Source organism: Vibrio qingdaonensis (assembly GCF_026191675.1).
GTDB classification, from domain to species: Bacteria; Pseudomonadota; Gammaproteobacteria; order Enterobacterales; family Vibrionaceae; genus Vibrio; species Vibrio qingdaonensis.
The window spans coordinates 1-115,343 of the sequence record NZ_JAKRRY010000003.1; the positions used below are offsets into that span (position 1 = coordinate 1).

Consider the following 115,343-nt stretch of genomic DNA (forward strand, 5'->3'; position numbering starts at 1 on the left):
GATGACAACATTTGGTGAGTCTGCGCCAGCGGGTGAGCTATTCAAGATGTTTGGCTTTACAACGGAAAACGTTGTGAATACTGCAAAAGAGCTTTTAGCGTAAGCCTCTTGTTTTCTTGAAATGAAAAACCGAGCCAAGGCTCGGTTTTTTTATGTCTATTCAAACTCACTACCCTTGTTATCCAACTTACGTTGTCCACAAGTTTGGCACGCTATATAGCGATCCATATCGTAGTAATGCCCGCCGTTAATAAAGCTATGCAGCAATAGCTTAAACCGTCCTAGGAAAGTGGGCTGTTGGTCATAGCTGCTGGGTTTTCTTATCAAGACCTCTTTATGAATAGTTTCTTTATTGCATGACTGGCAATGATGTTTGCCTGTAAACATGAGCACACCTCCCGTGCAGTGAAAACGAGGTCGTTCAAATGGCACGAAGCTTATGCGTCACGTCGATAGTAACAGCTCTCACTTGGTTGGCTGAGGGACATTTCTTGGAGTGCTTCGCAACGATTTATGTTTTTTCCCGTGATTATTGCAAAAAGCGTGAATGCGAGAGCTATGTCATGAAGCTAATGTTGTGAAACCAAGTTGCGTAAACGATGTCGCGTAAACGATGTCGATCGGTTAATATGCACACCCTCTATAACGTGAATTTAAGGATGTAATGCGATGCTAAAGGTAGCAATTAACGGCTTTGGTCGCATTGGACGAAATGTCCTTCGAGCAATCTATGAAAGCGGCAAGAATGATAAAATAAAAATCGTCGCAGTGAATGAGCTTGCTCAACCAGAGGCAATGGCTCACTTGCTTCAATATGACACCAGTCATGGTCGATTCGCCAAGAAAATCTCTCATGATCAGGAGTATTTGTATGTCAATCATTCGAATGGCGAGTTTGACAGTATCCGAATTCTTCACCTCGCGGACATCAATCTATTGCCGTGGCGTAATTTAGACGTCGATATTGTTTTAGATTGTACGGGTGTTTTTGGTAGTCGAGCCGATGGTCTAGAGCATATTGCAGCGGGTGCGAAAAAGGTACTATTCTCACACCCTGGTGCTCATGATATTGATAACACCATAATCTACGGTGTGAATCACGACTCCCTTAAAAAGGAGCACACCATCGTATCTAGCGGCTCATGTACGACGAATTGTATTGTACCTATTATACAGGTGCTTGATGACGCCTTTGGTATCGACTCGGGTACCATTACTACTATCCATTCTTCCATGAATGATCAGCAAGTGATCGATGCCTATCACCCGGACTTGCGTCGTACCCGAGCGGCGAGTCAATCCATCATTCCTGTTGATACCAAACTTCATAAAGGTATTGAGAGAATATTTCCGAAATTTTCTAACAAATTTGAAGCAATTTCTGTACGAGTGCCGACAGTTAATGTCACCGCTATGGATTTAAGTGTAACTATAAATACAAATGTGAAAGTTAATGACGTAAATCAAGTCATTATTAACGCATCTCGGTGTACATTAGGCGGCATTGTTGACTATACTGAAGCGCCGCTAGTCTCAATCGACTTTAATCACGATCCACACAGCGCAATTGTTGATGGTACGCAAACGCGAGTCAGCGATGGACGCTTAGTTAAAATGCTAGTGTGGTGTGACAATGAGTGGGGCTTCGCCAATCGGATGCTTGATACGGCTTTAGCCATGCAAGCGTCTCAATAGTTTAAGATGCTACTTGAGCGAAATATTAATTTTGAGGGTTGAAATTAATATTGATGGGCTCAATATAAGTAAGCAGTTGATGAATTCATAAACTTGGCATGATGCCGAGTTTTCAAAAACTTTATTTATTTTTAGTTGAGAGGACTAAACATGTCTGTAATCAAGATGACTGACCTGGATCTAGCAGGTAAACGCGTATTTATCCGTGCTGACCTAAACGTTCCTGTAAAAGAAGGCAAAGTAACTTCAGATGCTCGTATCCTAGCATCGCTACCAACCATCAAGCTTTGCCTAGAAGCAGGTGCTAAAGTTATGGTGACTTCTCACCTAGGTCGTCCTACTGAAGGCGAATACGCTGAAGAGTTCTCTCTACAACCTGTTGTTAACTACCTAAACGACGCACTTGATTGCGACGTTAAACTAGCAAAAGATTACCTGAATGGCTTAGAGCTAAACGCAGGTGAGCTAGTCGTTCTTGAAAACGTTCGCTTCAACAAAGGCGAGAAGAAAAACGAAGAAGCATTGTCTAAGCAGTATGCTGCACTTTGTGACATCTTCGTAATGGATGCATTTGGTACGGCTCACCGTGCTCAAGCGTCTACACACGGTGTTGGCATGAACGCGCCAATCGCGTGTGCTGGTCCTCTTCTTGCTGCTGAGCTTGAAGCTCTAGGCAAAGCAATGGACAACCCAGCTCGTCCTCTTGTTGCTATTGTTGGTGGCTCTAAAGTATCGACTAAGCTTACTGTTCTTGAGTCTCTTTCTAAAATCGCTGACCAACTGGTTGTTGGTGGTGGTATTGCAAATACGTTTATCGCAGCTGACGGCCACAACGTAGGTAAGTCTCTTTATGAAGCAGACCTAGTTGAAACCGCGCAGAAGCTAATGAAAGAGTGTGCAATTCCTGTTGCCACTGATGTTGCGTGTGCAAAAGCATTTGATGAAAACGCAGAAGCTGAAATCAAAAACGTGGCTGACGTTCAAGACGACGACATGATCTTCGACCTTGGTCCAGATTCAACGGCGGCGCTTGCAGAAATCATCGGTAACGCTAAAACTATTCTTTGGAATGGCCCAGTAGGCGTATTTGAATTCAAGAACTTTGAAGCAGGTACAGCGGGTATTTCTAAAGCAATTGCAGAATCTGCAGGTTTCTCTGTAGCTGGCGGTGGCGATACGCTAGCGGCTATCGACAAGTTTGGCATTAAAGCTGACGTGTCTTATATTTCAACTGGTGGTGGTGCGTTCCTTGAGTTTGTTGAAGGAAAAGTATTACCAGCAGTAGCGATGCTTGAAGAGCGCGCTAAAGCTTAATTATTTTTTGATAAAGCGAGCTTATGGCTCGCTTTTATCTATGCTGCAATGCGTGGTTAACTTTGATACAATGCCGCCCATTGTGAGCAAACGATTGCCCTTTTTTATTTAAAACGACAGAAAATAGGACTTATTCCATGTCTAAGATCTTCGACTTCGTAAAACCTGGTGTTATCTCTGGCGATGACGTACAGAAAGTATTTGAAGTAGCAAAAGAGAACAAATTTGCACTTCCTGCAGTAAACGTGGTTAACACTGACTCTATCAATGGTGTTCTTGAAGCAGCAGCTAAAGTAAAAGCTCCAGTTGTTGTTCAGTTCTCTAACGGTGGCGCTGGCTTCTTCGCTGGTAAAGGCGTTAAGCTTGAAGGTCAAGGCGCACAAATCCTAGGTGCAGTTGCTGGTGCGAAATACGTACACGCTGTAGCTGAGTCTTACGGTGTTCCAGTTATTCTTCATACTGACCACGCTGCTAAGAAACTACTACCATGGATCGACGGCCTTCTAGACGCGGGTGAAGAGTTCTTCGCTCAAACTGGTAAGCCACTATTCTCTTCTCACATGATTGACCTTTCTGAAGAGTCTCTAGAAGAGAACATCGAAATTTCTGGTCAGTACCTAGCTCGCATGGCGAAAATGGGCATGACTCTAGAGATTGAACTAGGTTGTACTGGTGGTGAAGAAGACGGCGTTGATAACTCTCACATGGACGCATCTGAGCTTTACACTTCTCCAGAAGATGTAGCGTACGCATACGAGAAACTAACGGCTATCAGCCCACGTTTCACTATCGCGGCTTCTTTCGGTAACGTACACGGTGTTTACCAAGCAGGTAACGTGGTACTGACTCCAACTATCCTACGTGATTCTCAAGCATACTGTGCAGAGAAGTTCGGTATCGCACCTAACGCTCTAAACTTCGTATTCCACGGTGGTTCTGGTTCTTCTGAAGCAGAAATCCAAGAGTCTATCGGCTACGGTGTTATCAAAATGAACATCGATACTGATACACAGTGGGCGACTTGGGACGGTATCCGTACTTACTCTGCTGAAAACTTTGATTTCCTACAAGGTCAAATCGGCAACCCAACTGGCGAAGCTGCACCAAACAAGAAGTTCTACGATCCACGCGTATGGCTACGTGCAGGTCAAGCTTCTATGGTAACTCGTTTAGAGAAAGCGTTCGCTGACCTTAACGCTATCGACGTACTATAAGTTTAAATCTTATAAGATTTAACTGATAGACCGTTTAAAAAGCCGCTCTTTTGAGCGGCTTTTTTTGTGTCTTATGAAAATAAAGTTAAAGCGGTGAAAAAAACTGGCACAAAGTCACCTGATTGCGTAACCTTTTGTTAAGTAATGTATCTTGAATATTCATGTATTCAATGTTGTATGAAGCGGAAGTGGTTTGGCTAACTAAGCAGTGGTAACTAGTGGGTCGAGCGGAATGTTGAAATTTTAATATGAGGTAAAACGTATGGCTGGTGAGTCTATGGATATCGAGACCCCGCTGGTGGATGGTCTGTCAAAAGCTGAACAATGGCTAACAAATAACTCTGACTTATTTGTTCAATATGGTGTCAACATCATTTCAGCGCTCTTGATTCTATTTATCGGTAACTTGTTTGTTAAAGCGGTGGCAAACAGTGTTTCTAAGGTTTTGCACAAGAAGAAGATGGACAAAGCTGTCGTCGAGTTCATGAATGGCATTGTGCGCTATACCTTGTTCGTTATTGTATTGATTGCTGCCTTAAGCCGAGTCGGTGTACAAACCGCCTCTGTTGTCGCGGTAATTGGTGCGGCAGGTTTGGCTATTGGTTTAGCACTGCAAGGTTCACTGTCTAACTTTGCCGCAGGTGTACTGATAGTTGCTTTCCGTCCGTTTAAATCTGGTGACTATGTTGAGATTGGTGGCGTAGCCGGTTCTGTGGATGCGATTCAAATCTTCCAAACTATTTTAACGACACCAGATAACAAAATGGTCGTTGTTCCTAACGCTTCAGTGATTGGTTCACCAATTACTAACTACTCTCGTCATGCAACCCGTCGTATTGATCATGTGATTGGCGTATCTTACGGTGCTGACTTGAAGAAAACGCAAGAAGTCATTCGTAAAACATTAGAAGCGGACGAGCGTATCCTTAAAGAGCCAGGTATCACTGTTGGTGTTGTTGCTCTAGCCGATTCATCAGTGAATTTTGTGGTTCGTCCTTGGGTACGTACTGAGCAGTATTGGGACGTGTACTTTGATTCGCTACAAGCGATCAAGGAAGCATTAGATGCAGAAGGTATCGAAATTCCATTTCCTCAAATGGACGTACATCTAAATAAAGCGGACTAAGATTTTAGAGTTTGCAGTGAAAAGGTGAAGCGTCAAGCTTCACCTTTTTTTGCTTCGATAACGTGGTTAGGAATCGTCGTTAGCAGCAAATGCAGATCGGCACCTGATATCGCAAAGGTCCACTCAGGTAATCCAGGTGTATATAAAATCTCTTCGAGCGTGAACAAGTGACTATCGACGACAAGCGTGATGTCTTCAGGTAACCCAAACGGGCATACTGCGCCGGGAAGACAACCTATTTCCTCCATCATCTCGTCATTGCTGCAGATTGAAGTTCGCTTACCTAGCAATTGCTTAAGCTGCGTTTTGTCTAAGCGACTATCTTTGTCAGTCAAGAATAGCGCAAAGCCACCGCCTTTCTTTTTTAAGAACAAACTCTTGCTATGAGTACCTGTCCAGCCAAGTTGCTGAGCGATCCGCTCATCGGTAGCAAAGTCTAAAATAGGTTCATGTTGCCATTGTTGATACGAGATCGATAGGTGATGAAGGAGCTTCCTATTTGTTTGATATATTTCTTGGGTTCGATTTGTCATCAGTTACGCTATAAGCCCTTTTGTCAGCATTGCGGCAATAGTAAACATCATTGCCGCAACAGTTAGGTCAATGCCCTTTTTTACTTTCGGTTTTGATAGTGTCGGGCCAAGTTTCGCCGCGCCTATAGACAGCGAATAAAACCAAACGAATGAGGCCAAAACGGTACCAATAGCAAATGCCATTCTGTCACTTCCTTCAAATTGGCCACCGATTGAGCCTAAAATGACCACGGTATCAAGATAGAGGTGGGGATTTAATACCGTAACGGCAAGCGCACCGAGAATAACGGTTCTCTTGCCTCTGGCCAATACTTCTCCGTTAGACTCACTGCTTGAGGGTTGTTTAAAAGCACTACGTAATGACAGCATGCCGTAACCCATTAAGAATAGGATCCCCCCTAGGGTCACCATGGTAAGTAGCATTTCATTTTGAGATAAAATGGCCCCGCCACCAAAAACGCCCAGAGAAATAAAAGTCGCATCTAATAGGCTACATACTGTTGCGGTTGTCAGGTGGTGATTGCGCTTAATCCCTTGATTCAATACATAGGCATTCTGAGCACCTATTGGAATAATCATTGTCGCCCCTAGCCCAAAACCTTGAAGAAGTACCCAAAAATTCACTTTTATTTCCTAGTTGAATAATTAAAGAGAGCGTGAGAATACGGTTTTTACTATCATTAGTTAAATTAATAATATTTATGCTTTATAAGTAAGCCTAACTGGAGAGGGTGATGCGCGGTCTTGACTACAAATGGATAGAAGCATTGGATGCGATTGTTGAGCAAAGGAGTTTTGAAAAGGCGGCGGAGCATCTTTATATTTCTCAGTCTGCCGTTTCTCAGCGAGTTAAGCAACTCGAAAAATGGCTCGCTCAACCGGTATTGGTGCGAGAGCAGCCACCACGACCAACCGCCGTAGGAAAAAAGCTGCTTGGGCTCTATCGCCGTGTGTGCTTATTGGAACAGGAATTGGTACCTGAGCTGACGTCTGAGTTTAGTGATAAACCCCTGTCCGTCTCATTGGCGACCAATGCCGATAGTTTGGCGACGTGGTTATTGCCCAGTCTATTTCCTTTAGTTGAGTCTAAACGTATCGAGCTGGATCTTATTGTGGATGACGAGGGACGGACCATTGAAAAGCTTAAAAATGGCGAAGTGGTTGGAGCCATCAGTTTAGAGCCACAATCGATTCCGGGTTGCGTGGCGGATTATTTAGGCCGAGTCGACTACCTTTGTGTGGCCAGTCCAAGTTTTATTAAGCGTTACTTTAATCACGGTGTTAATCGCGAGGCGTTGATAAAAGCGCCTGCTGTGGCCTTTGATCAGCATGATAAAATGCACCAACACTTTGTTAATAAACACTTTAGTATTATGCCTGGCAGTATTCTTAAGCATACAGTGCGGAGTTCAGAAGCCTTTGTTAAGCTCGCGGTCGCCGGTGTGGCTTACTGTTTGATTCCGAGACTGCAAATAGAGGATGAGTTAGCCAGCGGGGCTCTAGTTGAACTGACACCTAATATTGAGCTGTCACATCGTATCTACTGGCATCATTGGCAGCTGGAAAGCGGTGTGCTTGGTGAATTATCGGATGCCATTACTCATTACGCCCATGCGTATTTGCCACAGTAAGGGGGAGCGGGCGCTGTGTTTTTAAATCGTCAGCAAACCACACGTTTATCGATAACGTCATTGTTTTGTCAGGGTTATCATTTGATGGAACTCATACGTTATTATTTTGCCTAACATTGAGTAATCGATCTTTGCTTAGATGAGGAAACAGATAATGAAATCAACATTGACGCTTTGTGCTCTAGCCGCCAGTTTTATTGCGCTGCCAAGTGTTGCAAGCCAGGTAGACTTTCCCCATATTGTGACAACAGGGTATGGGCAAATAGAAGCAACGCCTGATATGGCGGAGTTTTCCGTTAGAGTGGTTCAGTCACAACTCAATGCCGATCAAGCGAAAGAAGGTGTAGATTCAGTTGTCGATACCTTTTTGGCGAAACTGGCGAGTGCGGGTGTAAGCAAAGAGGATATTAAAAGCTCAAATTTGTATCTTACCCCCCAATATCAATACCCTGATAAAGGTCAGCCTGAGTTAGTTGGATATCGAGCATCGAGAACGGTGACCGTTCAGGTCATGGATATAGAAAGGCTTAATGATTATTTAGATTCGGCCTTGGCATCTGGGATTAACCAAGTTGACAATATTCGTTTAAAAGTGAAAGACGAAAGTCAGTATCAAGCGAAAGCACGGACTGCGGCTATCCAAGATGCACAGAAAAAAGCCCAGTCATTAGCGCAAGGGTTTGAGCAAAAGCTTGGGAAAGTGTGGCAAATTACCTATAAACAGCCGCAAAATCAGCCTGTCGTGATGAGAAGTATGATGATGGACAGTCAACCTGAATCTAACAGCTATCAAGATTCGGTGATTACTATCCGTGATAGAGTGGATGTGGTGTACAAGTTATCGAACTAAAAAATGCCCTTGCTTTGCAAGGGCATTTTTATTTGAAAGCGATACGTTGAAGGTCATACCTACAGCAGAGAATTAATGTAAAATTCGCGCGCGCAGCGTACCTTCAATGAGCTTCAGTTGCTCTAATGCTTCTTCTGAGCGTGCAGTTTCCACATCAATAACCACATAACCAATATCTGAGGCTGTTTGCAGATATTGACCAGCAATGTTAATGCCTTCCTTCGCAAAGATGGTATTGATTTGCGTCAGAATACCAGGGCGGTTTTGGTGAATATGCAGCAGTCGAGAACATTCACGGTGTTCTGGCAGTGATACTTCAGGGAAGTTAACGCTAGACAGTGTTGAGCCATTGTCAGAGTACTTAGCCAGTTTTCCAGCCACTTCCACACCAATATTTTCTTGAGCTTCTTGTGTCGAGCCCCCTACGTGAGGCGTTAGAATCACGTTGTCAAACTTCATCAATGGTGACTCGAATGGGTCAGCATTGGTCTTTGGCTCTTCTGGGAACACATCGATAGCCGCACCGGACAGGTGACCTGCTTCGAGCGTCGAGCAAAGTGCTGGGATATCAACAACGGTGCCACGAGCTGCGTTGATAAAAATAGAGCCCGGCTTCATGCGTGCAAATTCAGCTTCGCCCATCATGTTTTTCGTTTCTGGCGTCTCAGGGACATGTAATGAAATCACATCGCACTTATTCAATAGGTCCGTCATATTGTGGACCTGCGTAGCGTTACCTAGCGACAGCTTGTTTTCGATATCATAAAAATAGACACGCATGCCCAAGTTTTCAGCGATAATACCAAGTTGAGTCCCGATGTGACCGTACCCAATGATACCAAGACGTTTACCACGTGCTTCGTTCGAGCTATCGGCACTTTTCTTCCAAATACCTCGGTGAGCGAGTGCATTTTTTTCAGGAATGCCGCGAAGAAGCAAAAGGATTTGACCCAGTACCAGCTCTGCTACACTGCGTGTATTTGAGAATGGTGCGTTAAAGACGGGTACGCCACGTTTAGCGGCTGCGGTTAGATCCACTTGGTTGGTACCAATACAGAAACAGCCAATTGCCACGAGCTTTTCTGCGGCGTTGATGACGTCTTCAGATAGGTTTGTACGTGAACGAATGCCGATGAAGTGCGCGTCTTTCACCGCTTCGATCAGCTCTTCTTCAGGCAGTGAACCTTTGTGATAAGTGATGTTGGTGTATCCAGCCGCTTGTAATACTTCGACTGAAGATGGGTGTAATCCTTCTAGCAGGAGGATTTTAATTTTATCTTTATTTAGAGAAACTTTGGCCATTTAACTCGTCCTTAAAATGGAAATGGGGCAATCGCGGCGCACAGTTGACAGCGAGAATTTCAAGGAGGAGCTTCTTACTGCTGAGGCAAACGTTTTCCTTGTGCGTCTTCTAAGCAATAAAGTAACAAAAAATTTTCGACTTGGGTAAGAAAATTACGGAATAAGGAATAATTTTCTTATAGTTAAGGAGAGAAAACGGCACTAAGGCGTGCCGTTTGTAATCAAATGACGTAAAAAGAACTAGTCTTCGATTTTTGCGCCTTCTGGCGTACCAGTAATCACAACATCCGCGCCACGGTGAGCAAATAGGCCCACTGTCACTACGCCAGCAAGCGCGTTAATTTTATCTTCCATTGTTTTTGGATCGGTGATTTTCATGCCGTATACATCAAGAATCACGTTACCATTATCTGTGACGACGCCTTCGCGGTATGCAGGGTCACCACCAAGCTTAACGAGTTCTCGCGCCACGTATGAGCGAGCCATCGGAATCACTTCAACTGGAAGTGGGAATTCGCCCAGTACATCAACGGCTTTAGTGCCATCAACAATACAAATGAACTTTTTCGAGATTGCAGCAACAATTTTTTCACGAGTCAGTGCCGCGCCACCGCCTTTGATCATGTCTCGAGATGGGTTTATTTCATCCGCACCGTCGACATAAACATCAAGCATAGACACATCATTGCATTCAAAAACTTCAATGCCTAATGCTTCAAGTTTTTCTGTTGATGCGATAGAACTAGAGACTGCGCCTTTGATGTCATCTTTGATTGAGCCTAACGCATCAATAAAGTGATTAACGGTAGAGCCGGTACCTACACCAACAATACTGCCTTCTTCTACGTACTTGAGAGCGGCCCAGCCAGCTGCTTTTTTCATCTCGTCTTGAGTCATGGTTGAAATCCCAGTTAGAAAGTTAGGGTGAAAATGCGGGCGAATTATATATTAAAATGATAGCAATTGGCGTTAAAAAGCGAGAATAAGGTCAAAAAGAATGACATTTAGCAATCGGTTGCCCATGCATTGTTTGTGAGGTGTAGGCCGAGCTTATAGCGTCGCCGTTGGCTACCAACGCCAAACTTGTTTTGGGGTGACAATGGTTGAGAGTGGAATATCCCAAGATTCATTTGGTAGAGTCGATACCTGCTGGCAATTGTGTGCAAGCCCAATAGCCTGAGGACCCTTGCTAGAAAATTGCCATGGTGCGAGTGTTCGATCGTAATAACCACCGCCCATTCCCAGTCTTTGCCCTTGTTCGTCAAAAGCGACAAGTGGCGTAAAAATAATATCGAGTTGACGAACTGGGCATATCATACGCTGATCAAGTTCAGGTTCTAGGATACGATATTGGTTAGCTACTAGAAGCGTATTGGCGTGGTAACGTAAGAAAAGTAACTGACCTTTGGAGAAAGGGTGAATCACGGGCAGGTAGGTGTTAATGCCTCGCTGCCATAGCTCGTCAATGAGAGGTTGAGTATCAAGCTCACCATCGGTGGCTAAATAGAGTGCAACGTGCTTAGCTCGAGTGAGTTCTGGTAAAGGCTGGCATTGTTCGGCGAGTTGAAAAGCGTAGTCAGTTTGCTGACTTGCTGTTATTGCCCGACGAAGATGTCGGATGTCAGTGCGAATACGTTGTCTAGTATTGACAGACATAAGGAATACCCCAAAGTGCCGTTGAAGATTGTGGCCCTTGAACCTGCTGGTTCAAGGCGGATCAGCAAAGGTAACCGTAGGCTTCTCGGTACGAGCCGAGCTTGCTCAATAGTGCCCAAATACTAACCCTTAAGGATTGCTTATCGGCTCAGGGACTTAAATCCTCTGACGCACACTCCAGGGTAAATTAGTTTCGCTGTCCTTGCCTTACATTATTAATAGCATCATCAAGTGATGCGGCGAGCTGTTCCATTCGCTCGGTAAGTTGAGAGGTATTTTGTTGCACCTCATCACTTTTTGTATTCAGCTCGTAAGACATATTCAAAGCGGCGATCGTGAGCAATTTTAGCTCATTCGTTACTTTTGTCCGCTGAGTCATTTCTTGCAATCGGTCATCAAGATCTTTTGCCGCTTGGATCAAGGTTTCTTCTTGACCTGCAGGGCAATTTACCCGAGTCAATTTACCTAATATTTCCACTTCGACTGCTTGATTTTCCATAATGACAAGAACTCTTTTTGTTATCACCAACAAAGGTAATCTGAGGAGGAAACTATAGGTAAACGGCCATTAAGATTCAAGCTTTTCTAGTGACTCAATGCCAAATGCGTGTTTAATCACACACGAAATCGACAATTCGCACAAAAGCTATCCAGAAACGAGGCAAATGCCGTTTTCGCTTGCGGTGGGAAGTGATAGCATGACCAACCAATACCAAAGCGCTTCCAGTCAACGATTCGTTCAGACCATCGTCTGCTGGAAAGTCAGAAAAGAATAGAATGAGAGCCACTATGACTGATACCACACTACCAAATTATATTACCGTTGCGACGGAATTACAGCAGGCTAGCCTTGCTGTTAGCCCTGCAGAGCTGCATGGCCTATTAGTTGGGATGTTGAGTGGTGGTCTGGGACTCAACGACGATAGCTGGCAGCCACTATTATTTGATTATACGAATGACGGAATAAGCTGGCCACAATCTGCTATTGCGAGGGCGAAAGCTTTATTGACGCACTCAATTAGTGAGTTAACAGATAACGAGAGCTTTGAAGTGTCGCTGTTGATTCCTGATGATGCCGTTGATGCGACATTAGTAGAGAAAGCAGATGGCTTGAGTGAGTGGGTGAACCACTTTATTTCAGGGCTGGGTTTAATCAGCACTAAGTTAGCGCAGGCGTCAGAGCAGAGTAAAGAAGCGCTTGGTGATCTGGAAGAAATTGCCAAGCTGGGTGTTGACGAAGAGGACGACCTAGAAGAGCAAGCGCAATTGTTTGAGCAAGTGATCGAACATGTGAAAGCATGTGTATTAACGATACATGCCGAGTTTGGTATTAAACCGGCCAAGCCAGCTGATACGCCAACGATTCACTAATTAAGCGTTAATACTGTATCAATCGCTAATACTTTAAAGAGAACACCTCGTGTCGAGACTGTATGATATTGTGATTGCTGGTGGCGCTATGGCGGGGGCAACCTTAGCTATGGCGTTAAACCAAGGAAGCAATCAGTCGTTAAGAATAGCCGTCATAGAACCTTATCAGCCCGATCATCAAGCTCACCCCGGTTTTGATGCGCGCTCGATTGCGCTTTCCTATGGAACGGTCGCCATTCTCAAGCATTTTCAGTTGTGGTCGCTCATCGACGATCATGCCACGCCGATTACCCACATTCATGTTTCCGATCGAGGTCATGCAGGAATGACGGACTTCTATGCCGAGAAAGAAGGGCTCGAAGCGATGGGGTATGTGGTTGAGTTGGCGGAAGTCGGGCGTCGATTTAGTCAGCATTTATCACAGCAGCATCATATTGAATTATTTTGCCCTTACTCGGTGAAACACATTGAGCGTAGGACGGATTCGGCAACCGTGACTCTATCGTCAAATGACGGAGAGAGCGTACAACTTGAAACGAAGCTAATTGTAGCTGCGGATGGCGCGGAGTCAGTGAGTTGCCAGTCAGTTGGCTTAACGCAGCAAAGCTTCGATTTTAACCAAACCGCGATTATCGCCAATGTTGTGACCAGTGAGCTTCACCAAGGTCGGGCGTTCGAACGTTTTACCGCGACTGGACCGTTAGCACTATTGCCAATGAGCCAAGGGCGGAGTTCGTTGGTTTGGTGTTTACCCCCTGAGGAGGCTCAGCGTATTTTGAACTTGTCTCAAGCTGAGTTTTTAGGTGAATTACAGCAAGCTTTTGGTTGGCGTTTAGGGCAATTTACCAAAGTGGGCAGCATTGCCAGTTACCCGCTGTTACTTCGTCATCGAGAACGTATTTCCTCCCATCGGTTTGCCGCTGTAGGCAATGCGGCGCAAACGTTGCATCCAATTGCTGGGCAAGGCTTTAACCTGGGTATTCGCGATATTGCGACTTTGGTGGATTCGCTGTTGGTCAACACGAAAGATGTTGGTGATTACGCTAATCTTATTAGATTCCAAACGCAACGCGAGCAAGATCGATTAACCACGATTGCGATGACATCGGCTCTTGTACAAATTTTCTCTAATGATTTATTCGCATTTCGAGTGGGACGAAACATGGGGTTGGGAGTATTGGATACTTTCCCGCTGTTGAAATCTCCGCTTTTTAATCGTGCGCTCGGCGTGGTGAACAGGTAGTACAACATTATGCAAAGTTTTGATTTAGTTATTATTGGTGGTGGAATGGTTGGTTTGGCGTTAGCTAGATCCCTGCAAGATACGGATCTTCGTATCGCGGTGATCGAAGGAAGCGTGCCTTCTAAGTCTATACCAGATGAGCCAGATATTCGTGTCTCTGCATTAAGCCGCGCCAGTGAAACGATCTTAAAAAATCTAGGCGCTTGGGATGCGATTGAAAAGCATCGCTGTGCCGCATATCAAGCTATGGAAGTATGGGAGCAAGACAGTTTTGCTCGTATCGAATTCTCAGCCAGCCAATTTTCTCAACCTAATCTTGGTCACATTGTCGAAAATCACATCATTCAAACCGCACTATTATCACAAGTAGAGCAGCAAGCGAACGTGACGTTCTTTATGCCGAATCGCTGCCAGTCTATGGCAGTCGGAGAGAGCGAAGTGTGGATGACTCTGGACAATGGCGTGGCGCTTACGAGTAAATTAGTTGTGGGAGCGGATGGCGCAAACTCTTGGGTTAGAGAGCAACAAGGGATCCCGCTGACACACTGGGATTATGGTCACAGTGCGTTAGTTGCTAATATCAAAGTGGATGATTACCACGATGGTGTAGCGCGTCAAGTCTTTACCCCGCAAGGTCCACTTGCATTCTTACCTCTGGATGACAGAAAACTATGCTCGGTAGTATGGTCAACGGATCCTATCAGAGCAGAAAAATTAGCAAAAATGTCTGAGGTAGAATTTAACAAAGCGATTACGGCAGAGTTTGATGGTCGATTAGGGCTTTGCCACTTAACCTCAGCGCGTCGGGTATTTCCTCTCAAAATGCGCTATGCACGAGACTTTGTGACAGAGCGTGTTGCTTTGATCGGAGACGCTGCTCATACGATTCACCCTCTGGCAGGTCAAGGCGTTAATCTTGGTCTTTTGGATGCAGCAAGTTTGTCTGAAGAACTCATTAAGCTCTGGAAGGCAGGAAAAGATATTGGACGTAAGCGTCATTTAAGAGAATTTGAGCGTTGGCGAAAAACGGAAGCTGCCAAAATGATTGCGGCGATGCAGGGGTTTAAGGATTTATTTGAGGGCGATAACCCCGCGAAGAAAATGGTTCGTAGTTTAGGAATGAGGCTGGTAGGGCAATTGCCTGGCGCAAAACAAGAAATCATGAGCCGCGCGTTAGGAATGAAAGGACGTTTGCCTGAATTGGCGAAGTCGCCCGTCAAGCAAAGTGGTTAGTTATGAGTGATGGTGTGTGAAAGTACATTTAAAAGAGGGCTTAATTGCCCTCTTTTTTATCTGTGCAGTATACAAAATGTTATGTGAAGTATGGTATTTGCATTAAGCCATTTTTGATAATCAAGCGTAAGCGCATCTCAGCCTCTTAACTTCTTGATTGACTTCTTTTACCGCGGTGAAGTGACGTTTTTCAGCTTGCGCAGGAATGATGAGTTTACCGTTATCAAACTCAAAGCCACCCAATCCATGGATATAAATTCGTCCCTTAAATAGTCGACTTATGTGTTTAGCAATCATACTTGGTGTATAGCGCTTAAACAGTCTCATTTACTCTTCCTTATCGTTTACCTAGCACGAAGGATTATAGATAAAACCCTTCATGTAATGTGTGATTAACCAGTGTTTACGAGGATTTAGCTCAGTAAATTCATCGTTTTGTGCTGCGTTTATCAATTTCATTACGAGTGACAAAGTATCTCGTGATACGTAGCGCAAAAAATCATTTAGACAGTGGAACATGTCAAAATTAGAGAGTGATTCATGTTGAAAAACGAGGGCTATTTAAGCTTCCTAATGTGACAGTACTATGAATCTAAATGCATTATTTTCGGAACTTTATATTGGTGTATTTTGCTACTAAATATGAGTGTTATTTATATAGACCAGAGAAACCTCAAAAAGTTTTCAGTTGGACATACGGTGTTACAAACCAGCAGGAAGATGGGGGGAGAACCGTTATCATGAGTAAAAAAAAAGCCCGCTCAGCGGGCCAAATGTCACAGATGCATTACACAAAAGGGAGTTACTGCTTACGCAGAGCATCACTCTAGTGTGGACAGCAACGTAGCGGAGTTGCTCGTTGATGTCTGGTCATAGCATACTCTAAAAAAAACCTCATGACTATTTATGCGTATATATTGAGTAATATTTCATTTTGTTTGTGGTGGGAATTTGATCTGTATCGCAGTACGCTCGTGAGGGGCTACAGTAGTTTGCATTTATGACCGTCGCTTATATGTATAAAAGGAGCGAAGCTCGGTTAGGAGAGGAAGGCATACACGGTATTGGTTCTATCGGCAGATGTCTGCCCATAGAGGTGAACAGCATTGCACTAAATCGTTTAAGGATAACAAGAGTCCAGCGTTGCTGTTGCCACTGCTGATCGTCACCATATTATGTTGTTTTAAACCCGTATCAAAAAGAATAGGTATAGACGTGCGCAGTAATAGTGGGGTTACCGTTCCGATAGTGGCGCCAGTTATGGACTCAATTTCTTGACGAGAAGCGCAGGTCATGCGGCGAGTTGTGAGTACATGACGAACTTTTTTCGGATCAATAGATTCATTACCAGAGCAGCAGGCTAAGGCATATTGCCCCCCCATATCTCGTAATACGATAGCTTTGACCATTATCTCGGCTTTGATACCGCGTAGATGAGCTGCTTCTTGAATCGAAGCAGCTGCTTTACCTTGCATCAGCAGTTGAAATGGGATTTCACGTTGCTGTAGGTAGCGGGTAATGGGCGTTGAGAGCATGATTACTCGTCATCAACCGAGTAAGGGAGTGCTGTCGGCGTGAGGCGGTCTTCAAGCGAAGACGTCACTCGAAACTCAGTATCCGCATCCAAATTGTTGGGTAAGATTGCAGAAACGAGTGTTGTACCATCGGAAAATTGATAGAAAGCAAGCGTATCTCCTGCTTTTCTCCAGTTTTCTCCAACAGAGCGCTCAACGACAACGTTGTCAGATCCTGTCAGTTTGGTTGAAAGGACACCAGACAGTGTCATTAACATGCGCTTATTGATGCCGCGATACTTTGCCCGAGCGACGGTTTCTTGTCCCGTATAGCACCCTTTTTTGAAGCTAATGCCACCGATGGCCTGCAAATTAAAGGCTTGTGGAATATGTTGGTTTTGCAACTCAGGAGTTAAGGTTGGCAGCCCCTGTTCAATATCAAGTCGAGTCCAAAGTGATTCATCACTCCAAGTGAGGGCGTCATCGTTAAGGTGCGCTTGTAGCCAAGCACTCGGTGCCACGATCATCCAGCGGTCATCACTGATTTTGATAGCGGTTGCCGACTCAGTGGTTCGTACGTCCCCCTTTGTTGGGAAGAGAGACGTCACAAAGGCATGGCTTTGCGCGCCAATAATGCCCGCAATGCTATTGTCGCTTATCGTGATGTCTACCTTTGAGAAAACCGCGTACTTGCTAAGTTCAGCTTGCTCTTTTGTAATAACTGAACGGGGTTGAATCATGGTATAGCCACTGTGAGTATGACAAAGACGAAAAATACTCCACACTTTTCCTTTGGCGTCGCAGTGTGCACCGAGTGTGGATTCTTCTTCGGCAAGGGTGACGACATCGCATGTTACTTGCCCTTGCAAGTAGGCTTTTTTATCTGCACCGACCATGTCGATCGCTCCCCAAGATGGGAGTAACGCCAAAACCAAATCAGGCAGTGATGCAGAGGGAGTATCGTTGAATGACTGAGTGCTAGGTTGCCAATCCATAATTAGAGGTCTCTTTAGATATCATAATGAATATGTTAATGCGCTGAGCTGGATTTGTCAGCTGAATGTTGTTGCACGATTTGTTGTGATAGAAGTAGAGATTGTGTGATGTCAGCAGTGGTTAGTGTGAAACAGGCTTGTTACACTCAGCTCAAATTAAGTAGTAGATGGAGAATGCAATGTACTCTACTGAACAAAAAGCACGGATAAAATGGGCTTGCCGCCGAGGCATGCTAGAGCTTGATGTTGTTGTTATGCCGTTCTTTGAGGAGTGTTTTGATACCTTGACAGGGCAAGAGCAGAATGACTTCGTATCTTTGTTGGAGTGTCAAGATCCTGATCTATTTACCTGGATCATGGGGCATGGGCGCAGTGAGAATTTAGGTCATGCGTCAATGGTGGACAAAATTGTTGCGCATAATCTGAGTAAAGTTCGATAATTCAGTCTTTTATTCGAGAAAATATCACCACTCATCCTTACGAATTAGGTAAGCGTAGTCTTGAGCACGCTTACCTACATGCCTCTTTTTCTTTCCATGCTTGCGTTGCTAACCTAATTTGTCATGTCCTGCTAATGGCTGCGCTGATACTGACATCGTTACCACTGGTCGCTTTGGTTTATATTGTCGGATTTTGTGTTAGGACTCGTTATATTTACCCGTCTATCAGCGGCGTACTTATGATGAAAGATAAGCAGTGGCACTACAATGGCGTGCCATTGTGTTCTCCCTCGTTTACTCTCGTTTTCAGTGAGTGGTGCATTGGGGTTCGTGAACAAAGTGGTAAGCGGTATATTTTGTGGCGAGACAGTAGCAGCGAGTCAGCTTATCGTCATTTATTGGTTGCAATAAAAAAGCAGTCCATTTCTAGTAATTGAAAGGACTGCTTTGGACGCTTTTTTAAAGCGCTAGTTAACCGGTATTCGTCGCCCAATTTGGGCTATGGCAGTACTAGCTTGTTGATTCATCACTTGGCGTTAGAATCGTCGGTTTGCTGACTTCCAGCATATCGGGATAATCTAGCGTGTAGTGAAGACCACGACTCTCTTTACGTTGCATTGCACAGCGAACCATTAATTCAGCTACTTGCAATAGGTTTCTCAACTCAAGTAGGTTATTGGAAACTTTAAAATTACTGTAGTAGTCATGCGTTTCTTGTTGCAGTAATTGAATTCGACGCAACGCACGCTCTAAGCGTTTATCGGTACGAACAATCCCCATGTAATCCCACATAAATAGCCGCAGCTCATGCCAGTTGTGTTGGATGATGACTTCTTCGTCAGAGCAACTCACTTGGCTCTCATCCCATTGAGGTAGCTCGCCAGGCAATGACACGCTGTCAAGTTTAGTCAAGATATCTTTCGCGGCAGACCAAGCATAGACGACACATTCTAATAGGGAGTTAGATGCCATTCTATTTGCGCCATGCAGGCCAGTATAGCTGACTTCACCAATGGCATAGAGCTGCTCTATATCGGTACGACCTGCTTGATTCACCATCACTCCACCGCAGGTGTAATGTGCCGCTGGAACAATAGGGATAGGCTCTTTGGTCATGTCGATGCCCAAATCTTGCAAGCGCATATGAATAGTAGGGAAGTGCTTAATGATGAACGCTTCAGGTTTATGGCTGATGTCTAAGTACATGCAGTCTGCGCCAAGGCGTTTCATTTCAAAGTCGATAGCGCGAGCCACCACATCACGTGGGGCAAGCTCTTCTCGTTCGTCAAAGTCAGGCATAAAGCGCGTGCCATCTGGACGTTTTAGATAAGCGCCTTCACCACGAAGAGCTTCAGTGAGCAAGAAATTACGCGCTTCTGGGTGGAACAGGCAAGTTGGGTGGAATTGGTTAAACTCTAGGTTAGCGACTCGACACCCTGCGCGCCAAGCCATGGCGATACCGTCGCCTGATGATACGTCTGGGTTGGATGTGTATTGATATACCTTTGACGCCCCACCTGTTGCCAGTACCACAAATTTTGCACGTACGGTTTCTACATGTTCTTCATTGCGGTTCCAGATATATGCCCCAACGACATTGTTATCCGCATTGCCATTGCTTTCGTCCACGATGAGGTCGAGCGCATTGTAGCGCTCAAAGATCTCAATGTTAGGGTGACTGTGCACGTTATCTTGCAGTGTCGTTTGCATGGCCATGCCTGTCGCGTCGGCTGCATGCAAAATTCGGCGGTGGCTATGTCCGCCTTCACGAGTGAGGTGGTAACGAGGTTGTTCGTCTTTGTCCGTCTCAACTTGATCAAAAGGAACCCCTCCGTCGATCAACCATTGAACGCACTCTTTGGCATTCTCTGCAATAAACTGAACGGTGTCTTCTTCGCACAGCCCTGCACCAGCAATATTGGTGTCATTGACGTGTGATTCGATGCTATCGGATTCATCAAAAACGGCTGCAATGCCACCTTGGGCATAATAAGTCGCCCCTTCACTACGAGGGCCTTTACTTAAAACGATAACCTTAGCGCGCTCCGCGACTCTTAGTGCGAGTGATAGACCTGCAGCGCCACTTCCTATGACTAAAACATCACAAAGATGCTCTCGGTTTGTGTTCATAATTCTATTAAAATCCTAACCTACAGTAGCGTAACGATACCCTACTTAGATAAAAAGTGCGCGATAGGGAGCTGTGTAAAACAGCTGGCGAGGGGCACTTTCAACAAGGATTACATTGGCGATAACACGCTGAAAAATCGATTGTGTTAATGAGCTAAGTAATCCATTCTTGTAAATTGACAACATTGTAGTCGACGCCAAATTACATTGTGAATGATTCATCACAAAAAAACGCAGAAAGTTTTGAACTTTCTCTTTTTCATAGAGTCACAATAGTGCTCATGTTAGCGGTGGTGTCAAGACTACAATGTGCATTATTAATACTCATATCTGAGAAGGTAAGGGTAAGAACGAATAGGAGTGAACGCTCGAATGAACGAGCAGCCAACCGATCAGGTGCTGATTGAGCGCGTTCAAAGTGGAGATAAACAAGCATTTAACCTGTTGGTTTTGCGTTATCAAAACAAGGTTTGCAATCTCATATCACGATACGTGAGCAACTCTGGCGATGTCGCAGATATTGCCCAAGAAGCATTTATTAAGGCGTATAGAGCGATCCCAACGTTTCGAGGTGAAAGTGCCTTTTATACGTGGTTGTATCGCATCGCTGTCAATACAGCTAAAAACCATATTGTTGCGCAAAGCAGAAGACCGCCCGCAACAGATGTGGATGCAGAAGATGCAGAATTTTATGAATCTGGTAATGCGTTGAAAGAAATTTCGAACCCTGAGAACTTAACGTTGTCGAATGAATTGAAGCGGACAGTGTTTGCTGCAATTGAAGCATTACCAGAAGACCTTAAGACTGCGATGACCCTACGAGAACTCGATGGGTTGAGTTATGAAGAAATCGCAGAAGTAATGGATTGCCCAGTGGGAACGGTACGCTCGCGTATCTTCCGTGCTCGTGAAGCAGTAGAGAAGAAGATTAAGCCTCTTCTTCAACGCTAAAACCAGTATCAACTTATGGTGAATATAATGGCTGACAAACAAAAGCTTTCAGCATTCATGGATGGAGACCAAATCGATGAGGCGCTTATTGAAGCGTTTGAAAATGATTTGGAAAGCAAAGAAGCATGGCAAAATTACCATTTAATTGGTGACGTCATGCGAGGCGATGAGCCAAAAAGTTTAGATTGGAATATTGCTGAAAGTGTCGCGATAGCGCTAGAAGCAGAGCCGACGCACTCGCAAGCTCCGGCTTCAGTGAGCGCCGATCAGGTTGGTGTAGCGACGCCGATAGAATCGCAACCCACTCCAGCGCAAGCTAAGCGTCAGCTGCCGGCATGGCTTAGCCAATTTGGTCAAGTGGCCGTGGCCGCTTGTGTGTCTATGGCGGTGATACTGGGTGTGCAGCAGTATTCTGGTCAAGATGTGACTCAGCCTGAAGCGGAACAGCTCCCGGTATTGCAGACGATTCCTTTTGCAGGTAGCGCTGAGCCTGTCAGCTTAACTCGAGATTCCGTTGCTAAAACCAACGGCGATACGGCTAATGTTCAAGAACAACGTCGTCGAGTAAACGCATTGCTGCAAGATTATGAGCTACAGTTAAGATTAAATAGTGATCATCAAAGCTCGTTGAGTGTTGAAACCGAATCGGTAATTGAATGAAGAAATTTCTGACCAGTTCTTTACTGCTGTTCAGTTTATTTGGTGCTAAAGCCTTTGCAGAAGAACCTTCTGCGGAGGCTTTGTTGCATCAAATGAGTGACGCAAGTCAGCAGTTGAATTATGAACTGTCCTACATCCTGATTAAGAAGAATAGCATTGAGCCGCTGCTCTATCGGCATGCCACCTTTGAAACTCAGCAATTTGCACATTTGGTGTACTTGAGTGGGCCCGTGCGAGAGGTTATCCGCCGCGGTAGTGAGGTGAGCTATATCGAACCGGGCGTTGATCCTTTTACCATTGAATCAGGGAAAATGGTGGCGCCATTAATGCCGTTACTTAACGGTAATATTACCCAATTGAGTGAGTTCTACGATTATGTGCGAGTGGGACGAGCTCGAGAAGCGGGCGCGGCAACGCAAGTATTTCGTATCGTCCCTAAAGACGGGCTGAGATACTCTTATGTATTGTGGGTGGATGAGGCGAGTAAGTTGCCTCTTCGTGCGGACTTATTGGATCGAGATGGTGAAATTCTCGAGCAATTTCGCGTGATTTCATATTCTGTGAATGACCGTATCGCAGAAATGTTGAGTTCGCTAGAAAAAGTGCAACTACCGGCTGTGCTTTCTTTGCCAAAAGGCAATATCGAAGAAACCTACTGGCAAGTCGGTTGGGTCCCCGCTGGATTTAAGCCGAAAGATCTTAATCGTTATCGTATGTTTTCAACAGAAAATATTGTTGAAAGCCAAATGTTTACTGATGGGTTGTTTAGTTTTTCGGTTTATGTTTCTGAACGCGATAATCACTCATTAAAAGGTGATCTTATTCGTCAAGGTCGCCGAACCGTACACAGTGTTGTGAGTGGCGATAGGCAAATATCGGTAGTGGGGGACATCCCGCCAGCGACCGCGCAAAGAGTCGCGCAGTCGGTGAAGTTAAACCCTGTAAAACCAACACTCACCCCTGCCCCTGAAGCGAATTCAACGCCATGATGACGGCACTTGCTACGGTGACCTCTGTTGAAAAACAGGGGCGCCAACTTCAGATACAGCTGAGCTGCGAGCAACAAACCAGTTGCAGCTCATGTGCTTCAAAAAGCAGCTGCGGCACGGGAATCGTAAGTAAAGCCGTGGGCAGTAAAGCGCTCATTTGGAATTTACTCACGGACGAAAAAGTGCAATCAGGAGACGTGGTCGAAATAGGCTTTCCAGAGAAAAGTCTGCTTCAATCGGCGGCCTTGGTGTACTTGCTTCCGTTGTTCTTTTTGTTTATTGGCGCGGGTTTGGGGCAACTTTGGCTTGCGCCTTTACTAGAGGCTGGCGAAGGTGTCGTGATTCTTTTGGCGGCTGGGTTTTCATTTATTGGTTTTCTTCTTGCTCGTAAATTCATTCAGCCCGTCGAGCAAACGTCGAGTCAAGAGGTTGTCTTGATCCGCATACTCGGGCAGTCCATTGTCTAAATAAGGTGCGAACCGTATAGAAATTGGGTAGAATCTGCCAACTAAATTGAAACGCTGTGACGAAACAGGCGTTTTATACTTCCCATTTTAAGAGTTAAGCCAAATCAAATCTATGAAGCACATTCGTAACTTTTCGATTATCGCCCACATTGACCACGGTAAGTCCACGTTGTCAGACCGTCTCATTCAAGTTTGTGGCGGCTTAAGTGACCGTGAAATGGCAGCTCAAGTTCTAGATTCTATGGACCTTGAGCGCGAGCGCGGTATTACCATCAAAGCTCAGAGTGTTACTCTTGACTACACTGCGAACGATGGGGAAACCTATCAGCTCAACTTTATCGATACCCCAGGACACGTAGATTTCTCCTATGAAGTATCTCGTTCCCTTGCCGCTTGTGAAGGCGCGCTGTTGGTTGTCGACGCTGGTCAAGGGGTAGAAGCTCAGACACTAGCGAACTGCTATACCGCGATCGAGATGGATCTTGAGGTAGTGCCAATTCTGAACAAGATTGATTTACCGGCGGCAGAACCTGAACGTGTTGCTGAAGAAATCGAAGAGATTGTTGGTATTGATGCATTAGAAGCTGTGCGCTGTTCTGCAAAAACGGGGTTAGGTGTGGATGCGGTTCTTGAAGAGATCGTCGCATCAATTCCTGCACCAGAAGGCGATCCAGAAGCACCACTACAAGCATTGATCATTGACTCTTGGTTTGATAACTACTTAGGTGTGGTTTCTTTGGTTCGTATTAAAAACGGTAAACTAAAGAAAAATGACAAGATTAAAGTCATGAGCACCGGGCAAGTTTGGGGGGTAGACCGTTTAGGTATATTCACACCAAAACAGATCGATACGACGGAACTGAATACTGGCGAAGTAGGCTGGGTGGTTTGTGGTATTAAAGACATCCTTGGTGCCCCTGTTGGTGATACGCTAACAACAGCAAAACACGGCAGCGAAACTGCGCTACCAGGTTTCCAAAAGGTGAAACCTCAGGTTTATGCGGGTCTTTTCCCTGTATCATCCGATGATTATGAAAACTTCCGTGATGCACTAGGTAAACTTAGTCTAAATGACGCATCACTATTCTATGAGCCAGAAAGCTCAGCAGCATTAGGTTTTGGTTTCCGTTGTGGCTTCTTAGGCATGCTTCACATGGAGATCATCCAAGAACGTCTAGAGCGTGAATACGATCTTGATCTGATTACAACGGCACCGACGGTAGTCTACGAAGTAGAAAAAACGGACGGTAAAACGTTGTATGTTGATAGCCCGGCTAAGCTACCCGCGACTAACGATATTGAAGAAATGCGTGAACCCATTGCGCGTTGTAATATCTTGGTTCCTTCAGATTACCTAGGTAACGTGATTACGTTGTGTGTCGAAAAGCGTGGCATGCAGGTTGACATGGTGTATCACGGTAACCAAGTCGCCGTGACTTACGACATTCCGATGGCAGAGGTTGTTCTCGACTTCTTCGATCGTCTGAAGTCGACGTCTCGTGGCTATGCGTCACTGGATTATAACTTCCAGCGCTTTGAAGCATCAAACATGGTTCGTGTCGATGTATTGCTTAACGGTGATACGGTTGATGCATTGGCTATCATTACTCACAAAGATCAAGCGCAAAGCCGTGGTCGTCTGCTTGTTGAGAAAATGAAGGAGTTTATTCCTCGCCAAATGTTTGATATCGCGATTCAAGCAGCAATCGGTAACCACATCATTGCTCGTTCTACCGTAAAACAACTGCGTAAAAACGTAATTGCAAAATGTTACGGTGGTGACGTGAGTCGTAAGAAGAAGCTGTTGAAGAAACAGAAAGAAGGTAAGAAGCGTATGAAGCAGATCGGTAACGTTGAACTGCCTCAAGAAGCGTTCCTTGCCATTCTGCATGTAGGCAAAGATTAAGCTCATTGCTAAGTGCAAGAACAAGTAAAGTGGAAGCTCTGAAAAGGGCTTTCACTTTCGTTATTTTTGAAGATACGAAATTAAGGGAATTTAATGGCTAATACGTTCTCACTAATCCTAGTTATCGTAACATTGGTGACTGGTGTAGTTTGGGTTTTAGATAAACTCGTACTGAGAAAGAAACGACAGCAAAAATTGGCAGATATCCAAGCACAAGCCAACCAAATTGATGATGAGGTTGCTCAAAAAGCGGTCGCGCCATCATGGTTTGTTGAAAACAGTGTGTCGATTTTTCCGGTTATCGCGTTTGTATTAGTCTTACGTTCTTTTATTTACGAACCTTTTCAAATTCCATCGGGTTCGATGATGCCAACCTTATTGGTCGGTGATTTTATCTTGGTGGAAAAATATGCCTATGGATTGAAAGACCCAGTTTGGCGTACACAATTGGTCGACGTGGGTAAGCCTGAGCGCGGCGATTCAATTGTATTCAAATACCCGCCTCAGCCTAATATTGACTATATTAAACGTGTAGTGGGTTTACCTGGGGATATGGTGCGCTACAGCGCAAGTAAAGACATCTGTATTCAGACTAAGGGCACGTCAGAATGCAAACCCGTTAAGCTATCTAACGTCGTCGATAGCCCGTTTGTACAAAACGGTATTCCATTGATTCAAATGGATGAAAAACTGGGTGATGTTGAACACCAAGTATTGGTCAACCCACTGCGTCGTGACCGAGTTGATCAGTATCAACCACGTAATGGCATTAATGAATGGGTGGTACCAGAAGGCCATTACTTCGTGATGGGTGACAACCGCGATAATAGTGCTGATAGCCGTTATTGGGGCTTTGTACCAGAAGCTAACTTAGTGGGTAAAGCTGTAGCAATATGGATTAGTTTTGAATTTGAACGTAGTGCAGACAGCTTTTTGCCTGCATGGATCCCAACTGGTGTGAGATTGAATCGCATCGGTGGAATTAACTGAACGAGAGAGCATGAATTCTCCTATTGAACGATTAGAAAAAAAGCTCGCTTATCAATTTAATGATAGCGAGCGCTTGGCATTGGCACTGACACATCGTAGTGCCAATGGAACGCATAATGAACGACTCGAGTTTTTGGGCGATTCAATTTTAAGTTTTGTCGTCGCTGACGATCTTTATCATCGCTTCCCTAAAATTAATGAAGGGGACATGAGCCGCATGCGTGCCACGTTAGTAAGAGGTCACACTCTTGCAGAACTAGGGCGCGAGTTCGGTTTGGGAGACTACTTAAAATTAGGTCCAGGTGAGTTGAAGAGCGGTGGTTTTAGACGTGATTCAATTCTTGCTGATGCAGTTGAGGCCATTATTGGTGCCATCTACCTAGACAGCGATGTCGAAAAAGTACGTGAGGTTGTATTGGGTTGGTATAAAAGCCGCCTTGATGCGATTGAACCTGGCGTATCGCAGAAAGATCCGAAAACTCGTCTTCAAGAGTTTTTGCAAGGGCGCAGAAAACCTCTGCCCGTCTATACTGTGACTAATATAAAAGGTGAAGCCCACAACCAAGAGTTTACGGTTTCATGTGAAGTGATGGGCTTGGATAAGCCTGTTGTTGGTCTAGGTACTAGCCGCCGCAAGGCAGAACAAGCGGCTGCCGAGATGGCATTAGAGAAAGTGACCAATGTCTGATAAAGAATTTGATATCGATGCGTACTTTTCTTCTCCAGCAGAAGAAGTAGCGAATCCAGAAAACCAACATTGTGGTTTTATCGCCATTGTTGGTCGCCCAAATGTAGGTAAATCGACATTATTGAACCATATCCTGGGTCAAAAAATATCGATCACCTCGCGCAAGCCTCAAACGACTCGCCACCGTATCATGGGTGTAGAGACCGAAGGGGATTACCAAGCGATTTACGTGGATACTCCTGGGCTTCATATTGAAGAGAAGCGCGCGATCAACCGTTTGATGAACCGTGCAGCGAACAGCTCCCTGAGTGATGTTAACCTAGTATTGTTTCTGGTTGACGGCACGCAATGGACTGCTGATGATGAAATGGTACTAAACAAACTGAAGAAATCTGATTTCCCAGTTGTACTATGCATCAACAAAGTCGACAACGTTAAAGATCGTAATGACGTGATGATGCACATGCAGGCTCTTTCTGAAAAGATGGAGTTTGTTGATGTGGTGCCTATTTCCGCCAAGCAAGGTAAAAACACCGATGTGATTCGTAAACACGTTCGTAGTTATTTACCTAAAGCGGTGCATCACTTCCCTGAAGAATACGTGACCGACCGTTCACAGCGTTTTATGGCGTCTGAGATTATCCGTGAAAAATTGATGCGCTTTACTGGTGAGGAGCTACCTTACTCTGTGACCGTTGAAGTTGAACGCTTTGATTACAATCCAGAAACAGACGGTTTTCACATCAACGCCCTTATTCTTGTTGAACGTACTGGTCAAAAGAAAATGGTGATTGGCAAAGGTGGAGATAAAATCAAGACCATCGGTCGTGAAGCTCGCCTAGATATGGAAGAGTTGTTTGGCCGTAAAGTGTACTTAGAAACTTGGGTCAAAGTGAAGTCAGGCTGGGCTGATGATGAGCGCGCGCTGCGTTCATTAGGTTACATCGACGACTTAGAAAACAAATAATAGACGCGCGACTTTCGGCAATTTGACAAGATGTGATGGTATGGAAGGGTTACAACGCTGTTTCGTTTTACATCGCAGGCCATACAGTGAATCAAGTTTAATTCTTGATGTCTTCAGTGAAGAGTATGGTCGTGTGTCATTATTGTCGAAAGGGGCTCGCAGTAAGCGCTCTAACCTCAAAGGAGCGCTTCAACCTTTCACCCCATTGTTACTCAAGTGGTCTGGTGGTGGGTCCTTAAAAACCTTGCGTCAAGCTGAACCTATTAGCTTAGGGCTACCGCTTACAGGTATCTGCCTTTACTCTGCAATGTATGTTAATGAACTTATTGCTCGTGTTCTTGCTAATGAAATACCTTTCCCCGCTTTATTTCATGATTATCTTCAAGCTTTAACAGAGTTGGCTCAAACTAGTAATCCCGAACCGGCGCTACGACGTTTTGAACTCGCTTTGCTTTCGGCTTTGGGGTATGGCGTCGATTTTTTACACTGCTCAGGCACGGGTGAACCGATCGATCCGACCATGACATATCGCTTTCGTGAACAGCAAGGTTTCATCGCCAGTGTTCGCCGAGACAACCTCACATTTGTGGGGGAAGAGTTGATTGCGATAAGTGAACGACGTTTTACTAATAAAACCCAATTACAAGCGGCAAAACGCTTTACACGTATGGCATTAAAGCCGTATCTTGGCTCAAAACCGTTAAAAAGCAGAGAGTTGTTTCGTATTAAACCAAAACAGCTCTGATGATGGAGTATTAATACATGAGTTCTATTCTTTTAGGCATCAACATTGACCATATCGCGACACTGCGTAATGCACGTGGCACTAAGTATCCAGATCCTGTGCATGCGGCTGAAATTGCTGAGCGTGCTGGTGCTGATGGTATTACCGTGCACTTACGTGAAGACCGCCGTCACATCCTTGACCGTGATGTCCGTATTCTTAGCGAAACGCTACAAACCCGTATGAACCTAGAGATGGCAGTGACGGATGAAATGGTTGAGATTGCGCTTAAAACTAAACCTGAGTTCGTTTGTCTTGTACCGGAAAAGCGTGAAGAACTGACGACAGAAGGTGGTTTGGACGTTAAAGGCCAGCTAGAGAAAATTAAAGCGGCGACGGCAAAACTGACAGCGGCGGGCATAAAGGTGTCGTTGTTTATTGATGCGGACAGAGAACAAATTGATGCATCAAAAGCGGCAGGTGCGCCTTTTATTGAGCTTCACACGGGTCATTACGCTGATGCCGAAACAGAAGAAGATCAACAAGATGAATTAAAGAAGATTGCCGCTGGTGCGAGTTATGCTTCTGACTTAGGTATTACGGTTAACGCTGGCCATGGTTTGACTTACCACAATGTCGCTCCAATCGCAGCACTACCAGAAATTTATGAACTGAACATTGGCCACGCTATTATCGGTCGAGCCGTATTTGACGGTCTTCATAAAGCGGTAGCGGATATGAAAGCGATAATGGAAGCAGCGCGACGCGGTTAATCCGTCTAGCGTTGACACGATGAGTTCGCAAGATAGTTAGGTGTAACCTTGTATGGCAATTTTGGGTTTAGGCACGGACATCGCAGAGATAGAGCGAATTGAAAAAGCACTCACTCGCTCTGGCGAAGCATTTGCAAAACGAATTTTGACGCAAGCGGAATGGGTGACGTTTAGCTCGCTCAAGCAGAAGGGGCGCTTTCTTGCTAAGCGTTTCGCTGCCAAAGAGGCGGCGTCAAAAGCCCTCGGTACTGGCATCGCCCATGGCGTTAGTTTTCAGGACTTTACCATTGCCAATGATGACAATGGTAAGCCTATGCTTACGTTATCCAATAAAGCGGCTGAAATTGCGGCTTCAATGGGGGCAACGTCAGTCCACCTGACTCTATCTGATGAGCGACACTATGCCGTTGCTACGGTGATAATAGAGCAGTAGTTAATGTCTATTAGGCGCTGACTCGCAAAATCAGTTCATTGAAAATAAAGGGCGCGACGCAGTGAATACTGCCTCGCGCCTTTTCTATTTTATTGGGCTACCAATTATTGCAATGTGAATTTTATTTTGCATTTGCAACAGCGCCTTAGTGGATTAAGTGCTAGCTTTTATTGAGGTAGAGCTTTGAGGTTTCCAGCACTTTTTCCATCTCATCTTGCAGTTCAAACAATTCAGGTTCAATCGATTCAATAGCACCGCCCGAGCGCAGGGCTTTTTCTATGGTTGCACAGATCGATTTAAGCCTTGGTACACCGCTGTATGAGCAACTGCCATGGAGTTTATGGATTAAATGAATCACCTCTTCTTTGTCTGAAAACCCTTCATCAAGTATTCGTTCTGAGAGACGCTGTACTTCTGGTATAAATTCGATGAGCATTTGCAGCATATCGACGGCGAGATCGTCTTTATTCGCCGCTTGTTTTAAAGCCTCTGACCAATCTATGACGACATTTTTTGCTGCGCTAATCGGTGTTGCTGGCGTGTTATCGCTAGAGGACGATGACGGATGCGCTTCCGTCGTCTCAGGGGTAACGAAGTCAAGGATAGCGTCGTGTTCGAGTGTGCGTGGTGGAACCCATTTATTGAGTACCTGCTGCAATGCCATCTCATCTATTGGCTTTGTGAGATAATCATCCATGCCTTCCGAAATTAACCTATCACGCTCCCCTGTCATAGCATGAGCGGTGACCGCGATGACGGGAGTCGTGCTGTTTAGGCTTGTTTCTTTAATCAGTTTACAGGCGGTAACACCGTCCATATGCGGCATTTGAATGTCCATCAAAACAATATCAAAGTGTTGTGCTTGTGCTTTTTCAACCGATAGTTGACCGCTAGAGTAAGACACGACGGTTTCCACGCGCTCGGATAACAGGGCTGTAATCAATTTGAGGTTCGCAGGGTTGTCATCCACCGCCATGACCGTGAGCGGGCGTTTTTCCGTCGACTCATAGAGAACAGGCAGTACCGGGTTGACCGGCTGTTTATCCACTAATGCCTGCATTAGGCGCTTACGGGCCAGCGGCTTTGTTAAGCACTGCACTTCATGGGTTTGCATGAGGTAATCCGACAATGCTAACTGTGTGCTGGCGGTACCGATAATGATATTAGAGGTAGAACTCTTACAGTGCTTAATCCAGCTCTCAATGGTAGTGAGTGGAATTTCTTCATTGGTTGGTAAGCACAAAATAATGTAGTCAAAGGCTTCAAGTCGTTCAGGTAGTGTCGAGCGATACGTTACCATTACCCCTTGGTTGGTGAGGTTTTGCTGTAAGACAGAAGCCGCTTGCATGTTGGGTTCAACCAAAAGCAGACGCTTATTATGGATGATCATCGGGTCTACAGGGTCAATCATTGGGATCTCTGTAGAATGCAGTCGTATAGTAAACCAGAAGGTGGAGCCTTGGTGTAGGCGGCTAGTGAGACTGATTTCCCCTCCCATTTGACCAACTAATTTCTGTGTGATGACCAAACCTAGCCCGGTTCCGCCATAGCGACGAGAAATGCTGGCATCGGCCTGACTAAAGGCCTGGAAGAGTTGTGCTTGCTGTCGTTCAGAAATACCTATACCGGTATCGCGCACCATGAATTGCAGTTCGACACGATCTTCTTTTTGCGATTTTAATTCGACACTGATGTCAATGTTACCGCGCTCGGTAAACTTAATTGAGTTGCCCACTAAGTTTGTGAGAATTTGTTGGATACGCATTGGGTCGCCGACCAATCCATTTGGTACCTTTGCATCGACTTTAAGCGTCAGCTCTAGGCCTTTTTCATGCGCACTGGTGGCTTGCAGTGCCACCACCTCTTCGAGGCTGTCTTGGAATTCAAATGGGATGTTCTCAAGTGCCAGTTTACCCGCTTCTAGTTTAGAAAAATCCAAAATGTCGTTGATGATATTTAGAAGGTTATTAGCTGATTTCTCAATGGTTTGAAGGTAATCGGTTTGGCTGTTAGACAGCTGGGTTTTTAGCATCTGTCGGGTGAAACCAATCACGCCATTGAGTGGTGTTCTTAGCTCATGAGACATGTTGGCAAGAAACTCCGATTTTACTCGTGCTGCTTCTTGTGCTCGTTTTTTAGCAATATCAAGCTCAACGTTTTGGATCTCCAGTTGTTCTAATGTTTCGCGAAGATCTGACGTGGCTTGGTCGATACTGTGCTGCATTTCGACATGGTATTCGGATAGTGATACCGCCATGGCATTGATACCATTTTTTAGCGAGTCGAGTTCACCATGCATTTTGCCTTCAATTCGAACATCTAAGTGACCACGCCGAATTCGGTCGACCATGTTTTTCATATGAGAAATTGGCCGCGTGACATCGTGCATTAATCGATAGGCGAAAATACCAGACAAAATCAGTCCTAAAATCAGCACTAAAATGGCCGAGAAGACCTCTTGGTATTGCTGTAGCCGCAATGAGGATAAATCGAGCTCAATCGCGATGTAGCCCAATGTTTTACTGGTGGAGGTTAGCTGTCGTGTATCCGAGATTAATTGACTTTCTGCTAATATAGGCGCGCGTAAAATCAAGGTGTTGTCATGAAACTCTGAAGAGCTTAGGTAGGGGATAGGCTTATCTTTTGGCAGCATTAACGAGTTGAAATTAGGATGAAAGTTCGAGGTAACGAACAGTTCGTGATTAGCATCAAAAACGGCAATGCTACGAACAAATTTAGAATTCTTTCGGTGTGCGTAGCTAATGAGACGCCGAACGGACTCGCGACTTTGCGCCATGACACCTTGTTCACTAGCGATGGCTAAGGGTTCAATAATGCTTGCTCCGGCATTGAGTACTTGAGACTCAAGGTCGTGATAGCGGTTATAAGAAAAAAAAGCACTCAATAAAAGCCCAATAATGAGCGTGGGTGCTAGGGTTAGAGTTATAACGCGAGCGCGAAGGCCGTATCTTGTCATTTTAATTCGAAGTCATAATTTGCTGGGAGTGATTACATCTACTGAGTGGATATGGGACAATACCCAGTACTGCATCCCCTAGGATGTCGTAAGCTTAATCAAAGCAGCGCTGTTCGACAATCATTCAACCAAAGAATAGTGAAACTCTAACAAATTTTTGTAGTGCAGAGCGTTTCTGCACGGCTAAATACTGGAAATAGGCATGGCACGTTTTTTTAAACCGACAAAGCAAACCGCATTCTCAAAGAAACACCAAGAAATGGTGATCGCACGTTTAGATCACCACGGCGCAGGTATCGCCTATCAAAATAAAAAACCGGTGTTTATTGAGGGGGCACTTCCAGATGAAACCGTTTTAGTGCAGCTCACGGAAACCAAAAGTAAGTTTTCTAAAGCAAACTTGATTAAGGTGATTAAGCCTAGCGCGCAGCGAGTTAAGCCATTATGTCCACACTATGAAGCGTGTGGGGGGTGCACTCAACAGCACCTATCTTTGGACGACCAACGTCAATATAAGCAGCAAGCGCTGTCGCAATTAATGAGCAAAATTGCTGGCCAACAGTTGTCACTGTCTGATTCTATTATTGGGGAGGGAACGGGGTACCGCAGAAGAGCTCGTTTGAGCCTGTACGCCGATAAAGCAAAAGGGCCGTTGCAAATGGGCTTTCGCCGCAAGCAGAGCAAACAACTGGTCGCAATAGATGGCTGCCCGGTTCTCGATAGTCAACTTAATGCATTGATCCCTGAGTTCAGAACGTTATTAACGAGCTTTCAGCATCCTCATACTCTCGGTCATCTTGAGTTAGTGATGGCAGACAATGGTCCGGTTGCAGTTTTACGCCATATGCAGCCGTTGGCCGAGGGAGACGAACAGCGTCTACTACAGCTGGCAAAAAAACACGATTTGACCTTATACCTCATGCCAGAAAGTGGTGTGCTAAATCGAGTCCATGGCGATGTGGCACAATATGGTGAGACGGGTGTGATGCTACCTTTTTTACCGACTCACTTTATTCAAGTGAATCAAAAAATCAACCAAGAAATGGTCGCGCAGGCACTGAGTTGGTTGGCACCGACAAAGCAGGAACGAGTACTGGATCTGTTCTGTGGGCTAGGTAACTTTACTCTTCCATTAGCGAAATTATCCAAGCAAGTCGTCGGCGTGGAAGGCATCCAAGAGATGGTGGATTGGGCAACGAACAATGCTGCGTTAAATAAACTCGATAACGTTGAATTTTATCAAGCTAACTTGGAAGAGGCGTTGACGAACTCGCCATGGGCTGAACAAAAATTCGACGCGATTTTATTAGATCCAGCCCGTGCTGGGGCGACTGGCGTGATAGATCAAGTTTCTGGACTTGGAGCAACGCGAGTGCTTTATGTTTCTTGCAATCCTGCTACCCTTGCCAGAGATAGTCAGAGCCTTATTGCACAAGGCTACACGCTTAAGAAACTTGGTATGATGGACATGTTTCCACAAACCAGTCATCTAGAGTCGATGGCATTGTTTGAAAAATGACAATTTTTGAATGATCTCTAACGTAGGTCATGGGCTAACTGGGATAGGTTAGTTAACTAATAAAACTAGGAAGAACAAAGTAATGGTTGCGGTAAGAAGCGCGCATTTGAACCCTGAAGAACAGTTTGAGTTAGCGAGTTGGATTGCTTCATTAAAGCAAGATAAAACGATCGCTAAACGGCTGAAAGAAGTTTATACCCAATGCGAAACGCTCGTAGAAGGTAATGAACAAGGGTCCTTGTTGTTGTGGCGTGGTAGAGAGATGATTGAGATCCTCATCACCCTTTCGATGGACAAAGCCACTCTCATTACAGCTTTGCTGTATCCGATAGTCTCTAGTGGATTATTTGATAGGGAATTACTCGAAGAAACTTACGGAAAAGAAATCCTTAAAATGATCGATGGCGTTGAAGAAATGGCCGCCATTGGTCAACTTAACGTGACGTTAGAGGGGTCAGAAGCTTCTGGGCAGGTCGACAACGTTAGACGCATGCTGTTAGCCATGGTTGATGATTTCCGCTGTGTTGTCATCAAATTGGCGGAGCGAATCTGTAACCTGCGTGAAGTAAAAGATGAACCGGATGAAGTAAGAATCGCCGCAGCTAAAGAGTGCGCCAATATTTATGCGCCGCTGGCTAACCGTCTCGGTATTGGTCAATTGAAATGGGAAATTGAAGATTACGCATTTCGATACCAGCACTCCATTACCTATAAAAAAATCGCTAAGCAACTTGCTGAGCGACGCATTGTCCGTGAGCAATACATTAAAGATTTCGTCGATGACTTGACTGACGAGATGCATCGCTCTCAAATTCTCGCTGAAGTTAGCGGCCGTCCAAAGCATATTTACAGTATTTGGCGAAAAATGCAGAAAAAGAGCTTGGATTTTGATGAGCTTTTTGATGTACGTGCGGTCCGTATCATTGCTGAACGCTTACAAGATTGCTATGCGGCGTTAGGGGTGGTGCATACTAAATACAAACACCTGCCAAGTGAGTTTGATGACTACGTTGCGAATCCAAAGCCCAATGGTTACCAGTCTATCCATACCGTTGTGTTGGGGCCAGAAGGTAAAACCATTGAAATTCAGATTCGTACTAAGGAAATGCATGAGGACTCTGAACTCGGCGTTGCGGCTCACTGGAAATACAAAGAAGGCAGCAGCACGGCTCGAAGCGGTTACGATGAAAAAATCACCTGGTTGCGTAAGCTACTGGATTGGCAAGAAGAAATGTCCGATTCTGGCGAAATGCTGGATGAGGTTCGAAGTCAGGTTTTTGATGACCGAGTGTATGCCTTTACACCACGTGGTGATGTGGTTGACCTGCCTATGGGTGCCACGCCACTAGACTTTGCCTACCACATCCACTCAATGGTGGGTCATCGCTGTATTGGCGCGAAAGTAGCAGGGCGCATTGTTCCGTTTACCCATCAATTATCGATGGGTGACCAAGTGGAGATTATCACCCAAAAAGAGCCTAACCCTTCCCGAGATTGGTTAAATCCGACATTGGGCTTTGTTCATTCTGGTCGCGCACGAGCGAAAATTAATGCTTGGTTCCGCAAGGAAAGTCGCGAGAAAAATCTAGAGGCGGGACGAGATATCCTCGAAGCGGAATTGGCAAAAATTGGTGCGACATTAAAAGATGCCGACCAATATGCGTTGAAGCGCTTTAATGTCAATACGCCTGATGAGCTATACGCGGGTATTGGTAGTGGCGATCTGCGAATCCATCAGGTCATCAACCACATCAATGCGTTGGTCAACAAGCCAACGGCGGAAGAAGAAGATCAAAAAGCCCTAGAGAAACTCAAAGAGTCGGAAACAAAAGCCAGTCAACAGAGTCGCCCTCATAAAGATGCGGTCGTGGTTGAAGGGGTTGATAATCTCATGACTCATCTAGCGCGTTGCTGTCAGCCTATCCCTGGCGATATTATTAAAGGTTATATCACCCAAGGTCGAGGCATCTCTGTACACCGAAGCGACTGTGAGCAGCTTGAAGAGTTGAGTCATCATGCGCCAGAGCGAATCATAGATACGGTTTGGGGCAGTGGCTTTGTTGGCTCTTATATTTTGACAATTCGTGTTGAAGCCCTAGAGCGAAGCGGATTATTGAAAGACGTCACGACATTACTCACCAATGAGAAAGTGAAAGTCATCAGTATGAAAAGTCGTAATGACTACAAGCGTCAATTAACCATTATGGATTTTGATCTTGAACTGAATAACATTGAAGTCTTGTCTCGCGTGACCAATCGCATTGAGCAGATCAAAGATGTGATGAAAGTGAAGCGCTTAGGGTGATGTGTGTAATCAGGGGCACGGTTAAGTCAATGACTCACTGTCACCCTGTGTAGGAAATGACAACATTGTTGAAAAATAAAGGGTTGGTTTTCCAACCCTTTTTATTCGCCCACACTTACGTTTTCATAGGTGCGACCTATCACTAGCTTATTTCGAATCAAGCTGTTTTGAATTGAATATTTTAGGAAATACATTGTTCAGGAATTTAATATGACTCAACCCGTCGAGCAACTTCTCAGCATCATGGCGCAACTCAGAGACGAAAAAAAAGGCTGCCCGTGGGACAGAAAACAAACCTTTGACACGATCGTGCCTCATACCATAGAAGAAACGTATGAGGTTGTTGATGCGATCCATAATCAAGACTGGCCGAACTTGCAAGAAGAACTGGGAGACTTGTTGTTCCAAGTGATCTTCTATAGTCAGATGGCTAAAGAGCAAAAACTGTTTGATTTTAATGACGTGGTGGAAGGACTCAATGAGAAACTGACACGACGTCACCCCCATGTATTTAGTGATACTGAATTTGCAGATGAAGCCGCGATTGACGCTAACTGGGAAGCTGAGAAACAGAAGGAAAAGGCAGAAGTAGGCAAAACAGAAAAAAGTATTCTAGACTCAATACCACAGTCGCTGCCTGCCCTTTCTAAAGCCAATAAAATACAAAAGCGTGTGGCTAAGTTTGGTTTTGATTGGGGCGCTCTGGGGCCTGTTGTGGACAAGGTTCAAGAAGAAATTGATGAAGTCGTGCATGAAGCGATTCAGCTTAACGTGGATGAAGATAAGCTCGAAGAAGAAATTGGCGATTTATTATTTTCTGTTGTGAATCTTTCTCGGCACCTAAAGTCCGATCCTGAAGTGGCGCTACGAAAAGCGAACAATAAATTTTCGAGGCGTTTTAAGGGGGTTGAAACGTGTGTTTCAGAACGTGGTAAATTGCTTACAGACTTTACCCTGCAAGAGCTTGACGGCTTTTGGAATGATGTTAAAAAACAAGAAAAATCGACCGAACTGTGATGCACTTCCCATTCGAGTTAGTTTCTAGAATTGATTTGAAGCAAAAAATAAAAATTTTGAATGTGATAAGTTTCACGTTGTGGCGATAAAGGGCTTCTGGTATATTTTCATCCCGTCCAGAAGTAATCCATTTCCCTCATTCAACCAATTTCAGGTTAAACATGACGACAAATTACATTTTTGTTACTGGCGGGGTCGTATCCTCTCTAGGTAAAGGTATTGCAGCAGCATCGCTGGCAGCAATTTTAGAAGCTCGTGGTCTTAAAGTGACTATGATGAAGCTTGACCCTTACATCAACGTTGATCCAGGCACAATGAGCCCGACTCAACATGGTGAAGTGTTTGTCACGGAAGATGGCGCGGAAACGGATCTTGACCTTGGTCACTATGAGCGTTTCATTCGTACCAAGATGACCAAGCGTAACAACTTTACTGCTGGCCGTGTTTACTCTGATGTTCTTGCTAAAGAACGTCGTGGTGATTACCTAGGTGCAACGATTCAAGTTATTCCACACATTACTAACGAAATCAAAGATCGCGTGATCGCTGGTTCTCAAGGTCACGATGTCGCTATCGTTGAAGTTGGTGGTACTGTTGGTGATATCGAATCTTTGCCATTTATGGAAGCGATTCGTCAGTTAGCAGTAGAGCTTGGTCGTGAGCGTGCAATGTTTATGCACCTAACTCTGGTTCCTTACTTAGCGGCAGCAGGTGAAGTGAAAACGAAACCAACTCAGCACTCTGTAAAAGAGCTTCTGTCAATTGGTATTCAGCCAGATATCCTTGTTTGTCGTAGCGACCGTATTATCCCAGCGAACGAGCGTAAGAAAATTGCTCTTTTCTGTAATGTTCAGGAAAAAGCCGTTATCTCAATGAAGGATGTAGATTCTATTTACAAGATCCCTCAGCTTATCCGCGCACAAGGCCTTGATGACCTTGTCTGTGCACGCTTTGGTATTGAAGCACCAGAAGCTGACTTGTCTGAATGGGAACAAGTTATCTACGAAGAAGCCAACCCAACAGCAGAAGTTGTGATTGGTATGGTAGGTAAGTATATTGAACTACCAGATGCTTATAAGTCAGTGAACGAAGCACTGAAGCACGCAGGTCTTAAGAATCGCCTGAGTGTGAAAATTAAGTACGTTGATTCACAAGATGTTGAGTCTAAAGGTGAAGAAGCACTAGCCGGTCTAGACGCAATTCTTGTACCTGGTGGCTTTGGTGACCGTGGTGTGGAAGGTAAGATCCGCGCGGCACAATTTGCTCGTGAAAACAAAGTACCGTACTTGGGTATCTGTTTAGGTATGCAAGTCGCACTGATCGAATACGCGCGCAACGTAGCGGGTATGGAAGGTGCACATTCAACAGAATTTAACAAAGAAACAAAATACCCTGTGGTAGGCTTGATCACAGAGTGGGTAGACGGCGAAGGTAAAGTTGAAGAACGTACTGAAACGTCGGATCTAGGCGGCACGATGCGTCTTGGTTCTCAGCTATGTCACCTTGAAAAAGGCACGAAAGCGTTTGAGCTTTATGGCAATGCGAAAATCCATGAGCGTCACCGTCACCGTTACGAAGTGAACAACCTCCTTCGTCCACAGATCGAAAAAGCAGGACTTAAAGTTTCTGGTTTGTCAGCAGACAAGAAACTGGTTGAAGTGATCGAGAACCCAGCTCACCCATGGTTTGTAGCTGCGCAGTTCCACCCAGAATTCACTTCAACACCTCGTGATGGCCACCCATTGTTTAGCGGCTTTGTGAAAGCGGCGGGTGAGTTCCAACGCGGATCAGAAGATAAATAGTAAAAGGATACGGGCGGCTGCGAAGGTTATGCGGCTGCCTTTAAATTGACATTAAATTTTTATTTATTGAGAGGAAACATCAATGTCTAAGATCGTTAAAGTTCTAGGTCGTGAAATCATCGACTCACGTGGTAACCCAACGGTAGAAGCTGAAGTTCACCTAGAAGGCGGTTTCGTTGGTATGGCAGCAGCTCCATCTGGTGCTTCTACTGGTTCTCGCGAAGCTCTTGAGCTACGTGACGGTGACAAATCACGTTTCCTAGGTAAAGGTGTTCTTAAAGCAATTGAAGCTGTTAACGGCCCAATCGCTGAAGCACTCGTTGGTCAAGACGCGAAAGCACAAGCTGACGTTGACCAAGTAATGATCGACCTAGATGGTACTGAAAACAAATCTAAGTTCGGCGCGAACGCTATCCTAGCGGTTTCTCTAGCGAACGCTAAAGCAGCAGCTGCTGCTAAAGGCATGCCTTTGTTCGAGCACATCGCTGAGCTAAACGGCACTCCTGGTCAATTCTCTATGCCTCTACCAATGATGAACATCATCAACGGTGGTGAGCACGCTGATAACAACGTTGATATCCAAGAGTTCATGATCCAACCAGTTGGTGCAAAAACGCTTAAAGAAGCGCTACGTATCGGTGCTGAAGTATTCCACAACCTAGCGAAAGTACTTAAAGCTAAAGGCCTAAGCACTGCAGTTGGTGATGAAGGTGGTTTCGCTCCTAACCTTGAGTCTAACGCTGCTGCTCTAGCTGCTATCCAAGAAGCTGTTGAAGCTGCTGGTTACGTACTAGGTAAAGACGTTACTCTTGCTATGGACTGTGCGGCTTCTGAGTTCTTCGACAAAGAAACTGGCAAGTACAACATGAAAGGCGAAGGCAAAATCTTCACTTCTGAAGAGTTTAACTTCTACCTACAAGACCTTGCTAACCAATACCCAATCGTATCTATCGAAGACGGTCTTGACGAATCAGATTGGGCTGGCTTCAAGCACCAAACTGAACTTCTAGGCGACAAGCTTCAACTCGTTGGTGACGATCTATTCGTTACAAACACTAAGATTCTAGCTCGTGGTATCGAAGAAGGCATCACTAACTCTATCCTAATCAAGTTCAACCAAATCGGTTCACTTACAGAGACTCTAGCTGCAATCAAGATGGCTAAAGACGCTGGCTTTACAGCAGTAATCTCTCACCGTTCTGGCGAAACTGAAGATGCAACTATCGCTGATCTAGCGGTAGGTACAGCTGCAGGTCAAATCAAAACTGGTTCTATGAGCCGTTCTGACCGTGTTGCTAAGTACAACCAACTTCTTCGCATCGAAGAAGCTCTAGGTGAGCGTGCACCTTTCAACGGTCTAAAAGAAGTTAAAGGTCAAGCGTAATCGCTTAATCGTTAACGGATTTTAATGAAGCCGCTCTTCGAGAGCGGCTTTTTTTATACGCGGAATTTGTGATGGTAACAGCGGAAATGAGTAACAGTGCGAGTAACAGCATCCAGTATGTTACTTCTTCATCTGGAGAAATCGGTTAAAGTGGTGACAGTCTTAATAGAACATATCCCTACTGATAGAGGACTTTACCATGGCTAACGTACCAAGCCCTACCACGACATTTGACAACGAATATTTCTCATTCATTGTTTCTGAATCATGGAAACACATCGGCTCAACTCAAGAGCACGCTGATATCCTAGCGCATAACCTACTTGTTGGTGGCCTACAAGGTAAACTACACCAAGGTCTAGGTGTTATTGAAGCGGTAACGATTCCTTATGAAGCTGGTATCTTGGACCCTTCAACGACGCCTGTTATCGAGTCTGAAGGTGACACTTGGGCTGTTTACGATGGTAAGAAGTCTTCTGGTCACTACGCATGTACATTGATGGCTCAAACGGCTATCGAAAAAGCACGTAAGCACGGTATCTCGATTGTATTTGGTTACGATCACTGTGACGGCGGCAACTTCTCAAACTACACACAGATGGCAATGAAAGAAGGCATGTTCGCGATGTCTTCAAACAACTCTGTTCCTCTAAACGCGCCGTTTGGTGGTATGGATCCAACCATGTCTTGTCCTCCATTTGATGCGGCGTGTGTGGGCGGTGATGAACTACCTCTCGTTACGTCTATCATGATCGGTGAAGGCTACGACTCTCACATCTGTGATGCTATCGTCAACGACCGTGACCTACACGTAGCAGCGCTTGTTGACCAAGATACAGGTGAACTGACTGCTGATGCTCGTAAGTGGGGCTCTCTAATTGAAGGCTACGGCCGTGTTGCTGACTGTAAAGCACCTTGGACGTTCCTAACGCCTCGTCTTTACTCTATCAACATCTGGAATGAAGTCATGACAGCGATCATCAACCCGAAAGGCACGATCGCACCTGAGCTTCCAGCAATCCCAAGTGATTTCTTCACAATGGAAAATGCACCGTGTCCAGTCGGCGGTTCTTACATCCTAGTGATTGACCCAAGCCACTTTGGTCCTATCGAAGAAGTGAAGCGTAAGAGCGATGCGTTTGTGAAAGCACAAAAAGCAAACCGCCCACGTAAAGGCTTCAACGAAGTTTACATCCCAGATGAGTGGGGTCTAAAAGCAATGGCTGAGTCTACAGATACTCACCAAGTTATGGATTCACACTGGGTTGGTTTCAAATCTTTCCTAGAGCGCTCTGGTACCACTATCGAAGCGTTAAATGCGAAATGGGAAGAGAAAGTAGGCGCTGAGCGCGCTGCGGAAACCATTCGCAAGTAATTCAAAATCATACGCACTTGATTTTAGCCCAGTCTTTGACTGGGCTTTTTTGTGTCGAACATCTGGCTCACTATCACTATCACTATCACTATCACTATCACTATCGCGAAGTGTTATTCGTGACGTGATTGAATGCGGTATTGATGGGGGCTCATACCATAATAGTTTTGAAACGCTCTAAAAAACGGCGGGGAGGAATGGTAGCTGAGTAGTTCTGCAATTTCCGTCGTGCTTAATGGGGTGTTAAGTAAGTAGTCGCGTGCCACTTGCATCCGTGTATCAAGGACTAAGTGCTTATAAGTGGTCTCTTCTGCTATCAACTTTCGTCTAAGTGTGCGACTCGTGGTATTCATTTCTATAGCCATCGCTTCCATCGTGGGCAGTCCATATTTCAATTGAGTCAGTAATTTCACTCTTATTTGGTAGCTGATGGGCTGCGTTGTTGTGTCATCTATAATGGTTTGACTTTGTAAAGTGGCAACATGTGCGATAAGAGCTGGATTCATCGAAATGGCCGAACGTATCCACTCGACAGGAAAGCGCAGCTGATTTTGTTGGCTATTAAAGCTCAGATTGGTAGTAAAGATAGTTTTGTACAAAGGTAAGTAATGGGGAGCCGGGTAGGCGAAGTCAACATGAACGCGTTTGCGGTCAAACTCTTGCCCTAGAAATCGCTCGATACCCAGATAGTAGTGACAAATGGCATCTTCAATCGTGTAGTGCTGAGCCGACCTTCCATGTGAGCGGTCATCGGCAGTAATGTAAGCATATTCGCTATCATAGCCAATGTGTATGTCGACATAATCTTTGGTGATATATGAAAATTGTAATCCAGTATCAAGGAGTTGTTTGAGGTTTTGGCAGCTAATCATCGCATACCCCCAGGCGCCCATATCCTGAAGCTTTAGCCGTTTGGCAATGCGTAATCCAAGTCCATCAATATGCAGTTGTTCAACGGTAATCGCCATTAATGTATGCACCTGGCTGGCTTGGATCGGCTGATATTGCCCTTGAGTGATGCGGATGATACCGGCCTTGCGCAAAAAGTCTGAAATATCGATGGGAACAGTAGACTCACTTCGGACAATACTTTCCCAGTACCCCAAAATGGCATCAAAGAAGTGTTGTTGATTTAATGAGGTCATGTGAGTTGTCCGAAAATGTAATAACCATGTCCTGAAGTGTAATAAGCAATTGCCAGAGTAGCAATTATAATTTTCCCATAGCTTGCGGTGAAGTTATTCACCAAATTAATCATTAGAGGAATCGCCCATGTTTAAGCCAAAACGTGTTGAAATTTCAAAAGAAAACTTAGAACTCTATAAAGATATCTACTGGAATAAGTCTGACGCCGATTTTTATATCAACGACGATATTGCGCCTATGCAGCAGCGTATGGCTGAGCAAGGTGTTGAAGCGTTTAGCTTGTTAGGTAAAGAGCACGTCGGTGCATTTGGCGCGCCTTATGTAAACAACTTTGAAAACGCAGACATCGTAATGTACGGTTTGACGATGGACAAGTGTTCACCAAATGCTGGTGGTCATAAATTTGGTCCAGGTGCGATTCGCGATGCATCTAAAACGGGTATGGGTCTTATTCACCAAGATGGCACAATGCCGTTTGAACTGTGTAACATTATCGATCACGGTAACTGGGATGGTTTAGGTCAGTTCAACTTAGATGAAGAAATGCGCAATGCTCAGAAAGTGGTTGATGACATGGTGATCAATCACGGTTGTACGCCATTCTTCTTTGGTGGTGATCATACTGTCGCTTACCCAGGCCCTGCTGCACTAGCTAAAGTTCATGGTCCGGTTTCTTTAATCCACATCGACGGTCACTTCGATCTGTTGACTCGTGCAGATTTCGATTATGAATCTTACTCGGGCAACTGGTACTGCCGTCTTGCTTCAGAAGGTGCAATTGACCCGACAACCAGTGTGAGCATGGGCATGCGTGGTCGTTGGTGTGCTTCTCAGCAAGGTAAGGCGAAGGCGATTGGCGGTAATTTCTTCCTAGCGGATGAAATGTATGATCTTGGTATCGACTACATCGTTGAGCAAATCCTTGAGAAGCAAGGCGATGGTCGTCCTGTTTACCTGACATTTGACCTTGATGGACTCGATCTTCTTGATCACAGTGCAAACTCAAGTCCAGATCCATTCGGGGTATCAGCGCGCATGTACTACGATATTTTCCGTAAGTTGCGAGCAACAAAACGTATTAACCTAGTTGGCGCAGATATCGCAGAATTTGCACCTCAGAAAAATAGCGACGAAAAAGACGCGTTGCTGACGGCTGCATTCGGCTGGGAATTGCTCGTTTGGCTTGCTGAATGTCGTTACATTCGTGAAGGTAAGAAAAACCCGACTGAATGGCCAATGAGCTTTGGTCGTAATATCGAGTTTTAATCCAATCGCTTAATGTTGGCGTAAAGAATAAGTTGAAAGCCAGTGGTCATTGCCGCTGGCTTTCTTGCATTTAAGAATCGAGGAAAATACCGCGAATAGAAACGGATTGAGTGTAACCAAGGGTGGAAAAATCGTGCTACTACATTAGACTTTAGTCTAATGTAGGTTAAAACTTGACCTGTATGGGATTGCGAGTAAACTACCGTTTCTTTGCACAATATCACACTTTTTTAGTTACATTTTGCCCAAAAAATGAAAGAGAAATGACCTAATCCTTTGGCAGGTTAGTTTTGTAATTTCATGAACTGGTAGGGAAATCAGGGTGTTGGGTGTATGAGGCCAATTATGTACAGTCACTTTCTTGTAAGGTTAACCATCGGAACGCTTGTGGTTCTCGGTATTAAGCTAAGCGCATTATACTTTTTGCCAATGGTGTTGTTGTTAAACACTCATCATAAAGAGTTCTTTGGATGGTAAAAAAGCCGGGGTTGCCCCGGCTTTTTTATGCCATTTCAATCGCATCGATTTGAGGTTCAATCTCTTTGATCATGGCACTGATGAATGTCGATAACTGGTGCTTTGCGGCGTCCAGATCTTTATCAAGTGTCAGTTTCATGATTTTTTCATGCTCATCAATACGAAATATCTCTTCAAATCCTTTTGGATAGCGGTTTAATGATACTTGGCGATAGCGTTTGATCTGACGAATAATGTCGTGCAAGAACTCCTGCATATTTTTCGAAAAGCAGCCACTAAATAGCGCAAGATAGAAGGCTTCTTGGCGCTCTTCCCACTCTTTCCAGTTAAAGTTATCACCCTGAAATTTAAAGCGAGAGAGTTTATGGAACTCGGTCAGAATATTGAGCTCCCAATTTTCATTACCTTGTTGGATTGATTTTTCCAACAAAACAGAAGCGACGACATTCAAGCTTTCATGTAGGTCATAAAGTTCTGTTTTGGATATTGGCGCCACCCAGCAGCCTTTTTGTGGCTCTAGCTTGACGTATTTGATCCAAGATAATTGAATCAATGCTTCTCGTATAGGAGATGCACCGACGTTATATTTTTCTTTAAGCTCAGCGACAACCAATTTTTGGTTCGGCTTTAACTCTCCCGATAGAATATCCTGACAAATATCTTTTGCGACTTTGTCCGTCAATGTTGGGCTCGACACAATACACCTCATCATCCAATGGAATAATAGACTAAAACAAACATGCAGTATGGCGTGTTGTAAGTCGCCGAGGATAGTACAGTGTGTGGAAATATTGGGCAAGAAAAATTATAAAAAAAAGAGGGCCTAAGCCCTCTTTTTATAGATGTTGGTTATGTAACGTAGGAATTAAAGTACGTGTACAGAAGCGGTGTTCGTTGTGCCTGAAGCAACAAGTGCACCAGAAACCATAACAACGATATCGCCTTTCTTACCAAAACCAGAGCTTAGAGCGTACTCTTTACCGTTTTTGTAGAATGCGTCAGTGCTTTCAATGGAATCAACAAGAACTGGGCGAACACCTTTTGTTAGTACAAGTTGTGCTGCTGTTTTTGGATTCGTTGTTAGCGCTACGATGCTAGCTGTTGGGAAGTATTTACGTACAGAACGTGCAGACTTACCACCATCTGTAGCAACGATGATCAGTGGAGCAGCCAGTTTTTCAGCTGTGTCTACTGCACCTTTACATACGGCTTCAGTAATACGTAGGCGTGGGCTGTCTAGACGTGAACCAAGTTCAGCTTTAAGTGCGCTGTCGGTACGGTTAGCGATTTGAGCCATGATAGTCACAGCTTCAACTGGGTATTTACCTTTCGCTGTTTCGCCTGAAAGCATAACGGCATCAGTACCGTCCATGATTGCGTTTGCTACGTCACCCGCTTCTGCGCGAGTTGGACGTGGGTTTTGAATCATAGAGTCAAGCATTTGAGTTGCCGTGATAACAACTTTACGTGCACGGTTACACTTCTCAATCATCATCTTCTGAGCAAAGATAACTTCTTCTGCTGGGATTTCAACGCCTAGATCGCCACGAGCAACCATGATGCCGTCAGAAGCTTCAAGAATTGCGTCGAAGTTATCAACACCTTCTTGGTTCTCAATTTTAGAGATGATGTGGATGTTTTCGCCGCCGTTTGCGTTTAGCAATTCACGAATTTCTTTTACGTCTTCTTCTTTACGGATGAAAGAAGCAGCAACGAAGTCAACGCCTTGCTCACAACCGAATTTAAGGTCAGCTTTGTCTTTTTCAGAAAGCGCTGGAAGCTTAACTGAAACGCCAGGAAGGTTAACACCTTTGTTTTCGCCAAGTGCACCGTTGTTAAGAACTTTACACTTAACTTCAGTTTCAGTTGTCGCGATAACTTCCATCTCGATTAGGCCGTCATCGACTAGGATAGTGTTACCTGCAGAAAGATCTTTTGCAAAACCAAGGTAGGTAACTGCAACCACATCTTTGTTACCAACAACTGACGCGTCAGTAGTAAACGTGAATTCTTGACCAGCAACTAGGTCGACATCGTTGCCGTCTTCTAGTTTGATTGTACGGATTTCTGGACCTTTAGTATCAAGCAGGATTGCAAGCTGCTTGCCAACTGTCGCCATTACTTCGCGGTAGTTAGTGATGCGAGCTGCGTGCTCTTCGAAGTTACCGTGAGAGAAGTTCAGGCGCATTACGTTCATGCCTGCATTGACAAGTTCAGTCAGCTTTTCTACAGATTCAGTTTTTGGGCCAATCGTACATACGATTTTGGTCTTTTTCATGGAAGTTACTCTCCGGTAAGTAATATTTACAATTTGAAGTTAGTCGTTGTCCACCGAGAAGGCTAGAAATGCCCACTAATAATTCATGTGCGCTATCAAAATTTCATCTAGCTTTTCGTCTTCTTGGTATGAAAGTCTTTCAATACATTTAGTCATTTTATGACCAGTTAAGGCGCTTTCTTGCCTCGAATTCTGTGATGCAACCCGCTTTATGTCAGCGATATTGCAAAAAAATAAACAATAATTTCGTAATTTATTTTCTTTTCGGTGCGGATTCTACCACCTAATTGATTAAAGTTCACGGTACATAACTTGTTTTAGAGCAAGCTTTCGGCGCTTAATATTTAATTTTTAGATCGAAATAAATAATTTGGATGAATCATCAATATGTTGTAACTTTTTTTCAGAATGTACTTTCCAGTTACAGTATTTCTTTCCGGCATTATTCGTTTTTTGAGTGAAATTCAACCAAGTAGACCGTCACTAATGAGGGACATCATGTCGATGTGGTCGATTAATCGATTGATTCAGTAGCTGGTGTGCAGCAAGTAACTGCGCAACCATACTAGAAAGTGAGGCTGTGAGAATCGCTTGCGCCCAATCAGGCAGTTTCTCTGAAATCGAATAGTATACCCATTGTCCTTTTCGCCTATCGGTAACCATTCCACATTGTCTCAGTACGCCAAGTGCGCGAGAGATCTTTGGCTGAGATTCTTGTAATGCTTCACACAGTTCACCCACGCTAAGCTCTATTTCAGAAAAAATCATCAGTGCAATCATTAGGCGCGTTTGATCCGATAAGCATTTATGGACGACGAGTGGATCAAATCCTTGTTCACTGATTTTGCCATGAACCAGCATAAACCACTTAATGCGTTGTTGGAGATCAGTCAAAGAGGCGTCGAATAAGGGATCTGAATACGACGTGGGGGTAGGTAAGTCCCAAAATATGCTTTCGTTGCTGTTTTTAAAAATCCCACATTCAGATTGGGCGGATGAGCATAGTGTGATGACGTAATCAAAATGTTGGTCGTCAAACTCTTGCAGCGATTTAGAGCGAAGATCCTGAGTGTTGTATCCTGCGTTTTCCAACGTCTCAATGGTTCTCTTATCGACATTAGAGGGGCGACTGCCTGCGCTGAATGCTTGGTATTGTTCATGATAATGATGATTAACAATGGCTTCGGCCAGTTGTGATCTTGCTGAGTTTCCACGGCACACAAACAGAATGGTTTTTTTCATATTATCCTCAACGTATGAGCTTGAGTAACCAAGGTCACGGGAACATTAAACTAACAATGCGTGCATATTATGAAAGTTTTATGACGGGATGAAAAGATCCTTGACTATCTATATCTTAAATTTAATATATGCGCATATCCATATGTACTAAGCGTGGCTTTTATCAGAATTGCCACGCAGTAGGGCAAGGAAGCAATGCATTTTGAAGGCTCCCTAGCGAGGGGGACTTGCATTGCTGTCATGTTATCGCGGTATGGTTTCAGAACATAAATAGCCCGATAATGGCCGAAAGTTGGCAAAACATTTATCGACTAAACTTTAACGAAGTGGTGTTACTTTAGAGTACAACGGACCCTTCATATCGCAAAAAGAGAGCATTCTATGGCTATCAAAGTAGGAATTAATGGTTTTGGGCGAATCGGTCGTTTAGCGTTGCGTGCAGCGTTTGATTGGCCCGAGCTTGAGTTTGTTATGATTAATGACGTAGCGGGTGATGCAAAGACGCTTGGCCACCTTCTTGAATTCGATTCAATCCAAGGTCGTTGGCATCATGATGTTCAAGTAGAGGGGACAACCCTTGTTATTAATGGCCAAAAGGTAGCCACCACCCAACAGCGTGATATCAATGCGGTTGATTGGTCTGATTGTGACGTCGTCATTGAGGCGACAGGTGTGCATCGTAAAACCTCTTATTTGAATCAGTACCTAGAGCAAGGCGTGAAACGTGTTGTGGTTTCCGCTCCCGTTAAAGAAGACGGTATTGCCAATATTGTTGTGGGCGTGAACGATCATATTTTCGATCCTGCTGTGCATCGCATTGTTACGGCTGCCTCATGTACGACGAACTGCTTGGCGCCTGTAGTAAAAGTGATTCATGAGAAACTGGGTATTGAGCAAGCGGCGTTCACGACAATTCATGATTTGACCAATACCCAAACCATTTTAGATGCGCCCCATAAAGATCTTCGACGTGCTCGCGCCTGTGGGATGAGTTTGATTCCAACGACAACGGGAAGTGCGACGGCTATCGTTGAAATATTCCCTGAATTGAAAGATAAAATCAATGGCCATGCGGTTCGAGTACCATTAGCGAATGCGTCACTCACCGATATCATTTTTGATGTGAAACGTGATACGACTGCTGAAGAAGTGAATGCTTTATTAAAAGAAGCATCAGAAGGCGAGCTTGCGGGTATTCTTGGCTTTGAAGCACGTCCGCTAGTCTCTATCGATTATAAAGGTGACCAACGTTCGACTATTGTCGACGCGTTATCAACCATGGTAGTAGGGACCCGTATGGTTAAGATTTATGCGTGGTATGACAATGAAATGGGTTATGCCACACGTACAGCGGAATTGGCACGTACTGTTGGATTAGCGGGGTAATGACAATGCATCCTACATGGGAACTAAGCGTTAATGAGGCAACACTTGTTTTTACACCTTGTCCAGGCACTAAAGGGGTGTCTTTACAAGAGTCGCTGTCACAGCTAAAAGCGCAAGGTGTCACTATTATTGTGACGGCGCTAGATAACAGTGAGATGTCAGAAAAAGGGGTGTCTGAACTGGGTAATGCAGCGCAAGTGCTTGGAATGAAATGGTTCCAAACGCCAATTGAAGATGATAAAGCACCAGGTGAGGCGTTTGCTGCTCAATGGTCAGCTATTTCACCTACACTCCATCAAGCTATCAAATCCGGTGAAAAAGTCGCGATGCACTGTATGGGCGGTTCGGGAAGAACCGGGCTTTTAGCCGCCAATTTGTTACTTGAATTAGGCTGGGATTTAGCAACAATCCGTAAAGAGGTGCAAGCACTTCGTCCTGGTGCATTTACCAAGTCACCACAAATTGATTATGTCGAGAAGTTGGCAGCCACATTCTAATTTGTGAACGCCCTCTGTTGAGGGCTTTTTTATGTTCTTTGTATCTGTCTGCATTAGGCCAAAAATCATGTTGTCTAATTTAAGTAAAAGTGTACGCCAGTACATGCTAGTCACCTTTAATTACTGGAATTTTACCATTACCGATGGTGCGCTACGGATGTTAGTCGTACTGTATTTTCATGACCTAGGTTATAGCACGCTAGCCATTGCTTCTTTGTTCCTTTTTTATGAGTTTTTTGGCGTGGTGACCAATCTAGTGGGAGGGTGGCTTGGTGCACGGCTTGGTCTCAATCGCACCATGAACATTGGTCTTGGTATGCAGATTATTGCTTTGTTGATGCTAGCCGTACCAAGTGCCGCCTTAACTATCCCCTGGGTTATGGCTGCGCAAGCATTGTCGGGAATCGCGAAAGATCTCAATAAAATGAGTGCGAAAAGTGCGATTAAAACGCTGGTTCCGGATGAACAACAAGGTGCGTTGTATAAATGGATTGCGATTCTTACGGGGTCAAAAAATGCATTAAAAGGGGCTGGGTTCTTTATTGGCGGCGTGTTGTTATCGGTATTGGGGTTCCAGTATGCGGTACTGGCCATGGCTGGCGTGCTGGCGTTGGTCTTCATTGGCAGTGTGACGCATTTGGAGAATGATCTCGGTAAGGCGAAATCTAAGCCCAAGTTTAAACAGATTTTTTCTAAATCTGAGAGCATTAATATTTTATCAGCGGCTCGGTTGTTTTTGTTTGGCGCAAGGGACGTTTGGTTTGTGGTTGCGCTACCGATTTATTTAGGTTCAGTGTTTGGCTGGAATCATAGTTGGGTCGGGGGATTTCTTGCTTTATGGGTAATCGCTTACGGGTTTGTACAAGGGTTTGCTCCTAAGATTACTGGTAAATCTAAAGGACAGGTTCCAGATGGTGCAGCGGCGTTTTGGTGGGTACTTGCGTTAGCGGTTGTCACCGGGTTAGTCGCTTTGGGCGTGCAAAATGAATGGCACCCTCAGTTTGTGATTGTCGCGGGATTGCTACTCTTTGGTGCTGTTTTTGCCGTAAATTCGTCCTTACATAGTTACTTAATTGTGAGCTATGCAAAAGGCGACGGTGTATCGCTGGATGTCGGTTTTTACTACATGGCCAATGCGATGGGCAGACTTATTGGTACGATTCTCTCAGGTTGGGTTTATCAAGTATCGGGCTTAGCGGCATGTCTTTGGGTTTCATTCGCTTTTTTACTCGTCACCACTGTGATTTCGCTACGCCTGCCGGGGGTAAAAAAGGCGAACCACAGTCATTGATTTAGCAAGATGGCAGGAGATAGCAATGTGGCATCACTGCTGTCTCTCATTTCCTTATGATTCCACAAAACGATCGCCACTGATTAGGTGTGCTTTACGCTTGTGTTTATTGCTATACATATTTCTATCGGCCTGTTTGAGTGTTGTACGCAAGTTGTGATGGAAAGAGGAAATACCAACGCTATAAGCTAAATCTTGATATTGGCCAAAGCGCTGTTTAAAGGCGTTTTCTAGCTTGGTTAGTGCTAATTGCAATAACGCATCATCGCTCGACGAAGTGAGAACGATAAACTCATCCCCTCCATATCGTATGAGCTTATCGGTACTAGCAAATGATTGTCGTAAGCAGCGGGCAAATTTAGTCAGAACTCGATCCCCCTCACTGTGCCCCATCTCATCATTGACTTGCTTAAAGTTGTCTAAGTCTACGGCGACACATATCCCTTCTTGCCATTGTATTGAGTTTAAGTAAGCAAGGTTGTGCAATTTTGTCAGAGGGTCGGTATAGGCTTTTTTTTCGAAGAACTTAGCTTCTTGATGTAATTCAGTGACGTCGAAGCTAGTGGTGTAGATGTACAATTCATCTTCAATCAGAACTTTAAATTTGAGTACGTTGTAGTACAACGTCTCTGTAGGGGTTTTAAATGGAATGATTTTAGGGGCGCATTCACCAAACTCTAAATACTCCATACTGGCATCGTGGCACTTTTTAAGCATGTGGGCGACATCATCAGGCACGAGCTGAGCGAATTCGATCGCATTCATTCCCAGCGGATTGACGTGGGTATACTGACGAAGCCAATGTGAGAACTTATCATTTAGATAAAGGTAGTTGTGTTTGGCGTCGCGAATGGAAAGAAAGCCGGGGAAGTGCTGGAAGAGCCCGATCGCTTGGTGGTATGTTAAGTCTGTCACTGCCAATATCCTACTCAGATAAACTCGTTACTCAATCTTAAAGCGACGGTTATAGTTATCGTTTTGCAGGGTTTCTAACATGTCAATTGCATAAGAACCGTGATGCACATCACCTTGTTCTTGCTAATTTAGTATTTATGTATAAATTCTCACCAGTGAGACAGTTAAAAAGTAAAAATAGAGCTGGTGGTCAGGTCGTGTTGAAACTTTAATCGGCTGTTTTGTTTGGTGTTATTACGATTTTAGTTCTAGGTGATGCGAGTTCATATGACCTAGATATTAGCAAATAATGGCTATACGGCGGTTTACCGTTTTAGGCTCCAACACTCATGTTGGTTGTCGTGATGAAATTGAAAAAGAGCGCCGAAGCGCTCTTTGGGTTGTCGTTCACAAATACTAGAACGTTGCATTGACGGAAAGTTTGAATTTTCGCTCATCACCATAATGAACATCGGTAATCACACCGTTTGAAGAGCTTCCACCTGCGCCGGCTAGGTACTCTTTATCGAATAGGTTTTCGATGTTAAAGCGAAAGTCCCAGCGAATATCGCCGCTCTTAATTTGGTGGGAAGCCCCCGCATCTACGCGAGCATAGCCATCCATTTTCACGGTGTTTTCGTGGTCAGCCCAACGATCGCCTTGATAAAATAAACCAAGGTTGAAAGCCGTGTTATCCGTCATTGAATAGCGAGTCCACGCAGAGCCAGACCATTCAGGAACATTGACGGGACGGTTGCCTTGATAATCGTCGTGCTTTGAATATTCGGCGTCAAGGTACATGGCAGACGTCATGACAAACCATTTATCGAAAATTTGACCTTGTGCTGCGGCTTCAGCACCACGATGGTGCTGAACGCCACCTTGTGTTGTCACTGAGCTGCCATTGATGGTTTCACTGATACTGATATTCTTTTTCTCAATATCGAACAAGGCACCAGTGACAAGAAGTCGGTTATCCATGAGCTCCCATTTTGTCCCGACCTCATATTGACGGCTGGTTTCTGGTACTCGTTCAGTAATGGAGTCATCGCCGTTAACCACGTTGTTTTGTGGTTCAAAGCTTTCCGAATAGTTCGCGTAAATACTACCATTGTAGGCTGGGTGGAAAATAACCCCCGCTTTAGGAGAGAAAGATTGGCTGTCGTGTGCGCCTTTTATATCAACGCTACCATCACTGTTTTGCTGATCTTTATAGAAAAGATCATAACGGCCACCCAATAACACTTGCCACTGATCGTTTAGTGTCACGAGATCTTGCGCGTAGAAACCGTAAAATTGATTGTCAGAGCGGTACGCGGTGGTGTCTTTTCGGTAATCATTGCCCGGATCCTTTGGATAGGGTTGGCCAGGAATTACGGGAGTAGCACCTGAACTTTCTTTGTACTGTTCATAGTTATACAATTTTCCGTTCATGCCAAACAAGGTTCTGTGATTCACACCTAGAGCGTCAAAATCGCCATTGAGGTCTAAGTGAAAAGTCTGAAGCTTCCAGTCATCATGACGGTCGAATGGTTTAATTTCGTAGCTGCCATCAACGATCGTATTGCTTGTTGGTCTTGGCGATGAGTCTTTTCTGTGTCGTGTTAGCGTCTGGTGATTGTAGCTTGCTTTCGCAGTCCAGCTAGAATTGATATAAACCGTTAAATCGGTGCCAATGTTTTCAATGTTATTATCAGTAAAGGCCCAAGGCATATCACGAATAAGGTCACGGCCGCCTATCGTATTACCGTCAGCGTCTAACCATGCTCCCGAGTCAATATTGGCTTTATCTTGCGTTCTTTCATAATGAACCGAGACTAAGCCCCAGTCCGCTAAGTCTGCCTCAATGACACCGTAGCCAAGGAAGCGATCACGTTCTCGGTTATCGCCATTGGAATATTGACGTGATTCAACGGTGTCCTGTTTGACTAATACCGTACGGCCACGGATCGTCCCTGACTCATTGAGTGGGCCCGACGCATCAACGTGGATACGTTTGCTACCTAAGTGGTCAATATCCGTACCGATATTCAACATCGGCTCATAAGTTGGTTTTTTCGACACCATGTTGATCAAGCCGCCCGGTGTGGTCTGACCGTATAGTAGGCTTGACGGTCCTTTGAGGATCTCGACTCGCTCAAGTGTTTCTATTGGGAGCATGTAGTGAGAAAACTGAGCTTGCCCGTTTCTTAAGTAGCTTGAACCGGAATCGAGCTCGAAGCCACGTAAACTGAATACTTCACGGTTCCACTTTTTAGTTCCAGCACTGACACTGGCGTCATTTTGGAGTGCTTCACCTAGGGTTGTGGCGAGTTGTTCATCCAAAACGATTTCCGGGATGACGGTAACGGATTGAGGTGTCTCTAGCATCGTGGCGTCGGTACGCATCGCACCGCTGGCACTGTCTACTTTATAATCATCAAAGCTTTGAGCGTGAATAGTCATCGTTTCATCTGTGCTCGAGGCGGAATTTGCTGATGGTTCTGCAGCGTAAATTGGGGAAGTACTAAGTGCGAGTACCACTGCACTACAAAGGGTTGTTGGTGCTAATTTCATTCTAGGCTTTCCTTGCTTGTCGTAATCAAAGCAATTTTTTAGTTAATTATTTATTTTGTTATGCCACTATTCGTATTGGCGATCGAATACTAATGATATTTATTATCATTTTCAATTATTAATTTTGTAAGCGTTTGTATTTTTTGAGATGAGAGGTAAGTGATTGCAAAGACAAGGTAATTACGATGTAATTCAATTGTTGCTTTTGTCGGAGGGGACTATTTATGGGGCAGGCGTTAACTAAGCCGCAGGATTATTATCGGTATTTGAAGCCTGGAATGAGGTTGAGCTTGTCTATCAATGATAGTGATCAAATCAGAGGTATTCCCTCAACGCTCATCGGTTATAAGGTGGAACAGTTTATCCTGCTTGATGTGTCTGGTATTGATGAGCGTTTGTTGGACAAATTGGTCGATAAAGAATTGGTGGTGCGAGGGTTAACGGACAGCAGCTTTGGCCATGTTATTGCGTTTAAGTCCCAGTGGCAGGCTTTTTCCGGTGTAATTTGCAAACAGCTGTACTTATCAATCCCGGAGCGAGTGGTGTCCAAACCTATACGTGAACACTCACGCTATAAATTGGATTTGCCATGTACTGTCTCGTTTGGTCAGGCTGGTGTTGATGGCAAAGTAATCGACTTTTCGGTGTCGGGGTGTGGCATTTATACTGAACAGTCGCATGATTTTTGCAAAGGTCTAGAAGTGAAAGTTGAGACGGCATTGAACCGATTTTTGCCAAGTAGTATTACGTTCGAGATAGCCAGTATCAAAAAGCAGGGGCAAGGTTCGTTGATTGGTATTCAATTTAATCAACAAATACTCATGTCGAATGCGCTAAAGAATGCTCTCGCTGAAATGTCAATGCAGGTGACCTAGTTGTGTCAGTATTCACCAAAATTAACTGGAAGCGGTGAACAAGCTTCGTCTTCGCTTATTTCAAAGTGTAAACTGTGGTATATAAAGGGTTAATTTTTTCGATGGAACGTTCCAGTTTATGCGCATCTTTACTCTTGCTCTGCTCGTGGTTTTTTCGTGGCTACAATACGTATTGTGGTTTGGGAAAAATGGCGTTGTCGATTTTAATCAGGTTGAGAGTGACATTAAAGTTCAGCAGCAGGTCAACAGCAATTTGCAGGTTCGCAATGATGAGATGTTTGCTGAAATAGACGATCTTCGTCAAGGGCTCGATGCCATTGAAGAGCGAGCTCGGCATGAGCTGGGATTGATCCAAGATGGCGAGACCTTCTATCGCATCATAGGTGAGGAAAACCAGTGATAGCCACATTCCCCCCAATTATTGCTATTGTCCCAGCCGCTGGTGTTGGTAGCAGAATGCAGGCTGATAAGCCTAAACAATATCTCCCAATATTTGGAAAAACGATTTTAGAGCACACGGTCACGAAGTTATTGGCGCACCCTCAAGTGAGTAAAGTGATCGTAGCCATCAGTGAAAAGGATCCTTACTACCCAGAACTTGCCATCGCCAGCCATCCGCAAGTGCAGCGTGTGAGCGGGGGGAAAGAGCGAGCGGATTCTGTCTTATCTGCGGTTAATTGGGTGCAATCAACCGAGCCAGAAGCTTGGTGTTTAGTTCATGACGCTGCCAGACCTTGCGTCTCTTTGGATGATATTACTAAACTTATTCAACAGGTCGTCCCAAATACCGTAGGTGGAATCCTAGCCACTCCTGTGAAAGATACGATGAAAAGAGCCAATGCTGAAAGTACTATCGATCATACGGAGGATCGCAACGGGTTGTGGCATGCGCTCACACCACAGTTGTTTAGTGTGAAAGTGTTACACTCTGCATTGAGTGACGCACTGCAAAATGGCGCAACAATCACTGATGAAGCCTCTGCTATTGAGCGTTTAGGGCAACACCCTAAGCTGGTGGAGGGACGCAGCGACAATCTAAAAGTGACTCGCCCTGAAGATTTAGCGTTAGCAGAGTTTTATTTACTAAGAGAGGAAGAACATAGATGAGAATCGGCCACGGTTTTGATGTACATAAGTTTGGTGGTGACGGGCCTGTTATTATCGGTGGTGTTTCTATTCCTTACGAGCAAGGGCTTCTTGCTCACTCTGATGGTGATGTAGCATTACATGCGCTTTGTGATGCGTTACTCGGCGCCATCGCCGCCGGTGATATAGGACGCCACTTTCCTGATACGGATGCAGAATGGAAAGGGGCAGACAGTCGAGCATTGTTGCGCGATGTGTATACAAAAGTTCGTGCTAAGGGGTATGAACTTGTCAATGCAGACGTGACCATCATGGCGCAAGCCCCTAAAATGGCACCTTATATCGACCAAATGTGTCAGGTAATCGCAACCGATCTTGAGACTGATATTGAAAACGTCAATGTAAAAGCAACAACGACGGAGCGACTTGGTTTTACAGGACGTAAAGAAGGCATCGCCACAGAAGCTGTGGTATTAATCACAAAATCCTTGTCCTAGTAGGCATTAGTAATGACAAATATTATCGATGGTTTGGCGTATCAATACGGCAAACCAAGCAGTACCGCAAAATTTAAAGCACGCAATGAAGATTTTATCGTTAAAGAAGTGCTTGGTTATGAGCTTGCCGGAGAAGGTGAGCACTTTATGGTGCGCATTCGCAAAAGTGGAGAAAATACCAGTTTTGTTGCTAATGAACTTGCTAAGTTGTTTGGCATTAAGTCTAAAGACATCGGTTGGGCGGGGCTTAAAGACCGTCATGCCGTCACTGAGCAATGGCTGAGCATTCATTTACCTAAGAAAAATGTGCCAGATTTTAGCGGTTTTTTAGCAACCTACCCAAGCATTGAAATTATTGACACAACGTGGCACAACAAAAAATTGCGCCCTGGTGACTTAGTGGGCAATGACTTTGAAATTCGACTGACTGAGGTAACCGATCTTGAGTCAGCATTAGCCAGAGCGGAGTCTATTAAGACCTCCGGTGTGCCTAACTACTTTGGGCAGCAACGCTTTGGTCACGAAGGTAACAACGTCGTAGAAGCAAGGCGCTGGGGACGAGATAATGTGCGTACACGAAATCAAAACAAGCGAAGCTTGTATTTGTCTGCGGCACGCTCTTGGATATTTAACCAGATTGTTTCTGATCGTATTGAGCAACAATGCTTAGACCGAGCGTTGCTTGGTGATATTGTGACGGTTGAAGATCAGCAAGTGGTTGTTAGCGAAAGTAACTATGATGAATTGCTGGCGAGTAAGGCGGCGATTACTGGCGCGTTAGCTGGCGATAACGCGTTACCTACTCAAGATGAGGCCCTCGCGCTTGAGCAGCGTCACCTCGATAATGAGCCGGATCTAATGCTGTTGATTAGAGGCAACCGAATGCGCCATGATCGTCGTGATATTAGCTTGGTGCCTCAGCAACTAGACGTCAGCGTTGATGGCGATGCTTTGCAACTGCGCTTTTTCTTAGATTCAGGCAGCTTTGCAACCTCAATTCTGCGAGAGATCGCAGTGTTAGAAGAAGTAGAAAGACAATTTTGATTTAAATGAATAAAACTAAAGCAAGCAAACCCAAAATACTGATCAGCAATGATGATGGTGTTCATGCTGAAGGGATACGCACGTTGGCAAAAGCGCTTCAAGACATAGCCAACGTTGTGATTGTTGCCCCTGATAGAAATCGTTCTGGTGCCTCCAACTCTTTAACTTTGGAGCAGCCGTTGCGAGTTAATGAGATTGAACCCAACGTTTTTTCGGTTCAGGGTACACCGACGGATTGTGTGCACTTTGCGCTTAATGAATTGATGTGCGATGAGATGCCAGACTTGGTGTTGTCGGGTATTAATCACGGCGCCAACCTAGGTGATGATGTACTTTATTCAGGAACGGTTGCGGCGGCAATGGAAGGGCACTTTCTTGGTGTCCAGTCGATGGCATTTAGTCTCGTGGGGCGAGATAACTTTGCTGCAGCGGCGCGAGTAGCGAAACAGTTCGTTGAGCGCCATTTAGCTCAATCCGTTCCGACGAATCGTTTACTCAATATTAATGTTCCCGATAGATCCTTGATTGAATTGGATGAGATGCAAGTGACTCGATTGGGGGCCAGGCATCATGCTGAGAGTATGATCAAGCAAAAAGATCCAAGAGGTCATGATATTTATTGGCTTGGTCCTCCCGGCAAGGAGCAAGATGCTGGGGAAGGAACGGATTTTTACGCGATCGAGCATGGCAAGATATCGGTGACCCCTTTGCAGGTTGACTTAACCGCTCATGATTCAATCTGTGCGATGAAAAAATGGATAGCAGGGAGAGATTAATCAATGAATCCGCAAGCAGCGAGATTAGTTGAATTCTTACAGGGACACGGTATTAAAGATGAGCGCGTATTGCATGCCATTCTTCAGGTGCCACGCGAACAATTTGTATCCCAAGCGATGATTCATCAAGCATACGATAATAACGCCCTGCCAATCGGCAGTGGGCAGACGATCTCCCAACCGTATATTGTCGCAAAAATGACCGAGCTGCTGAGTCTAACGAGAGAGACTAAAGTGCTCGAAATTGGTACTGGTTCAGGTTATCAGACCGCAGTATTAGCACAATTGGTTGAACACGTTTGTTCCGTTGAACGTATTAAAGCGTTGCAATGGGAGGCGAAAAGGCGTTTAAAGCGTTTAGATATTTATAACGTCGCCACCAAACACGGTGATGGGTGGCAAGGGTGGCAAGCGAAAGGGCCTTTCGATGCGATTATCGTGACTGCGGCGGCAGCGTCCGTACCGGATGCCCTATTGTTACAGCTTACAGAGGGCGGACGACTCGTGATCCCGGTTGGGGAGAATGAGCAACAGCTATTAAAAATCACCCGTAAAGGTGAGAGTTTTATAACGGAAGTGATTGAATTGGTGAGGTTTGTTCCTTTGATTGCAGGTGAGCTTGCGTAAATGAGAACGATGTTGAGACGAGCAGTTTGGGTATTATCCCTAACAAGTGTGCTTGCAGGGTGCACGGGGTACTCACGTGCGCCTGTCTCAGATTTGGGAGGAAAGTACGAAAGTGTCTCAAGAGGAAGCTATCGAGGTAGCTTCTACGAGGTACAAAAAGGGGACACCTTGTACTTTATCTCTTACGTCACCAATAAAGATGTTAAGGAACTGATTAGGTTAAATAATTTACAGGCTCCTTATACGATTCATCCTGGCGATCGCCTTAATTTATGGCGAAGTGTGTACTCACCGCCTTCTTATGCTGGTTCCGGTGCGGGTGAAGCCGCAGCCACAACTGCAGCGGCCTCTACGGTATCCCCAAAACCTAAGCCCGTGGCGAAAAAGCCGGCGAGTTCAACAAGTAATAGTGCCCAAAAAACAGTCAATAAGAAGGTTGAACAATCGAAAGCAAAAGAGTATGGTGATTCTAAAGGTAAACAAAATGTTAATAACACAAAACCCAATACGGCAAAGCAAAAAGCGGTAGCGAGTAAACCGAAGACAACCGCACCAGCTGCCACTGCCAAGGTATCAAGTTGGGTTTGGCCGACAAAAGGTCGCGTGATAAAGAACTTTTCTGTAGGGGACCAAGGAAATAAAGGTATCGACATTGCTGGCCAACGAGGACAAGCAATTGTTGCCACTGCAGGAGGAACCGTGGTGTATTCGGGCAACGCACTTAGAGGGTACGGTAACCTAGTTATCGTCAAACATAATGATAGTTACCTCAGTGCTTATGCTCATAACGATCGGTTATTGGTATCGGAAGGACAAAGCGTTAAATCTGGGCAAAAAATCGCAACCATGGGCAGTTCAGGTTCTAACAGTGTCAGATTACACTTTGAAATCCGCTATCAAGGCAAATCAGTGAACCCAAAACGCTATTTGCCGTAACAACGTTCCAATGCTACTTGCATATTAATTGACATGATCAGGATAGGTTAGCGACATAGTTAGGTAGTCATGTTTTGCTAGCTCGCCAGGGGGAGGCGCTATGGGTATCAGCAATGCAGTAACCAAAAATGAAGAATTCAACGTTGAAAACGAATTAGAAGTGGTGGGCAACACACGAACTAATAGTGAAGCAAAAACGAAAAAGGAAGAAAAAGAACAGTTTGACGCCTCAGCCAAAAGCCTAGATGCAACGCAATTGTACTTAGGTGAAATTGGCTTCTCTCCACTGTTAACCGCTGAAGAAGAAGTTCTCTATGCAAGACGCGCACTGAAAGGTGATGAAGCGGCTCGTAAGCGTATGATTGAAAGTAACCTTCGACTCGTTGTTAAAATTTCCCGTCGCTACAGTAATCGTGGGCTTGCACTATTAGACCTTATTGAAGAAGGGAACTTAGGGCTTATTCGCGCGGTAGAAAAATTCGACCCAGAACGTGGTTTCCGTTTCTCAACTTATGCGACGTGGTGGATTCGACAAACGATAGAGCGTGCTTTGATGAACCAAACACGTACCATTCGGTTGCCAATTCATGTAGTGAAAGAGCTGAATATCTATCTGCGTACTGCACGTGAATTGTCGCAAAAGCTCGATCATGAACCCACCGCGGAAGAAATTGCTCATCAGCTCGACAAGCCTGTGAGTGATGTATCTAAAATGCTTCGTCTTAACGAGCGTATTAGCTCGGTCGATACGCCAATTGGCGGTGATGGAGAGAAGGCGTTATTAGATATTATTCCAGATTCTATGCATTCAGACCCAGAAGTATCCACACAAGATGATGATATTAAAGCGTCGCTTATCCACTGGCTTGATGAGCTTAACCCGAAACAAAAAGAAGTATTAGCACGACGTTTTGGATTGTTAGGTTATGAGCCCTCAACGCTAGAAGAGGTGGGTCGGGAGATTTGTCTGACTCGTGAGCGAGTTCGCCAGATTCAGGTGGAAGGTCTACGCCGTCTAAGAGATATTTTGATTAAGCAAGGTCTCAACATGGAGTCGCTATTCAACTTCAATGATGACTAAATGAAGAGATAGAGAAATAAAAAAACCGCCGAAAGGCGGTTTTTTTATTTCATAGAATACTATTTCCAGCCGTTTGGACTTTTACGACGACGTGGAATGATATGCGGAAGAATTAAGCCGAGTAGTAGCCCGATACCCGCCACACCACCACCATACATAAAGTATTTAAGTAGTAGGTCTTCTTTTTGTGTGTCGAGTTTGGCTCTTAGCTCACGAATCTCTGTTTGCGACGTGGTTAACTGATGATTAATGTCTGAGTAGTTTTGTTCTAGCTCAGCAATCTGTTTGTTACGTGCATCTAATGAACTTGCTAAGCCTTCTTGTTCGCTATCTGCCGTTTCACGAGCATTGGCAAGCTGGCTTTTTACTTCTGTTAGTTCTTTTTCAAGACGAGGCAAACGTACCGCCATGCTTTCCTGCGTGGTGACAAACTTAGTTTCAACCCAACCTTTACGTCCACGTGCATCTAGCACCTGAGAAAAGCCAGAGCTGCGGTTGGTCGACAGTAGCTTCACTTTGTCACCAGCATTGATGCTGCCGACGATGCGATATTCGTTGCTTGGTCCAGAGTGGATATAAGTAAATAGTTTGTCGGCAATATAGCGTTCCTGAGCGAATGCGGCAGGTACTACAAACATTGATACTAAGATCATGCTGATCAGTTTTTTCACGATAAGTCCCTTCAGTCTTTCAATGGGGATTAATGATAGTGTGCGTCGACCATTGTCTTACGCGGACACACTCAAATTGTAAACTTTTAAGAATGGGCAAATAGTATGAATTTTCTGTACGTGGTGCAACTAAGAAGGGAGGCTTAGCCTCCCTTTATTTGCATTTGAGTCAAATATGACGTGAGGTTCACATCTCCCTGACTTTATGGTTTGTGTGCGTTAACCAGCAAATGATGCTTGAATTGCGTAAAAGAACACAACAGCAAGTAATGCACCTGCAGGTAGCGTCACAATCCAAGATGCGACGATGTTGCGAACAACACCTAAGTTAAGCGCCCCGATACCACGAGCAAAACCAACACCTAATACCGCACCAACCAAAGTTTGGGTGGTTGAGATTGGCAAGCCAGTACCAGATGCTAGAACAACAGTACACGCGGTTGCTAGTTGCGCGGCAAAGCCTCGGCTTGGCGTTAATTCAGTAATACCAGTCCCCACGGTTGCCATTACTTTATGACCCATGGTCGCAAGACCAACCACGATACCAAAACCACCTAATGGAAGAATCCACCATGCGATAGAGCTCTTTGTGGTAATTTCGCCCATGTGCTCAACAGTAGAGACAACGGCAGAAAGAGGGCCAATCGCATTGGCTACATCGTTAGAGCCGTGTGCAAATGCCATCGCACACGCTGTGATAACCATTAATACGCTGAAGATACCTTCTACGCCACTAAAGCCATGGTCTTCTTCACGGTTAGCAAACTTACGCTGGATGTACAGGTAACCAGATACCATTACAGCAGACGAAACGATCGCCGCCCAGAGCCATGCTTCACCGTTAGAAAGGTGCAAACCAACGTGCTTTAGGCCTTTTTTAATCGTAACTAGTGCGATGACCATTGTAGTAATGAACATATAAACTGGAACGAAACGCTTAGCGTTCAATAGCGGTTTTTCTGTATCAAAAATCAGTCGTTGTGCACTAACAAAAATCAAGTAGGCAAAGAAACCGGAAATAACAGGTGTCACCACCCAGCTACCAACGATACCTTTTACTGAGCCCCAGTCCACCGCTTCTGTACCGACAGAAATACAGGCGAAACCAATGATCGCACCGATAATAGAGTGTGTTGTCGATACCGGCCAACCCATGTATGACGCAAGTAATAGCCATGTACCTGCAGCAAGTAGCGCAGACATCATGCCATAGACTAAAACGTCAGGTTGATGGACAAACAATGAAGTATCGATAACGCCTTTACGGATAGTATCTGTTACTTCACCACCTGCAAGATATGCACCGGCAAATTCGAAGATCATCGCAATGATGATTGCTTGCTTAACTGTTAAAGCTTTAGAGCCAACAGAAGTACCCATTGCATTGGCAACATCATTTGCACCAATACCGATAGCCATTAGGAAACCGAATAAAGCTGCAACAATAATTAGGATAGTGCCGTAGTTTGCAAGAATATCCATTGTAATACCTAGTTTTGTTTCATAACAAGCGGAGCAGTTTTAAGACGCGGGCAACACTTAAGCATTGCATACAGCGCCTAATATCAATTTCGCTCTTTGTTATTTAGTTAACGTATGATTTAAGACCGCGAAAGCATGAGTTCAAGTCGAGCACCAACGCGCTGAGCTTGATCTGCAATGCCACCGATCCATTCAAGAATCTTATAAAGGAACATGATATCAATTGGGTTGTGATCATGTTCAATCGCCATGAGTTGTTGGCGAAGTTGAATCTGCATCGCGTCGGTATCATCTTCGATGATGTCGAGCTGATGAATCATTTCGGCTACAAGTGTTACCTCACGACCTTTAAACCCTGTTTCTAGTAGCTCATCTAACTCATTAATGACTTTTTGAGCTTGATTCGCTGCATCGAGACAACGTTTTACATAGGCGATGAAGTTATCTTGCATCGGGGTAGGGATGACAAGTTGTCGACCGTAAACACGGCCTGCAATGTCTTTTGCTAGGTTGGCAAGTTTGTCTTGCTGTGTCAGTAGCTCAAGCATATCGCTACGATCTACAGGCAAGAACAATCCGCGAGGAAGCTTTAAGCGAATCTCACGCTTTAATACATCCGCCTCTTTCTCTAAGTGAGAAATCTGCGCACGGATCTCGGCTGCTTTCTCCCAATCACCTTGAAAACTGGTTTCAAAGAAATTGACAAGATGTGAGCAACACTCTGTTACGCACACAACGTGGCGTTGCAAAGGTTTAATAGGGGACTTTGCAAATAACCCCATAATTGTATTCACTGGCATGGTTGTCTAACCTAAAAAATATAACCTGAAATAAACATACACCATATCATGGTGAAATGTTAAGCGATGGCTATAAAGGCGCGCATGTTAACCCATTAAAAGTCTGATTTAAACTGTTTTAGATCATGAATTGGGTGATATTTGTCACTTGCCGATTTTGGGAATTGACCATATCCTGTTGTCAGTGTCCTTGAAAGGTATAACTATGGAAACCGAGATAGAACTGAAGTTTTTTGTTTCACCTGATTTTTCAGAAACTTTACGAAATAAAATCTCAGAAACAAAAGTACTTCAGCACAGTTGTCGTGAGTTAGGAAACACTTACTTCGATACACCAGACAACTGGCTGCGCCAACACGATATTGGCCTACGCATTCGCCGATTTGATGATGTCTTTGTACAAACGGTGAAGACATCAGGTCGAGTTGTAGCGGGGCTGCATCAACGTCCAGAATTTAACGCCGAACACACTTCTAATGAACCTGAATTGACTTTACATCCGCTCGACATTTACCCACAAGGTAAAAATGTTGAAACATTGCAGTCAGAACTCATTGCCATCTTTTCAACAGACTTTACCCGTGAGCAGTGGCTGATTGGCATGCCTGACGGTAGTCAAGTCGAAGTGGCGTTTGATCAGGGGCTCGTGTCTTCCGGTGAGCGTAGTTATCCTATTTGTGAAGTAGAACTTGAGCTTAAATCGGGGCAAACCGATGCGTTATTTACGCTGGCTCGTGCATTTTGTGAGTCTGGTGGCATTCGTCTTGGTAATTTAAGCAAAGCGGCGCGTGGCTATCGTTTAGCGCAAGGCTACGAAGGTGACGAAGTGAAACCTCTGGCGCTGGTTGATACGGTTGAATCGGATACGGTTGAAACCTGCTTCATTAATTCCTTAGAACATGCTTTAGAGCATTGGCATTACCACGAACAAATCTATACTGAGCATGAATCGATAGAAGCGCTGCATGAGATTAGCCATTCGATTAGCCTGATTCGCCAAATTCTGACGGTCTATGGTGGCATTGTCCCACGCCGCGCGAGTGCAATAGTGCGTCAAGAGCTGAAGTGGCTTGAAGAAGAGTTAACATGGCTCAAGCGTTATGATCACTTAGAAGGGTTACTGGAAGATAAAGGGCATGTATTAAGAAAGCTTGATGCACGTAAATTCTTAGTATCAGAACTTAAAGACACGCAAGCGGAACTTCCCGATCGAGAAGAAACCTTGAAACTGATTCACTCTGCGCGTTATGCAGGCCTATTACTTGATCTTAGTCGCTGGATTTTATCAAGGGGTTGGCAACCGTTCCTAGATGAAAAAGCTCGTGAAAAAATGCAACAACCGATTAAGCCTTTTGCTGTGAATCAGCTTTCTCGAACTTGGGCTGAATTAGTTGAAGCCTTTCCCGTAGAAAAAATGCTGACGCGTCAAGATTACCTCGAACAGCAATATCGATTAATGCGTAATCTATACTCCGGTGTAGGCTTTGCCATCCTATTCGACGTAGAAGAGCGTAATAGCTTCAGGCTGCCGTGGGCAGACTTACTGCAAGGCATTGATGACCTGTTGATGTTAGAGCTCTTAGAGGCGCTGATTGAGCGCTTAGAAGGCGATGAAAAAGAGCAACTAGGACGTTGGCTTAGTCGTCAAGAAAGCTCGATCTTGCATGCAATGGAGCAAACCAGACAGATTAGTATGGAAGTTGAACCTTACTGGCAGCCATAATTACACATGACACATCAAGGTGTGTCATTAACAGTGATAACCCTGGTATCAGAAAGAGAGGCCCTTAGCGGCCTCTCTTTTTATTTATCTCGACGTTCTAGTTTATGTTCTATTTGATTGATGCGATGCATAATCACCTCTTGTTGATTGAGTATTTTCTGCAATTGGACTTCGGTGTGTTTTGAGCGACGCTCGTCTGAGGAACTCGGAGAAGAAAGCAAAGAGGTGATTAGGCCAGATGTCATACCAAATAGTCCTACGCCACAAATAATGATACCTGCAGCAAGAACCTTCCCAAAAGCGGTGACCGGATAATGATCACCGTAGCCAACGGTCGAGACGGTGACAAACGCCCACCAAACAGCGTCGCCAATATGGGTGATATTCGCGCGCGGATCCGAGCTTTCCGCCAAAAGCATCATCCCTGCCCCTGCGGTAATTAATACGAACAGTACCAGTAGAATCGACACGAGTGTTGTTTCATGTCGATTGCGTGCGAGTTGGTTAAGCATCGCCTCACCAGAGCGGATGACTAAGATAACGCGGAAGATATGAAACAGTCGGGCGAAACGCAGCGGTTCGATGAGCGGGATACTAGCGATAAAATCAATCCAGTGCGTTTTCATATATTGCATACGATCTGTGGAGCGGATCAGATCCACAGTAAGTTGCAGTATAAATAAACTACAGATAATAAAGTCCAGGCCGATAAGAATGGTACGACCGCTTGCATTAATGGGTGCAAAAAGAAGGGCGGATATCACAATTAATGCCATAAATGACAAGAAAAGTGACAATAGACTCAATGGCTTAGTTTCAGTTTTGATATCATCGTCTTTCATACGAGGCTCGAATTAAATAGTTTTATTGCATGCGTGACTTGGCTCGAAGAGAAACACGTTTGTGATTGAGTCATGTTGGCGCCAATGTTAGAGGGATACTCTAACTATATAATAAAGAATGGAGAACGAATAATGACAACACTGGCATTTAAGCCTTGGGAGCGACTCATCACCGATGTTCGACTCGTACCGAAGATGTTGATGTTAATGGTATTTAGTACCTTGCTTCTAATTGGAAAGCAACTTTGGGATGCAAGTACGTTTTACGACTCTCTATTGGCTGCGACACAGAATGTGGCGATAGCGCAAGAGCACTATGAAGCGTATTTAGTGCAGGTGGTTTGGCAAACGGTCGTTATGATCGTGGTGTTCGTTACGTTATTACTCTTCGCCGCTAAAACTATGCTAAAGCAGACTCAATACTTGAACCTTGCCATTAAGCGAATGGCAGACAAAGATCTGACCGTGCCAATTAATATGGACTGCAAGGATGAATATGGCGACGTCGCTAGAGAATTAGAGCGTACCCGAATTCAATTGCAAGATGTCATCAAAACTCAAGTCGTGACGTCTCAGGAATTATCATCATTAACTGAAATTATGACTTTAAGTATGTCTGAAACGAAAGAATCAGCACAAGAGGAGTTCCAGGAAATTGACCAGCTGGCGACAGCCATGAGTGAGATGACCTCAACCGTACAAACGGTCGCTGATCATGCACAAAATGCGTCGCAATTAACTGAGCAGGCGTCAGGACAGGCGGAAACTGGCCAGCGCTTTGTGCAAGGTACAGTGACTAAAATGAATGAGTTATCTAATGATATCTCAGCTTCTGCCGCAGCGGTTAATCAAGTAGAAGAGCGAGTCGAGTCTATTGGTAGTGTGGTTGGTACGATTCAAGGTATTTCTGAGCAGACGAACTTATTGGCATTAAATGCGGCGATTGAAGCGGCGCGTGCCGGTGAGGCAGGGCGAGGTTTTGCTGTGGTTGCTGACGAAGTACGCAATTTAGCACAGCGTACTCAGCAAGCGACGGTCGAAATCCAAGAGATGATTTCTCATCTTCAGTCGAGTGCGAATTCTGCGGTTGAACTAATGGAAAAAAGTGTCGTTGAAGCCGCCGATGGCGTGGAGCTGGTTACCAATGCCGGAAGTGAACTGGATGGTATTGTGAATCAAGTGAATCAGATTAATGATATGAACTTCCAAATCGCGACGGCAGCAGGACAACAAAGCAGCGTTGCGGAAGAGATGAATCAAAACCTCACCAACGTAAGAGAGCTAGTTGAAGCATCGGTTGTCGTGGTTACTGAATTGCTAGAAACGTCAGAAATGATGGAGAGTAACGCCGCAGAGTTAGATGGTAAGATTAAGTCATTCAAAGTTTAAGGATGGCGGTTAGTGCGAGTCACTTGCGCGAACCATCAATAAAAAACGCTCACAATATGTGAGCGTTTTTTTTATTTTTCACTAAGCACTAAGCACTAAGCACTAAGCACTAAGCACTAAGCACTAAGCACTAAGCACTAAGCCGCAGGCTCAGCATCAGGTTCATTACTGCTTTGAGCTAAATCCAGCACCTGATTATCAATTAATCGAGCTTGACCTAGGTAAGCTGACATCAAAATCACCGCCTGAGTGGATTCCTCATTAATGACTTGCAGGCTTTGTGCATCACGGATAAATATCTCATCCGGTTGCAAGTCAGCGGCGCGCAATTGATCGTTCGCGTCCTCAATTATAGAAGCGTAATCATCTCTTCCACCGCGTATCGCACTGCTGATCCAACGCATCGTTTTCGCAAGCACTGGTGCACGTTGGCGTTCATCCATGGTTAGATAGCCGTTACGAGAACTCATGGCAAGACCATCCATCTCACGGACGGTAGGTACACCGATGATTTCAATATTCATCGCAAGATCATTGACCATTTGGCGAATGAGCGCGAGTTGCTGATAATCTTTTTCACCGAAGCAGGCCACATCAGGTTGAACGATGTTGAACAGCTTTGCCACGATAGTGGATACCCCACGGAAGTGACCTGGGCGAGACGCCCCTTCTAGCATCGAAGAGATGCCAGGGACTTCGACAAAGGTCTGCTTATCTAAGCCATGTGGATACATAATCTCAGGTGTCGGCGTGAACACCATGTCCACACCTTCCGCGCTGAGTTTACTCAAGTCCTCTTCTAGAGTTCGAGGGTAATTGTTGAGATCATCAGCGCGCTCAAACTGCATCGGATTGACAAAAATACTTGCCACGACGATATCGGCTTGTTCACGTGCTTTGCTCACTAACGTCAAGTGACCTTCATGAAGGTTACCCATGGTTGGAACAAATGCAATTCGACGCTGCTCACGTTTAAATTGCGCGACTTGTTCTCTTAACTCTGCGATATCAGCAAAAGTATGCATGATTCCCCCTAGGCAATCGTATGTGCGTCATCTGGGAAAGCCGCGCTTTCCACGTCCGCAATATATTTAGCAATCGCAAGACGCATGTCGCCAGTTTCAGCTAAGAAGTCTTTTGAAAATTTAGGCATGTAGTTAGCTGAAATGCCGAACATATCGTGCATCACAAGAATTTGTCCGTCGGTAACATTACCTGCACCAATACCAATAACAGGCACATCGAGCGCTTCAGTAATGCGTTTAGCCAGTTCCTGTGGAACGCATTCTAGTAAGACGATTTGTGCACCAGCTTCTTGCAACGCTAACGCATCACGCACCATTTGGTCGGCATTTTTTTGATCGCGACCTTGTACTTTGTAGCCACCAAAGATATTGACACTTTGAGGGGTGAGGCCTAAGTGTGCACAGACAGGAACCGCTCGTTCAGTCAACATTCGTACCGTGTCGATTAACCATTCACCACCTTCGAGCTTCACCATGTTGGCACCGGCTCGCATTAATTGAGCGGCGTTCTGACAGGCTTGCTCTGGTGTCGCGTAGCTCATAAATGGCATATCCGCCATCAGTAAGCAATTCGGGCTACCTGCGCGAACGCTGCGAGTGTGGTAAGCAATATCTTCAACCGTTACCGGTAAAGTATCGGTTTTGCCTTGTAATACCATGCCCAGAGAATCGCCAACGAGCAATACGGGCATGTTTTGGCTTTCAAATAGCCCTGAAAAGCTAGCATCGTACGCCGTTGATGTAGCAAACTTTCGACCTTCTTGCTTCCACTTGATTAGGTCGTTGATGGTGATTTTTTTCATTATTTTATCCTTATTTGGGCGTTGGCTATGCTTGCCAAACGCTCAGCCCATTACGATCGACTTGCGTAAGCAAGTTCGTGAGCTCAGTCCCATCAGGGAGTTGTAAATTAGGTGTAATTTCAGCAAGCGGATAGAGCACAAACTCTCTCTCTTTCATTCCATAGTGAGGAACGGTTAAACGCTCGGAATCAATCACCTCATTGCCGTAAAGAATAAGATCAAGGTCGAGTGTTCTCGGCCCCCATCGTTCATCTTTACGGACACGCCCTTGCTCTAACTCAATGGCTTGGGTGCAATCAAGCAGCTCAAGCGGCGTTAACTCGGTTTGTATTTTAACAACAGCATTGATGTAGTCAGGTTGATTTGCCGGCCCCATAGGTGTGCTGCTGTAAAGTGACGAGCATTGAATGACCGAACTCTTGGGCAGTGACTTTAGCGCATCCATCGCATCCAAAGCTTGTGCTACGGGATCGGACAGATTACTGCCGATCGCAATATAACAAGTGATCATTGGCTGCTCTTTGGCTTTTTGCTCTTAGGACTACGGCGACGTCGATTCCCCGACTTGGTTGACGCTCCACCTAAATCATTCACCATCGCTTGGCGCATATTGCGGCCTGCGGTTTGGAATGTATTCCACCAACTGGCCAATTCTGCTACTTCACCGCCTTCGATTTCTCCGCGCATTTCTAGGAAATCATAACCAGCGCGGAATTTATTCAATTCCATTAGGCGGTATGCACGTTTACCTGTGCGGCGTGGTAGACGAAGCTGTAACTGCCATATTTCACGAATGGTAGCCGTGTGGCGCCTTGGAATAGCCGTTGATTTAACTTGCTCATCCAAAATGATGTTACTGGCTTCCATTACCGCGTCATAGTCAGACAGGTTTTGACTCGCCATAAGCTTGACGGCATGCTCCATCATCGGATACCAAAGCATGGCGGCAAACATGAATGCTGGATTGACTCGCTTGCCTTCTTCGATGCGCTGATCGGTGGCGTCAAGAACCAGATCTAACATCTGCTCAGTGTTCGATGCATAGTCTGATGTTAAGTGTGGCGCTATGATCGGGAACAGCTGTTGGAATAGGTTGTATTCACGCATCAAGTGATAGGTTTCTAGGCCACAGCCAGCTTGCAGTAGCTTGAGCGACTCTTCATAAAGTCGTGCTGATGGAATATCACGTAACAGTGGCGCTAATTCTTCAATGGGTGCAGCCGTATCTTCTTCGATATCAAAATCGAGTTTTGCGGCAAAGCGGGTAGCACGAAGCATGCGCACCGGATCTTCACGGTAACGCACTTCAGGTTCCCCGATCAGGCGAATAATGCGGTCTTCAAGATCTTCAATACCACCGGCATAATCGTGAATCGAATAGTCACCAATGTTGTAGTACATTGCGTTGATCGAGAAATCACGACGCTCTGCATCTTCATCAATACTGCCGTAGACATTGTCCCGCAGTAGCATGCCATCTTTACTTTGTTGAGAAACGTTCTTCTCTTGTTCTTGATGGTGGCCACGGAACGTCGCGACTTCAATGATATCTCGACCAAACATGATGTGGGCCAGTCTGAAGCGGCGGCCGATTAAACGGCAGTTACGGAATAAGGTTTTAATCTGCTCTGGTGTCGCATTGGTGGCGATGTCAAAGTCTTTTGGTTGTTCGCCAAGCAAGAGATCACGCACACCACCGCCCACAAGATAGGCTTCATAGCCAGCATTGTGTAGTCGATAGAGTACTTTTAGCGCATTATCACTGATTTTCTGACGCGAGACAGTGTGCTCTTCGCGAGAATAGACATGCAGTGCAATGTCACCATAAACCTCGTGAACATTTTTGGAATTTTCAGTTTTATTCATAATCTTAACGCAGTTTAGGTGAGAAAAAATGACGGCTCATCCGTCACGTTTCGTTCCTGTCGCTTGAATTTTGCCGCTTATGATAGCCTAGAGTGCATCATTTGAGAATGGCGGTTTAATCTTGAGCGCATCGGATAGCTGTTGCAAGTGCCAATTTTCCACTCCCCATTTTAGGAGTTCTTCTGGTGTAGAGCCTGCCATATGGTCATCTAAAGAGAAACCAAGAAAACGCATCGCATTCATTAAAGTTGGCACGGGATTGGTTAAATCTATACCGGCAGCATGGTTCTGTTTGGATAGTTTATTGCCGCTATCATCAATAGCAAGGGGTAAGTGCAAGTAACTCACCGGCGTCGCACCGAGTGTTTTGTAGAGACTAATTTGCCGCCCTGTAGGTTCAATTAAATCAGCGCCTCGGACCACTTCGGTTACCCCTTGATAGATATCATCAAGTACAACCGCCAAGTTATAGGCAAAAAGCCCATCTCTACGTTTAATGATAAAGTCTTCGTGCACTAAGCCTGCCGGAATAGTGAGCGAACCGTAGCGTTGGTCATCAAATGCACTAATAGGGTGGGTCACTTTCAAGCGAACCGCCTGGTTGCCTGATGCCATTAAGCCTTTGTGGCGACATGTGCCTTGATAAAAGCCGTGTGTTTCTTTGATCTGTCGGCGAGTACATTCACATAAGTAGGCATCGTCTGATGATAACCATTGATCCACTTGCTGTTGGTACGCCGTTAGACGCGAGCTTTGGTAAAGAACGTCGCCGTCCCAAACTAACTGGTAAGCTTCTAACGTTTTCAGAATGAGGGATGAAGCACCAGCAATTTCACGTGGTGGGTCAATATCCTCAATACGGACGAGCCATCTTCCTGATTGGGCTTTAGCTTGAAAGTAACTGCCTAGTGCGGCAACTAGAGAACCAAAGTGTAAGGGACCCGACGGAGAGGGCGCAAATCGACCTATATACATAACCGACCTATATACATAGTTTGTTATAAAGACAGTGTTTACAAACAACAGTAACAATAAACAATAGTGTAGAGTGTTATTGCGGCATTGATATGATCATCATGAATGATCAAAAAAGGGAGCGTTTGCTCCCTTTTTATCGCTATATTAGCCTTGCATCTGTCGTTCTTTGATTTCTGCAAGTGTCTTACAGTCGATACATAAATCGGCAGTAGGACGGGCTTCTAAGCGGCGAATACCGATTTCAACACCACAAGATTCGCAGAAGCCAAAGTCGTCTTCTTCAATCTTGTTAAGCGTTTTCTCGATTTTCTTAATCAAGCGACGTTCACGGTCACGGTTACGCAACTCTAAGCTGAACTCTTCCTCTTGAGATGCACGGTCAACCGGATCAGGGAAATTAGCCGCTTCGTCTTGCATGTGGTGCACAGTACGATCAACTTCTTCCCTAAGTTGGTTGCGCCAAGCGCCTAAGATTTTTCTAAAATGATCCATTTGAGCTGGTGACATGTACTCTTCACCGGCTTTTTCCTGGTAAGGATCAACCCCTGCAATGGCTAGGATGCCTAGCGCTTTTTTCTTTGATTCTGGCATACAGCATCTCCTACTTAAACCTAGTCAACTGCGCGAACAGTTAATTTTAAGGCGGGTATCTATAGCAAAAAGAAATGCTTGTGGCAAACGATGTTTGTTAAAGTTCTTATCATTGTGAACGTGTCATCACTTTTGTTCGTAATTGACCCGAGATAAGAGCGTCATATCATTATCTGAAAATGATGCTTTATAACAAAGTACTTCAACCCCAGCTTTCCTTGCTTGCTCAAGTAATTGTGAATATTTCGCATCTATATGGTGTGCGGCAAAGACTTTTTCAATGCCTGAATGCAAAATAGCGAATAATAATACGGCTCTGCTTCCAGATTGAGCCATTTCCGTGAGCTCTCTGAGATGTTTTTGACCTCTTGTCGTTTGAGCATCTGGAAAATACCCTTGTCCTGATTCTTCTAGCAGTGTGACACTCTTTACTTCAATGTAGCAATCGACCCGCTCACTGTCTTGCAACAAAATATCGATCCTGCTGTTTTCTTGACCGTATTTCACTTCAGTGCGCAGCGTTTGGTAACCTTTTAGCTCTTCAATCACATTATTTTTAATGGCTTCTACGGCTAATGTGTTGGCTCTGGCCGTATTTACACAAATCATGTCACCGCTATCAGTTTGGGTTAACTCCCAACTATTTGGGTATTTTCTTTTCGGATTATCTGAGGTGGAGTACCAAACGGTCGAGCCTGGGACGGCACAGCCAGTCATTGCGCCCGTGTTCGCGCAGTGAATGGTGACCTCGTCTCCGGATGCGGTGGTGATATCTGCGAGGAAGCGTTTATATCGTTTAATGAGCTTTCCTGATTCTAAAGGTGGATCGAAGTGCATTTCATGGCCATTTTTTATTAGAATGAGAGCTCACATTACAGCACAAGGCTTTTCCGTTGTCACAACTCCCTATTAAAGACGTGTTATCTGAGTTATTTGAGGCGATTGAAAACTCAAACCAAGTGATTTTGAAGGCGCCAACAGGGGCGGGGAAATCAACGTACTTTCCGTTGCAGCTTCTTCGTCATCTGCCTGTCGATGGAAAAATTATCATGCTAGAGCCGCGCCGCATTGCCGCCAGAAATATTGCGATGTATTTAGCACAACAATTATCAGAGCCTGTTGGGGAGTCGGTGGGCTATCGGGTGCGTGGTGAAAGTAAAGTCAGTAAAGATACACGGCTTGAAATTGTCACAGAAGGCGTATTGACTCGAATGCTACAAGACGATCCTGAGCTTAACGGGATTGGCGCAATCATATTTGATGAATTTCATGAAAGAAGCTTGCATGCTGATACCGCGCTAGCTTTTACCCTAGAAGTACAAGAAGCGCTGCGAGATGATCTCAAGCTCATACTGATGTCAGCGACATTGGATGGCGATGATCTTAAGCGTGTTTTACCCCAAGCACGTTATGTTGAGTCTCAAGGCCGATCCTTTCCCGTTGAGGTTGCCTATCGGCCAATAGGGGTGAATGACAACTTGCCTCAAGCCATGTGTCAGCAGATCCTATCAGCGATGTCTCATCACTCAGGGTCGTTGTTGGCTTTTTTACCTGGCGTAGGGGCAATAAAACGGACTGAGGAGTTGTTAACACAATCACAAAGCTTATCGGAATCACAAAGTTTGACGCAATTACAAAGTGGCTATGACATTTGTCCGCTTTATGGCCAGTTAGACTTTAAAGCCCAGCAACGGGCGATTCAACCAGCAGCGTCTGGCCAGCGAAAAATTGTGCTTGCGACCAATATTGCTGAGACTTCACTAACGATCGAGGGCATTCGGATTGTATTAGATTCTGGTTTAGAGAATCAGGCGACCTTTGATTTAAAAACTGGCGTTACCAAACTAGCACAAGGACGCATTGCGCAATCTTCAGCGATTCAGCGCAGTGGGCGAGCGGGACGCCTTGAGCCCGGAGTTTGTGTTCGTTTATATAGTGAGAGTCAGTTTAATCAGCAGCCGCAGCAAAGTACGCCGGAAATATTACGCAGCGACTTAGCGGCCTTGATGTTAGAGCTGCTTAAGTGGGGATGCCAAGATGTGACGATGTTAAGGTGGCTAGATACACCGAAAGAGACACATATTGAGCAGGCTAAAGCGCTATTAAAGCAACTGCAGTTGCTTGATGCTTCATCGCAATTGACGCCTTTGGGGCAGCGCGCTCATACACTTGGCGTTGAGCCTCGCCTTGCCAGTTTGCTACTGCAAGCCCAGCCATTAGGTGCCGTCGAGCTAACCACGGCTATTGCGTTGTGCTGTTTAATTGAAGAGCCAGAAAGGGGACATATTGACTTAAGGTATGCGTTACATCGCTGGCAGACGGGGCAGCATACTCGTAGTGCTGCTCTAATGCTTCGAGCTAAATCGATAGCTCAGAAGCTCAAGTATCGGTTTATCTTGAAAGAGAGTGATGAGTCATTGCTCGGGATACTTGCAGCCTTAGGTTACCCAGATAGAATTGCGGCGAAACGCTCGGGAAATTCGGGGCAGTTCTTATTGGCCAACGGTCACGGTGTGCAAATTGACGATCATGACAAGCTTGCAGATGAAGAATACCTTGTTGTTTTGGATGTGCTTAATACCGGGCGAGGTGCTAGTCAGATCTTTAAAGCTCTCAGCGTAGATATCCCTAGCCTTGAACACATAGCGCCGCAGTTAATTGAAAACAAACAGCGTCTGGAATGGGATGATAAGCGAGGGGCATTGACGGCCAGTGAAGTGACACAGCTTGGCGCAATTATCTTGAAGCAAAAAATCATTCCTATCCCAGACGATGCCGATGTCAGTGGGGCATTATTGGCGACCGTTCGCCGTCACGGCGTATCGGTACTCAACTGGACACCCTCTGCGAATGAATACGTCACTCGGGTAGAGTGTGCACGAGATTGGCTTGATGTCCCTCAATGGCCGGATATGTCTCAGGCCGCATTATTGACCCACTTAGAGCAGTGGTTGCTGCCTTTTATGCATGGCATTTCATCCATGAAGGGGCTAAAAGCGCTCAATCTTATGCCTGCACTCGAGGCGTACTTAGGATGGGAGGCGTTAAAAGTGTTGAATGATGCTTTACCGACGCATCTTGTGGTGCCAACAGGTGCGAAGAAAAAAATTCGTTATCAAGTGGGACAAGCGCCTATGTTGTCGGTCAAGCTTCAGGAAATGTTTGGTGAGCAAGCTTCACCATTGATAGCAAATGGTCGCCAAGCGATAGTGCTGGAGTTACTCTCTCCAGCACAAAGACCGTTACAAATTACCCAAGACCTTGCCGCATTTTGGCAAGGCGCATACAAAGACGTTCAAAAAGAGATGAAAGGACGTTATCCCAAACACCCATGGCCGGATGATCCAATGAATCATCAGGCAACGCACAAAACCAAAAGACAGTTGAACTCATGATAGAAGTTAGAAAGTTGGCGGCGACCGGTAAAAAAACAACAACCAAGAAAACCACCAAAACCGCAGCAAAACCGAGAGCAAAAAGTGCGCCTAAGAAACGTAAGACTGCCAAAAAGAAAGGGCGCTCAACGCTTGGAAAACGACTGTTCTCGATTGGCTGGAAATTGGCATTAGTTGGCGGGGTGGCGCTTGCTGCAGTCGGCTTTTATCTCGATCAGGTGGTGAAAGAGCGTTTTGAAGGGCAGCTGTTTGATTTACCGACCGTTGTTTATGCGCGTGTGCTTAATTTGTCGACAGGCGATGCGATTGAGATTCAGCAGCTACGTAATGAACTGGATGTGCTTGGCTATCGTAAGGTGAATCAGCCTCGTAACCCAGGAGAGTACTCTTCATCATCAACGAAGATTGAGTTGATTCGCCGTCCATTTGAGTTTGCTGACGGCCCTGAGCCTGATCGTCATGTCATGTTGTACTTTGAAGGTAATGAATTAGTACGGATTCAGTCATTAGAGAAAAAAGGTAACCTTGGCTTTCTCCGTATTGAACCCAAAATGTTGGGGATGCTAGAGAAGAATGCTGATGAGCAGCGGTTATTCTTACGTCGTGACCAGTTTCCGGAAATCATGATAGATGCGTTGCTCGCCACGGAAGATAGAGACTTCTATCAGCATGATGGTGTGTCACCTACTGCGATCGCTCGTGCATTTTTTGCCAATATACGCGCGGGAAGAACCGTACAAGGGGGAAGCACCCTGACGCAACAACTGGCGAAAAACCTTTTCCTGACTAGTGAGCGTACGTTGTGGCGTAAGCTACGTGAAGTGTATATCGCGTTAATACTGGATTACCGTTATAGCAAGGATCAAATCTTAGAAGCCTATCTCAACGAAGTCTATTTAGGGCAAAGCCGAGGGGAGGCGATTCATGGTTTCGGCCTTGCTGCTCGTTTGTATTTTGGTCAGCCGTTGCAAGAGCTGCGTATTGATCAATTAGCCTTGCTTGTTGGCATGGTGAAAGGCCCCTCTTATTACAATCCCATTCGTCATCCTGAGCGTTCAAAGCAGCGTCGGGATTTGGTGTTGCGCTTGATGATGGATCAAAGCCTGTTAACCGGGCGTGAGTTTGAAATGGCGGCGAGCCGCGATCTCGACTTGCAAAAGAATCCGCAGATTGCCAGTCGTCAACCGGCTTACTTTCAACAGCTAAAACGAGAATTAAACCAAAAGCTTGGCAATCAGATTAACGCTAAAGGTGGGGTGCGTATTTATACCTCTCTGGATCCGGTTTCGCAGGACCAACTAGAGAAAGCGATCGCGAAACGGCTGCCACAGCTAGAGAAAACGTCTGGCAAAGGGTTGGAAGCTGCGGCGATTGCCGTGGATCGTAATAGCGGTGAAATTCGTGCAATGGTCGGCGGAAAACGCACTGGCTACAGTGGTTTTAACCGAGCGCTGAACGCGAGTCGTCCTATTGGTTCTCTTGTCAAACCTGCCGTGTATTTAACGGCGTTAGAGCAGCCAGATAGGTTTGATTTGGCAACGACACTTGATGATGAACCACTGACCTTGAAGGGCAGTAAAGGCAATGTGTGGCAGCCGAGAAACTACGATCGAAAATTTCGTGGTGACGTGCCATTGTATGAGGCGCTTGCTAAGTCTCTGAACGTTCCTACTGTTCGTTTAGGGATGTCGCTGGGGATTAAAAACGTATCAAGCACTCTTGTGCGCCTAGGGGTCGATGCTAGCGAGATAAGACCAGTGCCATCGATGTTTTTAGGCGCGATTTCATTAACGCCTTACCAGGTGGCGCAGATGTATCAAACGTTATCAAATTCTGGTCGACAGGCTAATTTGTCAGCGTTACGTTCCGTGGTCAGTGTCGATGGTGATGTGCTGTACCAGTCTTTACCTAAAGCGACTCAAAAAGTGCCGCAACAGGCGGCTTGGCTGACCACCTACGCGATGAAAAAAGGCGTGCTTGAAGGGACGGGTCGATACTTAAATAGCCTGTTTCCTCACGCGGCATTAGCGGGGAAAACGGGTACCAGTAATGATACGCGAGATAGCTGGTTTGTCGGGGTAGACGGCCGCGAAGTGACCACAATATGGGTGGGTCGGGATGATAACAAATCGACCAAGTTAACTGGCTCAAGTGGCGCACTTCGTGTGTATTCCGATTACTTAGCCGCTCGCGTGCCGGAGCAGCTTATTTTGCCGTGGCCAAAAAATATCACGATGATTGGTTTCAATAAAACCACCAATGGTTCACTACAGCTCGATTGCGGCAATGCATTTGAGTTACCCGTCTGGGATGAATCGGGGAAATTGAAGGCATCGTGTGACAACCAACCCAAACAGTGGATAAAGAACCTGTTTGATTGGTAATTGTCACTAAAGTAAAAGGGTCATTGCCACGACATGTAATTGTAGAACGAGCCAAACTGTCGCTTATCGAAACAATGGATACGTTTGAGATAAGCGGTTAGGCTATAGCTATGATGCAAAATGCTGATATATTAGAGTAATTAAATTGAGAGCGCTTTTAGGGATGAATGTGAAACGCCTAACGGGATGGTTTATAGCGTCAGTTTTTACATGGGGTAGTGCAACGTTATGCGCACAAGCAAGTGAACCTGCGACCTCAGTTAAACAAACGGCTCAAGAAAATACAGCCAATAACGATAAGGCAAGGCCAAAAATTGGCCTTGTGTTAGCGGGTGGCGGTGCGAAGGGCGCGGCGCATATCGGTGTGCTTAAAGCGCTGGAAGAAATGAATATCCCCGTTGATATTGTAACGGGTACCAGTATGGGGGCTTATGTTGGTGGCCTGTATGCCACGGGCATGAGCGCAGATGAAATAGAGAGTTTTATCCATACGGTCGATTGGAATAATGGCTATGTGGATCGCGTAAACCGCAGTCAGCGTCGAATCCGAGATAAAGAAGCCGAAGATCGTTATCAAATTCGTACCGATATCGGCTTGCATTTTGGATCCATCGAGGCCCCAAAAGGCGTGGTTCAAGGGCAAAATATGCTACGTATTTTGCGCAAAACAACCGGTAACCTTCCTAAATTCCAATCTTTTGATGACTTGGCTATTCCTTATCGCTCTGTCGCCACAGACATTCTTAAGTTGGAGCCTGTGGTCATCGATAAAGGTTACTTAGTCGATGCCATGATGGCGAGTATGTCTGTTCCGGGCGCGTTGCCCCCATATGAGTTAGGGGATCTTTTGTTGGTCGATGGTGGCGTGACCAACAATATGCCAGTAGAGCTTGCCAAAGAAATGGGCGCAGACCTCATTATTGCTGTGGATATAAGCAGTGACTATAAAACCCGCGATGACTTTAGTAGCTTTTTGAGTGTTGGTGAGCAACTGTCAAACTATTTGGTTCGCCGTAGTACTGAAGAGCAAATGCAGTCGCTTGGTGACCATGATGTCTACATGCACCCTGAAGTAGGGAAAATAGCCACAACTGACTTTTCGAGTATGCCAAGAGCGTATGAGCTAGGGTATGAGGCTGCTTATCAAATTGCCGATGAATTACAGCATCTATCTGTTTCTTCTTCCCAGTTTCAGCAATACATAGAAGACAAGCAAAATGCTCGTCGTCACCTTCGCTATGGCGATGAAACAGTGGTTGATAAAGTGGTGATTAATAATCAGACGCATTATAGCGACAGTTTGTTGAGTCATAATTTGTCATTAAAATCTGGTGAGGTCCTAGAGACGGATGACATTGAAGAAAAAATTGAGAACCTTTACGCACTAGACCGATTTGAACTCATTACTTACGAGTATCAAGAGCAAGGTGAAGACACCGCGCTGGTGGTGGACGTGAAAGAAAAATCATGGGGTCCAAACTACATGGATTTCCGCTTCTACCTGGAAGAAGATTTTAATGCCAATAGTTTTTATGCCATTGGTGTTAGTACCAACTTTACTGATCTCAATGATCGTGGTGCGGAACTGCGAGTCAACGCTGATTTTGGTACCGATAAACGGATAGAGGCGGAGTTGTATTCTCCCTTTGTGACTAACCAAGATTTTTTCTTCCTCGCGGGTCTTAAATACGGCAATGAAAGGCGAAATGTATTGTGTACGCCCAATGCCACCAGTACTGGTTGTGTTGACCCCGCGCTCGAAGGCAGTGCCGATTTTGTCCCAGTTACCTATCGTGAATGGCTAGGCGAACTGGCGGTAGGCTATGCCCCTACCTTATGGCAAGAGTTTAAAGTCGGTGGTCGCTTCGTACAGGGTGAGTCTTATGTGTCACCTTTACCGTCTTCAGGAACGTTTGATTTCGATCGCCAAGGGATGTTTGTCAATTATAAACTCGATACCTTAGATGATTTCAGCTTGCCGACAAAAGGTTGGTACATCAATTTAGAATACTTGTTGTCTAACGATAGCGGTCAGCAAGATATCAATGATGCGCCATCGGATTTTTCTGATACCGCATATGAGATTACGGCGGAAACAAAATACGCACATACCTTTGGACGTAATACCTTTGTTGGTTCGTTTGATTATGCGGTGATTGAAACAGAAAACTCGACGTTACCCGTCAATCCAAGAGAGCTGGGTGGCTTTTTGAATTTATCGGGTATCCCAAGAAACAGTTTGATAGGAGAGAACAAACTGTATGGTAGCCTCGTCTATCGCTATCGATGGTTTGACAATGATTTTGGTATGTTTAAATCTCCCGTGTATTTAGGCGCATCTGCCGAGTACGGCGGCGTTTGGGATGGTGACCAAGGTATTTCTGATGCTCCGCTGTTTATGGCAGGCTCTATTTTTGCTGGAATTGATTCGCCTGTTGGACCCATTATGCTCTCTTATGGTCAAGTCGAAACAGGATTACGGTCGTTTTATTTAATCATTGGTGCTGCATATTAATTCAGCCCACAATTGTTCACGGGCGTGAGCCTATGAACAGAATTTGCGAGTGAAATAAGTAAAGTATCCTACATAGAGGCGAGTGAAAATCATGGATTTTGCTCGAAGTTGCTATGTTGGTCAAAATGATAAGATTTTAATTTATCGTTAAATTTGCTATTCTTCGCCCCACAGTTTGGCCTCTCTAATGCTGATCATTAAAGGAATTGATGACGAAAAATGGCGAGGGAGAGCCAAGTTTCCAAGGATGTCCACTCCTAATTCTAATTATTAAGGAGGGACCGCAATGAGAGGAAAAAAGTCGTGCTTGAAGCCTACCGTAAACACGTCGCAGAGCGTGCTGTCGAAGGAGTTGTTCCTAGACCCCTAGATGCTGAACAAGTTGCTGGACTTGTTGAGCTATTAAAGAATCCCCCTCAAGGTGAAGAAGAAATCATCCTTGATCTTCTTGAGAACCGCATTCCACCAGGCGTAGATGAAGCCGCTTACGTTAAAGCTGGTTTCCTTACGGCGATTACAAAAGGTGAAGTAACATCACCACTCGTCAGTCGTGAAAAAGCCGCTGAACTGCTGGGTACTATGCAAGGCGGATATAACATCGAGTCGCTTGTCTCTTTGCTTGATGATGACGCACTTGCCCCGATCGCTGTTAAAGCTCTTTCTCATACGCTTTTGATGTTTGATGCATTTTATGACGTGGAAGAAAAAGCGAAAGCAGGCAACGACCATGCTAAGCAAGTCATGACGTCGTGGGCGGAAGCCGAATGGTTCCAGTCTAAGCCAAAACTACAAGAAAAAATTACCCTTACTGTTTTTAAGGTTACTGGTGAAACGAATACCGATGACTTATCGCCAGCACCTGATGCTTGGTCTCGTCCTGACATCCCAGTTCACGCGCTAGCGATGCTAAAAAATGCTCGTGAAGGTATTGAACCGGATCAACAAGGTTCTATTGGTCCAATTAAACAAATTGAAGCGCTCCAACAAAAAGGCCATCAATTGGTTTACGTTGGTGACGTTGTTGGTACGGGATCTTCACGTAAATCAGCAACCAACTCTGTGCTTTGGTTCATGGGCGATGATATCCCTAATGTTCCGAATAAACGCGCAGGTGGTTATGTTCTAGGTGGTAAAATTGCGCCAATCTTCTTCAATACTATGGAAGATGCGGGTGCACTACCGATTGAAGTGGACGTGACGAAACTGAACATGGGTGATGTGATTGATATTTACCCATTTGAGGGTAAAGTTTGCGATCATGAAAGCGGTGAGACACTGGCTGAGTTTTCGTTAAAGACTGATGTACTGATTGATGAAGTACAAGCTGGTGGCCGTATTCCTCTAATCATCGGTCGTGGCTTAACGGACCGTGCGCGTGAAGCACTAGGTATGGCGCCTTCTGAGGTCTTCCGTCGCCCTGTTGAAGTTGAAGATACCGGTACGGGTTTTACTCTTGCGCAAAAAATGGTGGGTAAAGCTTGTGGTGTAGAGGGTATTCGTCCAGGGACTTACTGTGAGCCTAAGATGACAACGGTTGGGTCACAAGATACTACAGGGCCGATGACGCGTGATGAGCTTAAAGATCTCGCTTGTCTTGGCTTTTCTGCAGATCTAGTGATGCAGTCTTTCTGTCACACTTCGGCTTATCCAAAGCCCGTTGATGTGAATACGCACCATACACTGCCAGATTTTATTATGAATCGTGCAGGTGTATCACTGCGTCCAGGTGATGGTGTTATCCACTCTTGGTTGAACCGTATGTTGTTGCCAGATACCGTTGGTACTGGTGGTGACTCTCATACGCGTTTCCCTCTTGGTATTTCTTTCCCTGCAGGTTCTGGTTTGGTGGCGTTTGCTGCTGCGACGGGAGTGATGCCACTCGATATGCCTGAATCTATTTTGGTTCGTTTTAAAGGTGATATGCAGCCGGGTATTACGCTGCGTGACCTTGTCCATGCGATTCCTTACTATGGCATTCAGCAAGGCCTACTTACCGTTGAAAAAGCAGGCAAGATCAATGAATTCTCGGGTCGCATTCTAGAGATTGAAGGCGTTGAACACCTATCAGTAGAGCAAGCTTTTGAATTGTCTGATGCGTCAGCAGAGCGAAGCGCTGCGGGTTGTACGGTGAAGCTCTCTCAAGAGTCGATTGAGGAATACCTTAATTCCAATATCACCATGCTTAAGTGGATGATTTCTGAAGGTTACGGTGATCGCCGTACGATTGAACGTCGAATCGTGGCAATGGAAGAGTGGCTAGCAAACCCTGATCTTATGCAGGCGGATAGCGATGCGCAATATGCTCACGTTATCGAAATTGACTTGGCCGATATCGACCAGCCAATTCTTTGTGCGCCAAATGACCCTGATGATGCTCGCTTGTTGGCTGATGTTCAAGGTACCGAAATCAATGAGGTCTTTATTGGTTCATGTATGACGAATATTGGTCACTTCCGTGCGGCGGGTAAGCTTCTTGATAAGTTTACAGGTCAGCTGGATACACGTTTGTGGATTGCACCACCAACTAAGATGGATAAAGACCAGCTAACAGAAGAGGGTTACTACGGTATCTTTGGTCGTGCGGGCGTACGTATCGAAACACCGGGATGTTCACTGTGTATGGGGAACCAAGCGCGAGTGGCAGACGCTTCTACTGTGATGTCGACATCAACACGTAACTTCCCGAACCGTTTGGGTACAGGTGCGAACGTTTACTTGGCTTCCGCTGAGCTTTCATCTGTTGGTGCTATTCTAGGTCGAATTCCTAACAAGGAAGAGTACTTAGAGTACATGCAGCAAATTGATGCCACTGCGGCGGATACCTACCGTTATTTGAATTTCCATCTAATGGGTCAGTATACTGAAAAAGCCGATACGGTTATTTTCCAAGAGCCGGCATAAGCGCTATGAATTGGGAGAGTTTGCTCTCCCAATTTAATGTCGATAGTGACTCTGGAATAGAACAACACTAATGTAAAAGCCAGTCTTCAATGTGAAATCGAAGGCTGGCTTTTTTGTGGGTCAAGCAAAGAGTTGGATTAAAACGATGAATGCATGAGTTAACTCGTTAACAACTTTTGCAGCCTGTCTCTACAAGCGATGATGTGGTCGCGCTCCGGACCTTGTTTGTGGCAGTGCTCCAAAATGTATTCCATTGAACTCAATACGGTGCGCCAGCGAGGGGTTTTTGGAAGTGTTTCTACTCGCAGGTATTTGTCTAACGTTCGCGTTTGTAGCGTGCTTCGATCTAGGTAAACTCGCCAAAGTCCACTTTGTTCTGCAAAGGCAAATTTCGATTGTCCGGTGACATCTTCCCAGTAGGTCAGTGAATTTGTCATCGCTTCTACCAGTATTTCACGCATTAATTCAGGGCGAGATTTTTGCTCGTCGCTGGCTTTATCGGCCAATCGAGTAAACTCTCCCCCTAGCTCTTTTAATTCTTGTAGCTTGGCTTTATCCCCTTCAATGGCGTAGCTAGACAGTGCATCAATGGCGGTTTCAAGGTTTTTAACACGTGATACGTTAGTATTTTTACCTTGTTCAAAGATATAAACATTCCGTAGTCCAGGGCCTTCTGGTAGCGTTAAAATGTCAGCATTGATACGCTGCCTGACATCTTCTATAAAGATATCAATGTCACCACAATAATGCTCTTGAGATAGGTTTACGAACTTAGGGGCGATGAGATCATCCAAGCTCGAACGTTTTAGCTGTTCAACATTTCGTTTGAATAACGCTGCCGCCGCTTGATTGGCAAATTGGATTTTCAGATCATTACGTACGCACAAAATAGCTTCTGGTGCGGTATCGAGCTGCTCAATGAGTCGCCCTTGTGTTTCCAGTAGGCTGGCTTCGACGAGCGCGCGCTGCTTGAGCTCATATTTAAGGCTTTGGTTTTCTGCTCGCCGTACCTCAGCTTTGCTCGCTTGCAGGTGGGCGGCAATTCTCGCCGCCAGTTCTTGTTTGCTAAATGGTTTGGATAAATAGTCATTTGCGCCCACCTCAAAACCACGAACACGGTCTTCTGATTGATTGAGCGCCGTGAGCATAATGACGGGCAAAGCAGCGTGATCGTATTGTTCACGTAGCGTTTCACAGACTTCAAACCCACTCATTCCTGGCATCATGATATCAAGCAGTAGTAGGTCTGGTTTGTCTTTTTCTATTGTCGCCATGGCTTCTATGCCATCTTTGGCGAGTGTGACTTGATAACCTTCAAGTCGTAAAAAGCTTTCTAGAATGCGCAGGTTAACGGGCTCATCATCAGCGATAAGGATTTTAGGGCCATCAGGGTTGTCAGGAAGAGTTTCTTCGTCGCTGATTGCTAACTCGTTTTGATCCGTCACTTGGTAGTGATTCGATTGTGGCACATAAGACATGGCTTCCACTTCTTCTTGGCTAGCCAATGGCAGTGTGAAGCTGAATGTGGTTCCTACATGTGGTTGGCTACTGACATAGAGTGAGCCCCCCATTAACTCAATGAGCTGGCGGCTGATAGAAAGCCCGAGTCCTGCTCCTTGGCGATAGTGACCTGAATCGTGTCCAGCCTGTACTAAGGGTTCGAAAATATGCTCTAACTGCTGCGCCGGGATACCATGTCCAGTATCGACAACTTGCACGCGGATATGATCATCCATCGCGGTTGCGGATAATACAATTTTACCTTCGTTGGTGTACTTTATGGCGTTGCCGACTAAGTTATACAACACTTGTTCTAACCGCTGAGGGTCAGCGGATACGTAAGGAATAGGTTCTAACACTTGGTTAATAATGCGAATCTTTTTATTACCCAACAGGTGCTGGGATAAGTCGAGAACAAGTTGTGTCGCACTGGTAAGGCTCACGGCGGAGCGCTCTATTGCCAGGCTGCCATAGCGCATCTTGTGATAATCGAGAAGGTCATCGACAAGGCTTGCCAGCCTTTGACCGCTGTTAACAATAATATCCAGTTGATAGCGATGATTGGCGCCAATCGGGCCGTTAGCCCCAGATATCATGGCTTCAGCAATGCCAATCATGCCATGTAGTGGTGTCCTTAGTTCATGGGAGGTAGTGGCAAGAAATTCATCTTTTAGTTTGTTGGCAAGTTGTAGTTCTTCATTCTGCTTTTTAATCACAATGAGGTGTTGTTCTAGCTCTTGGTTTTGGCTTTTAATTAACTCGATTTTATCCTTGATAGAGCGACGCATACGTTCAAAACTGAGTGCCAGTCGACCAATCTCATCTTTGCGGTTAGCGCTAATGATCGATGGCTCAAGATCACCTCCTGATGCTCGCTCGGCAGCCCATGTTAGCTTTAGTAGTGGCGAGGTAATAAAGTTAGATAGATAGTGAGAGGCAATCACCACCAGAATGATTGCGCTAAGCATCGCGATAACAAACAGTTTTTCCAGCTGATGAATGCTGGCAAATGCTACGGATTCAGGCGTTTCTGCAACGAGTGCCCATGTGGTGTCTGAGAATTGGACGGGTGCAAAGGCGGCGAGATACTGGTTATTGAGAGTATTGCTATAGCTACCAACTTGAGTTTCGCCAGAGAGGGCTTTCTGAATGACTTGTTCGCTTTGTGTAATACTTTCTGCGGATAGCCCCATCATTTTGGCTTTACCATCATTTCCGACCAACAGAAGGTTGATGTCGGTGGTGCTGCCGCTATTGATGAGCTTAGTGATCCCTTTAATTGGCAAACGAAATAGTGCGTAACTGTGTAAATACCCTTGTTGAATAATCGGGGCACCTAGCCACGCGTATTGCTGCTCTCCTTGGGAGGCAAAGTCAGAAATGATAACTGGCGTGTATTCTTCATTATCTTTACGTTTTTTTGTCACTTCTTGATCTAGAGTCGCAAAGGTTGAGCCCAGTATGGATTGAGAAAAGCGGCCCGTATTGAGGTTGGTACCATAGTAATCGTGTTTGAACACTGAGTAGGTAACGTTACCCGCTAAATCGACCAAGACGATATCGTCAAAATCAGAACGTTTAAGGTGTTCCACAAACGCGCGGTGATAGCGTTTGTGGAGCAGTCGATATCGCTCACTGCCCACATAGCTGCTCGAGTCTGGCATGATAGAGGTTTTTACCTGATCGCCAGAGCCGGTAATGTAACGTTCTTGTGCATGTTGTTGGGCTTGCTTAATATCATCGCCCAAGCGTTGGAATGCGTTGACGATGCCGTAAAACCGCCCACCACTGGCATAGGCAAGCTCTGAGCGCACAAAGCCCATGACTTCTGATTTCTGTGCATCAAAGTAATCGAGAACCTGTTGTTTTTTTGTATCGCGAACAGAAACAAGGTGCGTAGTGCTTTGATCGCGAAGATCTTGGCTGTGAGCATTAAGAAAAAACAGAGCAATGACAGTAAGTGGAGTGATGCTGAGCGCCAAAAATGCCATCATCAAAGTGCTTTGTAATCGTTTAAATTTCTGTTTTCTATGCAGCTTGAACATACGTAAGTCTTAGGCCGTTAAGGGGTATTTAGTGAATAAATGCAGGTGTTTTTTTGTCATAAAACACCTGACCTTACTAATCTAAATACTTTTTTTACTTTGGCAAGTAAGTTGAATGCAAAGCGTGTGAGGTCACTCATAATTAATGACTGCTTGAAATTTGATTGGTGATGCTGATGTCAGCTGCAATAAAAGTAACAGTTAAACAGAGGGTTATAAGTAAGGCGGGAAAAGAAGGCGGCAATACTGGTTAGAGTGAGCAGTATTGCCGACAGACTTATTTAAATACGTGAGTTACTTGATGGCATGATAGATGGTGAATTTACTGGTTTTGTCGAGCGTATGACAATGCCCAAATTGACGCTCAATGATCGGTGCGTACTTAAGGAAGCTATTTGCGACGATGACTATGTTGCCTGCGGCTTTAAGATGCGTTGGTGCATCATTGAGCAGTGCTTCAGTTGCAGAATAACTGGTGTCTAGCCCAGCATGGAATGGTGGGTTGCTTACGATGAACTGAAAATCAGACGACAAATCAGAATAGACATCAGAAGCTAAGACATCGCCTTTTAAGCCATTAGCTAATAGGGTCTGCTTACTAGACTCTATAGCAAAGGCATTGATATCACACATTTGCAGTGAAATATCCGGATAGCGTAGTGCCATGAACGCGCCTAGTACCCCAGCACCACAACCAAAATCAAGTACCTTGCCATGCAGTGGTGGTAGGTTACTAAGCAGTAACTGGCTACCTAAATCAAACTCCCCATGGCTAAAGACGCCAGGCAAGCTTTTTACTACTAATTGCTGGCCGTCAAGTTCGACCGGATAGGATTTAAACCAAGATTGCAGATCAAACGATGTTGGTGCTGTTTGGCATTGCCCCCAATAAAATGAGCAACGACGTGCCGAGTCGTATTTTTTTATCAGACCAAAAGGCGCAAACATTTTCTCGACGCTTTTTACGCCAGAGCGATTTTCACCGACCACGACGATTTCAGTATCTTGACCTAGCTTTGCTAACGACATGTCTAATAGCATCTGCGCTTCTGCTTTAGCTTTTGGCCAATACATTAAGATCATATCTGCGTCGATCGTGTCTGGTAAATTAGCACCAAAGTGACAGCAAAGTTGTTCCGAGCGATGAAGTTGTCGGTAAGTACAGTAATTGCTAGTAAATACCGTGACTTTGTCGCAATGCTTGCTCAAATCAATCGGGAACTGGTCTTCTATTTCACCGATGACCAGCACACGTTTTCCTGCGAAGTACTCAAGCTGTCTTTCGGCAATCTGGCTGGGAGCGATGTAATGCGACATGAACGTCATCTCTTGGAAACTGAAAAAGGGAGGGGATTCTCTCACAAACCCCCAGACTAAAAAAGCATTCTAGCTGTTATCTTGGCTATCTAAAAAGTCCTTAAACTCTTCTTCATACATATTGAAAAGTACGATAGTGATAGCAAAAATGATCGGGCCATAAATCAGGCCGATAAGACCAAATAAATGAATACCACCAAGCAGGGAGAAGAAAATCATCAACGTATTCATACCGGCACTGCCTTGCATGAGCAGGGGTCTTAATACGTTATCAATAGAGCCGACGACGGCAATGCTCCATATCGCGAGAAATAGACCCCATTGGGTTTCACCTGTTATTAATAAATACGCGGTGGCTGGAATCCAAATTAACGCGGTGCCAACGATAGGAATAAACGACGCAAAGCCCATCATCGTCCCCCAGAATAAACCGGGGAATCCGGCAAGCCACATACCAAATCCACCTGCGGCACCTTGCGCTATTGCGGTTAAAAAAGAGCCCATCACCGCGGATTTTGATACTTTTTCAATCTCGTTGAGTAAGCGATCTTCTTGGCTGCGAGAAAAGGGCAAAATATGGCGAATCGCAGCGATGATCTTGTCGTGATCGCGCAGTAGGAAGAACAGAACAAACAGCATTAAGAAAAAATTCATCAGGAAGCTGGTGGCATCCCCAAGTATTTTAGCGCTGATTGCCACTAGATTTGAACCCAGTGAGGTCGCAAATTCTGCCGCCTTTTTGGCAATATCTTGTGGATCAATCTTATCAAAAGGTAGGTAGTCATTAATGAACGACAGCCCTTTAACGACCCAAGGGTGGGCAAACACTTCTTGAATACCACCGCCGGTCACCCAGTGATACATATTTTGTGAGAACACGGATCCTTGCTGAACTATGGCACTAAAAACCAGCAGTAATGGCATGACAATGATAAACGTCAGAATAACGCAGGATAACAAGGCGACAGTGTTTTTGTGTTTTGGCAGTTTATCCTCTAGCCACTCATGAATAGGGAACATCAACAGTGACAAAATAAACGCCATGACAATGGAGTTAATGTAAGGCTCGACGAGCAAGTAACAGGCAAAGCCCGTTAAAAGTAGGGCGATGATGAGCACCCAGTGACTTGCCGTTACGTTCATTTTCGTTTTCACGAGTGTTCCTTTTTCAATATATCGGCTGCGAAATCTGCATGCGATAAGATGATGAGCGAGCGTCGTTTTTTCTGCGTCGTGGCGTTTTTACGGTAGACAAAGCGCCATCGCTAATTCAGTTATTTCAACGTATTACTGGTCAACGTATAGTCGGTAAACTAAGTAATCAAATACGGCGACCAATTGAGCATATAATGGACGTAAAATATGGAGTGATCAATTTTAATTGGTATTTAATACCGTGATTAGTGGGGGTTTTATGGGATGTTGTAACGGCAAGGAAACGTGTCAGTCAGGTGTTAAAATTAAGCGAAAAATCCCGTGGTTTTGGATGATGATATTCGCGATAGCGTTACTGGCCGCCTATCATTGGCAGGCATAAAAAAGGGCTGAAACTATCAGCCCTTACGTTTATTGACGTTGAGATTCCCTTTTAGGAGTCTCGACGCTATGCATAAGTCAGTGGTTACTGGCTACGCCGCTTCTTTTGCCAGCATAGCAAAACAACGATCAGCGGCTTCTAGTGTTGCTTCGATTTCTTTTGAACCGTGAGCAAGAGACAGGAAGCTAGCTTCGAATGCTGATGGTGCAAGGTAGACACCGTGATCGAGCATTAAGTGGAAGAAGCGCTTAAAGCGCTCAACATCGCACTTAGCGACGTCTTCATAGCAAGTAATGCGTTCTTGATCGGTAAAGAAAAAGCCAAACATACCGCCAACTTGGTTTACCACCATTGGAATGCCATGCTCGTCTGCCAAGGTTTTAAAGCCATCAGCAAGTTGTTTGGTTTTATGCGCAAGGCGTTTTTCGTTGCCTTCTTCAGACAGCAACGTAAGGCAAGCATAACCAGCTGCCATGGCGATAGGGTTACCTGACAGTGTACCCGCTTGATAAACCGGGCCAGTAGGCGCAACGTATTGCATGACTTCTTTACGGCCACCAAATGCACCAACAGGCATGCCACCACCAATGATTTTACCTAATGTTGTTAAGTCTGGCTTGATGTTGTAATACGCTTGAGCGCCACCTTGTGCGACGCGGAAGCCTGTCATGACTTCGTCGAAGATAAGCAGCGCGCCTTCTTCATCACAGATTTGACGAAGTCCTTCGTGGAAACCTTCAACTGGAGGGATGCAGTTCATGTTGCCGGCAACAGGCTCAACAATAATGCAAGAAATCTCACCTTTGTTGGCAGCAAACAGTGCTTTGACGGATTCAAGATCGTTAAAACGAGCCGTCAGCGTGTATTTTGCAAAGTCAGCAGGCACGCCAGGAGAGCTTGGTTGGCCAAGTGTTAATGCGCCAGAGCCAGCTTTAACAAGTAAGCTATCGGCATGGCCGTGGTAGCAACCTTCAAACTTCATGATTTTGTCACGACCAGTGTAGCCACGAGCGAGACGAATGGCGCTCATGGTCGCTTCTGTACCAGAGCTCACCATACGCAGCTGCTCCATAGAAGGCACCAGTTTGCGCACGAGTTCAGCCATGTTGATTTCCATTTCGGTTGGCGCACCAAAACTTAGACCTCGTTGTGCGGCATCAATAACGGCTTCGCGGATAACAGCATGGTTGTGACCTAAGATCATCGGTCCCCAAGAACCTACGTAGTCAATGTACGCTTTACCATCAGCATCAAAAATCAAAGGGCCATCGGCACGCTCAACAAAGATAGGTGAACCACCTACACCGTTGAAGGCACGAACGGGCGAGTTTACACCACCAGGGATAGTCTCTTGCGCTTTTTGATACAGCTCTGCTGATTTGGTCATGGAGAATTCCTCTTTGCTTATTCGGACCAAGTGAGCAGCATTGTACATACCCTCACAAAATCTAGTAGTGTTTTGAGCACATTTTCGGAAATTGCACTCTGATATGACGGTAAAGTTAAATTGCATCTGCCTAATACTTGAACGAAGCAGTCAGGTATTAGATAATCCCCCGTAATACAATTAATACTATTTGTTTACTCATCATTTTGGTGAGTCGTTTTTATCTTCGTAGGGGATGCGAGTCACTGGTTATCAGTGGTGCGCTTGAATTGCGAATGAGTAGCAAGAGAGGTTCCCATGAGTGATGCAGCTATTCCTTTAAATTTTTCCGATGCCGCGGCAACGCGAGTGAACACATTGATTTCAGAAGAAGAAAACCCTGAACTGAAACTGCGCGTCTACATTACGGGTGGCGGTTGCAGTGGTTTTCAATATGGTTTTACCTTTGACGAAAGTGTCAACGATGGTGATACCACGATTGAAAAGTGTGGTGTGACCTTAGTGGTAGACCCGATGAGCCTACAATACTTAATTGGCGGCACGGTGGATTATACCGAAGGGTTAGAAGGGGCGAGATTCTTTATTGATAACCCCAATGCTACGACAACATGTGGTTGTGGCGCTTCATTTAGCGTTTAAGTTAACCAGTAAGAAAGAGGCGAATGAGAAGTTCGCCTCTTTTTTTTGCTACGCAGATAACAAAAATGAATAAAACAAGGTAGTGTTACTGCTCTACTCTTATTTCCCCTAACGTACAGGGCGTGCTGAGACATTGAATCTAAGGATGTTATTCAAGTTTCAGTACTTTTATCAGCCTTTCTCATCAAGGAAAGGCTAGGTAAGCGCAGCAGCACGACCATTATAAGGATATAACTATGCCAACCATGCAGCCTGGCCGCTTCTTTTCAAAACGTCCCTGGCTTATTTCGCTATTATTCATCTTAGGGCTCGCCGTTTGGCTCGGTCTTGGTGCTTTACGAGCAGAAGAAAGCAATCCGTCTACTTCACCAGAAGTCACGCCACTTGCAAGGGTGGTTTTCCAATCTTTTGTCGCGGAAAGTATTGATAAGAAAATCGAATTATATGGTCGAACTGCGCCGGATCGAACCGCTAAGCTTGGCGCTGAAATCGCGGGGAAAATTATTGGCTTAAGCGTTAGAAAGGGAGACCGCGTCAAGGCTGGCCAAGCGATAGCACAAATCGATAAAGGTGATCTTGCGATTCAATTAGAACGAGCACAGGCCATGTTGAATGTTCGTCAGCAAGAGTTTAATGCATCTAAATCTTTAAAGAGTCGCGGGCTGCAAGGTGAAGTTGCCTATTCAACGGCAGCGGCAAACTATACCGAAGCAAAAGCGATGGTCAGCGCGGCGAAATTGGCCTTGCGTAATACCATCGTTAAAGCACCTTTTACCGGTATCGTGGACCAAATTGATATTGAATTAGGCGATTTTGTCTCTATTGGTGATCCGGTTGCCATGATGATTGATTTAAATGTTCTGGTGATAGAAGCGGACGTGAGTGAGCGTCATATTCAAAATCTATCAGTGAACCAACCAGCGACAGTGCGTTTTATTGATGGCACACCAGTAACCGGTAAGCTTCGTTATATCTCTAGAGTCTCTTCATCGACGACAAATACCTTTCCTATTGAAATAGAAGTTCCGAATCCCAAGCAAAAAATTTCTGCAGGGGTGAGTGCTGAAGTTGAGTTGGCGCTTGAGAAAAATATCGCCATAAAAATAACCCCAACAATGCTGGCCTTAGATGAACGTGGCAACCTCGGTGTTAAAACGCTTCAGAGTAACAAAGTGGCGTTTGTCCCCATCCAGCTCGTTAAGGCTGAACAAGATGGTGTCTGGCTGACAGGGCTTGGCGATCGAGTTGATATTATTGTTTTGGGGCAAGGCTTTGTTCGTGATGGTGATGCGGTAGAAGCGATTAGCGTTGAGCAAGCCAATCAAGTAGCTGATCAAGCTAAGCGATAGGAGAAGGTGCATGAATGCTTTGATTGATGCGGCGTTGTCTCGCTCTCGAACGATGATCAGTTTACTGGTTTTAATTTTAATTGCCGGAGTGGTGACTTATAACACCATTCCTAAAGAGTCGAGCCCCGATATCACGATTCCTATCATCTATGTATCGGTGGGGCATCAAGGGATCTCCCCCGACGATAGTGAGCGTCTATTAGTTCGCCCACTAGAAAAAGAATTACGCTCAATTGAAGGCGTAAAGGAAATGACGGCAACGGCGTCTGAAGGGCATGCGTCAGTCACGCTTGAATTTAATGTTGGGGTCGATCTAACACAAGCCATGGCGGATGTGCGTGATGCTGTTGATTTAGCAAAGCCCAAATTGCCGGATGACAGTGATGAGCCAACCGTTAATGAAGTGACCTTTGCCTCTCAGCAGCCGGTATTGTCGGTGGTGTTATACGGAACGGTGCCGGAACGAACCATTGTTCAAATCGCTCGTCAACTGCGTGACAAACTGGAGAGCTACCGACAAGTTTTAGAAGTGGACATCGCGGGTGATCGCGATGACATCGTCGAAATTGTTGTTGACCCATTACTGATGGAAAGCTACGGCTTAGATCAAGGTGATATTTATAACCTGATTGCGCTCAATAATCGGGTGGTGGCGGCAGGGTTTGTTGATACGGGCTATGGACGCTTTTCTGTCAAAGTCCCATCGGTGTTCGAAACCTTAAAAGATGTACTAGAACTGCCCGTTAAAGTCGATGGTAAGCAGGTGATCACTTTTGGAGATGTGGCGACTGTTCGTCGTGCATTTCGAGATCCCGACAGTTTTGCTCGCCTCGATGGGCAGTCAGCGGTTGTACTTGATGTAAAGAAGCGCGCGGGTGAAAACATTATCGAGACGGTCGCGTTAGTAAAGGAAGTGATGCGTCAAGCGTCATTGGTTCCAGAGTGGCCGAATAATCTGCAAGTTAAGTACACCAAGGACGAGTCGAAAGATGTCAAGATCATGCTCAATGATCTACAAAACAACGTACTTTCCGCCATTATCCTCGTGGTCATTGTCATCATCGCTATTCTCGGTGTACGAACCGCAATGTTGGTGGGGGTGTCAATTCCGGGTTCGTTTTTGACGGGCTTATTGGTGTTGTCAGTATTTGGCTTGACCGTCAATATCATCGTGTTGTTCTCGCTCATTATGGCAGTGGGTATGTTGGTTGATGGCGCGATAGTGGTCACCGAGTTTGCCGATAGGCGGATGCAAGAAGGCACGCCGAGAAAGCAAGCTTACGCCGATGCCGCCAAGCGTATGGCATGGCCGATCACTGCATCAACGGCGACGACGCTCGCCGCTTTTGCGCCGTTATTATTTTGGCCAGATACTACAGGTGAGTTCATGAAGTTCTTACCACTGACCTTGATCGCGACCTTAACGGCTTCATTAGTCATGGCGCTTCTTTTTGTCCCTGTCCTTGGAGGACTGTTTGGTAAGCCTCAATATGTGTCAAGTGCACAACAAGCCAAGATGGTGGCACTGCATGACGGAGACTTTGATAAGGCAACGGGTATCACTAAGCTCTATTACCACACGTTAGCCATCGCGATTGTTCATCCATTTAAAATACTGTTGTTGGCGATTTTAATTGCGATTGGTGTCGGTGCCGCCTACAACAAAGCGGGTTTAGGGGCTGAGTTTTTCCCCGAGGTCGATCCGCCGTACTTTAATGTCAAAGTGCGCTCTCATGGTGACTTATCCATCAATGAAAAAGATGAAGTCATGAGGGTCGTTGAGAAAGTGATGCTTAACCATGATGAATTCGAAAGTGTCTATACAAAAACCGGAGGAAAAAGTGAGATTGGTAATATCCAAATAACGCCGGTTGATTGGCAAGACCGTCGCCGAGTTAATGTCATTATCGAAGAGTTAAAGCAAACAACGAACCAGTTTGCTGGGGTAGAAATTGAGTACAAATTTCCTGATGCAGGACCGCCGGTAGAGCATGACTTAGTGATTGAACTTTCGGCCCGTTTCCCTGAGCGCCTAGATGAGGCTGCCAAGGTGATTCGGCATTGGGCTGACGGCAACGCGAAGCTTACCAATATTAGTGATTCTTCGAGTAAGCCCGGTATTGATTGGCAGATAGATATTCGCCGAGATGATGCCGCCCGGTTTGGCGCTGATGCGAGCTTAGTCGGAAATACGGTGCAATTTGTCACCAATGGACTGAAAATTGGTGACTACCTTCCAGATGACTCGTCAGAAGAAGTCGATATCTTGGTTCGTTTCCCTAGTGATAAGCGCGATATTGGTCGTTTTGATGAATTACGAGTCAAGACCCCCGCAGGTTTGGTACCGATTACCAATTTTGCTGAAATTACACCTCAGCCCAAGCAAGATGCGATTGAACGCTTAGATGGTATTCGTATCATTAACGTTAAAGCAGACATGGCTGAGGGCTACAATCTCGCAATAGAACTTCCTGAGTTCCAGCAGTCACTCGATGCACTTGAGCTTCCGCCTGGTATCGACGTGCGAATACGTGGGCAAAATGAAGAGCAAAAGAACTCGTCAGAGTTTTTACAAAGTGCATTTTTAGTCGCGCTTGCAGTTATGGCGCTGATTTTAATTACGCAATTTAACAGCTTCTATCAGGCATTTTTAATTTTGAGTGCGGTGATATTCTCTACGGTAGGGGTGTTTGCAGGTCTGCTTATTTTCCAGCGGCCCTTTGGCATTATTATGTCAGGCATTGGCGTGATCGCCTTAGCTGGTATTGTCGTGAATAATAATATTGTTTTGATCGATACATATAATCAGCTGCTAAAACGAGGGTTAGATAAACGAGAAGCGATATTAAGGACAGGGGTTCAGCGTTTGAGACCCGTTATGCTGACAACCGTTACGACGATATTGGGTTTGATGCCAATGGTTTTGGAAATGAATATTGACCTTATTAACCAAAAAATCGAGTTTGGGGCGCCTAGTACTCAATGGTGGTCGCAGTTAGCAACGGCTATTGCTGGTGGTCTTGCCTTTGCAACAGTACTCACACTGGTGCTTACTCCTTGCTTGCTGATGTTAGGACGAAGCCCGCACGACATGAAAGTGAAGACAAGGCGTCGCTGGCTCTTTTGGCGAAAAAGCGCATAAACAACCATTTATTGTTAACACCTTACTTAAGGCTCCGAAAGGGGCCTTTTTTATTGCTATGAATAGATGAATAAGATGACTTTCATCGTTAGTGTTAATGGTTTTTTGTACCCGAAGAGGATGGCGGTAAGTTTTTTATCCTGAACTTTAAGGATGGTTGAGATTATATTCCGATTTTGGTGTTTAATTTGTCACGATTTATTGCAAATAGTCAGGAATGAAGAAGAGTCTCTTTTTTGCGATCAAAACAAGGTTAGACCTGGTGATAAGAAAGCGTTACAGTTGTTGCGTAAACGGTGTGCTTGTTATGACTGGCACAACGACATAGCCGAAAAGTGAGTGATTTCGATTAGGCTACGAATAAGCCCTAACTATGTAAGACCGGCTCTTCAAACTACCTGTTTGTCGAGATAACTGGTAAGGAGAAAATATGCAAAACCCAACCCCAGACATGTTATCTGGCGCTGAAATGATCGTTCAGTCCTTGATCGATGAAGGCGTACAGCAAATCTTTGGCTACCCTGGTGGCTCTGTACTTGATATCTATGATGCGCTTCATCAAAAACAAGAAGATATTCAACACGTATTAGTTCGACATGAACAAGCGGCGACACACATGGCCGATGGTTATGCTCGAGCAACAGGCAAGCCTGGTGTGGTGTTGGTCTGTTCAGGTCCTGGTGCGACGAATACCATTACCGGTATTGCGACTGCTTATATGGACTCGATTCCTATGGTCGTACTGTCTGGTAACGTACCTAATAATCTAATCGGTAATGATGCATTCCAAGAATGTGACATGGTGGGGGTTTCTCGTCCTGTCGTTAAACACAGCTTTTTGCTTAAACGCGCAGAAGACATTGCCGATACGATAAAGAAAGCATTTTACATTGCGTCAACAGGGCGTCCTGGACCTGTGGTGGTTGATATCCCTAAAGACGTAATGAACCCTCAAATTACATTCCCTTATGAATACCCTGAGACGGTTGCATTGCGTTCATATAACCCAACAACGTCGGGTCATAAAGGGCAAATTAAGAAAGCACTCAAAGCGATTTTAGACGCGAAAAAACCGATTCTTTATATTGGTGGCGGCGCAGTGATGGCGGAAGCCGATCAACAGATTGCTAAGTTTGCTGAGACGTTAAATCTGCCAGTGGTGAGCACGTTAATGGGCCTAGGGGCATTCCCTGGCACGCATAAAAATGCGCTCGGTATGCTCGGTATGCATGGTACGTATGAAGCCAACATGGCGATGCACGATGCAGACCTTATTTTTGGAGTCGGCGTTCGTTTTGATGATCGTACTACCAACAATTTAGAGAAGTACTGTCCGAACGCTAAAGTGGTACACATTGATATTGACCCTTCTTCTATATCGAAAAATGTGCCAGCGGATCTGCCTATTGTCGGCTCTGCAGATGTAGTGCTTGATTCCATGCTGAAATTGCTCATTGAACAAGGCGGCACAAATGACGCACAAGCACTTGATGCTTGGTGGACAGATATTGAAAGCTGGCGAGATCGTCAATGCTTGAGTTACGAAAAGTCAGATGAAAAAATCAAACCACAACAAGTGATTGAAGTGCTCCATAAACTGACTGGTGGCGATGCGTATGTGGCATCGGATGTTGGTCAGCACCAGATGTTTGCTGCGCTCTACTACCCATTCAATAAACCAAGAAGGTGGATTAATTCAGGTGGTCTAGGCACGATGGGCTTTGGCTTCCCTGCTGCGATGGGCGTGAAGTTTGCTTACCCTGATGAAGAAGTGGTTTGTGTGACGGGAGATGGCAGCATTCAAATGAATATTCAAGAGCTATCGACCGCAATGCAATATGACATTCCAGTTAAAATTATTAACCTGAATAACCGCTTCCTAGGCATGGTAAAGCAGTGGCAAGATATTATTTATCAAGGTCGTCACTCTAACTCGTATATGAGTTCAGTTCCTGATTTTGCTGCGATTGCTGAGGCATACGGTCATGTTGGTATTCGTATTTCTCACCCAAATGAACTTGAAGAAGGTCTTAAAAAAGCGCTTTCGATGAAAGATCGTTTGGTTTTTGTTGATATTAATGTTGATGAAACCGAGCATGTCTATCCAATGCAAATCAAAGGCGAAGGCATGGATAAAATGTGGTTGAGCAAGACGGAGAGAACGTAATATGAAGCACATTATTTCACTACTCATGGAAAACCAACCGGGTTCATTATCACGCGTGGTTGGCTTGTTCTCTCAGCGTGGCTACAACATTGAATCTTTGAATGTATCGCCGACCGAAGATGAGACCTTATCTCGTCTCAATATCACGACGGCGTCGAGTGAAATGCAATTGGAGCAAATTCAAAAGCAATTGCATAAATTAATCGATGTCCTGAAAGTTCAAGAAGTGACAGCTGTTGAGCATATTGAACGTGAGTTGATGATGGTCAAAGTGAAAGCCAGTGGCTTTGCTCGAGCTGAAGTTAAACGTACGGCGGATATTTTCCGCGGTCAAATAGTAGATGTCACCGCATCCCAGTATACGGTGCAATTGGCAGGGACCTGTGAAAAGCTTGATGCTTTTATTACGGCGTTATCTGAAGTCACCGACGTTGTGGAAGTGGCGAGAAGTGGTATCGTTGGTATTGCTCGAGGTGAGCGAGCCCTTAAAGCTTAACGATTAAAGTTCGAAATGCAGTCCAATAAAAAACCAGCCTGTTGATGACAGGCTGGTTTTTTGTTTCTGGTGAAGTAAGTAGGTAGCCGTCAGTGATTGACCCTTAACCTTCCACTTCTACGAAAGGCGCAGGCTCTTCAATAATTGGTCGCATCGCCTCTTCCTCTGTAGTAACCGGTGCTGAGTTGACACTTTGTTGCTTGTTGAGCTCTTTTTTCGGTTCTACTTCGGCCTCAGTATTGAGTTTTTCTTGTGTCTCACTGAATTGGAAAGCACGAATCACCTGAGATACGCCTGATATCTTACGTGCTATCTCGGTGGCAACGTCGGCGTGCTCTTTGGAGACATAGCCGAGTAAAAACACTTCTTTGTTTTCAGTGATGACTTTTATTTTTACACCATTCAGGCGGTCGTCAGTCAATAATGCTGACTTCACTTTTGTCGTTAACCAGCTGTCATTACTCATTTGCGTGAAGCCAAGAGGACTATTAATTCGCACTTGATTGTAAACACGTTTTACCCCGTCTAAGGCAGAAACGCGCGCCTCAAGTGTGTTTCGTAGCGCTTCAGTTTGAGCTTGACCCATTAAAACCACAGTGCCGCGCTGTGAGCTCGCGACGACGCGAACCTGACCAACGAATGGGGCTTTGTTTGTCATCCCAGCCACTTCTGATTCTAATGCGCTGTCATTCCATAGTTCTTTAGCTGAGCGGGTATCGGTAACTTCAAACAACCCTGCACAACCAGAGAGTGCTAAGCTCATCGCGAGTAAGGCGACGGTTTTGAATATTTTCATAGCGTTACTCTTCATGAGCTGGGAATAGAACCTGATCGATCAGATCGCACAGGCAATGAAGGGTGACCATATGGACTTCATGGATGCGTGAGGTGCGGTGAGAAGGGATACGTATTTCAACGTCATTTTCACCCAGTAATCCGGCCATTTCGCCGCCATCTTTACCAGTAAAAGCAATAATTGTCATATCACGAGTTACTGCCGCTTCCATTGCTTTAATGACATTTTTGCTATTTCCGCTGGTAGAAATGGCCAGTAATATGTCGTCAGTTTGACCGAACGCGCGCACTTGCTTAGCGTAAATATCTTCAAAGTTATAGTCGTTAGCAACCGCGGTCATGGTGGTGTTGTCGGTGGTCAGTGCCATGGCGGGAAGACTTGGTCGCTCGGTCTCAAAGCGGTTTAGTAAACACGAAACAAATTGCTGGGCATTGACGGCAGAGCCCCCGTTCCCGCAGCAAAGAATTTTACTGCCATTAAGCAGAGTCGCAACCATCGCTTGTGCCGCGTGGGTGATGACATCAGGCAGCGCTTCTGCTGCTGCTATTTGAATTTGAATGCTTTCAGTAAAGCTTTCTTTAATGCTATCGCGCATGGTTATCCTTGAGTAATCGCGTTTTTTATCCAGTCAATGTCTTCGCCACTGTTATGTATGGCGACGACATCAAATCGAAATTCAGTATCGTACGGTGACAAGCCGTTTTTCATCAGCCAAACCATGGCTGCTTTTTGTAGTTTTTTTGCTTTGGATGCAGTGACCATCTCTTGGGCATGGCCATATTGACGGTTTTTTCGGTATTTTACCTCAACAAAGACCAGGCATGTAGCATCTTGCATGATGAGATCGAGTTCGCCACATTTTACCGTGTAGTTTTTTGTCAGCGTACTTAGGCCGTGTCGACCCAAATACGCTTGCGCTAGGTCTTCGTAATGTTGACCTAGCTGTCGTTTGTTTTTTGGAGCGTCTTGCTCGATACTTGCTCGGGTTTTATTCCACAGTTGTCGTATCATTTGCTTCCAATTCACTGCTTTCGATGGTGCTATTGACGCCAGTAGCGTTACCGGTAGCACTGTCGGCAACGTTAGTGGTTTGTGATTTAGCTTGACCATGGACGCCCCATGCAATTTGTCGTTGAACCACACAGTTGCTATCTATCGAAAGGGTACCCGTTTGACCGTCAACAGAATAACCGACGACGGCTTTAAGTTGTGGCAGTTCTTTGGTTAGGGTATACGCATCCATTCCCAATGCTTGTAAGCGTTTCTCTGCATTTGAACTCTTTGGCCAAAACTTGGTCATTTGAGCGTCAAGTTGCTCATCTTCGTCAATGAGCATTGGAATGTCACTATACACAACGCCAGTGAGATCTTCATATTGGCGCTTACTTGAATTGCTGTGGGAGTCGGCAAACAATTTTGGTTGGCTTGCATCTGGGTTAATGGCAACTTCGATAAAGGGTTTGATTAGCGTAAGATCGGCGCCGTTAGCCACAATGTAAACCGAGTCAATATCGCGGCGGCTTCTTGGTTGGTTCTCTAATTTAAGGCCGGTTAGTGTTTCCATTTGAGCAATACGTTGCTGGCTGTCTTGCAGCCCAAAGACGTTGTTAATGGTTTTTTGTAATTGAGCTCGATTGCTGTATTGAGCCACGGCAATGTTATTGGTGCTTAATTTGCCCCATTCTTCCTCGAAGGCTTTGACTACACGGTTTCCAAGGCTACTTTTAGGTGCCAGGATCAGCGGATAGGCATAGTTTTCCTGCGCAAGATGCTTCGCCGCTTGTGAGACTTCCTGCTCTGGAGATAAGGTTAAATAGCACATCGACTGGCTGGGCTCGATAACGGTAGGGATATTTAGTGCAAGAGCTGGAATTGGCGTCTCTGTTGCTAATTGAGCTTGCTGCAGTTTTTCAACATTTTCTTTAATCAGCGGACCGACAATGAAGTCGACATCATTAGCAATAAGCTGCGCTTTGATATCAGCAGGCGTTGTTTCATTAGTGTCGATGATCGTGAAGGTCGCATCAGGATCGCGTTGATCATCATCCATGGTCGCCATCATGAAACCATCACGGACCAATTGCGCTTGTTTCGCGTACTTACCCGTTAACGGCAGTAAAAGCGCAGTGCTATGAGGCGTGGAAATCTCGAGGCTCAAGATATCGTAGATACTTTGTGGCGTATAAAGCGCAGCTGGATGATTACTATTTTCCGCTAACCACTTTTCAAGTGTATTTTGCAATTGAGGTAAGCTGCTTCCCAGAGCCTTCATATAGCTGGCAAGTTGCACCCAGCCATCAAGAATTTCTTCTTCAGGTTTAATGGTAAGTTGTGACAACTGCTCAGATGATAATTGATTTAGGTTGTGCCAAATATTGTCGTTAATAATTTGCTGCTGCGCGCGTGGTGCAAAACCTGACATGGCAATATACTCACGGCTTGACTCTACGTAGTCGCCCATAATCGCTAAGCTTTGGCCGCGTAAGTTGTGATACTGCATCCATTGTTGCTGCAGCAAAGGCCACTCTGCGGGTAGATTAAGCTGTAGGTAAGCGTCTTGAGCTTTACCTTGAGCAAGGTTAAGTTCAGCGCGCGCCAATTGCCATTCAGCTTGTTGAATGGTGCTCAAGTTTTGTTTGGCTAAACGGTTAGACAAGCGCTGCGCTTGTTCGTAGTTGCCTTCTTGAATGGAAGCTTTAAAGGCAAGGATGAGCCACTCATTGGCAAAACCGCCTTGGTCGCTGTCTGCACGCATTAAATAGGTTTCAGAAGAGGCGGTAGGGGCCATTGTGATATCAACACTGGTTGGCGCGCTGGGTTGTGTTGAACACGCGGCAATGGACAGTGCCAGTGCGATGGGTGTTAGCAGGCGCGTTACACTATTTTTTTTACGGTTCATCATTGCCATGAGCTCTTTAATCACTATTCGTGTAAAATCATTATATTAATCGTTGAAGTGATGGTAAACAAATGACAAGCAACAAAACCATTCATATCGAGCAACCAACGCTCTTTATTGTGCCAACTCCCATTGGGAACCTTGGTGATATTACACATAGGGCACTAGAGGTGTTGCATAGTGTGGATATTATTGCCGCTGAAGACACCAGACATACTGGTAAACTTCTTTCTCACTTCAATATACAAACTAGAACATTTGCGCTCCATGATCACAACGAGCAACAAAAAGCACAAGTTTTAGTTGAAAAATTGTTATCTGGCGAGTCCATTGCATTGGTCTCTGATGCTGGGACGCCATTAATCAGCGATCCAGGGTACCATCTTGTTTCGCAATGTCGTCAAGCTGGCGTTAATGTTGTGCCATTACCGGGTGCATGCGCAGTGATTACTGCGTTAAGTGCATCGGGCTTACCTTCTGACCGCTTTAGTTTTGAAGGCTTTTTGCCAGCAAAAAGTAAAGGACGTAAAGATAAGTTTTTAGAAATTGCGAAAGTTGAGCGTACCTGTATTTTCTATGAATCACCACATCGTATTACTGAATCTTTGGCAAATATGCTTGAAGTATTGGGGCCAGATCGTGAAGTGGTGCTGGCTCGTGAGCTAACAAAAACCTTTGAAACTATCCAAGGCTTGCCGCTGGGTGAACTGATTGAGTGGATTGCAGAAGACGATAACCGTAAACGTGGTGAGATGGTATTGCTTATACATGGCCATCGTGAAGCAGCGGTTGAAGGCTTACCTGATGAGGCGCTAAGAGCGTTAGGTATTTTAGTTAAAGAGCTGCCATTAAAGAAAGCCGCAGCGATGACGGCTGAGATTTATAACCTGAAAAAGAACGCACTTTACAAATGGGGACTAGAAAACCTTGAGTAATTGCTCGCGCTCCTATACAATCCGCGGCCTGAAGTTGACCAGATAGTCGCTGCTTCGTTGACGTCCCCTTGAGCTTGTCTTGGGGGAGACTGACGGAGGGGAGGAAAGTCCGGGCTCCACAGAGCAGGGTGCCAGGTAACGCCTGGGGGGCGCAAGCCCACGACAAGTGCAGCAGAGAGAAGACCGCCGATGGCTCTATTTCTTCGGAAAGAGCACAGGTAAGGCTGAAAGGGTGCGGTAAGAGCGCACCGGACGACTGGTAACAGTTCGTTGCAGGGTAAACTCCACCCGGAGCAAGACCAAATAGGCTTTCACATTGCGCGGCTCGCGTAAGGAAGCGGGTAGGTTGCTTGAGCCAGTGAGCGATTGCTGGCCTAGACGAATGGCTATCACCGCTTAGGCGGATACAGAACCCGGCTTATAGGTCAACTTCACCTTTTAAGAAAAACCCATTACAAATTGATTTTGTGATGGGTTTTTTGCTTTTTTATCACCTATCTTTACGTTAGGCTGAACTTAACCAGATGACGTTACTTCGTGAAATCAGTACACTTGTCATCTTTGCCCTAAGCAACTCTTGAGATCACCCATGAGCGAATCCTTTCAACACGTTTCAGTTTTACTGCATGAATCCATCGACGGCCTAGCCATTAAGCCTGACGGTATCTATATAGATGGCACGTTTGGTCGTGGTGGTCATAGTCGTCAAATTCTTTCACAATTAGGTGAAAATGGTCGCCTTTATAGTATCGACCGTGATCCCCAAGCAATTGAGGAAGCCGGTAAAATTGATGACCCTCGCTTTACCATCATCCATGGTCCATTTTCTGGGATGGCGCAATACGCAGAGCGTTATGATTTAGTTGGTAAAATTGATGGTGTATTGCTCGATCTTGGCGTGTCTTCGCCACAGCTTGATGATGCGGAACGTGGTTTTAGCTTCATGAAAGATGGGCCTCTAGATATGCGAATGGACCCAACGTCGGGTATGCCGGTATCTCAATGGTTAGCCGAAGCGGACTTGGATGATATTACTTGGGTTATTCGTGAGTTTGGCGAAGACAAACATGCTCGCCGCATCGCAAAAGCAATTGTGGCTCATCGTGAAGATGAAGAAAAAGAGCCGCTTACGCGCACTAGCCAGCTTGCTAAGTTAATTTCTGAAGCGGCCCCAAAAAGTTTTAAAGAGAAAAAACACCCTGCGACACGTAGTTTTCAAGCGTTTCGTATTTACATCAACAGCGAACTTGATGAAATCGATACCGCACTAAAAGGCGCAGCGAGTATTTTAGCGCCGGAAGGGCGTTTATCGGTGATCAGTTTTCACTCGTTAGAAGACCGTATGGTGAAGCACTTTATTCGTAAAGAGAGCCGAGGCCCACAAGTGCCTCATGGAATTCCGATGACAGAAGCTCAAATCCGTGCGTTGGGTAGTGCCAACCTCAAAGCGGTGGGTAAAGCGCTGAAACCGACTGATCAAGAAGTGGAAGTAAATACTCGCTCTAGAAGCTCAGTGCTTCGTGTTGCTGAAAAACTGTAACGGACAAGTGGATGTCTAACGAGCCTAAGCATAATCTTGCGAAAGTTATTTTTTTCGACCTTATTACGGTAGGTCGATTGCCTCTTATTGCGCTTATGCTTATTTTTGCGACGGCGATGGGAGTGGTGTTTGCCACTCACCATACCCGACAAGCCGTGAACGAAAAAGACATGGCTTTGCAAGAGCGCGAAAGATTGGATAATGAGTGGCGAAACTTATTGTTAGAAGAAAACGCCCTCTCTGAACATAGCCGTGTTCAAGCTATGGCTAAGCAAGAGCTTGATATGAAGCGTCCAGATGCAAGCAAGGAAGTAGTGGTTTCTCTCAAATGAAAGGCAAAAAAGTTAGCAACCCCACCAAGAAAAAGCCAACACCTCAACCTTCATCATCAACAATGATACCTTGGCGCTTTCGTACGGTTTTAGGCGCGGTCATTGTTATTTTTATCGCTCTACTGGCACGTATTGGCTATATCCAAGTGATCGAGCCTGATAACTTGATTAAGCAAGGGGATCTCCGTTCTGTCCGAGTCAAAGCCTTGCCATCAGCGCGTGGCATTATTTCCGACCGTAATGGTGAGCCACTTGCGGTGAGTGTGCCTGTTCAAGCGGTTTGGGCCGATCCTGCGACTATTTTTAAAGATGGTGGCTTTCAAGAAATTGATCGCTGGCATGCTCTTGCTGACGTTTTAGGTTTGGAACGCCAAGGTTTAATTACCAAGATTAACAAGAATAAATCACGCCGCTTTATCTATCTTCAGCGCCAAGTCAGCCCTGCGATGGCTAAGTATATAAAAGAACTCAAATTATCTGGGATTGGGCTAAAAGCGGAATCTCGTCGTTATTATCCGGCTGGGGAAGTGAGCTCTCATTTAGTGGGCGTGACAGGCATCGATGGTCATGGACTTGAAGGGGTCGAGCGCAGTTACGATAAATGGTTAACGGGTGAAGCCGGTAAGCGAATTATTCGTAAAGATCGCTATGGACGGGTCGTTGAAAATATTTCCCTTGAAGAGCGTGAAGAAGGCAAACCATTAGAGTTAACGATTGACCAACGCCTACAGGCGATAGCGTATCGCGCCATTAAGCAAGCGGTCGCAGACTACCGTGCCACATCGGGTAGCGCGGTGATGATTGATGTTGAAACCGGCGCGGTGCTCGCGATGGTGAATGCCCCCTCTTATAACCCAAATAACCGTATGTCTCGCCAGTCATTTACCATGCGAAACCGCGTGATTACCGATTCGATGGAACCAGGCTCTACGGTGAAACCGTTTGTTGTGCTCGCGGCATTAGAAGCCGGTACCGCAGATGACAAAACGGTGATTGATACTGGCAACGGTATTATGCAAATTGGCGGTAGCCGAGTTCGGGATACGTCGAAGGTAGGGAAAGCGGACCTCGCGAAAATACTACAAAAGTCGAGCAACATCGGTGTGGCGAAATTGGCTTTAGATATGCCATTAGAAGCGCTACTGGGAATGTATAGCTCGATTGGCTTTGGGCAAGTATCTGGACTTAATCTTATTGGTGAGGCGTCGGGAATTTTTCCAAATCGCCGTCGTTGGTCTAAATTTGAAATTGCGACACTGGCGTTTGGTTATGGCATCTCTATTACGCCATTACAGTTGGCGCATGCATACGCCACGCTAGGTAATGCCGGTTTGTACCAACCAGTGCATATCATTGAAAACAATCAGCAAGATCTCTCGAAGCAAGTCATGGAGCATGATAATGCGCTGCAAGTACTGCATTACCTTGAAGGGGTTACGAAACCGGGTGGAACCGCCACCCGAGCTGCGGTTCCTGGCTATCGTGTCGCCGCGAAAACGGGGACATCGCGTAAAGCGAGTGCAGGTGGATACAGTGATGAATATGTGGCGTTAACGGCTGGCGTTGCGCCGGTTAGTCGCCCTAGAGTCTCGCTGGTCGTGGTGATCAATGAACCGCAGGGCGATCAGTACTACGGTGGGTCTGTCGCGGGACCGGTATTCTCTGAAATTATGAAAGGGGCGCTGCAGATTTTAAATGTTGCGCCTGATGAAAATCAGTTTCAATAAAAGTGAGCTATTTCTATGTTGACGTCTTTGACATTGACAGCGTTGCTTGAGCCTTGGCTCAAAGTCGACAATAAAACCCTGGATGCGATCAAAGTGGCTAACCTTGAGTTGGATAGCCGCGCCATTACCCAAGGTGACACCTTCGTTGCCATTATTGGTCATGAAGTGGACGGTCGCCAGTTTATCGAGAAGGCCATTGCGGCGGGTGCCAGTAGTGTGATTGCTCAAGCCGATGAAGAAAGCCAGCATGGGCGAGTATCCGTAACAGGCTCAGTGCCGATTGTTTATCTTTATGGCTTAGACGGCTTTCTATCAACACTCGCAGCGCGTCTCTATCGTTACCAGCAAAATGTGATTGGGATTACTGGCACCAACGGCAAAACTACCATCACTCAGCTTATCGCTCAATGGATCGAATTACTTGGTCAGCGTGCGGCAGTCATGGGGACGACAGGTAATGGTTTTTTACAGCAGCTTGAAGTGGCAAAGAACACCACTGGAAATGCCATTGAAGTGCAAAAAACATTGGCCTCTCTAGATGGGCAAGGTGCGTCATATACAGCGATGGAAGTCTCTTCCCATGGGTTAATTCAAGGGCGCGTCGCCGCTGTACCTTTTAAGTTGGGCATTTTCACCAACCTTAGCCGCGACCACTTGGACTATCACGGCACGATGGCTAGCTATGAAGCGGCGAAACAACAACTGTTTACTCAACATCACTGTGAACACGCGGTAATTAATGTTGATGATGAAGTGGGGGTGCGCTGGCTTGAAGCTCGCCCTGATGCGATAGCGGTTTCCGTTAATGGTCATCAAATAGGTCAACATGCGCTGTGGGCAAGTCAGGTCAAATACAGTGAAAACGGTATTGAAATCGACTTTGATGGTTGCTTTGGTCAAGGTCAACTCAAGGCTCCCCTTATTGGCCAGTTTAATGCGTGTAATGTCATGCTGGCATTGGCAGCTTTGCTTCGGTTAGGTTTTGATAAGCAGCAGTTAATTGAATGTGCGCAAAACTTACAACCTGTTTTGGGGCGGATGGAGCTATTTCACGCCGTATCAAAACCGAAAGTTGTGGTTGATTACGCGCACACGCCAGATGCATTAGAAAAAGCGCTGCAAGCACTACGCGTTCACTGTGAAGGAAAACTTTGGGTGATTGTTGGGTGTGGTGGTGATCGTGATAAAGGTAAACGACCTCTCATGGCAAGCATTGCCGAGCAGCTCGCCGACCATGTCATTATCAGTGATGATAACCCTCGTAGTGAAGATCCAGCCGCCATTGTTGCTGATATGCTAGCGGGTGTGCAAAGTCCTGACTCTATCATGGTGCAGCATAGCCGATTTGATGCGGCTAAGCTTGCCGTCTCTAATGCTGGGATTGCCGATATTATTTTACTAGCGGGTAAAGGGCATGAGGATTATCAGGTTATAGGCCAAGAGTCTCGACACTACTCTGATCGTGAGTCGGCCGCGACTCTATTAGGGGTAGCGTTATGATCACACTTGCTTTATCTACGCTGGCGCAAGTTGTCGATGGGCGACTGATTGGTGAAGATACACAAATTGAACACGTCACGACCGACACACGAGCGATCGAAACTGGCGCGCTGTTTATTGCCTTAGTTGGTGAACGTTTTGATGCGCATGATTTTGTTGGTCAGGCCAAAGACAACGGAGCAACTGCCGTTGTTGTCGAGCGAGTGCTCGACGTGGATATTGCGCAAATTATCGTTGAAGATTCATTGAAGGCTCTGGGTCAACTCGGTGAATATGTGCATCAAGGTTGTCACACTAAAACCGTGGCGATTACTGGTAGTTGCGGAAAAACAACCGTTAAAGAGATGGTGGCGAGCATTTTAAGCCAGCAGGGTCAGGTGTTATATACTGCTGGCAATTTTAACAATGATATTGGCGTGCCTTTGACGTTGTTAAGAAGCACCAAAGATGATGATTTCGCAGTGATTGAAATGGGCGCAAATCATATTGGTGAAATAGCCTACACCACTCAACTTACCCATCCTGATATCGCGATAGTGAATAATGTCGCAGAAGCCCACCTTGAAGGTTTTGGCTCTCTAGATGGTGTAAAACAAGCCAAAGGTGAAATTTATCAAGGCTTGCAAGCAGGGGGCATTGCTTTAGTTAACCTTGATAGCCAAGGTGGGACAATGTGGCAAGATGTTCTGCGTGATAAATGCGTGGTCACTTTTGCTCAGCAAAACTCTGACGCAGACTATTTTGCTTCTGACATAGCAATGTCATCGAAGGGTAGCTCCTCCTTTACACTGCATACTCCAATCGGGCAAGTGGCGATTCAGCTTGGTTTAGTGGGCGCGCATAACGTGAGTAATGCGATTGCGGCGGCGGCACTTGCTGTGCAATGTGGTGGAACATTAGCGCATATTCAACTTGGATTGAAAACGTTAGACAAAGTGAAAGGACGTGTTGAGGTAGAGACACTGACAGATACGATCACCTTGATTGACGATAGCTACAACGCCAGTGTGCCTGCGATGAAAGCCGCGGTGGACCTCCTCTCCCAATTTGATGGGGAGCGCTGGTTGATTTTGGGCAACATGGCGGAATTGGGGCATGAAAGCCTTGCACTTCACAAAGAAGTCGGACAACATGCTGCACCTTTCGCTTTCGAGCATGTTTTAACCTATGGTGAAGATGCGAAAGCGATCAGTGACCTTTGCGGTGGTCAGCATTTTCAAAGTCACGACGCTATGCTTGATTATATTGAGCAACACCTATTATTACTAAATCAGACCTCTCACACCTTATTGGTGAAAGGGGCGAACAGTGCCGGTATGTTTAAAGTAGCCAATGCACTGAAGGAGAACTTTACATGATTATTTGGCTTGCAGAGCTGCTTCAGCCATACTTTTCTTTTTTTCGTCTTTTTGAATACCTGTCATTTAGAGCGATTGTCAGTGTATTGACGGCGCTCGGTATATCCTTATGGATGGGACCAAAAATGATCGCTAAATTGCAGATGCTGCAAATTGGTCAAGTGGTTCGTAACGAAGGTCCAGAATCTCACTTTAGCAAACGCGGTACACCGACAATGGGTGGCGTGATGATCCTGTTTGCTATCACCATTACCATCTTGCTTTGGTCTGATTTGAGTAACCCCTATGTATGGGCGGTTCTCTTTGTCCTGCTTGGCTATGGCGCTGTCGGCTTTGTCGATGATTACCGTAAAGTCGTCCGCAAAAACACCGATGGTTTGATTGCTCGCTGGAAGTATTTTTGGCAATCAATGATTGCTTTAGTGGTGGCATTTGCCTTGTATGCTCACGGACAAGACACCGCCGCGACTCAACTAGTCGTGCCTTTCTTTAAAGATGTGATGCCGCAAATGGGACTGTTTTACATTGTATTCACTTACTTTGTTATTGTCGGTACCAGCAATGCGGTTAACTTGACCGACGGCTTAGATGGTTTGGCGATTATGCCAACGGTATTGGTAGCAGCCGGCTTTGCGGTGATTGCATGGGCAACGGGTAACGTGAACTTTGCCAATTATTTGCATATCCCTCATATCCCTTATACGTCCGAGCTAGTGGTGGTTTGTACCGCGATCGTTGGTGCAGGGCTTGGCTTTTTGTGGTTTAACACTTATCCAGCACAAGTATTTATGGGCGATGTGGGTTCACTGGCACTGGGCGGCGCGCTTGGTGTAATAGCGGTATTGGTTCGCCAAGAGTTCGTATTAGTGATCATGGGTGGTGTTTTTGTTATGGAAACCTTGTCGGTGATTTTGCAGGTAGGTTCTTACAAGCTGCGTGGGCAGCGTATTTTCCGTATGGCGCCTATCCATCACCACTATGAGCTAAAAGGATGGCCAGAACCTCGTGTTATTGTGCGCTTTTGGATTATCTCTATCGTTCTTGTTTTAATTGGTTTAGCTACGCTAAAAGTACGTTAAGTCAGGTTAGGGAAAGTAAGCATGGAACGTTGGCAAAACATTCACAATGTTGTTGTTGTAGGGCTCGGTATTACCGGGCTCTCAGTCGTTAATCACCTTCAAAAACTGCCACATACGCTTTGTATTCGCGTCATGGATTCTCGAACTCAAGCTCCGGGTGCAAGTGAGTTGCCTGATGGTGTTGAGTTGCATTGTGGAAGCTTTAATCAGCAGTGGTTAAATGAGGCTGATCTTGTGGTGTGCAATCCTGGTATTGCTTTAGCGACGCCCGAAATTGATGTTGCTAGGCAGGCTGGTGTTCCCGTTGTGGGTGATATTGAATTGTTTGCTTGGGCAAATACGAAACCCGTCATCGCCATTACCGGCTCTAACGGTAAAAGTACCGTGACCGATCTAACGGGAGCGTTGGCTAAAGCGACGGGGATGTCAGTTGGCGTCGGCGGCAATATTGGCGTACCGGCTTTAGATTTGCTTACTATGGATGCGGATCTTTATGTATTGGAATTATCGAGCTTTCAGTTGGAAACAACATCGAGTTTAAAGCTGACTGTGGCGGCATTTTTAAATCTGTCAGAAGACCACATGGACCGATATCAAGGGATGAGCGATTACGCGCAAGCGAAACGTCGTATTTTCATGAACGCTGAATATGCCCTTGTTAATCGAGCCGAGCCGGAAACGTATCCTGATGAATTGGGTACTACTTGCCAGATTGAGACGTTTGGTTTTGATAATCAGGCTTTTGGTATGTCGGAGGCACAGGGCACGACATGGTTAATGGATCATGGTGAGCCGATAGTCGACACAACACGCTTAAGTCTGGTGGGTAAACATAACTGGTCTAATGCGCTGGTGGCTTGTGCGCTACTTAAGCTTACGGGCATCGATTATCGCCGTGCCATTGACACATTGACGCGCTACTCTGGTTTGAGCCATCGCTGTCAAGCGGTAGTAAAGAAACAAGGTGTGACGTGGGTCAACGACTCCAAGGCGACGAATGTGGCGAGCACGCTAGCGGCGTTATCGGGCCTAACATTAGAAGGTAAACTATATCTTCTTGTTGGCGGCGAGGGTAAAGGCGCAGATTTCAGTGCCTTGGCTGACCCCTTATCTCAATTAAATGTCATGCTCTGCTGTTTTGGTCGTGATAAAGCTTGTTTTACCGAGCTTCACTCAAGCGCCCAACAATTTTCTTCGCTTGATGACGCGATTGCTCATATTACGCCAATGCTCACCAAGGGTGATATGGTGATGCTTTCTCCAGCATGTGCAAGCTTTGATCAGTTTGCCAACTTTATGGCTCGTGGTGATCATTTTTCAGCACTGGCTTTGCAATACGCACCACAAGTTAGTTAATACGGACAGGTCGAGTATGTTTCATCAAGTTAAACAACGCACTTCAGATTGGTTATCTATGCCAGCACCGAAGGCGCTTTATGACCGACAGCTTGTCTGGTTAGCACTTGGTTTAATGATGATCGGCCTAGTGATGGTGACATCCGCCTCCTTTCCAATCAGTTCTCGATTAACTGATCAGCCTTTCCACTTCATGTTTAGACATGCCATTTTTTTATGCTTAGCCATTGGTGTGTCATCGGTAGTGCTACAAGTACCGGTTAAAAAATGGTTTCAATACAGCTCTTATCTTTTAGCTATCTCCGTTTTTTTGCTCGTGGTGGTATTGGTAGCGGGTAAATCGGTGAATGGGGCTTCTCGCTGGATCCCGTTGGGGCTGTTTAACTTGCAGCCTGCAGAAGTGGCAAAATTGTCGCTGTTTATTTTTATGTCAGGCTACTTGGTTCGTAAACAAGATGAGGTTCGACAGTCGTTCTTTGGGGGATTCATTAAACCCATTTTGGTATTCATGACATTGGCTGTGCTCTTATTGGGGCAACCTGACTTAGGTTCTGTTGTCGTGATGCTAGTGACACTGTTCGGCATGCTGTTTGTTGCTGGAGCAAAACTCTCGCATTTTATTGCGCTTTTTGTTGCAGGAGTAACAGCGGTCATAGGGCTTATTTTAGCTGAACCCTATCGTGTACGACGGGTGACATCGTTCTTGGACCCTTGGGAAGATCCGTTCGGGAGCGGTTATCAACTGACT

98 protein-coding genes and 2 other RNA genes (1 of these 100 running past the window's edge) are annotated in these 115,343 nt (G+C 45.3%); 62 read left to right on the top strand and 38 right to left on the bottom strand.

Features of this window, described 5'->3' with window-relative positions; genetic code table 11:
- Nucleotides 1-156: 156 nt before the first annotated feature.
- Nucleotides 157-387: a hypothetical protein gene (locus MD535_RS03655; RefSeq protein WP_265673587.1), complete on the bottom strand. Its 231-nt coding sequence runs from the start codon at nt 385-387 to the stop codon at nt 157-159.
- Between the two features lie 282 nt (nt 388-669).
- Here MD535_RS03655 and epd point away from each other — a divergent pair, with 282 nt between their 5' ends.
- The 4 genes from epd to MD535_RS03675 all read left to right on the top strand — a co-directional run bounded on the left by epd (nt 670) and on the right by MD535_RS03675 (nt 5,349).
- Nucleotides 670-1,695, top strand: a complete 1,026-nt coding sequence (epd, locus tag MD535_RS03660) for an erythrose-4-phosphate dehydrogenase (protein ID WP_265673588.1) — start codon at nt 670-672, stop codon at nt 1,693-1,695.
- A 150-nt stretch (nt 1,696-1,845) separates the two neighbouring features.
- A complete protein-coding gene (locus MD535_RS03665) occupies nt 1,846-3,009 on the top strand; it encodes a phosphoglycerate kinase (protein WP_265673589.1) in 1,164 nt (387 codons plus the stop codon).
- A gap of 137 nt (nt 3,010-3,146) precedes the next feature.
- Nucleotides 3,147-4,223, top strand: coding sequence for a class II fructose-bisphosphate aldolase (fbaA, locus tag MD535_RS03670; protein WP_265673590.1), 1,077 nt, complete (start codon nt 3,147-3,149; stop codon nt 4,221-4,223).
- A gap of 262 nt (nt 4,224-4,485) precedes the next feature.
- Nucleotides 4,486-5,349, top strand: a complete 864-nt coding sequence (locus MD535_RS03675) for a mechanosensitive ion channel domain-containing protein (protein WP_265673591.1) — start codon at nt 4,486-4,488, stop codon at nt 5,347-5,349.
- A gap of 32 nt (nt 5,350-5,381) precedes the next feature.
- Here the strand turns inward: MD535_RS03675 and MD535_RS03680 are convergent, their stop codons facing one another.
- Both MD535_RS03680 and MD535_RS03685 read right to left on the bottom strand, forming a co-directional pair.
- Entirely contained in the window at nt 5,382-5,882 is a 501-nt protein-coding gene (locus tag MD535_RS03680) for a YbaK/EbsC family protein (protein WP_265673592.1), read from the bottom strand.
- Between the two features lie 3 nt (nt 5,883-5,885).
- On the bottom strand, nt 5,886-6,506 hold the full coding sequence (locus tag MD535_RS03685) for a LysE/ArgO family amino acid transporter (RefSeq protein WP_265673593.1): 621 nt from the start codon (nt 6,504-6,506) through the stop codon (nt 5,886-5,888).
- Nucleotides 6,507-6,616: 110 nt separating this feature from the next.
- Here MD535_RS03685 and MD535_RS03690 point away from each other — a divergent pair, with 110 nt between their 5' ends.
- Both MD535_RS03690 and MD535_RS03695 read left to right on the top strand, forming a co-directional pair.
- Nucleotides 6,617-7,513 carry a LysR family transcriptional regulator ArgP gene (locus tag MD535_RS03690; protein ID WP_265673594.1) on the top strand — a complete coding sequence of 299 codons (897 nt, stop codon included), beginning with the start codon at nt 6,617-6,619 and terminating at the stop codon, nt 7,511-7,513.
- A 154-nt stretch (nt 7,514-7,667) separates the two neighbouring features.
- A complete protein-coding gene (locus MD535_RS03695; RefSeq protein WP_390902884.1) occupies nt 7,668-8,363 on the top strand; it encodes an oxidative stress defense protein in 696 nt (231 codons plus the stop codon).
- A 72-nt stretch (nt 8,364-8,435) separates the two neighbouring features.
- Here the strand turns inward: MD535_RS03695 and serA are convergent, their stop codons facing one another.
- The 5 genes from serA to MD535_RS03720 all read right to left on the bottom strand — a co-directional run bounded on the left by serA (nt 8,436) and on the right by MD535_RS03720 (nt 11,820).
- Nucleotides 8,436-9,665 (bottom strand): phosphoglycerate dehydrogenase, encoded by a 1,230-nt coding sequence (serA, locus tag MD535_RS03700; RefSeq protein WP_265673596.1) that lies wholly within the window; start codon nt 9,663-9,665, stop codon nt 8,436-8,438.
- A gap of 240 nt (nt 9,666-9,905) precedes the next feature.
- Nucleotides 9,906-10,562, bottom strand: coding sequence for a ribose-5-phosphate isomerase RpiA (rpiA, locus tag MD535_RS03705; protein WP_265673597.1), 657 nt, complete (start codon nt 10,560-10,562; stop codon nt 9,906-9,908).
- Between the two features lie 171 nt (nt 10,563-10,733).
- Complete coding sequence (locus MD535_RS03710) at nt 10,734-11,321, bottom strand: 5-formyltetrahydrofolate cyclo-ligase (RefSeq protein WP_265673598.1); 588 nt, start codon at nt 11,319-11,321, stop codon at nt 10,734-10,736.
- A gap of 3 nt (nt 11,322-11,324) precedes the next feature.
- Nucleotides 11,325-11,508: non-coding RNA, 6S RNA (ssrS, locus tag MD535_RS03715), on the bottom strand.
- Complete coding sequence (locus MD535_RS03720; protein WP_265673599.1) at nt 11,509-11,820, bottom strand: cell division protein ZapA; 312 nt, start codon at nt 11,818-11,820, stop codon at nt 11,509-11,511.
- A 290-nt stretch (nt 11,821-12,110) separates the two neighbouring features.
- On the opposite strand from MD535_RS03720, the gene MD535_RS03725 reads away from it, so the two are divergent.
- The 3 genes from MD535_RS03725 (at nt 12,111) to MD535_RS03735 (ending at nt 15,168) form a co-directional block, all read left to right on the top strand.
- Entirely contained in the window at nt 12,111-12,692 is a 582-nt protein-coding gene (locus MD535_RS03725) for a YecA/YgfB family protein (RefSeq protein ID WP_265673600.1), read from the top strand.
- An 88-nt stretch (nt 12,693-12,780) separates the two neighbouring features.
- A complete protein-coding gene (gene ubiH / locus MD535_RS03730; RefSeq protein WP_390902888.1) occupies nt 12,781-13,935 on the top strand; it encodes a 2-octaprenyl-6-methoxyphenyl hydroxylase in 1,155 nt (384 codons plus the stop codon).
- 6 nt (nt 13,936-13,941) lie between these two features.
- Nucleotides 13,942-15,168, top strand: a complete 1,227-nt coding sequence (locus MD535_RS03735; protein WP_265673809.1) for an FAD-dependent 2-octaprenylphenol hydroxylase — start codon at nt 13,942-13,944, stop codon at nt 15,166-15,168.
- Nucleotides 15,169-15,288: 120 nt separating this feature from the next.
- On the opposite strand, the gene MD535_RS03740 is transcribed toward MD535_RS03735, so the two are convergent.
- The 3 genes from MD535_RS03740 to ygfZ form a co-directional block, all read right to left on the bottom strand.
- Entirely contained in the window at nt 15,289-15,495 is a 207-nt protein-coding gene (locus MD535_RS03740; protein WP_265673602.1) for a DUF1107 domain-containing protein, read from the bottom strand.
- Nucleotides 15,496-16,238: 743 nt separating this feature from the next.
- Nucleotides 16,239-16,703, bottom strand: coding sequence for an aminoacyl-tRNA deacylase (locus MD535_RS03745; RefSeq protein WP_265673603.1), 465 nt, complete (start codon nt 16,701-16,703; stop codon nt 16,239-16,241).
- Nucleotides 16,704-16,705: 2 nt separating this feature from the next.
- Complete coding sequence (gene ygfZ / locus MD535_RS03750; protein ID WP_265673604.1) at nt 16,706-17,677, bottom strand: tRNA-modifying protein YgfZ; 972 nt, start codon at nt 17,675-17,677, stop codon at nt 16,706-16,708.
- A 179-nt stretch (nt 17,678-17,856) separates the two neighbouring features.
- Between ygfZ and MD535_RS03755 the strand changes: the two genes are divergently transcribed.
- Together MD535_RS03755 and MD535_RS03760 are read left to right on the top strand one after the other, a co-directional pair.
- On the top strand, nt 17,857-18,117 hold the full coding sequence (locus MD535_RS03755; protein ID WP_250615823.1) for an FAD assembly factor SdhE: 261 nt from the start codon (nt 17,857-17,859) through the stop codon (nt 18,115-18,117).
- A 23-nt stretch (nt 18,118-18,140) separates the two neighbouring features.
- Nucleotides 18,141-18,554 (top strand): protein YgfX, encoded by a 414-nt coding sequence (locus tag MD535_RS03760; RefSeq protein WP_313897271.1) that lies wholly within the window; start codon nt 18,141-18,143, stop codon nt 18,552-18,554.
- 73 nt (nt 18,555-18,627) lie between these two features.
- Here the strand turns inward: MD535_RS03760 and nadB are convergent, their stop codons facing one another.
- Complete coding sequence (nadB, locus tag MD535_RS03765; protein WP_265673606.1) at nt 18,628-20,247, bottom strand: L-aspartate oxidase; 1,620 nt, start codon at nt 20,245-20,247, stop codon at nt 18,628-18,630.
- A 372-nt stretch (nt 20,248-20,619) separates the two neighbouring features.
- On the opposite strand from nadB, the gene rpoE reads away from it, so the two are divergent.
- The 11 genes from rpoE (at nt 20,620) to acpS (ending at nt 29,795) form a co-directional block, all read left to right on the top strand.
- Nucleotides 20,620-21,198 carry an RNA polymerase sigma factor RpoE gene (gene rpoE / locus MD535_RS03770; protein WP_250615821.1) on the top strand — a complete coding sequence of 193 codons (579 nt, stop codon included), beginning with the start codon at nt 20,620-20,622 and terminating at the stop codon, nt 21,196-21,198.
- 15 nt (nt 21,199-21,213) lie between these two features.
- Nucleotides 21,214-21,858 carry an RseA family anti-sigma factor gene (locus MD535_RS03775; RefSeq protein ID WP_265673607.1) on the top strand — a complete coding sequence of 215 codons (645 nt, stop codon included), beginning with the start codon at nt 21,214-21,216 and terminating at the stop codon, nt 21,856-21,858.
- Nucleotides 21,855-22,847: a sigma-E factor regulatory protein RseB gene (gene rseB, locus MD535_RS03780; RefSeq protein ID WP_265673608.1), complete on the top strand. Its 993-nt coding sequence runs from the start codon at nt 21,855-21,857 to the stop codon at nt 22,845-22,847. The genes MD535_RS03775 and rseB overlap by 4 nt, the downstream gene beginning before the upstream one ends.
- Nucleotides 22,844-23,314 (top strand): SoxR reducing system RseC family protein, encoded by a 471-nt coding sequence (locus MD535_RS03785; protein ID WP_265673609.1) that lies wholly within the window; start codon nt 22,844-22,846, stop codon nt 23,312-23,314. The genes rseB and MD535_RS03785 overlap by 4 nt, the downstream gene beginning before the upstream one ends.
- A 112-nt stretch (nt 23,315-23,426) precedes the next feature.
- Nucleotides 23,427-25,220 carry a translation elongation factor 4 gene (gene lepA, locus MD535_RS03790; protein ID WP_265673610.1) on the top strand — a complete coding sequence of 598 codons (1,794 nt, stop codon included), beginning with the start codon at nt 23,427-23,429 and terminating at the stop codon, nt 25,218-25,220.
- A gap of 93 nt (nt 25,221-25,313) precedes the next feature.
- A complete protein-coding gene (gene lepB / locus MD535_RS03795) occupies nt 25,314-26,210 on the top strand; it encodes a signal peptidase I (RefSeq protein ID WP_265673611.1) in 897 nt (298 codons plus the stop codon).
- A gap of 10 nt (nt 26,211-26,220) precedes the next feature.
- Nucleotides 26,221-26,898, top strand: coding sequence for a ribonuclease III (rnc, locus tag MD535_RS03800; RefSeq protein ID WP_265673612.1), 678 nt, complete (start codon nt 26,221-26,223; stop codon nt 26,896-26,898).
- A complete protein-coding gene (gene era, locus MD535_RS03805) occupies nt 26,891-27,865 on the top strand; it encodes a GTPase Era (protein WP_265673613.1) in 975 nt (324 codons plus the stop codon). The genes rnc and era overlap by 8 nt, the downstream gene beginning before the upstream one ends.
- A gap of 40 nt (nt 27,866-27,905) precedes the next feature.
- Entirely contained in the window at nt 27,906-28,610 is a 705-nt protein-coding gene (recO, locus tag MD535_RS03810) for a DNA repair protein RecO (protein ID WP_265673614.1), read from the top strand.
- Nucleotides 28,611-28,627: 17 nt separating this feature from the next.
- Nucleotides 28,628-29,362 carry a pyridoxine 5'-phosphate synthase gene (gene pdxJ / locus MD535_RS03815; RefSeq protein WP_265673615.1) on the top strand — a complete coding sequence of 245 codons (735 nt, stop codon included), beginning with the start codon at nt 28,628-28,630 and terminating at the stop codon, nt 29,360-29,362.
- Between the two features lie 52 nt (nt 29,363-29,414).
- A complete protein-coding gene (acpS, locus tag MD535_RS03820) occupies nt 29,415-29,795 on the top strand; it encodes a holo-ACP synthase (RefSeq protein WP_265673616.1) in 381 nt (126 codons plus the stop codon).
- A 160-nt stretch (nt 29,796-29,955) separates the two neighbouring features.
- Here acpS and barA read toward each other — a convergent pair whose 3' ends face one another.
- On the bottom strand, nt 29,956-32,772 hold the full coding sequence (barA, locus tag MD535_RS03825) for a two-component sensor histidine kinase BarA (RefSeq protein WP_265673617.1): 2,817 nt from the start codon (nt 32,770-32,772) through the stop codon (nt 29,956-29,958).
- A gap of 202 nt (nt 32,773-32,974) precedes the next feature.
- Here barA and rlmD point away from each other — a divergent pair, with 202 nt between their 5' ends.
- The 6 genes from rlmD to MD535_RS03855 all read left to right on the top strand — a co-directional run bounded on the left by rlmD (nt 32,975) and on the right by MD535_RS03855 (nt 42,174).
- Complete coding sequence (gene rlmD / locus MD535_RS03830; RefSeq protein WP_265673618.1) at nt 32,975-34,291, top strand: 23S rRNA (uracil(1939)-C(5))-methyltransferase RlmD; 1,317 nt, start codon at nt 32,975-32,977, stop codon at nt 34,289-34,291.
- Between the two features lie 82 nt (nt 34,292-34,373).
- The gene (gene relA / locus MD535_RS03835; protein WP_265673619.1) at nt 34,374-36,596 is read left to right on the top strand and encodes a GTP diphosphokinase; all 2,223 of its coding nucleotides are present in this window, start codon (nt 34,374-34,376) and stop codon (nt 36,594-36,596) included.
- Nucleotides 36,597-36,806: 210 nt separating this feature from the next.
- Entirely contained in the window at nt 36,807-37,613 is an 807-nt protein-coding gene (gene mazG, locus MD535_RS03840; protein ID WP_265673620.1) for a nucleoside triphosphate pyrophosphohydrolase, read from the top strand.
- 161 nt (nt 37,614-37,774) lie between these two features.
- A complete protein-coding gene (locus MD535_RS03845) occupies nt 37,775-39,415 on the top strand; it encodes a CTP synthase (RefSeq protein ID WP_265673621.1) in 1,641 nt (546 codons plus the stop codon).
- Between the two features lie 82 nt (nt 39,416-39,497).
- Nucleotides 39,498-40,799 (top strand): phosphopyruvate hydratase, encoded by a 1,302-nt coding sequence (gene eno, locus MD535_RS03850; protein WP_250615805.1) that lies wholly within the window; start codon nt 39,498-39,500, stop codon nt 40,797-40,799.
- Between the two features lie 199 nt (nt 40,800-40,998).
- Entirely contained in the window at nt 40,999-42,174 is a 1,176-nt protein-coding gene (locus MD535_RS03855) for an Ldh family oxidoreductase (protein WP_265673622.1), read from the top strand.
- Between the two features lie 113 nt (nt 42,175-42,287).
- On the opposite strand, the gene MD535_RS03860 is transcribed toward MD535_RS03855, so the two are convergent.
- On the bottom strand, nt 42,288-43,319 hold the full coding sequence (locus MD535_RS03860) for an AraC family transcriptional regulator (RefSeq protein ID WP_265673623.1): 1,032 nt from the start codon (nt 43,317-43,319) through the stop codon (nt 42,288-42,290).
- A 127-nt stretch (nt 43,320-43,446) separates the two neighbouring features.
- Between MD535_RS03860 and MD535_RS03865 the strand changes: the two genes are divergently transcribed.
- Nucleotides 43,447-44,586 carry an arginase family protein gene (locus tag MD535_RS03865; RefSeq protein WP_250615802.1) on the top strand — a complete coding sequence of 380 codons (1,140 nt, stop codon included), beginning with the start codon at nt 43,447-43,449 and terminating at the stop codon, nt 44,584-44,586.
- 502 nt (nt 44,587-45,088) lie between these two features.
- Here MD535_RS03865 and MD535_RS03870 read toward each other — a convergent pair.
- The 3 genes from MD535_RS03870 to MD535_RS03880 form a co-directional block, all read right to left on the bottom strand.
- Entirely contained in the window at nt 45,089-45,772 is a 684-nt protein-coding gene (locus MD535_RS03870) for a GntR family transcriptional regulator (protein ID WP_265673810.1), read from the bottom strand.
- Nucleotides 45,773-45,928: 156 nt separating this feature from the next.
- The gene (gene pykF, locus MD535_RS03875) at nt 45,929-47,341 is read right to left on the bottom strand and encodes a pyruvate kinase PykF (protein WP_265673624.1); all 1,413 of its coding nucleotides are present in this window, start codon (nt 47,339-47,341) and stop codon (nt 45,929-45,931) included.
- A gap of 483 nt (nt 47,342-47,824) precedes the next feature.
- Nucleotides 47,825-48,583 carry a metalloregulator ArsR/SmtB family transcription factor gene (locus MD535_RS03880; protein ID WP_265673625.1) on the bottom strand — a complete coding sequence of 253 codons (759 nt, stop codon included), beginning with the start codon at nt 48,581-48,583 and terminating at the stop codon, nt 47,825-47,827.
- Between the two features lie 381 nt (nt 48,584-48,964).
- Between MD535_RS03880 and MD535_RS03885 the strand changes: the two genes are divergently transcribed.
- The 3 genes from MD535_RS03885 to arsJ all read left to right on the top strand — a co-directional run bounded on the left by MD535_RS03885 (nt 48,965) and on the right by arsJ (nt 51,757).
- Nucleotides 48,965-49,969 carry an ArsJ-associated glyceraldehyde-3-phosphate dehydrogenase gene (locus MD535_RS03885; protein WP_265673626.1) on the top strand — a complete coding sequence of 335 codons (1,005 nt, stop codon included), beginning with the start codon at nt 48,965-48,967 and terminating at the stop codon, nt 49,967-49,969.
- Complete coding sequence (locus MD535_RS03890) at nt 49,969-50,466, top strand: phosphatase domain-containing putative toxin (protein WP_265673627.1); 498 nt, start codon at nt 49,969-49,971, stop codon at nt 50,464-50,466. The genes MD535_RS03885 and MD535_RS03890 overlap by 1 nt, the downstream gene beginning before the upstream one ends.
- A 67-nt stretch (nt 50,467-50,533) precedes the next feature.
- On the top strand, nt 50,534-51,757 hold the full coding sequence (gene arsJ, locus MD535_RS03895) for an organoarsenical effux MFS transporter ArsJ (protein WP_265673628.1): 1,224 nt from the start codon (nt 50,534-50,536) through the stop codon (nt 51,755-51,757).
- 54 nt (nt 51,758-51,811) lie between these two features.
- Here arsJ and MD535_RS03900 read toward each other — a convergent pair whose 3' ends face one another.
- A complete protein-coding gene (locus MD535_RS03900; protein WP_265673629.1) occupies nt 51,812-52,672 on the bottom strand; it encodes a GGDEF domain-containing protein in 861 nt (286 codons plus the stop codon).
- 396 nt (nt 52,673-53,068) lie between these two features.
- Nucleotides 53,069-55,207, bottom strand: a complete 2,139-nt coding sequence (locus tag MD535_RS03905; RefSeq protein ID WP_265673630.1) for a TonB-dependent siderophore receptor — start codon at nt 55,205-55,207, stop codon at nt 53,069-53,071.
- A 224-nt stretch (nt 55,208-55,431) separates the two neighbouring features.
- Between MD535_RS03905 and MD535_RS03910 the strand changes: the two genes are divergently transcribed.
- From MD535_RS03910 to rpoS, 9 genes are all read left to right on the top strand, one after another.
- The gene (locus MD535_RS03910) at nt 55,432-56,082 is read left to right on the top strand and encodes a PilZ domain-containing protein (protein WP_265673631.1); all 651 of its coding nucleotides are present in this window, start codon (nt 55,432-55,434) and stop codon (nt 56,080-56,082) included.
- Nucleotides 56,083-56,200: 118 nt separating this feature from the next.
- Complete coding sequence (gene ftsB / locus MD535_RS03915) at nt 56,201-56,482, top strand: cell division protein FtsB (RefSeq protein WP_265673632.1); 282 nt, start codon at nt 56,201-56,203, stop codon at nt 56,480-56,482.
- Nucleotides 56,479-57,189, top strand: coding sequence for a 2-C-methyl-D-erythritol 4-phosphate cytidylyltransferase (ispD, locus tag MD535_RS03920; RefSeq protein WP_265673633.1), 711 nt, complete (start codon nt 56,479-56,481; stop codon nt 57,187-57,189). Before ftsB ends, ispD begins: the two co-directional genes overlap by 4 nt.
- Nucleotides 57,186-57,665, top strand: coding sequence for a 2-C-methyl-D-erythritol 2,4-cyclodiphosphate synthase (gene ispF / locus MD535_RS03925; RefSeq protein WP_265673634.1), 480 nt, complete (start codon nt 57,186-57,188; stop codon nt 57,663-57,665). Before ispD ends, ispF begins: the two co-directional genes overlap by 4 nt.
- Nucleotides 57,666-57,677: 12 nt before the next feature.
- Nucleotides 57,678-58,709: a tRNA pseudouridine(13) synthase TruD gene (gene truD / locus MD535_RS03930; protein ID WP_265673635.1), complete on the top strand. Its 1,032-nt coding sequence runs from the start codon at nt 57,678-57,680 to the stop codon at nt 58,707-58,709.
- A gap of 5 nt (nt 58,710-58,714) precedes the next feature.
- A complete protein-coding gene (surE, locus tag MD535_RS03935) occupies nt 58,715-59,485 on the top strand; it encodes a 5'/3'-nucleotidase SurE (RefSeq protein ID WP_265673636.1) in 771 nt (256 codons plus the stop codon).
- Nucleotides 59,486-59,488: 3 nt separating this feature from the next.
- Nucleotides 59,489-60,112, top strand: coding sequence for a protein-L-isoaspartate(D-aspartate) O-methyltransferase (locus MD535_RS03940; protein WP_265673637.1), 624 nt, complete (start codon nt 59,489-59,491; stop codon nt 60,110-60,112).
- The gene (nlpD, locus tag MD535_RS03945; RefSeq protein WP_265673638.1) at nt 60,113-61,048 is read left to right on the top strand and encodes a murein hydrolase activator NlpD; all 936 of its coding nucleotides are present in this window, start codon (nt 60,113-60,115) and stop codon (nt 61,046-61,048) included.
- A 100-nt stretch (nt 61,049-61,148) separates the two neighbouring features.
- On the top strand, nt 61,149-62,129 hold the full coding sequence (gene rpoS, locus MD535_RS03950; protein ID WP_265673639.1) for an RNA polymerase sigma factor RpoS: 981 nt from the start codon (nt 61,149-61,151) through the stop codon (nt 62,127-62,129).
- A gap of 59 nt (nt 62,130-62,188) precedes the next feature.
- Here the strand turns inward: rpoS and MD535_RS03955 are convergent, their stop codons facing one another.
- The 3 genes from MD535_RS03955 to MD535_RS03965 form a co-directional block, all read right to left on the bottom strand.
- Nucleotides 62,189-62,800: a TIGR04211 family SH3 domain-containing protein gene (locus MD535_RS03955; RefSeq protein WP_265673640.1), complete on the bottom strand. Its 612-nt coding sequence runs from the start codon at nt 62,798-62,800 to the stop codon at nt 62,189-62,191.
- A gap of 219 nt (nt 62,801-63,019) precedes the next feature.
- A complete protein-coding gene (locus MD535_RS03960) occupies nt 63,020-64,282 on the bottom strand; it encodes an inorganic phosphate transporter (protein ID WP_265673641.1) in 1,263 nt (420 codons plus the stop codon).
- Nucleotides 64,283-64,401: 119 nt separating this feature from the next.
- Complete coding sequence (locus tag MD535_RS03965; protein WP_250615784.1) at nt 64,402-65,082, bottom strand: TIGR00153 family protein; 681 nt, start codon at nt 65,080-65,082, stop codon at nt 64,402-64,404.
- Between the two features lie 205 nt (nt 65,083-65,287).
- On the opposite strand from MD535_RS03965, the gene MD535_RS03970 reads away from it, so the two are divergent.
- A complete protein-coding gene (locus tag MD535_RS03970; protein ID WP_265673642.1) occupies nt 65,288-66,805 on the top strand; it encodes a CYTH and CHAD domain-containing protein in 1,518 nt (505 codons plus the stop codon).
- Between the two features lie 80 nt (nt 66,806-66,885).
- On the opposite strand, the gene MD535_RS03975 is transcribed toward MD535_RS03970, so the two are convergent.
- Nucleotides 66,886-67,647 carry an ion transporter gene (locus MD535_RS03975; protein WP_265673643.1) on the bottom strand — a complete coding sequence of 254 codons (762 nt, stop codon included), beginning with the start codon at nt 67,645-67,647 and terminating at the stop codon, nt 66,886-66,888.
- Between the two features lie 132 nt (nt 67,648-67,779).
- On the opposite strand from MD535_RS03975, the gene MD535_RS03980 reads away from it, so the two are divergent.
- Nucleotides 67,780-69,036: a methyl-accepting chemotaxis protein gene (locus MD535_RS03980; RefSeq protein WP_265673644.1), complete on the top strand. Its 1,257-nt coding sequence runs from the start codon at nt 67,780-67,782 to the stop codon at nt 69,034-69,036.
- 137 nt (nt 69,037-69,173) lie between these two features.
- Here the strand turns inward: MD535_RS03980 and panC are convergent, their stop codons facing one another.
- The 7 genes from panC to sfsA form a co-directional block, all read right to left on the bottom strand.
- The gene (panC, locus tag MD535_RS03985) at nt 69,174-70,061 is read right to left on the bottom strand and encodes a pantoate--beta-alanine ligase (RefSeq protein WP_265673645.1); all 888 of its coding nucleotides are present in this window, start codon (nt 70,059-70,061) and stop codon (nt 69,174-69,176) included.
- An 8-nt stretch (nt 70,062-70,069) separates the two neighbouring features.
- Nucleotides 70,070-70,864 carry a 3-methyl-2-oxobutanoate hydroxymethyltransferase gene (panB, locus tag MD535_RS03990; RefSeq protein ID WP_265673646.1) on the bottom strand — a complete coding sequence of 265 codons (795 nt, stop codon included), beginning with the start codon at nt 70,862-70,864 and terminating at the stop codon, nt 70,070-70,072.
- Nucleotides 70,865-70,889: 25 nt separating this feature from the next.
- On the bottom strand, nt 70,890-71,375 hold the full coding sequence (gene folK, locus MD535_RS03995; RefSeq protein ID WP_265673647.1) for a 2-amino-4-hydroxy-6-hydroxymethyldihydropteridine diphosphokinase: 486 nt from the start codon (nt 71,373-71,375) through the stop codon (nt 70,890-70,892).
- Entirely contained in the window at nt 71,372-72,730 is a 1,359-nt protein-coding gene (gene pcnB, locus MD535_RS04000; protein WP_265673648.1) for a polynucleotide adenylyltransferase PcnB, read from the bottom strand. The genes folK and pcnB overlap by 4 nt, the downstream gene beginning before the upstream one ends.
- 87 nt (nt 72,731-72,817) lie before the next feature.
- Nucleotides 72,818-73,705 carry a tRNA glutamyl-Q(34) synthetase GluQRS gene (gene gluQRS, locus MD535_RS04005; RefSeq protein ID WP_265673649.1) on the bottom strand — a complete coding sequence of 296 codons (888 nt, stop codon included), beginning with the start codon at nt 73,703-73,705 and terminating at the stop codon, nt 72,818-72,820.
- Between the two features lie 147 nt (nt 73,706-73,852).
- Complete coding sequence (gene dksA / locus MD535_RS04010) at nt 73,853-74,299, bottom strand: RNA polymerase-binding protein DksA (RefSeq protein WP_250615776.1); 447 nt, start codon at nt 74,297-74,299, stop codon at nt 73,853-73,855.
- A 126-nt stretch (nt 74,300-74,425) separates the two neighbouring features.
- Entirely contained in the window at nt 74,426-75,136 is a 711-nt protein-coding gene (gene sfsA, locus MD535_RS04015; RefSeq protein ID WP_265673650.1) for a DNA/RNA nuclease SfsA, read from the bottom strand.
- Nucleotides 75,137-75,192: 56 nt separating this feature from the next.
- Between sfsA and hrpB the strand changes: the two genes are divergently transcribed.
- The 4 genes from hrpB (at nt 75,193) to acnB (ending at nt 85,494) form a co-directional block, all read left to right on the top strand.
- Nucleotides 75,193-77,694 carry an ATP-dependent helicase HrpB gene (gene hrpB / locus MD535_RS04020; RefSeq protein ID WP_265673651.1) on the top strand — a complete coding sequence of 834 codons (2,502 nt, stop codon included), beginning with the start codon at nt 75,193-75,195 and terminating at the stop codon, nt 77,692-77,694.
- Nucleotides 77,691-80,078 (top strand): penicillin-binding protein 1B, encoded by a 2,388-nt coding sequence (mrcB, locus tag MD535_RS04025; RefSeq protein ID WP_265673652.1) that lies wholly within the window; start codon nt 77,691-77,693, stop codon nt 80,076-80,078. Before hrpB ends, mrcB begins: the two co-directional genes overlap by 4 nt.
- A 163-nt stretch (nt 80,079-80,241) precedes the next feature.
- Nucleotides 80,242-82,593 carry a patatin-like phospholipase family protein gene (locus MD535_RS04030; protein WP_265673811.1) on the top strand — a complete coding sequence of 784 codons (2,352 nt, stop codon included), beginning with the start codon at nt 80,242-80,244 and terminating at the stop codon, nt 82,591-82,593.
- Between the two features lie 303 nt (nt 82,594-82,896).
- Complete coding sequence (gene acnB, locus MD535_RS04035) at nt 82,897-85,494, top strand: bifunctional aconitate hydratase 2/2-methylisocitrate dehydratase (RefSeq protein WP_265673653.1); 2,598 nt, start codon at nt 82,897-82,899, stop codon at nt 85,492-85,494.
- Between the two features lie 158 nt (nt 85,495-85,652).
- On the opposite strand, the gene MD535_RS04040 is transcribed toward acnB, so the two are convergent.
- From MD535_RS04040 to hemL, 4 genes are all read right to left on the bottom strand, one after another.
- Nucleotides 85,653-89,039, bottom strand: a complete 3,387-nt coding sequence (locus tag MD535_RS04040; RefSeq protein ID WP_265673654.1) for a response regulator — start codon at nt 89,037-89,039, stop codon at nt 85,653-85,655.
- A 294-nt stretch (nt 89,040-89,333) separates the two neighbouring features.
- Nucleotides 89,334-90,356 carry a 16S rRNA (guanine(1207)-N(2))-methyltransferase RsmC gene (rsmC, locus tag MD535_RS04045; RefSeq protein ID WP_265673655.1) on the bottom strand — a complete coding sequence of 341 codons (1,023 nt, stop codon included), beginning with the start codon at nt 90,354-90,356 and terminating at the stop codon, nt 89,334-89,336.
- A 69-nt stretch (nt 90,357-90,425) separates the two neighbouring features.
- A complete protein-coding gene (locus tag MD535_RS04050; protein WP_279348215.1) occupies nt 90,426-91,499 on the bottom strand; it encodes an AI-2E family transporter in 1,074 nt (357 codons plus the stop codon).
- Nucleotides 91,500-91,984: 485 nt separating this feature from the next.
- Nucleotides 91,985-93,280, bottom strand: coding sequence for a glutamate-1-semialdehyde 2,1-aminomutase (hemL, locus tag MD535_RS04055; protein ID WP_265673657.1), 1,296 nt, complete (start codon nt 93,278-93,280; stop codon nt 91,985-91,987).
- Nucleotides 93,281-93,577: 297 nt separating this feature from the next.
- On the opposite strand from hemL, the gene erpA reads away from it, so the two are divergent.
- From erpA to ilvN, 5 genes are all read left to right on the top strand, one after another.
- Nucleotides 93,578-93,919 (top strand): iron-sulfur cluster insertion protein ErpA, encoded by a 342-nt coding sequence (gene erpA / locus MD535_RS04060; RefSeq protein ID WP_102468319.1) that lies wholly within the window; start codon nt 93,578-93,580, stop codon nt 93,917-93,919.
- A 236-nt stretch (nt 93,920-94,155) separates the two neighbouring features.
- On the top strand, nt 94,156-95,268 hold the full coding sequence (locus MD535_RS04065; protein ID WP_265673658.1) for an efflux RND transporter periplasmic adaptor subunit: 1,113 nt from the start codon (nt 94,156-94,158) through the stop codon (nt 95,266-95,268).
- 10 nt (nt 95,269-95,278) lie between these two features.
- Nucleotides 95,279-98,410, top strand: a complete 3,132-nt coding sequence (locus MD535_RS04070; protein WP_265673659.1) for an efflux RND transporter permease subunit — start codon at nt 95,279-95,281, stop codon at nt 98,408-98,410.
- 430 nt (nt 98,411-98,840) lie between these two features.
- Nucleotides 98,841-100,577, top strand: a complete 1,737-nt coding sequence (locus MD535_RS04075; protein WP_265673660.1) for an acetolactate synthase 3 large subunit — start codon at nt 98,841-98,843, stop codon at nt 100,575-100,577.
- 1 nt (nt 100,578) lies between these two features.
- On the top strand, nt 100,579-101,073 hold the full coding sequence (gene ilvN, locus MD535_RS04080) for an acetolactate synthase small subunit (RefSeq protein WP_265673661.1): 495 nt from the start codon (nt 100,579-100,581) through the stop codon (nt 101,071-101,073).
- Between the two features lie 103 nt (nt 101,074-101,176).
- Here the strand turns inward: ilvN and MD535_RS04085 are convergent, their stop codons facing one another.
- The 4 genes from MD535_RS04085 to MD535_RS04100 are packed head-to-tail and all read right to left on the bottom strand — an operon-like array spanning nt 101,177 to nt 104,777.
- Nucleotides 101,177-101,863, bottom strand: coding sequence for a BON domain-containing protein (locus MD535_RS04085; RefSeq protein ID WP_390902889.1), 687 nt, complete (start codon nt 101,861-101,863; stop codon nt 101,177-101,179).
- Nucleotides 101,864-101,873: 10 nt separating this feature from the next.
- Entirely contained in the window at nt 101,874-102,464 is a 591-nt protein-coding gene (locus MD535_RS04090) for a phosphoheptose isomerase (RefSeq protein WP_265673663.1), read from the bottom strand.
- Between the two features lie 2 nt (nt 102,465-102,466).
- Nucleotides 102,467-102,880: a YraN family protein gene (locus tag MD535_RS04095; RefSeq protein ID WP_265673664.1), complete on the bottom strand. Its 414-nt coding sequence runs from the start codon at nt 102,878-102,880 to the stop codon at nt 102,467-102,469.
- Entirely contained in the window at nt 102,858-104,777 is a 1,920-nt protein-coding gene (locus tag MD535_RS04100) for a penicillin-binding protein activator (RefSeq protein ID WP_265673665.1), read from the bottom strand. The genes MD535_RS04095 and MD535_RS04100 overlap by 23 nt, the downstream gene beginning before the upstream one ends.
- A gap of 62 nt (nt 104,778-104,839) precedes the next feature.
- Between MD535_RS04100 and rsmI the strand changes: the two genes are divergently transcribed.
- From rsmI to ftsW, 10 genes are all read left to right on the top strand, one after another.
- Nucleotides 104,840-105,703, top strand: a complete 864-nt coding sequence (gene rsmI, locus MD535_RS04105) for a 16S rRNA (cytidine(1402)-2'-O)-methyltransferase (protein ID WP_265673666.1) — start codon at nt 104,840-104,842, stop codon at nt 105,701-105,703.
- A gap of 30 nt (nt 105,704-105,733) precedes the next feature.
- Nucleotides 105,734-106,140: RNase P RNA component class A (rnpB, locus tag MD535_RS04110), an RNA gene on the top strand.
- 152 nt (nt 106,141-106,292) lie between these two features.
- Entirely contained in the window at nt 106,293-107,243 is a 951-nt protein-coding gene (gene rsmH / locus MD535_RS04115) for a 16S rRNA (cytosine(1402)-N(4))-methyltransferase RsmH (RefSeq protein WP_265673667.1), read from the top strand.
- A gap of 11 nt (nt 107,244-107,254) precedes the next feature.
- Nucleotides 107,255-107,575, top strand: a complete 321-nt coding sequence (gene ftsL / locus MD535_RS04120; RefSeq protein ID WP_250615755.1) for a cell division protein FtsL — start codon at nt 107,255-107,257, stop codon at nt 107,573-107,575.
- Entirely contained in the window at nt 107,572-109,302 is a 1,731-nt protein-coding gene (locus tag MD535_RS04125) for a penicillin-binding transpeptidase domain-containing protein (RefSeq protein WP_265673668.1), read from the top strand. The genes ftsL and MD535_RS04125 overlap by 4 nt, the downstream gene beginning before the upstream one ends.
- A gap of 15 nt (nt 109,303-109,317) precedes the next feature.
- Nucleotides 109,318-110,802, top strand: coding sequence for a UDP-N-acetylmuramoyl-L-alanyl-D-glutamate--2,6-diaminopimelate ligase (murE, locus tag MD535_RS04130; protein ID WP_265673669.1), 1,485 nt, complete (start codon nt 109,318-109,320; stop codon nt 110,800-110,802).
- A complete protein-coding gene (locus MD535_RS04135) occupies nt 110,799-112,160 on the top strand; it encodes a UDP-N-acetylmuramoyl-tripeptide--D-alanyl-D-alanine ligase (RefSeq protein ID WP_265673670.1) in 1,362 nt (453 codons plus the stop codon). Before murE ends, MD535_RS04135 begins: the two co-directional genes overlap by 4 nt.
- The gene (gene mraY / locus MD535_RS04140) at nt 112,157-113,239 is read left to right on the top strand and encodes a phospho-N-acetylmuramoyl-pentapeptide-transferase (protein ID WP_250615751.1); all 1,083 of its coding nucleotides are present in this window, start codon (nt 112,157-112,159) and stop codon (nt 113,237-113,239) included. The genes MD535_RS04135 and mraY overlap by 4 nt, the downstream gene beginning before the upstream one ends.
- Before the next feature lie 21 nt (nt 113,240-113,260).
- Nucleotides 113,261-114,595: a UDP-N-acetylmuramoyl-L-alanine--D-glutamate ligase gene (gene murD / locus MD535_RS04145; protein WP_265673671.1), complete on the top strand. Its 1,335-nt coding sequence runs from the start codon at nt 113,261-113,263 to the stop codon at nt 114,593-114,595.
- A 16-nt stretch (nt 114,596-114,611) separates the two neighbouring features.
- A protein-coding gene (ftsW, locus tag MD535_RS04150) for a cell division protein FtsW (protein ID WP_265673672.1) crosses the window boundary here: on the top strand, nt 114,612-115,343 show its 5' portion. It continues 489 nt past the right edge of the window; only the first 732 of its 1,221 coding nucleotides appear in the window; it begins with the start codon at nt 114,612-114,614; the stop codon falls past the right edge of the window.

What these genes read in the sequence shown, in the direction of transcription:
- MD535_RS03655 (WP_265673587.1), bottom strand. Translation starts at nt 387, where the DNA reads ATGTTTACAGGCAAACATCATTGCCAGTCATGCAATAAAGAAACTATT.
- epd (WP_265673588.1), top strand. Translation starts at nt 670, where the DNA reads ATGCTAAAGGTAGCAATTAACGGCTTTGGTCGCATTGGACGAAATGTC.
- MD535_RS03665 (WP_265673589.1), top strand. Translation starts at nt 1,846, where the DNA reads ATGTCTGTAATCAAGATGACTGACCTGGATCTAGCAGGTAAACGCGTA.
- fbaA (WP_265673590.1), top strand. Translation starts at nt 3,147, where the DNA reads ATGTCTAAGATCTTCGACTTCGTAAAACCTGGTGTTATCTCTGGCGAT.
- MD535_RS03675 (WP_265673591.1), top strand. Translation starts at nt 4,486, where the DNA reads ATGGCTGGTGAGTCTATGGATATCGAGACCCCGCTGGTGGATGGTCTG.
- MD535_RS03680 (WP_265673592.1), bottom strand. Translation starts at nt 5,882, where the DNA reads ATGACAAATCGAACCCAAGAAATATATCAAACAAATAGGAAGCTCCTT.
- MD535_RS03690 (WP_265673594.1), top strand. Translation starts at nt 6,617, where the DNA reads ATGCGCGGTCTTGACTACAAATGGATAGAAGCATTGGATGCGATTGTT.
- MD535_RS03695 (WP_390902884.1), top strand. Translation starts at nt 7,668, where the DNA reads ATGAAATCAACATTGACGCTTTGTGCTCTAGCCGCCAGTTTTATTGCG.
- serA (WP_265673596.1), bottom strand. Translation starts at nt 9,665, where the DNA reads ATGGCCAAAGTTTCTCTAAATAAAGATAAAATTAAAATCCTCCTGCTA.
- rpiA (WP_265673597.1), bottom strand. Translation starts at nt 10,562, where the DNA reads ATGACTCAAGACGAGATGAAAAAAGCAGCTGGCTGGGCCGCTCTCAAG.
- MD535_RS03710 (WP_265673598.1), bottom strand. Translation starts at nt 11,321, where the DNA reads ATGTCTGTCAATACTAGACAACGTATTCGCACTGACATCCGACATCTT.
- MD535_RS03720 (WP_265673599.1), bottom strand. Translation starts at nt 11,820, where the DNA reads ATGGAAAATCAAGCAGTCGAAGTGGAAATATTAGGTAAATTGACTCGG.
- MD535_RS03725 (WP_265673600.1), top strand. Translation starts at nt 12,111, where the DNA reads ATGACTGATACCACACTACCAAATTATATTACCGTTGCGACGGAATTA.
- ubiH (WP_390902888.1), top strand. Translation starts at nt 12,781, where the DNA reads ATGGCGGGGGCAACCTTAGCTATGGCGTTAAACCAAGGAAGCAATCAG.
- MD535_RS03740 (WP_265673602.1), bottom strand. Translation starts at nt 15,495, where the DNA reads ATGAGACTGTTTAAGCGCTATACACCAAGTATGATTGCTAAACACATA.
- MD535_RS03745 (WP_265673603.1), bottom strand. Translation starts at nt 16,703, where the DNA reads ATGCTCTCAACGCCCATTACCCGCTACCTACAGCAACGTGAAATCCCA.
- ygfZ (WP_265673604.1), bottom strand. Translation starts at nt 17,677, where the DNA reads ATGGATTGGCAACCTAGCACTCAGTCATTCAACGATACTCCCTCTGCA.
- MD535_RS03755 (WP_250615823.1), top strand. Translation starts at nt 17,857, where the DNA reads ATGTACTCTACTGAACAAAAAGCACGGATAAAATGGGCTTGCCGCCGA.
- nadB (WP_265673606.1), bottom strand. Translation starts at nt 20,247, where the DNA reads ATGAACACAAACCGAGAGCATCTTTGTGATGTTTTAGTCATAGGAAGT.
- rpoE (WP_250615821.1), top strand. Translation starts at nt 20,620, where the DNA reads ATGAACGAGCAGCCAACCGATCAGGTGCTGATTGAGCGCGTTCAAAGT.
- MD535_RS03775 (WP_265673607.1), top strand. Translation starts at nt 21,214, where the DNA reads ATGGTGAATATAATGGCTGACAAACAAAAGCTTTCAGCATTCATGGAT.
- rseB (WP_265673608.1), top strand. Translation starts at nt 21,855, where the DNA reads ATGAAGAAATTTCTGACCAGTTCTTTACTGCTGTTCAGTTTATTTGGT.
- MD535_RS03785 (WP_265673609.1), top strand. Translation starts at nt 22,844, where the DNA reads ATGATGACGGCACTTGCTACGGTGACCTCTGTTGAAAAACAGGGGCGC.
- lepA (WP_265673610.1), top strand. Translation starts at nt 23,427, where the DNA reads ATGAAGCACATTCGTAACTTTTCGATTATCGCCCACATTGACCACGGT.
- lepB (WP_265673611.1), top strand. Translation starts at nt 25,314, where the DNA reads ATGGCTAATACGTTCTCACTAATCCTAGTTATCGTAACATTGGTGACT.
- rnc (WP_265673612.1), top strand. Translation starts at nt 26,221, where the DNA reads ATGAATTCTCCTATTGAACGATTAGAAAAAAAGCTCGCTTATCAATTT.
- era (WP_265673613.1), top strand. Translation starts at nt 26,891, where the DNA reads ATGTCTGATAAAGAATTTGATATCGATGCGTACTTTTCTTCTCCAGCA.
- recO (WP_265673614.1), top strand. Translation starts at nt 27,906, where the DNA reads ATGGAAGGGTTACAACGCTGTTTCGTTTTACATCGCAGGCCATACAGT.
- pdxJ (WP_265673615.1), top strand. Translation starts at nt 28,628, where the DNA reads ATGAGTTCTATTCTTTTAGGCATCAACATTGACCATATCGCGACACTG.
- acpS (WP_265673616.1), top strand. Translation starts at nt 29,415, where the DNA reads ATGGCAATTTTGGGTTTAGGCACGGACATCGCAGAGATAGAGCGAATT.
- barA (WP_265673617.1), bottom strand. Translation starts at nt 32,772, where the DNA reads ATGACAAGATACGGCCTTCGCGCTCGCGTTATAACTCTAACCCTAGCA.
- rlmD (WP_265673618.1), top strand. Translation starts at nt 32,975, where the DNA reads ATGGCACGTTTTTTTAAACCGACAAAGCAAACCGCATTCTCAAAGAAA.
- relA (WP_265673619.1), top strand. Translation starts at nt 34,374, where the DNA reads ATGGTTGCGGTAAGAAGCGCGCATTTGAACCCTGAAGAACAGTTTGAG.
- mazG (WP_265673620.1), top strand. Translation starts at nt 36,807, where the DNA reads ATGACTCAACCCGTCGAGCAACTTCTCAGCATCATGGCGCAACTCAGA.
- MD535_RS03845 (WP_265673621.1), top strand. Translation starts at nt 37,775, where the DNA reads ATGACGACAAATTACATTTTTGTTACTGGCGGGGTCGTATCCTCTCTA.
- eno (WP_250615805.1), top strand. Translation starts at nt 39,498, where the DNA reads ATGTCTAAGATCGTTAAAGTTCTAGGTCGTGAAATCATCGACTCACGT.
- MD535_RS03855 (WP_265673622.1), top strand. Translation starts at nt 40,999, where the DNA reads ATGGCTAACGTACCAAGCCCTACCACGACATTTGACAACGAATATTTC.
- MD535_RS03860 (WP_265673623.1), bottom strand. Translation starts at nt 43,319, where the DNA reads ATGACCTCATTAAATCAACAACACTTCTTTGATGCCATTTTGGGGTAC.
- MD535_RS03865 (WP_250615802.1), top strand. Translation starts at nt 43,447, where the DNA reads ATGTTTAAGCCAAAACGTGTTGAAATTTCAAAAGAAAACTTAGAACTC.
- MD535_RS03870 (WP_265673810.1), bottom strand. Translation starts at nt 45,772, where the DNA reads ATGAGGTGTATTGTGTCGAGCCCAACATTGACGGACAAAGTCGCAAAA.
- pykF (WP_265673624.1), bottom strand. Translation starts at nt 47,341, where the DNA reads ATGAAAAAGACCAAAATCGTATGTACGATTGGCCCAAAAACTGAATCT.
- MD535_RS03880 (WP_265673625.1), bottom strand. Translation starts at nt 48,583, where the DNA reads ATGAAAAAAACCATTCTGTTTGTGTGCCGTGGAAACTCAGCAAGATCA.
- MD535_RS03885 (WP_265673626.1), top strand. Translation starts at nt 48,965, where the DNA reads ATGGCTATCAAAGTAGGAATTAATGGTTTTGGGCGAATCGGTCGTTTA.
- MD535_RS03890 (WP_265673627.1), top strand. Translation starts at nt 49,969, where the DNA reads ATGACAATGCATCCTACATGGGAACTAAGCGTTAATGAGGCAACACTT.
- arsJ (WP_265673628.1), top strand. Translation starts at nt 50,534, where the DNA reads ATGTTGTCTAATTTAAGTAAAAGTGTACGCCAGTACATGCTAGTCACC.
- MD535_RS03905 (WP_265673630.1), bottom strand. Translation starts at nt 55,207, where the DNA reads ATGAAATTAGCACCAACAACCCTTTGTAGTGCAGTGGTACTCGCACTT.
- MD535_RS03910 (WP_265673631.1), top strand. Translation starts at nt 55,432, where the DNA reads ATGGGGCAGGCGTTAACTAAGCCGCAGGATTATTATCGGTATTTGAAG.
- ftsB (WP_265673632.1), top strand. Translation starts at nt 56,201, where the DNA reads ATGCGCATCTTTACTCTTGCTCTGCTCGTGGTTTTTTCGTGGCTACAA.
- ispF (WP_265673634.1), top strand. Translation starts at nt 57,186, where the DNA reads ATGAGAATCGGCCACGGTTTTGATGTACATAAGTTTGGTGGTGACGGG.
- truD (WP_265673635.1), top strand. Translation starts at nt 57,678, where the DNA reads ATGACAAATATTATCGATGGTTTGGCGTATCAATACGGCAAACCAAGC.
- surE (WP_265673636.1), top strand. Translation starts at nt 58,715, where the DNA reads ATGAATAAAACTAAAGCAAGCAAACCCAAAATACTGATCAGCAATGAT.
- MD535_RS03940 (WP_265673637.1), top strand. Translation starts at nt 59,489, where the DNA reads ATGAATCCGCAAGCAGCGAGATTAGTTGAATTCTTACAGGGACACGGT.
- nlpD (WP_265673638.1), top strand. Translation starts at nt 60,113, where the DNA reads ATGAGAACGATGTTGAGACGAGCAGTTTGGGTATTATCCCTAACAAGT.
- rpoS (WP_265673639.1), top strand. Translation starts at nt 61,149, where the DNA reads ATGGGTATCAGCAATGCAGTAACCAAAAATGAAGAATTCAACGTTGAA.
- MD535_RS03960 (WP_265673641.1), bottom strand. Translation starts at nt 64,282, where the DNA reads ATGGATATTCTTGCAAACTACGGCACTATCCTAATTATTGTTGCAGCT.
- MD535_RS03965 (WP_250615784.1), bottom strand. Translation starts at nt 65,082, where the DNA reads ATGCCAGTGAATACAATTATGGGGTTATTTGCAAAGTCCCCTATTAAA.
- MD535_RS03970 (WP_265673642.1), top strand. Translation starts at nt 65,288, where the DNA reads ATGGAAACCGAGATAGAACTGAAGTTTTTTGTTTCACCTGATTTTTCA.
- MD535_RS03975 (WP_265673643.1), bottom strand. Translation starts at nt 67,647, where the DNA reads ATGAAAGACGATGATATCAAAACTGAAACTAAGCCATTGAGTCTATTG.
- MD535_RS03980 (WP_265673644.1), top strand. Translation starts at nt 67,780, where the DNA reads ATGACAACACTGGCATTTAAGCCTTGGGAGCGACTCATCACCGATGTT.
- panC (WP_265673645.1), bottom strand. Translation starts at nt 70,061, where the DNA reads ATGCATACTTTTGCTGATATCGCAGAGTTAAGAGAACAAGTCGCGCAA.
- panB (WP_265673646.1), bottom strand. Translation starts at nt 70,864, where the DNA reads ATGAAAAAAATCACCATCAACGACCTAATCAAGTGGAAGCAAGAAGGT.
- folK (WP_265673647.1), bottom strand. Translation starts at nt 71,375, where the DNA reads ATGATCACTTGTTATATTGCGATCGGCAGTAATCTGTCCGATCCCGTA.
- pcnB (WP_265673648.1), bottom strand. Translation starts at nt 72,730, where the DNA reads ATGAATAAAACTGAAAATTCCAAAAATGTTCACGAGGTTTATGGTGAC.
- gluQRS (WP_265673649.1), bottom strand. Translation starts at nt 73,705, where the DNA reads ATGTATATAGGTCGATTTGCGCCCTCTCCGTCGGGTCCCTTACACTTT.
- dksA (WP_250615776.1), bottom strand. Translation starts at nt 74,299, where the DNA reads ATGCCAGAATCAAAGAAAAAAGCGCTAGGCATCCTAGCCATTGCAGGG.
- sfsA (WP_265673650.1), bottom strand. Translation starts at nt 75,136, where the DNA reads ATGCACTTCGATCCACCTTTAGAATCAGGAAAGCTCATTAAACGATAT.
- mrcB (WP_265673652.1), top strand. Translation starts at nt 77,691, where the DNA reads ATGATAGAAGTTAGAAAGTTGGCGGCGACCGGTAAAAAAACAACAACC.
- MD535_RS04030 (WP_265673811.1), top strand. Translation starts at nt 80,242, where the DNA reads ATGAATGTGAAACGCCTAACGGGATGGTTTATAGCGTCAGTTTTTACA.
- MD535_RS04040 (WP_265673654.1), bottom strand. Translation starts at nt 89,039, where the DNA reads ATGTTCAAGCTGCATAGAAAACAGAAATTTAAACGATTACAAAGCACT.
- rsmC (WP_265673655.1), bottom strand. Translation starts at nt 90,356, where the DNA reads ATGTCGCATTACATCGCTCCCAGCCAGATTGCCGAAAGACAGCTTGAG.
- MD535_RS04050 (WP_279348215.1), bottom strand. Translation starts at nt 91,499, where the DNA reads ATGAACGTAACGGCAAGTCACTGGGTGCTCATCATCGCCCTACTTTTA.
- hemL (WP_265673657.1), bottom strand. Translation starts at nt 93,280, where the DNA reads ATGACCAAATCAGCAGAGCTGTATCAAAAAGCGCAAGAGACTATCCCT.
- erpA (WP_102468319.1), top strand. Translation starts at nt 93,578, where the DNA reads ATGAGTGATGCAGCTATTCCTTTAAATTTTTCCGATGCCGCGGCAACG.
- MD535_RS04065 (WP_265673658.1), top strand. Translation starts at nt 94,156, where the DNA reads ATGCCAACCATGCAGCCTGGCCGCTTCTTTTCAAAACGTCCCTGGCTT.
- MD535_RS04070 (WP_265673659.1), top strand. Translation starts at nt 95,279, where the DNA reads ATGAATGCTTTGATTGATGCGGCGTTGTCTCGCTCTCGAACGATGATC.
- MD535_RS04075 (WP_265673660.1), top strand. Translation starts at nt 98,841, where the DNA reads ATGCAAAACCCAACCCCAGACATGTTATCTGGCGCTGAAATGATCGTT.
- ilvN (WP_265673661.1), top strand. Translation starts at nt 100,579, where the DNA reads ATGAAGCACATTATTTCACTACTCATGGAAAACCAACCGGGTTCATTA.
- MD535_RS04090 (WP_265673663.1), bottom strand. Translation starts at nt 102,464, where the DNA reads ATGCGCGATAGCATTAAAGAAAGCTTTACTGAAAGCATTCAAATTCAA.
- MD535_RS04095 (WP_265673664.1), bottom strand. Translation starts at nt 102,880, where the DNA reads ATGATACGACAACTGTGGAATAAAACCCGAGCAAGTATCGAGCAAGAC.
- MD535_RS04100 (WP_265673665.1), bottom strand. Translation starts at nt 104,777, where the DNA reads ATGGCAATGATGAACCGTAAAAAAAATAGTGTAACGCGCCTGCTAACA.
- rsmI (WP_265673666.1), top strand. Translation starts at nt 104,840, where the DNA reads ATGACAAGCAACAAAACCATTCATATCGAGCAACCAACGCTCTTTATT.
- rsmH (WP_265673667.1), top strand. Translation starts at nt 106,293, where the DNA reads ATGAGCGAATCCTTTCAACACGTTTCAGTTTTACTGCATGAATCCATC.
- ftsL (WP_250615755.1), top strand. Translation starts at nt 107,255, where the DNA reads ATGTCTAACGAGCCTAAGCATAATCTTGCGAAAGTTATTTTTTTCGAC.
- MD535_RS04125 (WP_265673668.1), top strand. Translation starts at nt 107,572, where the DNA reads ATGAAAGGCAAAAAAGTTAGCAACCCCACCAAGAAAAAGCCAACACCT.
- murE (WP_265673669.1), top strand. Translation starts at nt 109,318, where the DNA reads ATGTTGACGTCTTTGACATTGACAGCGTTGCTTGAGCCTTGGCTCAAA.
- MD535_RS04135 (WP_265673670.1), top strand. Translation starts at nt 110,799, where the DNA reads ATGATCACACTTGCTTTATCTACGCTGGCGCAAGTTGTCGATGGGCGA.
- mraY (WP_250615751.1), top strand. Translation starts at nt 112,157, where the DNA reads ATGATTATTTGGCTTGCAGAGCTGCTTCAGCCATACTTTTCTTTTTTT.
- murD (WP_265673671.1), top strand. Translation starts at nt 113,261, where the DNA reads ATGGAACGTTGGCAAAACATTCACAATGTTGTTGTTGTAGGGCTCGGT.